Raw genomic sequence first — 115,343 nt, forward strand, 5'->3', positions numbered from 1 at the left:
GCCTCGTTCAAACGAAGTTAGGTGCTGACCTTTTTTTCTGACTGTGGTATTCTGTTCTTGCATCAAGACAATAACCTCTTTCATTGTTTGTGTAGGAACATCAATGATAACAGAGATTTATCTTGGTGTTTTTTATTTTATCAATTAGCTAAAAGTATTTGGCTAACTTGATTATAAAACGCGCGTAAAATAAAAAGTTATACCAACTCATCATTTGGTGAACTGCTCAATCGAAAAAGGTTGCTCATCGCTGAAGGCCTCTTGCTCGACACTACTCTCCCTATCAGCACAATTTCAGCAAAAATTGGTTACAAAAATCCTTCATCCCTCTTTCGCTTGTTTACAGCCAAGCTCAACATGACACCTACCCAATTTAGGCGACAACATGCTGGTGAACACAACTAATCTCCTTAATAATCGTTTTTTCTAATAGTAAAAGCCCCTACTGAAGTTAGCATCAACTTCAATGGGGGCTTCCTTTTTGTCTTATTCAATTGTTCAAATTATTTACTTCGCCCGTTTTAACACCGTCACGGATTCCACGTGTGGCGTTTGTGGGAACTGGTCCACGGGCTGGATAGCGCCATCAATGGCGTACCCCAACTCCTGGAAGTGGGCCACGTCACGAACCAACGTTGCCGGGTTACAGCTCACGTAGACTACCTTTTCTGGGGCCATCTTGGCAGCACTGTCAATCAGACTCGATGCCAGACCCTTCCGTGGCGGGTCGACCACGATGACGTCAGGCTTCACACCCGCTTCTTGCCACTGGGCCATCTGATCTTCGGCCTTGTTCACCGCAAATTCCACGTTGGTGATGTGGTTCTTTTGCGCGTTGACCTTGGCGTCTTCGATGGCTTCAGGGACGATTTCGACCCCGTAGACCTGCTTGGTGTGCTTGGCTAAGGCCAAAGAAATGGTCCCAATCCCACAGTACGCGTCGATCACGGTCTCGTTACCGGTCAAACCAGCCTTGTCGATGGCCATCTGGTAAAGTTTTTCGGTCTGCTGCGGATTGACCTGGTAGAACGACCGTGCCGAAATGGCAAACGTCAGGCCCAACAATTGGTCTTCAATCGTTGGCTTGCCGTAAAGTACCCGGGTGACGTTCCCCATGATGACGTTGGTCCGGCGAGCGTTGACGTTCAAAATGATACTCGTCGCTGCCGGAATCTCTTTGTGGATTTCTTCCACCAGCTGTGCCTGGCTAGGTAATTTCTGTTGGCGACTGATCAGGACGATCATCATCTCGTGGCTGTAGTAGCCACGCCGCACCATCACATTACGGATGACACCCTTATCGTTGATTTCATCGTAGGCCGGGATCTCAAACTGCCGTAAGAGGTCGCGGACCTTGACGATGGCCTTATCGATTTCGGGGTCTTGAATGTAAAAGTCGGTCAACGGAATCAATTCGTGGCTGTGTTGCCGGTAAATGCCGGTTTCCAATTGCCCCTTGACCATCCGGACCGGCACTTGGGCCTTGTTCCGGTACTGCGTCGGGTTGGCCATCCCCAGCGTGGGGTCGACCGTTACATCAATGTGAGCCTTAGCAAAAAGTTCTTCGATTTGGTGTTGCTTAAAAGTTAATTGCGCCGGGTATGCCAAATGTTGCAGTGGCGCAATTCCCGTTTGCCGGTAAGTCTTGTCGACGTCGGCAACTCGGTCGGGTGACGTTGTTTGCCACGACACGACCCGGGCGAACCCGTAGTGCTTTTGGACCTTGGTGACCTGAATCGTCACCTGCTCACCGGGTAAGGCGTTTTCGACGAACAACGAAAAGTCGTCGACCTTGGCCACGCCCATGCCTTGATACGTCAGGTCGGCGATAGTCACGTCGACCCGTTGATTCTTAGTCACTGGTGCTTTGATTTTCATTAATCTACCTCATTATTTTCTAGCGTCAGAAAAGGGACTTTGCCCCATTATCACGCAAAATCCCTTTCCCGTAAACCTATATCCCTTTAAATGATGCAACGTGGACAGCAAGCTCCATGAAAATCGCCTAGCAATTTCGCAAGTTGCCCTCGGCAAACGGTTAACCACCACCGTTTAGTCTTGGTCACCTTTGGCCGATGAGACATCAGCCGTATCGTCCTCGTCTTCCGGCAAGTTCTGGACCTGCTTGACGAATTTCTCTTCGGCTTCCAGCATCTCGGCCGTTTCGTTGGTCACGGCCGAATCCGGAATGGCATCCAGATTGGCGTACATTTCGATGTGTTGCCGCAGGTTGCGGAACTTCATGGGGGCATCGCCACCGTATTCACCATCCAAATTGATCATCATGCGGTCGTGCACGGGCCGCGCCGTGACCTTATTGGTCTTGACGTAGACGATATGGGGATCGTTGATGTGCCGACCACCATTCAAGACCAACCCCATCAGCCGCAACATTTCCGGCATACTGGCGGTCTTCACGATGATCATCGTGAACTTACCGTCGTCTAAGGCGGCATCCGGCACAATCTTTTCAAACCCACCAATCGAGTTGGTCAGCGCCAACAAAAACATCGACGCCTTACCGCGGAAGTGGCCCCCATCGTAGGTCAAATCCATCTCAATCGGTTTGATCTGTGGCAGGAGTTCAGCGCCTTTGATCAGATAAGCCAGGTACCCAAAAATGGATTTCAGGTTTGACGGCACGTCGTAGGTCAGTTCGGTCAACAGACCGCCACCCGCGATGTTGATAAAGTACTGTTCGCCGGCCTGGCCAATGTCCATCTTGATGGTTTGATCTTTTAAGACCACCTTAGCCGCTGCCAACGGGTCCTCGCGGGGAATGTGTAACGCCCGCGCGTAATCGTTAGTGGTTCCGGCCGGGATGATGGCCATTTTAGGCCGGTGCGGTAAACCCGCGATGCCGTTGACTACCTGATTGATAGTCCCATCACCGCCGGCTGCAACGATGAGTTCAAAACCGGCCTTAGCCGCCCGTGTCGCCTCGTCACGTGCCGAGTGCGGTGCTGGGGTGGTCGCGTAGGCGCTGGTTTCATAGCCCGCCTGTTCGAACACCGCTAAGATGTCGATCATATCTTTCTTTAACGCCTCGCGGCCTGAGGTTGGGTTATAAATGACCCGTGCCCGTTTACGCATGTTTGGTGCCTCCGTGTTTTCTCTAGTGAGTCAAAGCGGCCATCAAGAGTTTGTTGACCACTTGAGGGTTGGCTTGGCCGTGGGTCTGCTTCATGATTTGACCCACGAGGTAACCAACGGCCCGCTTCTTCCCGTTGTTGTAGTCTTCGATAGATTGCGGATTTTGGTCCAGCACATCATCGATGATCGGTTGTAACTTCGCTGGGTCGGATAATTGTACCAACCCATGTTCTTCAACGTACGCCTTGGGTTCTTCGCCCTTAGTGACCGCCTTGAAGACCTTCTTGGCCATCTTGGTCGAAATGGTTCCGTCGGAAATCAAGTTGATCATGCCGGCTAAGTTTTCTGGTGTCAAGTCGGTCTGGCTCAAGTCGACCTGGTTATCGTTCAGGTAGGCGTTCACGTCCCCTTGCAGGTAGTTGGCCGCCATCTTCGGATCGGCCTTCAAGTCGACCATCCGGTTGAAGAAGTCGGACATTTCCTTGGTCTGGGTGATGACCATGGCGTCGTAGTCGGTTAGGCCCAAGTCACTGACGTAGCGCTTCCGCCGGTCAGTCGGCATTTCAGGCATGGCCGCATCGAGTTCCTTGATCCAGTCGTCAGAAATCTGTAAGGCTGGTAGGTCTGGTTCAGGGAAGTAGCGGTAATCGTCGGACCCTTCCTTGACCCGCATCAAAATCGTTTCGCCGGTCTTTTCGTCGAACCGCCGCGTTTCTTGACGGACGGACCCGCCGGACATCAAGACCTGTTGTTGCCGCTTTTCTTCGTATTCCAACCCGCGCTTAACGTAGGTAAAGGAGTTCAAGTTCTTCAGCTCAGTCTTGGTCCCGAATTTATCTTGGCCCACGGGACGGACAGAAATGTTGACGTCGACCCGCATGGACCCTTCTTCCATCTTCACGTCGGAGATCCCGGTGAATTGAATCCGTTGCCGTAAAGCTTCCAGATAAGCGTAAGCCTCAGCCGGCGACGCAATATCTGGCTTCGAGACGATTTCAATCAGCGGCGTCCCCTGCCGGTTCAAGTCGACGTAGGAATGATCACGTTCGTGGGTGTTCTTCCCGGCATCTTCTTCGATGTGCATTTCGGCGATACCGACCTTTTTCTTCTTACCGTCAACGTCGATTTCAATCCAACCATCGTGACCGATAGGCTTGTCGGCCTGCGTGATTTGGTAAGCTTTCGGGTTATCCGGGTAGAAGTAGTTCTTCCGGTCAAAGTGGGTGTTTTGTTCCACCGTGGCGTGTAATGCCAAAGCGGCGATAATCCCATCGGCGACCACGCCCTTGTTGGTGCTGGGCAAGACCCCAGGATACCCCCAGTCGATCACGTTGGTGTTGGCGTTGGGCTCGTCACCATATTCTACCGGTGACGGACTAAAAATTTTCGAGTTGGTCTTTAATTCCACGTGGACTTCCAACCCAATGGTCGTTTCAAAATTCATTAGTTTTGGCCTCCTAACGTGGGAATTTGGTTATGAAATTCGGTGTTTTGTTCAAAGACGTAACCGGCCTTATACAGTGTGCTTTCGTCAAACGGCCGTCCAATCAGTTGCATTCCGATTGGTAAGCCCTGACTGAAGCCAGCTGGCAAGGACAAGCCAGGTAGACCCGCCAAGTTGACCGGAATCGTCAAGATATCGTTCATGTACATGGTCATCGGGTCCGTGACTTCGGAACCGATATTGTAAGCCGTGGTTGGCGCGACCGGACCCAAGATAAAGTCGTGGTCCTTCAAGATGGCCTTGAAGTCGTTCAAAATGACGGTCCGCACCTTAGCCGCCTTCAAGAAGTAGGCATCGTAGAACCCAGCGGATAAGGAGAAAGTCCCCAACATGATGCGCCGCTTAACTTCGGGACCGAAGCCTTCGGAACGGGACTTCACGTAAACGTCGTCTAAGCTCTTAACGTCGTTCGCCCGGTAACCGTAGCGAATCCCGTCGAACCGTTGTAAGTTTGAGGACGCTTCGGATGAGGAAATGATGTAGTAAGCCGCAACCCCGTACTTATTGTGCGGTAAGGAGACTTCGTCGACCGTCGCACCCAACTTCCGGTAGGTGTCGGCGGCGGCTAAGATGGCTTGCTTGACGTCATCGTTGACCCCTTCAGCCAGGAATTCCTTGGGTAACCCAATCCGCAGGCCCTTAACGTTAGTGGCCGCGGTCAAGTCAGCCGCAAAATTCGGCACTGGTTGTGTCGAAGTGGTCAAATCGTGCGCATCGTGGCCCGCGATGGCACTTAACATGGTGGCATTGTCCTTCACGCCCCGCGTCATGGTCCCGATTTCATCAAGGCTGGAACCAAAGGCAATCAGGCCCCACCGAGAGACCCGACCGTACGTGGGCTTCATGCCGACCACACCGTTGAAGGCTGCGGGTTGGCGAATTGAGCCCCCGGTATCAGAACCTAAGGCTGCGGGTACCATGCCAGACGCAACGGCAGCTGCCGAACCACCTGACGAGCCACCGGGAACCTTGGTTTGGTCCCAGGCGTTCTTGGTGGTTTTGAAAGCAGAGTTTTCTGTTGAACCACCCATGGCGAACTCATCCAGGTTGGTCTTCCCAACAGCGACCATCTTGGCTGCGTTCAGCTTTTGAACTACCGTGGCGTCGTAGACTGGCTTGAAGTTTTCCAGAATTTTCGAGCCGGCCGTCGTCGGTTCGTCCTTGGTGACCAAGTTGTCCTTAAAGGCCAATGGAATCCCAGCTAAGGGCTGGTCATCGCTGATGCCCGCTTGGTCGATCTTTTCGGCTTGGGCTAAGGCTTGGTCTTCGTTTAAGTGTAAAAAGGCACTAATCTTGGGGTCGGTCGCTTTGATATTGTCAAAAGTAGCCTGCGTTAATTCCTTAGAACTAATCTTCTTGGCCACCAAATCAGCGTGGAGACTCGCGAGATCTGACTTAAAATAATTCATAGATTGATTAATCCTCGCTTTCGTCGATGATGGTTGGCACCTTGATGTAGCCGCGAGCGGCATCCGGTGCGTTCTTTAACAGTGCGTGGCTTTGTCCCCAGTCTTCGGCAACATCGTCGCGCATGACGTTAAGCTGATCCGTGACGCTACTGGTTGGTTCCACGTTAGTGGTATCCACTTCACCCAACGACTCGAATAAGCCGATGATGTCGTCGAGTTGTGGGGTTAAGGCGTCCAATTGGTCGTCCGTAAACTCCAGCTTGGCCAGTTCGGCCACGTGCTTGACCTGTTCACGATTGATTCGATTAGCCATCAATTTATCCCTCTTTCTAATTTATCCGGTATCCCCGTTTGCACCGTAAATCCCACAATGCAAACATACATTGCTATTCTACCATAGAACGGAGAACCACCAAAGAATCTCACCAAAAATCGGTCGTTTTACCATTTGGTGGCCATACCCCCCCATTCAAACAGGCAAAGTGGCCGGTCCCGAAATTGACTAAATTTCACTGGACCGACCACTCATAAGTGACGTTAAACTTTAATAACTGTTGAAGACGTGACTACTAAATTTCTTGGCATTCTTCGACCGGGACAAGAAACTTTGAATCCCATCCGTCGAGGATACCGTGATGTCGATTGGGACACCCGATGGCAAGTACTTCTGCGCCGTCGTCTGCAAGTACTGCGTGAAACTAATGATTTCCGTTTGACTGTAGAACTGCGTGGTGATGTTGACGTGCATCCCCGACAAGGACTTCCCATCGTATTGGGCTTGCGCAGTGACCCCACTCAGATTCGGGAAGAAGTCCTCGACCTCACTCTTAAAGTTCGAGAACGCACTAGAATCGTTACTGTTCGGACTACTCTGGCCGCTTTGCAACGGGAAGGTGTAGTTCTTGACGTCGAGGGGTGTCCACGATGAGACGCTGGTCTTACCCGCCTTATTGGTCGAGTAAGCCAGGAAGTTCCCGCCGACCAGGCTATCGTTAGATGCCTGCCGGTAGACTGCAATGACGATTGGGACGTTCTTCAACGCCGACTTTTTCCGTAAACGTTGTAAGACCGTGTTAGCCGCCTTCTTGGCGTAGGCTTCTCCTTCGGCTTTACTGATCTTGGTCTGATAAGTCGACCCGTACTGGGTCTTCTTGTAGTAGTCGATCGAGTTAACGGCAATCCCGATGGTCACGCCGCCTAAGGACAATTTATTGTTCTTTTGGGTCATGTAGTCCTGTTCTTCCAAGGCCTGAATGTAGATTGGGTTCCGCTTGTTCGGCGACTTCGACCCATTAGACGCCGGGTTCAACCCCGTCGAATTAGACTTCGACTTGCGGTCTAACCAGTTCTGGACGGTATCGCTGCTGAGGTACTGCCCTTCCTGGAAGACGTACTTCTTGGTCGAGAAGACCTTCTTCGACACGTTCAACATCCCATTTTCAAAACTCTTCAGGTTATAAGTGTTGTCGGAGTCTTGGGAGTTGGTCACGCCCCGTGACTTGCTGACCCGGTAGTGGCCACTCTCAATGACCCCTTCATAATCACTATCGGTAGACTGCCCCGTTAATTGGGTGCCTCCCGACTTACTGTTGTTCGAGCTTGTCGACACGCTCGAACCGCCTAAATCACCACATCCCGCCAAAATCAAGGGGACGGCGGCTAAGGCCATAAAGGTTCGTAACCGTTTCACGACTGTTTCCTCCTAAGATTATCCGTTATTTTCGTCCGCCATGGCCGCACTCAGCTGGGCTTCATCCCATACGGGAATCCCCAACTCCTGGGCCTTGGTCAGCTTACTCCCGGCCGCTTCACCCGCAATCACCAGGTTGGTGCTCTTGGACACGGAACTAGTCACTTTGGCGCCGCGGGTCTCCAACCATTTCGTGGCTTCGGGGCGGGTCAGATTCTGTAGCTTCCCGGTCAAGACCACCCGTTGGTCCGCAAACTGGCTGTCCGGTGCCGTGACGATTTCACCACTGGTATAGGTCAAATTGACCCCCGCGGCATCGAGCCGAGCCACCAAGTGTTGCGCCTGGTCGGTCGCAAAGTAAGTCACCACACTATCGGCGATGATCTGCCCCACGGTGTCGATGGCAGCGATAGTCGCGGTGTCCGCCGCCATTAAGCTTCGCAAATCACCGAAACGTTCCGCTATCGAGCGAGCGGCCTTAGCGCCCACGTGGCGGATGCCTAGGCCAAAGAGCAAGCGTTCTAATGAATTATGGCGACTATTGTCAATGGCTGTCAAGAGGTTTTGGGTCGACTTCTCCCCAAATTTATCTAAAGTTAACAATTGCTCAGCGGTCAAATGGTACAGACTGGCCACGTCTTGGACCAGTTGCTTATCGAAGAGTTGCGCCACAATCTTTGGCCCCAAGCCATCGATGTTCATCGCGTTACGGGAGGCGAAGTGGGCCATTCCAGACGCTAATTGGGCCGGGCAACTAGGATTGATGCACCGCAAGGCCACTTCTTCATCTAAATGGACCAGCGGCGCCCCGCAGGACGGACACGTCGTCGGAATCGGCGCTGGTTGGGCATCTTTAGGCCGTTTGTCCGCCACGAAGTTCGAAATTTCCGGGATGATGTCACCCGCTTTGTGCAGTAAGACCGCATCCCCGAGACGAATATCTTTGGCCTGCAAGTAGTCCGGGTTATGCAACGACGCGCGCGCCACGGTACTTCCCGCCAACTTCACGGCGTCCATCACCGCAGTCGGCGTGACGATGCCGGTCCGTCCCACGGTCCACTCGATATCGCGGACCACGGTCTCGACCTCTTCGGGCGGAAACTTGTAGGCAATCGCCCACCGGGGCACCTTGACAGTCGCCCCGATGGCCCGCTGTAACGGTAACGGGTTGGCCTTGATCACGATACCGTCGATGCCGTACGCCAAGTCGGCGCGTTTGGCTTGGTACTGGTCGATATAGGCCGCCACGTCGTCCATGTTATGGGCGACCTGGTAGGTCGGATTGGTGCTAAACCCCAATTCTGCGAGCTCGTCTAACAACCCACTTTGGGTGCGGGTGTCGAGTGGCTCGTAGTCAGCGATGTTGTACATGAAAGTTTCGAGCTTACGTTCCGCCGTGACCTGCACATGTAACTGCCGTAAACTACCAGCCGCCGCATTCCGTGGGTTAGCGAACGGGGCTTTTCCTTCGGCTTCACGCCGGGCGTTCAAGTCCAAGAAAGCTTGCTTAGGCATGTAGCATTCGCCCCGCACATCGATGGTCAATGGCCGGCTCAACTTTTTAGGAATCGATGGCAAGGTGGCCAAATTATCGGTGATGTCTTCCCCGATGCTTCCATTGCCCCGCGTCGAACCCTGGACAAACTTGCCATTTTCGTACCGTAACGAAATCGCTAGGCCGTCAATCTTTAATTCGCAGTTATAGTCGAAGCCCTCATCAGTCGTATCTTCAGTGGCCACGTCCTTGCGTAGTCGGTCGTTGAATTCCCGCAGTTCGTCTATAGAAAAGACATCGCCTAACGATAACATGGGAATATCGTGGTTGACCTTGGGCAAGTCACCGCGTACGCTCCCGCCGACGTGTTGGGTCGGGGAATCCGGCGTCACTAACGCCGGAAAGGCCGTTTCTAAGGCTACTAAACGGGCATAGTTACGGTCGTACACGTCATCTTCAACGGCTGGATTGTCAGCATCATAATATTGTTGGCCCCACTTGCGCAATTGGGGCCGTAACGTCGCCGCTTCCTCAGCGGCCGCTTGCTCAGTCATCTCTTGAACGGGTTTGTCAGTCATATCTGAAACGCTCCCTCTTTTAGGATTATCGTCGGTGCATCGCCAAGAACCACCAGCGCTCACCCTTTTTCAGCCATTCTTTTAACCAGGCTAATCAACACGTTGAATCGGTGCAAAGGCGGCCAATAATCGCTTGACCCCTTGTTCTGGAAAGGCAATGTCGAGTTCGGCATCTTCGCCGGTTCCACTGACCTTGACCACGGTCCCAACGCCCCACTTCTTGTGGCTGGCCTTGTCGCCGACGGTCCAGGCAACCTTCTCAGCTCCGGTCCCGGTGTTGGTGGTAATTCGACCAGTCTTACCGTGGTACGGTTTGACGACCGCACCAGCCGTCCGGCGGGCAAACGGAATATCTTTACGCCCCGGCGTCAGTCCGCGCTGGGTCTCACTGTTGTCCAGATGCAACAATTCGGGGTCGATTTCACCCACGAAGCGCGATTCTGGATTGTTCTGCCGCCGGCCATAAAGCATCCGCGAATAGGCGTTGGTCAGATACAACTTGTCCTGCGCCCGGGTGATACCGACGTAAGCCAAGCGCCGCTCTTCTTCCAGTTCGCTTTCCTCGAGCATCGCCCGGGATAGCGGAAAGATGCCTTCTTCCAACCCCATCAAAAAAATCACGGGGAATTCGAGGCCCTTTGCCGCGTGCAACGTCATCAACGTGACCTCGGCGGGATCTTCATCCACGTCGTCTTGGGCGGAGACTAAGGCTAAATCAGCCAGGAACTCCGTCAACCGATCGTCCGTCTCGTCGTGGTCGGCTTGATCCCAATCACTGTCGAACTTCTGCGTCACGGAAAGGAATTCTTCGATGTTTTCGACCCGAGTCTCTGCTTCCAAGGACTTGGAATCCTTTAAAATCTGGAGGTAACCCGTCTTATCCAGAATCGCCGTTGTCAAATCCGATACACTGCTGGTGGCCGCCGTAGCTTGGACGCCCGCAATCATTTGTCCAAACTTTTCCATAGCGTTCCGGGTGCGGGTACTGATGTTAGTAGCCAGCGTCACATTTTGGGTGGCTTCCAACTCACTCCAGTCGTTGTAATCGGCAAAGTCACGAAGCTTCTCTAAGCTAGTCGCCCCGATGCCACGTTTGGGTTCGTTGATGATGCGTTCTAGACTCAAGGAGTCGGCGGGATTGGCAATCAACGTCAAGTAAGCCAAAACATCGCGAATTTCCTTGCGGTCGTAGAACTTGTGGCCCCCGACGATGGTGTAAGGCACGTTAGCCTTGACCAGTGTTTCTTCAATCACCCGTGACTGCGCGTTGGTCCGGTATAAAATGGCAAAGTCCCCGTAGCCGCGGTGGTGCTGGTCGATCTCTTCTTGAATCTTAGCGACGACGTAATGGGCTTCATCGTTTTCATTTTGCCCGCGATAATATGAGATTTTGTCACCCTGGTCGTTTTGCGTCCAGAGATCTTTCTTCTTCCGATTGACGTTTTGCTGGATGACGTCGTTGGCCGCCTGCAAGATGGTCTTGGTCGAGCGGTAGTTTTGCTCCAACAACGTCACGTGGGCGCCTGGATAATCCCGTTCAAAGTTCAGGATATTCTCCATATTGGCGCCCCGCCAGCCATAGATACTCTGGTCGCCATCCCCGACGACACAAAGATTCTCATGTTTTTTAGCCAACATGTTGACCAGCATGTACTGCGCATCGTTGGTATCTTGGTATTCGTCGACGTGGATGTACTGGAACTTGTCCTGGTAGTAGCCTAAGACGTCTTTATCCTGCTGAAACAGCTGGATGGTCAACATAATCAAATCGTCGAAATCCATCGCTTGGTTGGCCTTCAAGGCATGTTGGTAGCGGTCATAGACCTCCGCGACCTTTTGTTTGAAGGGGTCTCCCGCATTGGCCGCCATCATAGCTGGCGTCTGTAGGGCGTTTTTAGCGTTGGAAATGGCCCCTAACACCGAGCGGGGATCGAATTTCTTCACATCTAAGTTCAAGTCGCGCAAGGTCCGCTTGATCAGCGTCCGTTGTTCGCCACTATCCGCGATGGTAAAAGCCCGCGTGTACCCCAATTTGTCGGCGTAGCGCCGTAAGACCCGCACGCACAGGGCGTGGAACGTCGAGACCCACACGTCGCTACCATCCGGGCCCAACAACTTGATGACCCGTTCGCGCATTTCTTTGGCGGCCTTATTGGTAAAGGTAATCGCCAAGATGTGCCACGGCAACACGTGGTTATGTTCGATCAAATAAGCTACCCGGTGGGTCAACACGCGGGTCTTTCCACTGCCGGCGCCGGCTAGGACCAAGAGTGGTCCTTCCGTCTGCAGCACGGCCTCCGTTTGTTTGTCATTCATGCCCGTCAATAATTCTTCTCCTGCCACCGTGAACACAATCCTCTCTGTTATTAGTCCTGACCATTATACCAAAGAAACATACGTTCCGCTGGCGTCCGGGTCGATTTTAAGGGAAAATTTCTCCAGCGAATTTGCCACACGAAAACGGGTAGGCTAGGCGTCTGCCGACCCTGACCTACCCGAATTAAGTTATCCATTTACTTGACCGTTCTAAGATGTATGTACGGCCTTGTCCTGGACTTGTCGTAAGAGCGCTTGAATCCAAACTTGGTGTTGCGGGTCACCTAAGATCCGTTGATTAGCTCGCAGATTCTGGTAGTCGGCCTCCGAAATCAAAACGACTTCTTCACCGGCGCCCGTGGTGACCATCACCGGCTTTTGACGGTCCGTTACCCCGTTCAAGTAGTGACAAAGCTTACGTTGTAGCTCTGAATCCGTAACATGTTCCATCATGAAGACCTCCTTGGCTGGGCAACGGGCAAATTCATTCGTTCTTATCATACGCGTTCGGCGGCCAAAAAGCTCACGCAAAGTTCTCATTTACTTTAAAACGTCAACTTTGTAAACCATACTATCCAAAAATGGCGACCGCCCCAAAATATGCTTCAGGTACAGTCGCCACTCATAACGTTTATTTTTAATTACTCATCAACTGGACCAGCATCATCGTCGTCATTAGCTGACCAAATACCAGTGTCGTCCAGTTGGTCCAGCATGGTCTTCACTGAATCCCCCTGTAAGGCCACATGACCCATGATATCATCAGGGCGCTGGTTCCGCAGGTGATAGAAGGTAAAGTGCCAGTTGGGCTTGATCTGCCATTGAGTGCGCATTGCCGGTTGCTGGCTGACCATGAAGGCCACGGTCACAGCAGGCGTCAAAATCTTCGGCTCAGCTAACGGCAAGCCACAGATGGCCCGCAAGTGCTCGTCGAACTCATCGACGGTCGCTGCAGCAGCAAAGACGTAGCCGTTTTCACTTGGCGCCGGTGTAATCTTCTTGACGTAGATGGCCCCGCTTTGCGTGAGGTAACAGCTGACCTCAAAGACACCGACGTAGTTCACATGTTTGCCTACTTCACCGGCGATCCGTTGCAGTTCACTAGCCACCGCGGCGTCCACGTTAGCGGGAACCCAGGTCTTAAACGGCCGGTCATCCACGGATTGCGCTTCAATGATGGGGAAGAGTTGCTGGTTGCCATCGGCATCGCGTGCGACCAATAAGGAATATTCCTTATCATAAGCAATCTGTGATTCAAGGATGTACGTCCCCCAGTCCAACAAACCTGCCGCTTTAGCGATGTCCGTTTGGGTCTTGATGACCAGTTCTCGGCCCCGGGACCATTCCTTTTGAATCGGCTTCAACACGCACGGATAACCAATCGAATTGATAGACTGGTACACGTCATCTAAACTGATGATGGTGGCGTACGGGGCAATATTGACGTTGAGTTGTTCGAAGAAGGCCCGTTCGAGTAACCGGTCCTGCATCATCTCCAACAGATCACTACCTTGCGGAATCCGGGTGTACTGGGACAAGAATTTCACCACGTCCGTGCTGACGTGATCGGAATCATAAACGACGACCGCGCAGCTTTCAGCAAAGTGCTGTAATTTATCCTTATCCTTCGCAGATCCGACCGCTTTAAAATCAGCTAACTGTAACGCTTCGCTGGTTTCGTCAGACCCGTACGCCCCCACGCGTAAACCCATTTTACGCGCCTTGGTAACGAGCATCGCGGCGTTTTCGCTACTCCCAATGACCCCAATGGTATCTCCTGGATATAAGACCGTATTCGCCAATTTACTCCCTACTTTCCACTTTTAATTTAATCCTGATGCAAAAACATTGAGTCTCTACTATTATTAGTTTACGGTTTCGACAAGTATTACACAAGTCTCACCCTTAAGTTGGTTAATCTTGAGCAAAGGTGACCGACCCGTTCTCAAACTTAGCAATGCTGGCCAGTGCCACTAGCGGCAAGCCGGCGTCCTTGACTAGTTGGTGTCCCTTCTGGAACCGTTTTTCAATGACCACACCGACCCCCGCAACCTTGATTTGAGCGGATTCGGCGATATCCAGCAAGCCCTGAACGGCCTGCCCGTTGGCCAAGAAATCATCAATAATTAACACGTTATCATCGGCGGACAAGAACCGGCGGTCGATAGAAATGTCGTTATTGCCCTGCTTAGTGTAAGAATAGACCTTGGCCGTATACAAATGGTCGGTCAACGTCAGGCTCTTGTGTTTCCGGGCAAAAATCATCGGCACGCCTAAGTGCAATGCAGCCATGACCGCGGGCGCGATGCCGGAAGATTCGACCGTGAGGACCTTCGTCACCCCGGCGTTTTTGAAGCGCCGGGCGAACTCGGCACCCAGCTGATCCATCAGTTGCGGGTCGACCTGGTGGTTCAAAAAGTTGTCGACCTTCAACACATCACCCGGTAAGATGGTGCCGTCCTGTAAAATGCGATCCTCTAATATTTTCATGATAGCCTCCGTTTGCCTTTTAAAGATTAACCTCCATTTTACCCGAATCCCCCGCCAAAAAACAACGACTAGCCCCAGAAATTTAGGCAACTTTAAGCCAATAGCAAGCCTAGCGCCTCGGCAACCACCGTGCTGAGGGCAAAGAGTCCCAGATTACGGACGGCCAAAATAAAAGTCTGCTTCTTGACGTGGACTTGAAAAAAGGCGCGGATATTTTTCGTGACCGGGATCAAACTGACCAGTGCTAGTAAGGTCCAAATCGGCAAATCACCTAACAGGACACTCGCAATCAATGACAGGTACCCCACAATGTAGAATCCGGCGAACAACCACAACGACTTGCGCGTGCCTAAATAGTAGACGATGGTCGTTCGGTTCAGTTCCAAATCTTCCTTGGCGTCACAGATGTTGTTCGCCAGTAATAACGCCGCAATGGCCATCACGGCAACCCCTGAAGCCAGTAAGACCCGCCACCATAGCGTCATCGTCAACGCATCGGTCTGATACAAGTTTAAGTAAACGGTAATCGCCATGATCATAAAGCCCATGGTGAAACCGGCGAAGAACTCCCCGGTCGGCGTGCCGGACAACGGTTTCGGGCCACCGGCGTAGATGTACCCGACCAGAAAGCAGAAAAGCCCCATCACGAGTAGCGGCCAGCCGGTCACCCAGACCAGATATAACCCGATGAGGGCCGCCACACCGGCGAAACTAGCCATCAACGTAAAAATACCACGCACGTTCAAGTGGTGTACCCCAATCACATTGGTGTGCTTTTTCCACTCGGCCGCTTGATTATCGTCGGCCTTGGTGTAATCTTGATAGTTGTCATTGATATCGACAGCTATATTGAACAAAAACATCGCGATGAAAAAGAGTACGCTTAATCCACCGTTGAGGTGCCCGAAGTTATAGAAGACGAAGATCAAGCCTAATAAAAATGGCCAAACGGACGCAATCTTAGCTTTGATTTCCACGAGTTCCAAAAAGACTTGTAAGTTCACAATCATTTCCCCCTATTTCGTCACCCGACTAGGGCAGCTTTGTTTGACAACGTTTCCAGTTGTCGGTAAGATTAATTTTGACTAACGAACGAGGTGCAGTATGGATCAACAACTTTGGCGGCAGTTCCCGCAGGTTGCGCCAGAACTCAACGCGTTACAGCCCTATCTGCTGGATGCGGTAAAATTGGCCAACCGACCTATCCACAGTAAAATATTAGCCTTATTAGAATCCGGCGGCAAGTTCTTACGTCCCGGGTACTTTTATTTATTTACCACCTTTGGCGAACCAGTGGCTGCAGAACGCTTGCGTGCCGGGGCGGCAGCGTTAGAAATCTTACACGTGGGCACGTTGATTCACGACGACGTCATCGATGAATCCCCGACCCGGCGCGGCGTACGGACCATTCAAATGAAGTACGGCCAACGCAACGCTATTTATGCCGGTGATTTCATGTTTACGGTCTACTTCGACCAGGTCTTAAAGTCCACCAGTGATACATATTTGATTCAAACGCATATCAATGCCATGCATAAGATACTGACTGGCGAACTTGGTCAAATGGCCTTGAACTATCAAGAGGATGCCACGCTAGACGCCTACTTGCGCGAAATCGCGGGGAAGACGGCTGAATTGTTTGCGCTCGCCTGTTACCAAGGGGCAATGTTGACCCACGCTCCTAAAATCGTCCAAGATAACGCCCGACCAATTGGGATTGCCTTGGGGAGCGCCTACCAGATGCTTGACGACATTTTAGATTACGCGGGTGACCCGCGCAAGACTAAGAAACCAATCTTAGAAGACCTGCGTTCCGGCGTCTACTCGTTGCCCCTCCTGTTGGCATTACCACACGCTAAACGTGATTTTCATCACTACTTAAAGAAGCGCCAGGAGATGACGGATGACGATATTTTGGCCGTGCGCGAATTAGTCCACCAGCATCACGGCGTCGATGCCGCCCGGCAACTAGCCACGGAATGGACCGACAAAGCGCTCAACTTGATTGAACAATTACCCGCTGGAGAGACTCAAACGGAGTTGTTACGGTTGACGAAAATGCTGTTGCGGCGGGATCATTAGAACTGGCAAATAGTTTAACCAAAAAAGAGGTGCTTCCATCACGTGTGGAAGCACCTCTTTTTTTGGAGCAGTTTATTAATCAATTTCGCCATTATTATTTTTACTGTACAGGGTACCGATTGTTGGTTGAATTCGAGGGTTGGCACGCTAAAATAAGCGTTATAATCGAGCCGACAAACGGCACAAAGTTGAGGAGCCACAGCCAGCCTGAATAACCACCGTCATGAAATCTTCGAACTTCCGCGGTTAGCGATGCAATAGTTAAAATAATATAACCAATCCCCATAGCCAAGCTTGCTGCGACAGCAACAATGTCGCCGACCGCTTCACTTCCATACCCCGCCATGTACCCAACCACAACCAAAAGTAGCCAAAGTACCCAAACTGCCATCATAGCAAGACAGACGGCAAGGGCACTCCACCAATAATCAGCTCTTCCCATGCGCTTATTCACTCGAAAAGCATCTTTAAAGAAAAGTTTGCCCGAATTAATGATACTTGGTCGACCACTTTCGTTATACGGTTGGCTAGCCCTGCCGTTTACGGTCTGGTTAGGTGCCATTTGTGGGCCGTTGTTCATCCCCGCGTTAAAACCTTGTCCGTTTTGTGCAGCACCACAAAATTCACAAAACTGCGCAGAGTACGGGATGCGTTGCCCGCAATGTGTACAGAATTTCATATTTTCTTCCATGTTGTTTCCCTCTAATCTAAATTATCTGCTTGCTTGTAAGTCACGTGTCCATGATTGACTCCAAGTCATATGTATCAGTCATCAGCTGGATTTAAGACAACATTCGCTCCATTCTTAATTAAGATTCAGGCCGCCGCACTCTGATTATCATCTCCTCTTCAAACGACTTGTCTGAAAAATTAAAAACCAGCTATGATTATAATGTGCTGGTTAATTTGTGATGACTATTAAATTTCATTTCAAACTATAGGCACATAACCCTATTATTATACATGTCTAACACCCACAGTATCAATGCCCACAATAATAACCACCATCAATTTAACACGTTGATAATCTATTAAAATTGTTTTATCAATAAATTTTAAACCCGACCGGTCAAGTCTTGGATTTTGATCAATCGGGTTAATTTTTTAGCTACAGGCAAGCTTACACATTTTTACCACATGACTTTTCTTCTATCTATAGGTCTTGATTATAATATTTATAAATCATTTAACAGCAAAACCATTTTCAAACGCGCTATTCTTAAGGCAAGAACCGGTTGAATTCTACCGATTCAAATCTAAGGAGGCTATATCATATGAATTTCTCAACACCGTCCAGACCAGATTCTGACATACAACAGTTGATTAAAGCAGTGGCAACTTTAAAGGTTCAACTCTTAACGGCTACTAATCAAATTCAGGATCTAATCAGTGACAAGCAGCAACTTAACGACCGAATCTTCATGCTTCGTGCTTGGAAATTTTTTGAAAATTATGATAGCAATCCCCACCACGATTACGTATACGTTCTTCGTCTAGAAGATCAATGTTACTACGTGGGCGAAACAAGCCATTTACGTAGTCGGCTTGCTTCTCACTTCAATGGAGAAGACGAGGCTGGTTACAAGTGTGCCTACTGGACCACGCATCATCACCCCATTGCCCTGGCAAAATTATTAGAGTTTTCATCTGAAACGCCAATTCCCGACCTCAAAAAGCAAGAGACCTTGGAGACTATTAACCAAATGCGAGCGCATGGATTTCGAAACGTCCGTGGTGGTGCTTTTGTGGCGGACGACGAAAATGAACTACAGAAGTTACTCCAAAGCGATAAGCGACAACATGACTTCAACTACACCTTTGACGAAATCGCTGGGGCTTAGTGCCGTCTAAGTTGCTTACCAAACGCTATCAGGAGGCAAATTCACCCATGTTGAAAAAAATTTTGGCCATCAGTTGTCTAGTTTTTGCTCTGAGCTGGGCGCTAGTCCTGCCGCAGAGTGCCGCCGCAAAGGGAACCTACCGTGCCATCCCCCGGACCTATCGTGGGACCTGGATTCGACGATCACCTAAGTTCGGCGGTCATCCCCGCTTAACCGTTCGCGCCCACGCCATTCACGCAACCGTCTTGCGACTAAAGGGCCATCGGTTGGGCGTCCACGTCGGTCATGGTTACGTGACGGTCTTTCAAGCCCATAAAGGTCATGCCGTCGGAGAAAATTACATTCTGAGACGGACCTGCTACCACCACCGAGTCGCCCTCAAAGTATCCTACGACACCCGCGTTGAATTCTACACCCGTGCTTAGCTCACTGCCCATGCTGGGCGTAACGGGCCTCCGTGGCTGCCTTATCATCACGCCACCACATCGGGTGCTGGCGGTACCACGCAATCGTGTTGCGTAGTCCTTGTTCGAAATCGGTCATCACCGGGTACCATCCCAATTCACGGGTCAATTTGGTGGCATCAATGGCGTAACGGCGGTCATGACCGGGACGGTCAGTCACCTGGTCGTATGCATCTTGTGGTTGGCCCATTAGTTTCAAAATCAACCGCAGGACATCGCGATTAGACCGCTCACCATTGGCCCCAATCAGGTAGGTGTTATCCGGCTTCCCCCGCATCAAGATTTCCCAAACCGTGCGGGAATGGTCGGTCGTGTGAATCCAATCCCGGATATTCCGACCACTCCCGTACAGTTTCGGTCGAATACCACACAAGACATTAGTAATCTGGCGGGGAATAAATTTTTCGACGTGCTGGTACGGTCCGTAATTGTTAGAACAGTTGGAGATTGTCGCGTTGAGGCCAAAGGACCGGCACCAGGCGTGCACCAACAAGTCCGAACTGGCCTTGCTCGCCGAATAAGGACTGCTGGGTTGGTAGCGCGACTCCGGCGTAAACTTAGTCGCCCAATCCGTTGGGGTCGTCGGCAACGGTAAATCCCCGTAGACTTCATCGGTTGAGATATGGTGGTAACGAACCCCGTATTTCGTACAAGCTTGTATCAGCGTGTAGGTTCCCACCACATTCGTTTGGATAAACGGCGCAGGTTCTTCTAATGAACGGTCGTTATGACTTTCCGCCGCATAATTCACCACGGCATCGGCTTGCTGAACCAACGGTTCGACCACCGTGGCGTCGCAGATATCACCAACTACTAAGTTGACCCGTTCTGTAGGTAATCCGGCCAAATTGGCGCGTTTGCCCGCATAGGTCAGTTTATCTAGCACCGTGATGTGGGCTACCTCCGGATGGGTCTGCACCACATACCGGACAAAGTTCGCTCCCACAAAGCCAGCACCCCCGGCAACCAACAAATTTTTCATCGTGTGCTCCTTTCGTTCACTAAAATCACAAAGTGACCTGTTCAGCAATCGCTGAGCAGACCACTTCTCGCTGTTACCGTCCGCGGTCCATATCATACAGATCCCGGAAGCGCTGATTCTCATGATACAAGTCTTGTGGCGTCCCCGACATGTCGAACTGCCCGTCTTCGATAAAGCGAACTTGATTGACGTGCTGAATCCCCGTCAAATGGTGGGTGACCCAGATAATCGTTTTGTCCTTTAAAACGTCGAAGACCGTATCCAACAAGTGTTGTTCGGTAATCGGGTCCAGACTGACCGTGGGTTCATCCAAGATGATGATGGGCGTATCCTGCAATAGAATGCGGGCCAACGATAACCGTTGCCGTTCCCCACCGGAGAACCGACTTCCGGCCTCTTGGACCTGCGTGTTGTACCCGTTAGGCAAGCCACCAATCAGGTCATCCAATTCAACGGCTTTGACCGCTTGGCGGACCTCGGCATCAGTAGCCTGCAAGTTGCCTAACCGCACGTTATTCATGACCGTTGTATTGAACAGATAAGGTTGTTGGTCCAACACCCCCATCAGTTGAGCTCGCTGTGTCTGCAACTGATCAACCGGGACACCATTAATGGTGACTTGCCCGGAATCAGGCGTTTCATCACCTAAAATCAGCTTCAATAACGTACTCTTCCCGGTCCCGCTAGGTCCGAGTAATGCCAATTTTTCACCTGGATGCAGGGTCAACGACAAGTCTTTAATGACCTGCCGCTGCGCCCCAGGATAGGTGAAACTCACATGGTCGAGCGTCAAATCCGCAAAGTCGCCAACCGTTTGTTGCGGCGCCAATTGGGGCACGTTTTCATCCAATCCGTTAACTCGGTTAATGGAGTCCTGGTAGACCGGCCATTCGCTGACCCCTTGGCTCATATCCGCAAAAGGTTCAACTGCCGGAAACAGAGCGAGTCCGAACGCCGCCACCCAATTTGCTTGCGCCTGGTTACCGGTGAACATGACGCCGGCCCACCAAACCAGCAGGATGACCGCTGCGCCAAACAGGAATTGAATGGCAAAATTCCGCCACCACTGGAAATAATGGTCACTACGCCGTAAACGGGCAATCTCATCGATGGGCTTATCCTGTTGCCCCAAGAAGGCCTTTCGACGACCGGAAATCAACCAGTCACCTAAGCCTAAGACGGCATCGGTCAACCGCGTGTAGAAGTGCCGTTGGACCTGCCGGGCTTGAAATTCTCGTTTACCATTGACCGCAACCGACATCAGCGGCATGACCACCACGATGATGCCTAACAAAAGCAACATCAACAGGCCAAAAGCCCAGTTGAAGTAGCCAATGCCAATCACAATAAACAGGTACAATAACCACCCAATAACCAGTGGAAAAATCGTCCGCAGGTAGAGGTTTTCAATATGATCGATATCCTCAGCTAAAATACCCAGGACATCGCCCGTCTGGTGCTTTTGGCGAATCGCTACGGCTTGTTTTTCCACGGACTGATAGAGTCGCTTCCGAAAGGCCGATACGATGCGCAGGACCCAGTTATGACTGGTCAACCGTTCGGCGTAACGAAAAGCCGGTCGGCCAATCCCGAAAGCGCGGGCGAGCACGATGGGCACGTAAATCATCAAAATATTAAAAGGATGCGTCGCCGCCTTACTGATCAGGTAGCCGGAGTTAAACATCAGTGCTCCACCACAGAAGAAGGTCATGAAGCCCAGGAACAAGACCAACGTCAAAAGGCCCTTGTAGCGCTTCAAGTAAGGCATGACCCAGTGGTCGTGTTCAAACGTTTTAAAGAATCCTTTCATGCTGGCGCCTCCCCTTCCATTTCAGACCGTAAGCGAACGTAGGCCCCGTTTTGAGCCTGTAACTGGTCGGGGGTCCCTTGTTCAACCACACGACCGTGATCCAAGACTAGGATATAATCCATTTCATTCATCCAGTGTAGCCGGTGGGTCGCAAAGAAGACCAGGTGGTCCTTAAAAACGGGGAGCATGGTCTGCTTCAAGTCAACTTCAGTTTCGATATCCAAATGAGCAGTCGGTTCGTCAAACAGTAAGATGCGCCGCGAGTCGTCCAAAAAGGCTCGGGCTAACGCAATCCGTTGGGCTTGGCCTCCGGAAACGCCCCGGGAACCTTCCCCGATTTGCGTGGCAAACCCATCCGGCAACGTGGCAATCCAATCAGTCAGACCGGCACGGTGCGCAGCTTGCGCGACCGCTTCATCTGAAGCAGCGGGCGTGTAAAACGCGATGTTGTCCCGCAAGCTTGCGTGAAATAAGTATGGCGATTGGGGAATGTAGACGAAGCTCTTCTGCCAAGCCGCCTGGTCCAAATGAGGGACCTGAGTGCCCCGGGCGGTGATTTGACCGGCCTGGGGGCTCAAGAATCCACTCAGCGTATTGATCAACGTGGATTTCCCGGAGCCTGACGCCCCGATGATGCCCACCTTTTGGAACCCGCGAACATTGAAACTAATGTCCTTTAAAGTCGCGTGGTCAGCATCGTACCCAACATTGACGTGGTCCAAATGCAATTCATCATCCGGCGTCCAAACAGGCGTGGCAGCTGGTAACGTGTCACGGTCGGTCGGCGTTTCCCGGTGTAAGATATCCAGCACCGCCGTCAAGGCGTTCTTCCCGTTTAAAGTTGCATGGTAGTCGTTAGCGAAATTACGCATCGGGGCAAAGTAGTCCGGTGCCAGCGTCAAGATGACCAGTGCGGGCAACAGTTGAATCGTATTGTCCATCAGCCCGAACCCTAAGAAGACCGCAATGATTGCAATTGACAACGTCGTGAAAAAGTCCAACGCAAAGGTTGACGTCATCGCAATGGTCAGTGTCGCCATCGTTTTCTTCCGATAATCTTCACTAACCGAATAAACGTTACCTGCATATTGCTTGTTCAAGCCCAACTGCTTTAAAGTCGGTAACCCCCGCAAGGTGTCGACAAAATGGTTCGATAACCGCTGGTACCCGGCGTATTGCCGGTCAGCCTTGGCCTGGGCCGCCAACCCTAAGATCACCATAAAGAAGATGATCAACGGGTAGATGACCAGCAAGAACAGTGCTTCTTTCCACTGAATCAATGCGATATAAATCAGAATCAACCACGGTGTAATCGCTAGGTCCAAGACCTTACCGATAATCATCATCAAATAAGTTTGAATCTTATCGATACCTTCGAGGCCCATGGTAACCACGTTCCCGGTCCCCTCTTGCGCGACAACGCTTGGACCGAGGTCAAAAAGCTTAGCCATGAACTGTTTCCGTAATTTTTTAGTGGTACTTTCCACAAACGGATAAGTCAGCCAATTTTTTAGGACCGTCATCAAATGCCGGCCTAAGAAAGCGACCGCAAAAATCACCAGCGGGGCCACGATAGTCCCGACGGCTTGAAGCTTCCAGAGATTCACAATTGCCACCGAAAGGTACTTGGCCTGTAAAATAATTAAAATAGCTTGAATCACAGTTAACAGGCTCTGCCAGACAATGACTTTACGAATACCCGGAAATTGGAACACACGTTGATCAATCAAATAAATCCCCCCAGTTCAATCAAGTTGCCTATACCGCTTATGATACTGCTTTCATTTCTATTTGACGAGGGCTCGCGGCAGTTAAAATTCGTTTATCATTTGATAGTTTTTCTTATCAGAACACACCAAAAGCCGCCCGACCAGTTGCCCAGTCAGGGCGGCCTTAAACGTGCTTGGTCACAAGGAGGTCACGCCACACGTTGTCAAACGCCTACTTCCAAAATTAAGCTTGTTGCTTAGGTGAAGCCAGTCGTTTGTAGAAGACCCAGTAACTCCAGATAAAGTAGACCAGGACAATCGGTAAGATGGTGAAGGTCAGAATCGTCATCAGGTGCAAAGTGTATGGCGAATTAGAGGAGTTTTTGATTAAGAGTGAATAAGCTGGATTGTTGGCCACCATGACCCGCGGGAACAACCCGTTGAAGATCAGCACGACCACGCTAATCAGCGACAACCCACTCCCGATAAATGAGAGCCATTCGTGGTTGCCCAAGACGCCCCAGTAAGCCAAGGCGGTCACGACGACCAAGAAAGCCACGATCAATGTCGTCGACAACGGCTTCTTGGTGAAGAAGTCGGTCGAGAAGAAGAGCAGTAAGGCAAAGACTACTTCGCCGGCAAAGAGAACGGGGTATAACACCTTGTTCCAGGCCCGGGCCCGGTCACGCAGACTGCCCGAGGTCTTCAGGCGAATGAAATTCAGCCCGTGGACTAAGCAGAGCACCGTAACGGCGACTCCACCAACGATGGAGAATAAGTTGACGTAATCGGTGAAGTGCGCGGTCATGTCCCCGTTCTTGTCGATTGGCATGCCCTTGATCATCGCGGTGAACAACATCCCAAATAGGAAGGCGGCACATCCGGAACCCAGGGTCCCAGCCCATTCCCAGAAAGTCTTCCAGCGCTTCGTTTCCATGTTAGCCCGAAATTCGAAGGAGACCCCCCGGAAAATCAAGGCTGCTAGAATCAGGAACAAAACCAGGTAGAAACCGGAGAACAGGGTTGCATACCACATTGGGAAGGAGGCGAACATCGCCCCACCAGCGGTAATCAACCACACCTCATTGCCGTCCCAGTGCGGGCCAATCGTCTTGATGACCACATCACGTTCGGCGCTGTTGCGGGCAAAGCTTTTAATCAGCATCCCTACCCCAAAGTCAAAGCCTTCGAGGAAGAAGAACCCACTGAACAAGACGTTAATCAGAATAAACCACAATAATTGTAGACTAGTCATGGTTAAACGCCCCTTTCGAGTACGGATCAATTGCTTGGTCATTGGCCGTCGTTGAAGTGTAGCCCTCAACATTATCCGCATCTGGTCCCGCTTTCAAAGTTCGGTGACACAGCACGACCATGACCAGTCCCATACCAGCAAACATCAAGAAGTAAATGATGTTCGAGGTCAGTAACGATGCCACGGAAACGTTTGGCGAGACCGCATCGGCAATCGTCAGCAACCCATAAACGACCCACGGGTACCGACCAAATTCAGTGATGAACCAGCCAGCCGTGTTCACGATAAATGGGAGCCACAGGCAAATCCCCATAATGTAGAGGAACCAACGCTGGTTCAGAATCGCCTGTGATTTCTTGCGGTTCATAATCAGCCCCACAATGGCAATCAAGGCAAACAATGCGGCGGCACCGGACATAATCCGGAAACTCCAGAACAAGGTCTTAGTCGGGACGTAGTAATTGATGTCCTTACCATATTTTTTATCATACTTCGCGTGTAATTCTTTATTCACTTGGTTCATCCCAGTGACGGTCCCACTCAACTTATGGTAGCTCAGTAGGTTCAAGACGTATGGGATATCGACGGACCAGGTCGTCTTGTGTTGCTTGGTATTGAACCCAGCAACGGCCGTCCATTCACCCTTTTGCGTGGAGTTCTTGTACAAACCCTCCATCGCGGCCACCTTCATCGGTTGGTTATTGATGAGGTAACGGGTCTGGGTGTCCCCACTAGCAATGGAGCCTAAGGAGAAGATCAGGCCAATGACCAAGACGACCTGTAAGGACTTGCGGTAGAACGGAACGTGATCCTTCTTGAGTAACCGCCATGCGGCACAACCCGCAACTACAAAGGCAGCGGTTACAAAAGACCCGAAAATAACGTGCGGAAATTCATTCCAGAGTTGCGGGTTCCCCACAATATCCCCAAAGCTCGTCATTTGGACGTGCCCGGTTTGCTTGTTGATGATGTAACCCACCGGATTCTGCATAAAACTGTTGGCCGCCAGGATCCACAGTGCGGATAGTGAAGAGCCAAACATGACCAGCCAAATAAAGAGGACGTGAACCCACTTGTTAAAGCGGTCCCAAGTGAACATCCACATCCCAATAAACGTGGATTCCATGAAGAACGCAGCTAGCGCTTCAATGGCTAACGGCGCACCGAAGATGTCGCCCATGAACCGGGAGTAATACGACCAGTTCATCCCAAATTGGAATTCCTGGATGATCCCGGTAACCACCCCGACGGCAAAACTGTAGAGAAACATTTTGCCCCAGAACTGGGCCATCTTCTTATAGTCCTGGTCCCCTTTGATGGCGTACATGGTTTCCATGACGGCAACGACAAAGGCTAGGCCGATTGAAAACGGAACGAAGAAGAAATGGAAGACCGTGGTCATCCCGAATTGGAATCTGGCCAAGCCTAGAATATCTAGACCAAAATTGATCATTTTTCTAACCTCCCCAAACGTTATGTGTGTAAATAAATAATTGCTAACTTGTCTTTATTATATCGAGTGATAAGCCAACATTCAATGATTCACGATGATTATTTGTGAAAAACATGGTTTTTGGTCTCGTTTTCGCTCACTTTCGTTCGTTCAATGTCGTAACGCTTTGAACGGAGTGTGCCATTTGAATTTTTAAGCTCGCGAAAACGGTTTCTAACAGCTTCTCAAAATCGAACGTGCTAAAATGGGGCTAACCTATTTTACAAGGAGGAACTTTGCGATGACTGAACGAATTCTCGCGTTACAGCCCCTAACGGCTGACCACCTGGCCACCTTACGCGCGGCCGGAATTGACGTCGTCTCGGCAACAGATTATCAACCCGGTGGCGCACCCATCACTATTTTATATGGGTGGCAAAAGGACCTCGGGCCCCAAGTGATCAAAGACCCAAACAACCAAGTCCACTGGCTCCAAACTCACAGTGCGGGGGTCGACTACTTGCCCCTTGATTTGATTGCTGACCAACACATCAAATTGACCAATTCCCGGGGCGTCTTTTCCGACGCCATCGCCGAAACGACCATCGGTTACCTCCTGTATTTCTTACGGGGCTTCGATATCGCCCTCGAGAATCAGGCCGGCCACTTCTGGTCGCAACCCAAACGCGCTTCGTTGCCCACCCTCAGTGACCAAACCGTGGTCATCTACGGGACCGGTAGTATCGGTCAAGCAATCGCCAAGTTATTGAACGTCTTCGGCACCACGGTTCTGGGGGTTAATCGCTCGGGACACCCGGTCACTGGGTTTAAACAAACGGCTAGTCTAACTGATGATGCTCAGGTCCTAGCCAACGCTGACATCGTCATCAACGACATGCCCGCCACGGACGAAACTAACGACTACTTCAACGCGGACTTCTTCAACCGACTCGACGGCTTACACGTCTTCGTCAACGTTGGCCGGGGCAAGGCGGTCGACCTTAATGCTTTACGCGCCGCACTGAATGCCCACCAGGTAATCAATGCCGCTCTTGATGTGGTAGAAGAGGAACCTCTCCCCAAAGACGACCCTTTGTGGGACTTCCCGAACGTCTTATTGACCCCCCACCAAAGTGGGTTTGCCGCTAATAATCTTGATTTGACCTTCAAGATTTTCCACGAGAACCTGACTAGCTACCTCAAGGACGGCTCCTTAACGGTTAACGTCACGGATCCACGGCAAGGCTATTAACTCCATCGCAGTGATGTTTCACTTTTAAGAATTTGGCTAAATAATGGACGCTTCAAGACCTTAGTTTTCTTGGAGCGCCCATTTTCTTTCTGCCAGAATTAGATTGCGGCCGCATCGCAGATTCTACGTCTTATGTGATCGTTTTAATTGTTTCTAGGCAGCATTTCTGGCATAATACATGGTGTTCACCAGGATAAGTTTATAGGAGGTATTACAATGGCTAAAGTTGACGACAAAGTTGATAGTACCAAGGATAAAGTAAGCGGCAAAGCTAAAGAAGCTGAGGGCAAAGCTACGAACGACAAGCCTCGTGAAGTTGAAGGTAAAGCCCAGAACATGTTAGGCAAAGCTAAGGATAAGATTTCTGAAGCTAAGGAAAACATCAAAGACGCTGCTGATGACTGGCAGAAGGAACACTCTGACAATAAAGACGAGAAAAAAGAGTAATTGGAACCGATTGACTAACGAGAAGCCCTGGGGCACCTGACCAGGACTTCTTTTTGATTGGCATTCCTAACACCGGCTATGGTATAGTAGCCCCATGTCACTACCGAGACCAAAGGAGTATTAACCATGTCGAAACCAAATCAGCCGAGCGGTGCAGAACGCGCTGCCCTCCGGCGTAAAAAATTACAAAAAAAGGTCGGCCAGGACGTCTGGGAACGCTACGCTGAAAGCGTCAAAAAAGGGCTTCTGACCCAAGCGGAAGCGGAAGCAGCCATGAAGGTCGTCCGCCACAAGGAAGTCACCCAAGCTAACCGGGCGCGCAAAGCCAACGGTCCGCGCCCCAAAAGCAACCGGCAACGCCGCAAGGAACACGCCGAAAAACTGGCGGCCCAAGACTGGGCTAGTCGCCGCCACACGAATGGTCACCGCGCTCGGCGTCGAATCGACTACGATGATCCGGCGACTTACCAGTTAAACGCTAACCGGCGGTCCCACCGTTAAAAACCAAATATCACAAAATTGGTCCCAGAAACCGTAAATGGTTTCCAGGACCAATTTTTTAACTCAACGTTTCTAACTTGTACAGACTCAGATTGAGTCAGCACTCATCGTCACAGCGTTATTCCCAATCGTAGTTCGTTGGGTCTTGCAGTCCACGCCCAGTCGCCTTGTCCAACATAATGCGTTGTTCAAAGTGAGCGACGTTGCGCTTCGTTTGCTTGACCATGTCAGGGTTGACAGAAACATAGTCAATCCCACATTGGATCAAGAAGTTCGTGAAGTCTGGGTACTCGGATGGGGCTTGGCCACAAATCGAAACGGTCCGGCCATCTTTGTGGGCTGCCTTGATCAAGTGCTTAATAGCCCGCTTAACGGCTAAGTTCCGTTCGTCGAAGAGCCGTGCAACCGTATCGTTGTTCCGGTCGCAACCCAGAATCAACATGGCTAAGTCGTTGGACCCGATGGAGTAGCCATCAACGAATTCATTGAACTGATCAGCTAAGATGATGTTCGATGGAATTTCAGCCATCATGTAGATCTTGAAGTCATCGCTCCGAACCAGCCCTTCGTTAGCCATGATTGTCGTAACTTTCCGAGCTTCGTCAACGGTTCTGACGAATGGGATCATGACGTTCAAGTTCGTCAGGCCAAATTCGTTCCGCACTTTCTTAACCGCACCTAATTCTAGTTTGAAGGCTTCAATGTACTTCGGATCGTAGTACCGTGAAGCACCCCGCCAGCCTAACAGGTCCGCCGGTTCGTGTGGTTCGTACTTGTCACCACCCTTTAAGTTCCGGTATTCACTGGACTTAAAGTCGGAGAGCCGCAGAACGACTGGCCGTGGCGCCATGGCCCGGGCAACTTTGGAAATCCCGTCAGCCAACATGTTAACGACTTTTTCAGGGTGTCCTTGTTCGATTAAGTACAGTGGGTGTTCGTGGATAAACGTGGTCCACAAGAACTCTTCACGCATCAGACCAATCCCATCGGCTGGTAAGGTCGAGTACTTGTCAGCTAAGTCCGGGTCACCTAAGTTCATCATGACTCGAGTTGCCGTTGGGGCAAAGGTTTCTGCAGCCACGACTTGACCGCCGCCAGCTGCTTGTGCGGTGTCGTTCTTCTTGAAGAGGCTGGCAACCTTACCTTTGTAAACAATCCCGTTGGTGGCATCAACGGTAATCACGTCACCGGTCTTAAAAACATCGGTCGCCGCAACCTTCTTACTCTTAGTCCCAACGATACATGGAATCTGCATTTCCCGCGAAACGATAGCCGCGTGGCAGGTCATCCCACCATTATTCGTCACGATGGCGGCCGCCTTCTTCATGGCTGGAACCCAGTCAGGCGAGGTCATTAAGGTAACTAAGATTTCGCCCTTCTTGAATTGGTCAATGTCATCTGGACTGTCGATTACGTGGACAACCCCACTGGCTAAACCAGGACTAGCGGATAACCCACGGACAGCAATTTCTGCATCTGATTCTTCAACCACGTTCTCATCTCCCGAAGCGTCTTGATCTTGCTTTTGCTTCTTTCTCTGAGACCAAACGGTTTCTGGCCGTGCTTGAACGATCCACAGCTTGTTCGTATTAACGTCCAAGGCATATTCCATGTCCATGTAGCAACCGTAGTGGCGTTCAATTTCCTTAGCGTAACCCGCTAATTCAATCACTTGGTCATCGGTTAAGGCTTGCTTCTCTTGCAAGTCTTCCGGAACATCTTGTTCTTCGGTCCCACCGTCGTCATTACGAACCAGTTCAACCGTTTGCTTAACCACGCTACGTTCCGCAATCTTCATCGATTGTTTGTCGATGACGAAGTGGTTTGGCGTGACCTTCCCTAAGACGATGTATTCACCAAGACCCCGAATAGCATCGATCACGATCTTCGAGCCATCGCCATTAGCGACGTTAACGGAGAACATAATCCCAGAAGCCTTGGAGAAGACCATCATTTGAACGGCTGCGGATAAAGCAACCTTTTCGTGTGGGAAGTGTTGCTTGTGCCGGTAGTAAGTTGCCCGGTCAGTAAATAGTGATGAGTAGCATTGTTGAACCCGGTTAACGACATCCGCTGCACCACGGATGTTTAAGTAGGATTCCTGTTGACCGGCAAATGAAGCGTTCGGTAAATCTTCCGCCGTAGCTGAAGACCGAATCGCAACGAATGGATTGTCTTGGCCCACCTTGGTAGCCAAGTCGGCATAGCCCTGCTTGATCTCTTCTGCCAAATCATCCGGCATCTTTGCCGAAACGATCAGGTTCCGAATCTTTTCACAGGTCGCGTGCAATTCATCTGAATCTTCGTAATCCTTGATGCCTTCTAGCAATGCGTTGACCTTATCGTTGACCCCGGTCACGTTCATAAAGTACCGGTAAGCCCGTGCGGTCGTCGCAAACCCATAAGGGACTGGAACATTCATGGATGAAGTCATTTCACCCAGTGAGGAAGATTTACCCCCCACTAAGTTCACGTCCTTACGATGTAACTCATCAAACCACAAAACATTGGCTGTATCTCGACTGGTCGTTGCAGTACCTTGACCCGTCGTCACATTTGTAGTATCTCGACTTGTCATCATAGTGCCTCCTTGCGCTTACTTTAGGTATATTTGGCTCCACCAGCGTTGAATGGAACCGCTTACATCTTACAGCTTTTATTATAATTCATTTGTGAGCAAAGTGTTAGTCCTTTCTGAAATTTTTTGCTTTCAGAACGATTTTCACCCACTAATTAAAAGGGACCCAGTCTAAGCAATCACGCCGCTTAGCGGCTCTTTTTGATGCCCAAAATAAATTAATTAAAAAGTATTTTCCAGCGCCCATTAGGTTCACAATCCGGACCAGTTAAGAAAGTGGTCCTCACCATTAATCCCCTGTTTGTCGGTATTTTTAAGAATTTCTAGGAATATTCCGAATTAGCGCAAAAAACGTTTTCTCCCCATAGATTATGCGCAATGATAATCTGAGAGAAAACGTTTTGAGCTGTTTTTGTAAGCAACCGTTTGTCTTCAAACTTGCCCGCAAAATTGGTAGCGACAGCTCGGCTTACAATTTGTTAAACTATACACAATGTCGGTAAAATCAAACTTTATTGGTCCCGTTTATGGGTGATTCCCAGAGCCCCCGCCAAGTAGCGCTAAAATTGTGAGCCCCCACCAAGCCGTGGTCGGTTTTTGATTGGTTTGGGGCAAGACCGTCGCTTTTACGGTTGCGGGCTGATCTGCTTGATTTCCCGTACCTTGCTTAGTGGTAGTCCCGGAAAGTGCGTGTTTTATTGTTGCTGGAATGGGTGCCGTCGATGCGGTTGCTTGGTACCGGACCGTAACATCCCTTACCGTTATGGGCGTAAGACTAATTTAGCATCCCTATTTACCCGGAATAGTGAGCAAGGATTATCCTGATGAGCTTTGGAAATGTATTCTCCTGATGTTTCTTTAGCCTGCTTACCATTCTTTTTGGTACTTCCAAATGGATTATGGTTTCTTATTCGATGGTAATTATCATTACCTTTGATTGCTTTGGCATTCGTGATCACCCAAAACGCAACTAACATGAAAAAAGCCCGGGCAAAATGCCCAGGCTTTCGCTAACGTTTCTTATTGATTGGGTATGCTGGGCATGACCCCCACTTCTTTGTAAATGCCTACATATCAGTGATTGCAATGGTTTTAACGCTTAGTAAATAATGATTGGCTTACCATTTGGTTTGCTTTACAAAAAAGCACCGTTTCCGGTGGCTTCATACTTGCGCGGAGTAGTGACTGTTAACCATATTGGTTAGCAGTTTTTAATTTATTCTACCTATGCTTCTAACAAATCATGTGTTATTCTGACGTAAATACAAGAATGGTCAGGAACCCATAACTATGCTAGTACAAGGGCAAAACGAATTGCAAAATTTACGGTTGAACAACTTGCCAGTTTAATACCAGGAAGCGGAATAAAGGCTGCCGTCGGTATATTATGATGTTTCTGAACTATTAAAAACACAACGAGCAGATATTTTTCCAACCTACAACATTCGTTTAATTTCGGCAACGGCGCCTCGTGGAAATCGTGCAATAATTGGACAAGAGTCCATAGTTAAGTATTACTCTAACAGCAAACGCACCAAACTAATTAAAATCATCCATCATACTTCTTGGGTAGGATCGAAGGGATCAATTCTATGAGGTTTGAAAATATATTTTCTTTGTGTTTTTTTGGCTTTCTCATTATTCTTTATGCATTTAATACACCAAAATGGATCATGATTACTTATTTGGTTGTTGGAATAATTATCTTTTGTTTTTTTACGATCCGTGATCACAAAAAAAGAGAGAATAACATAAAAAAGTGAATCCCAGGATTGGATTTATTCCAATTTTGGGGGTTCACTTCACTTTTCCCTGCTTACCAGTCTTTTTGGTCCTTCCAAGTGGATTATGATTCCTGATTGGGTGCTTGCCATCATTACCTCTAAGTTGCTTTGGCATTCGTAATCACCAAAACCGCAATTGACATAAAAAAAGCCCGGGCAAAATACCCAGGCTTTCACTAACGTTTCTTATTGATTGGGTATACTGGGATCGAACCAGTAAATTACGGATTCAGAGTCCGGTGCCTTACCATTTGGCGAATACCCAAAAATACGTGGTGTTGTCGCGAAACAACTATTTAATAGTACCGTGTTTGCGAATTAGTGTCAACCGATTTTTGAAAAAATATTCACGCTGTTCGATATTATTAACTCCTAAAAGTCTCGCCCAATTCCAGATTTTGGGTCAATAGAAACGCAAAGGGGCCGGCAAAATCGCACGATTTTACCGGCCCCTTTGTTAGATTTAAATGGTTAACTTCTCGCTATTGCAGGACTTTGAAAGTGGCCAGCAACGACTTGTCCGCCGTTGCCTTCACAAAGACCGGAATCTGATTTAACGGCGTCTTCACCGTTAAAGTCGTACCACCTGGCGTCGTTTCCCCAGAATAGACGTTAATCCAGTCACTCCCTTGCGGCAAGTAAACCTCTCGTTGGTGTTCATCTTGGTACAGGATAGGCGCAACTAAGAGCTGGTCGCCAAACATATACTGGTCCTCAACCGACCAGGCTTGGGCATCCCCGTCGAAATCATAGAATAGCGGCCGAATGACCGGGGTCCCCTTTTCGTGCGCAGCCTGCATCTGTCGCTTAATGTACGGCTTCAGATTTTGCCGTAATTGCATATAGGACTGCATAATTTGGTAAACCTCTTCGCCGTACGCCCAAGGTTCCGTGGGGGCTCCCGTTGGCATCTTTCCCCCGCCAGTGGTGCCTAACGGCTTTTCATGGGGTTCGCGGTCCCCGTGCATCCGCATGACTGGGCAGAAGGTCGCGAATTCAAACCAACGGGTCACGAGTTGCCGGAAAGTTGGGTCGTTATCGTCACCACCCGTGAAGCCGCCAATATCGGTCGTCCACCACGGGATTCCCGCAATCCCCATGTTCAGGCCAATGCATAATTGGTTCCGTAAGGCTTGGAAGCTAGAGTCAATATCACCAGACCAAACCAGCGCCCCGTAGCGTTGACTCCCAGCCCAGGCACTCCGAACCAAGTTGATCACGTTTTTCTCGCCAGTGGCCGTCATCCCGTCAAAGACCGCCTTCGAATACCCAACTGGATATCGGTTACCAACTTGTAAGACACTGCCGTCGTGATACCGATAATTATCGTAATCATAGACCGAGTATTCCGGTTCGGCTTCATCTAACCAGAACAAGTCCACGCCTTGGTCGTAATAATTCTTTTTCAGGAGCTTCCAGAGATACTTTTGAGCTTGCGGGTTAGTAAAATCTACGAACCCATTGTTCCCCAGGAAGTTCATCGTAATCGGAACTCCCCGTTCAGTTTGAACCAGGTAACCTTTATCACGCATCTCTTGGTAGTGTGAACTGGTCTCGTCCACCGTCGGCCATACTGAGACCATCAATTTGATGCCCATTTCGTGTAACTCATCAATCATTTGTTTTGGATTTGGCCAGTAAACGGGATCGAACTTGTACTCCCCGGACTTTGGCCAGTGGAAGAAATCGATGACGATAACACTAATTGGCAACTTCCGCCGCTTGAACTCACGGGCAGCGGCCAAGACCTCATCTTGCGATTGATAACGGAGTTTGCATTGCCAATAACCCATGGCGTAATCCGGCATCATCGGTACCGTCCCGACAACGCTCGCGTACTGTTCCTCAATGGCGTGCGGGGTCTCGCCCGCCGTGATCCAGAAGTCCAATTCCTTAGTTGCACGGGCGTGCCATTCTGTTAGGTTCTTCGCAAACGTGACATCTCCGATTGCCGGATTATTCCACAAAAAGCCGTAACCTTTACTAGAAATATAAAACGGAACGGTGGCCTGGGAGTTACGCAGCGCCAACTCCAATTTGGAATTTTTCAGGTTCAAAAAGTCTTGTTGGTACTGCCCCATCCCAAAGATTTTTTCTTGGCGGTCAGATTCAAAGCGAACCTTCAACCCAAAGTCGCCGCCCGGATTACCCTTAAATTCATGCCAATCCAGGTCCAACGCACTGTTGAAATGCGCCATCTTAAGGGCGTCTTTCCCCGGATTCATTTCGTTCACCCGGGTACGCTGATAGCCTTGCAACAACTGCTTATCTTGTTGATTATAAAAAGCCAAATTTCCATAAACGTCCAAGCGGGCCGTAATCTGACCATTCGTAATCTGCCCCGACTGGCCTTTTTCATCGACCTGAGGCGTCACTGACGCTGCTTTAACGGGCATCGTTAACGCATTTTTCCGGCCCGTAAATTCGGGATAACGCGTACTTCGAACCCGAAAACTATTCGTACCCCACGGCCGAATTTCCATGGTCTCGCCATCAGACTGTTGGTATAAGTAACCATCTTTTTGATAAATCATCAGCTAATTCCTCCTAAATTAAGATTTTGCAGCCGAATTTTGCTCATGAATCGTGTTGAGCTTAGCCGTAATATCGTCCTGCATCCGTTCATAACGCCCATAAAAGATCAGGGGAATGATGGCAATGGCGAACACCAGAATCGTGAGCCCGTTAAAGGATAACGAGATTCCTAGTAAACTGTGGGCACTCTGTTGCTGATTCGCGACGTACCCAAACAGTCCCATCAGCCAAGCTGGTAAGGCACCCCCGATTCCACTGCCAATCTTGATGCAGAATGAACTGCCAATCGCAGTCAATAGTCCCGCAGCGTTGATGCCGGACTTGTATTCCCCGTAATCAACGGCCGAGCCTAACAGCGCAAATGGGAGCGAAACCGCAATTCCACTACCCAAGTTGCCAACAACCCAACCGGCAATCAAGATTGCCAACGAGTGGCCACCAGACCAGATGATACCTTGACCAATGATGGCCAGGATTAAGCCGGAAATCCAAATGGCTTGTTGGGAAAACTTTTTGCTGAGAACTGGGACCAACAAAACTGCCACGACCTGAACGAACGAAATTCCGTTGACCAGGGGAACTAAGTTTTTATTCCCAAAGTTATAGGTCAAGTAGTAAACAATCGTCGAAGACCGCACCGTCAAGGCGACCCAGAAGACTAAATTACTGATTACAATGATAATCCACGGCCAGTTTCCTTTGATGGCCTTGACACTCTTCTTTAAGGAGACTTTGGTTTGGACGGGTTTGACCCGTTCCTTGATATTCAGAAAAGCCATAATGGTCAGGACCCAGAACAAGGTCGCAAAAATCGCCATGGTCCACCGAAACCCGATGACATCGTTGCCGCCACCTAACAAGGCCACTAGAGGTAAAGTCAACACGTTAGTGGCCAAAACCCCTAAGTTCGACCCAGCCATCCGAATCGAATTCAATGTAATTCGTTCCTGAGAATCCGGCGTCAATAATGGCAGAACCGTGGTTAATGGCGTATTGATTCCCGTATAAGAAATCCCCGTGATAATATAAGTAATCGCACAGTACATAATCCGTTGATGCATCGGGATTTGGGGCGCCCAGAACGTCAAAACGCCCATTACGGCGAAAGGTGTCGCCATCCACAAGAAGTACGGCCGCGCCTTTCCGAAGCGAGTGTGCGTCACATCAATGATGGCGCCCCAAATCGGCGCATCGATTCCATCAAAGACCCGCGCAATTAACAAGATGACCCCCGCAGTCGCCACCGGAATGCCAGCAACGTCCGTAAAGAAGTACAATAAATACGCGGTAATCACGTTAAAAATCAACTGGCCTGAAAAATCTAGTGATGCATAGCTAAATCGCTCTCGCCAACTTAGTTTCATCGTTATTGCCTTAACTTTGCTCAATGTTATCCACCTCACTGCTTCATCAAAAGCAAAACAAGTTGTCGTGATTAATCACAGGTATTGGTAAGCGCTTACGGTTATTATTGTAAAAGGTATTTTCTTTAAATATAATGGAGTAAATAACAGAAAAAGTGAACAAAGCAAACTTCTGTCGTAAGGAGAGATTCTTAATGCAACCAGATATCATCTCGTTTGATCTCCGTCAGTTACCTTTCTTTTACGTTTGTGGCACCTTCGAAGCCACCAGTCCTTGGCACCATAAACACATGTATCAACCCGGAAATTGGGAAATTATTTTTCTAATCAAGGGCACCATTTATTGCCGGCTTGAAGAGACGCCCTACACCATCCACGCGGGGGAATACTTCCTTGTCCCCCCATTTACGAACTTCTACGGGACTAAAGCGTCCCCCATCGGAACGCAGTATTTATGGTTTCACTTCTTCCCGCAAGGTAACGTCACCATCAACGACCCCCAGGCTGACAAAAGCTACACCACGGCGTCCATCCCCCGGCAGGCTTCCTTTTTGCACATCAACCACGTCCTCACGATGGCCTATCAAATTTTAGACTTGAACAAACTTTTCAAGGGCTACATTTTGGATATTTCAATTTCAGAATTACTGTTCCTGGTCGCTCAAGATTATTGTGACCACCTGCACCATAAAAACTTTCCTCAAAGCGAACGCAGTGTCAACAGTGTAAAATCGTGGATCAACGCGCACTTAAACGAGATTGAAACGTCAAAACAAATCGCCGACGAGTTCAACTTCAACGTGATTTATTTGAACCGTCTCTTTAAACGCTATTTTCATCAATCATTTTACCAATACGTCATCGGCCAAAAAATCGAACGGGCCAAGCAGCTCCTGATTTCGACTGACGCCCCTGTCTACGATATTGCGGGGGAAGCCTACTTCAACGATCCCAAAAACTTCACCCGCACGTTTAAAAAACGCACGGGTATCACCCCGAGTCGCTACCGCAAGACCTTCAGCCGGAAAAATATCCGGACTCCCAGTTACGACCCCGTCATGCCCGTTTCCGACCGAATCATGGACCAACTCCTAAAGACGGGCCACCATCCCTCTAAGACTCCCTAACCTTACTCCGTGATTAATGGCAGGTTATGATTAAGGAATATTCATAAAAGGTATATCACGTGAGACGTTGAAGTTGACGGTTTTCGCTGTAATTTTTAACTGATATCCTACGCTTCCCAGTTAAACCATCCGTAGCACAACTTCCTTGTCAAATAACTATCATGACCCAATGGTGGAATTTTTATACAATTAGTGTTGACAAGAAACCCCAATAAGTGTAAATTTAATATTGCTAGTTACCGTTATTGCCCATTGGTCAAACTGGTTTAAGACGTCGCCCTCTCAAGGCGGAGCTACGGGTTCGAGCCCCGTATGGGCTATCAGATAGGCGCTAAACGTTGTCAATTCAACGTTTAGCGCCTTTTTTGTCTCTTCATCTTCCGATATGCTGACCGTTGCTAAAACCACCAAAAATGGTAACCGGCTGGGTCGCCGATTACCATGATTAAACGTAGGTTATTCTCTTTTTAATCTTGCCGGCGCCACCAAAGTAACCCGACAAGCACTAAACTTAAGCCGCCACTAATTACGGCCCACGGCGCTGTCCGTTCGTTAGCTTGCGGCAGCTGGGCGTCCTGTTTCGCCGCTCGTTGGGTCGTAGCGGCTGCCCCACCTGTTGAGGTAAACGGCTGACGCCCCGTGATGGGGGTCCCCACCGCGTTTTTAGTGCTGGCGGCATCATGATCTGCCGTAAAGGCCGTTAAGCCCGCACCTTGACCACCGGCCGACTCTAAGATTTGTTGCGGCGTCACTGCCGGTCCCACGCCAGTTGGACCAGTCACCTGGTCGGGGTCCTTGCCCGTCTCCGGTGGGGTCGTCGGTGGCGTCACACTACTTCCTTCGTCGCTAGCGCGATACGTGACCGTCGTGGTGTAGTTTCCACTGGTTGGCGTCACCCCGGTGATGGCAGCGACCACCAATTGATCCGCGGTATATCCCGCCAGAACAGGCGAGGTTTTAGCTGGAAAACTGGTCTCGCCGGCTGCGGCGAACCAGTTGCCCCAAGTCGTCGTGCCCGTGACCAAATCGCGTTGTCCGTTCCGGGTAAACGTGAGTTGGGTCTGGTAGTCTGGTGCCGCCGTGGTCCCATCCGCATACCGGTAATGAATAGTCTGGGTGACCTGCTTACTGTCGCTCAACGTAGTCATCCCGTGTTTCAACCACACAGTAAACGCCTGGTCCGCCTTACTAAAGGTCGCTCCTGCACTGGGATAATCATCGCTCACCAGTTCATAGCCTTGCGCTAGATACGCTTGAATCGCCGTTTGAGTGCGGTAGTCGCTGGTTTCTCCCACGCTACCACTCAGCGTCTCCGTCTCTAAAATCTTGTCCGTCGTGTCGTCACGGTAGGTTACCGTGACTTGGCCCTCGGCGGCTTTGACCGGTTGATAGACCAAAGTCCCGGCCGCTAACCACAAGCTGTCTAATGGCTGGCCATTTACGCCCGTATCGTATTTAAATCGACCAGTATCTCCATAGCTAAATTGGCCATACTTAATCTGACCATCGATAACTTTGGGATTCACTAATTTATAAGTGACGAGTTGGGTCGGATCGTCCGGAATAATGGGTTCCGCCACGGTCAATACGCCGTTTTCACTCCCGTCATCCTGGTAGTAGCGAACCCGGTACTGGAACGATTCGCCTAGAATTCCCGTGATTGGCGACGGCACTTCAATCGTACTTCCCGGCTCAAAGGCTATTGGTGTTTTTACCTGTTGATACTGGTTAAAGCCACTAACCTGTCCCGAGTTGGTCATCGATTGTAACCCGCCTACCGGTGAGAAATCCGTAATGTTGTTCCCCGCAAACCCAATCATGTGGGTATTGGGGAAGTCGTTACTCAAGACCCCGAGGACGAACGGTGCTAACCGAGCGAACTGTTCATTGGTCATCCCGGTAAAATTCGGAGTATCCGATTTAGGACTGGAAAATTCGGCGTTCTGGATGCCGTCTAATTTCACCTGGGTAATTTTGTCTAACTGGGTCAAACTAACGGCGCCCCAGTAATAACTGTAAAGGTTCAACTCTTCCAAACTGAGATCCCGTAACGGTGCGAAGTCAATCTGTGCCATATCGGCTTGGGTCGACCCTAAATAAAGGGTCACCTTAACTGCCACATTGCTGGGTAAATCTTTTAAGATATCCAGCCCCGCTAGACTGTTCACGACCGTATCGTCCTTAGCCTTGAGCGTCAAGTAATTCTGAAAACTCGACTTTTTGTAATTTTGAATAAACGTTTTAGTTAAAGGTTCATCATCTTCCAGCCCCATCGCTTGGCGAACCAGTTGGCGCAACGTCGAATCCGTCAATTGGTCGCTCAGATCTGCTTCGGTATCGTCGGCCGTCGTGGTCGCGGCTTTGGTCCCGGCCTGTTTAGCCGCTGCGGCTGACGTTGACGTAGCGATTGCTGTGGATTGCTTCGCCGCCGCTGACGGGGACGTTACCGTTTTCGTCTTAGTAAGCGTTAACATTTCAGTGCTAACCGTGGCCTTTTTTGAGCAGCAACGGTTACTTTTTCGTCAGCGTCGCGATGGTTTGCAGTCGTTAGTGTCACTGGCTTGGCGTTACTAGCTGCGACCAGTTCCTCATCAGCCGTAGTCGAACTAGTCGGTTCTCCCCCCGTGGCCGCGGTATTAGTTGCTGTCTTAGCCTCAGTCGCTTCTGGAACTGTAGTGGCTTGGTCGGTAACTGAACCAGTCACCGTTTTTCCCGTTAACGTGACCTGAGTGTCATTTGTGGCAGCGGTCGTCGCCGTTGGGGCGGCCGATTCCGTAGAGGTGCTTGGCGTGGTATCCGCCTGCACAGTGGTCGTTCCCCAGGTCACCATCCCGACTAGAACTAAAGTGGTGACGCTGGACGTCCACCACCAATTGGGAGTTAAAGACAAGGTGCTTGGCGTAGGTTGTTTATGGCGTGTCATGGTATTCTCCTCCGTTGCATTTTCCATGTGAGTGGGTTAAATCTGCCGCGTAACGCGAGCCAACGGCTACTCCACCGTCAATTCAGCGGGCCAGTCGTGTCTCAGCTAAATTCTCCGCCCTCACATCCGATTATACATTATAATTAATATATTGGCCATTTTCAACAAGTTTTACAAACCGAGGCGTTAATTAGTTTATCAAAAATATTAACTAACTTTTCCTTAATATATGGGAAACATAGCCTTTTTTCACCAGTTAGCCTTGTCCCGTTTCCTAACAGAGGTTTTGGGCGTCTCACTATGGCCTTTGACCAGTTTATATTTTCTGGGCAACGTCATTTAATTATCCCCAAAGCTTCAATCCACCACGCTGCCAGCACAAAAAAGACCCAGGATCACTTTCCCAGGTCTTCATAACATCATTTAATTTATACTTACAGCCGGGCGTTTAACTTCTTGCCCAAATCTTCGTAACCTGGCTTGCCCAGAAGTGCAAACATGTTGGTCTTGTAAGCTTCTACACCCGGTTGGTTAAACGGATTGATGCCGTTCAAGTAACCAGAAATAGCGATAGCCACTTCGAAGAAGTAGATCAAGTAACCCAACGTGTATTCCGTTTGGTCCGGGATATGCACGCTCATGTTCGGGACGCCACCATCGGTGTGGGCTAACGTGACCCCTTCAAAGGCCTTGGTGTTGGCGAAGCCCATAGTCCGGCCTTCCAAGTAACCTAACCCGTCCAGGTCGTCGTCTTCCTTAGGAATATCGACGTCATGTTCTGGCTTGTCGACCATGACCACGGTCTCCATCAACTTCCGTTGGCCTTCTTGAATGTACTGACCAAACGAGTGGAGGTCGGTACTGAAGTTGGCGGAAGATGGGTAGATGCCCTTGCCGTCTTTTCCTTCGGATTCACCGGTCAATTGCTTCCACCATTCGGCGAAGGCAGCTAAACGGGGTTCGTAGTTTTCCAATAATTCAACCGTGTAGCCCTTGCGGTATAAGATGTTCCGCAAAGCAGCGTATTGGTAAGCTTCGTTCTTGGTCAAATCTGGGTTGGTGTAGGTATCTTCAGCGTCGGCTGCCCCCTTCATCAACTGGTCGATGTCTGCGCCAGAAGCGGCGATTGGCAGTAAGCCAACCGGGCAAAGCACGGAGTACCGGCCACCCACGCCATCGGGGATAATGAAGGATTCGTAACCCGCTGCGTCGGCTTCGGTCTTCAACGCCCCGTGCGCCTTGTCGGTCGTGGCGTAGATACGCTTATTGGCTTCAGCTTCCCCATACTTCTTGATCAACAAGTTCTTGAAGATCCGGAAGGCAATAGAAGGTTCCGTCGTGGTCCCTGATTTCGAGATGATGTTAACGGAGAAGTCCCGGTCGCCTAACAAATGAACCAAATCGTGCACGTAATCGGCACTGATAGAGTTTCCGACGAAGAAGACTTGCGGGCCCTTGCGTTGATCAGCTGGTAAGGTGTTGAAGAAGGTGTCGTGTAAGAAGTCCACGGCCATCTTAGCGCCCAAATACGACCCGCCAATTCCAATCACGATTAAAACTTCGGAGTCGGAACGAATCTTCTTGGCGGCCGCCTTGATTCGGGCGAACTCGTCCTTGTCGTAATCATGGGGTAAAGTTAACCAATCCCGAAAGTCGCTTCCGGCACCGGTTCCTTGCCGCAATTCAGTATCCGCAGCGGTGACCATAGCTTGAATTTCTCCAAGCTCATTATCATTGACAAATGGTGCAAGTTTAGAACTATCAAAGGCGATATGTGCCATATTCAGATGACCTCACTTTATATTTGTATTACCTAGTCCATTATAACGCTCATGCCGAAAAAGTAAATGGTATAGTCCACATATTTTAGATAAATTTAAACGCGAAAAAAGGCCGACAACGCCCGTCATCAGCCCGTTTTACATTATTTCATCAAGCCGAGGGTAACCCCACCAGCAATGACCAATAGCGAGCCAATTACCGTGTAGACCATTTCTCGATTTGTCTTCTGTTCTCCCAGGAACCAGATGCTTCCAAAAGTGGAAATCACAATCCCACATTGGGCTAACGAGTAACTAATCGCCAGTCCCAAAGCTGGAATCGCCATGAACATGAAGAAGTTTCCGATGCCCCAGACCAATCCGGTCAGAACGTTCTTGGCGGTAGCCACGTGCCAAACCTTGTGCCGATTTTGCGGCGACATGATGATGAATAAGCACGCCCCTAAAATCATCCCTAACGATTGCGGGAACAGGATTAATTTGGAATCCAAACCGGAGAACTTCACGATGACCGTGTACAGCACGTAACCTATCGTGGAGATGACCAGCGCCGTTGCCCCGCGGCCAGCCGCCAGTGGTTTGCTCGAGATGCTGTGGCGTTTGTCGCGTAAGGACGTCATCGCCGCCCCGATGATCAGAATGATAACGGCTAGCGTCCCCAGTAGGACCGTCCCGGTCGTTTTCCACTCATGAAACAAGACGACACCGGCCAACGCTGTACCGGCTAACTGCATTCCCGTCGAAATCGGTACCGTGCGCGAGATCCCGATAAATTTCATCGACTGAAATTGTTCGAATTGACCGACTGCCCAGCATAATCCGGACGCCACCCCGACGCCCATTGCCAGCCCAGAAAGTTGCACGTGAAAGTAAACCAGTGAAAAGAGTCCAAACAAGACGGCCCCCGCCGTCATCCCTAGCGTCTGCTGATACGACGAGCCACCCAGTTTGCCACTGATCAGCCCGATACTGCCCCAGCAAATCGCTGGAATCAGTGCTAATAAAATGCCCATGTAAATTCCTACTTTCGTTTCATTTATGTCGAAATTATTGAAAGCGATCCTTTCAGTTTAATGTTAAGTTTAAGCGTTTCCGCCAGAATTGTAAACCATAATTAGCCATAAAAAACGCGAAGGGACAGTGGTCTAACTGTCCTTTCGCGTTTAGTCGCTTAATTTTCAGCTGCTTTCATTAATTAACTGATAGTTGGATGCCCTTCAAAACTTCGCTCTGCCGGTCAGCATCGTTGGTCATGAAATCCGCTGGTGAGTGGAACGTGTTGGAAACACTTACATGACCGGTATAATTTTCCGTGGCAGTGGCCACGGCGGTCCGCAAGCGTTTCAACGAGTAGCTCGGTGTGGTCGTGGTGATCAAGACCTGAGAGTCTGCGTGGGTCACCTGCAACGCCTGTAAAATCAAGGCTTCTAAGTCTTGGTTCAAATCAAAGTGGTGCTTCTTGCCCCGGATGAACGCCGGTGGGTTGATGAAGACTGTGTCGAAAGTCAATCCGTGTTTGATGGCGTAGTCCAAGTAGTTGGTTACGTCCATGGTCCGCATCTCAACGGCGGCCTGGTCCAGATTATTGGCCGCCAGTTGGGCTTGCACTGCCGTGGTTGCCCGGTTAGTCGGGTCGACCGTGACGGCTTCCACCGCCCCGCCGACCATCGCCGCAGCCACGACCCCGGTCTCCGCACTGTAGAGGTTCAAGACCCGCTGTTGTTGACTGTTCTTGACGGCCCAGGCCCGCACGTCACGGAATTCTAAGGCCAGTTGGGACCGGGCCACACTCAAGTCGACCGGATAACTAACACCGTTCTCGGTGACTGCGATGGGGGCCTTCGGCAAATCGCCGGTCACCACCTGGACAGTCGTTTGGTCGGTTGAGACGGACAAAATGGTCACGTCCGTGCCGAAAATCTTCTGGAAACCGGCGTAAATCAAACGAGATTGGCGTTTCAACGCTTGGTTTTGCCAGCGAAAGACGTACCGGTCACCGTACGCGTCCACGATCAAGCCCCCCAGGCCATCGCCCACATCATTGAACAAGCGGTAAGCGCCCGTTTGGGGTAGGGCCATCCGCTTGGCTTGGGCGGCCCGGAACTTGCTGGCGAAGAAGCGTTCGTCGATAGCTTCACTTTCTCGTAAGCTCAAAATATACCCGGCCCCACGATGTTGCTTGGCAAAGTAAGCCGTAGCCACAAAATGGCCGTGGTTTTCCAGTTGAATCCAGGCCCCATCATCAAAGTCCTGGCGGTTTTCTAAATCGGTTAACGCGATCACGGGATAGCCATCCTCGAACTTACGGACGGACTTCCCGGTAATTTGTATACGTTTCAAAGTTTTCCTCCTCAAAATGGTTCTTCCTATTGTAACATGTCGGTCCTAATCCGTCTTGGCCCGGTCGACATTCGTCTGGTGCTGGTCCGGGAAGATGACGGTGAAAGTGGTCCCGACCCCCTCTTTACTAGTGACGCTGATCTTACCATGATGGAGCTGTACGAGCTGGTGCACGATTGATAGCCCCAAGCCAGACTCCCCGTACTTGGTGTTCTTCCGGGATGGATCGGCTTTATAGTAACGTTCCCAGATGTTTTTGACCTGCTCGTCACTCATCCCCATCCCCGTATCGGCGATGCGAATGATGGTCTCCTCATACCCGCGTTGGGCCGAAATCGTGATGTGTCCATCCTGAGTGAACTGGATGGCATTCTGGGTAATGTTGAACATGATCTGGACGAAACGGTCGTAATCGGCGTAGACCTGAACTTCTGTTGGCACTTCAAGCTCTAAAGTATCGCCAGAATCGTCTGCTTTTTGCTTCAACTGCTCGGCAATGTTGTGCAGGGCGTCAACTGCGTTAAACTCGTGCAGGTTCAGCGTAATCTGGTTCGAGCGAATCTTCTCGTAGTCCAGGTTTTCGTTGACTAGTCGAATCAAGCGACTGGTCTCACTACGCATCAAATCAATACTTTCTTCCTTACTTTCTTCTGGAATGGCGTCGTAGGCTAGGCCTTCCAATAGGCCGTTGATCGTGGTCAGTGGCGTCCGCATCTCGTGGGAGGCGTTGGCCATGAATTCTCGCCGCCGTTGTTCTTGGCGTTGAATCTCCTCGCGTGATGCCTTCAGTGAGTGCGTCATGCCGTTAAAGTCGTTGATCAAATCATCAATCTCATCGCGGTTACGACTGGTCATTTGCACATCGTAATCCCCTTGCGAAACCTGGTTAGTCGCTACCCGCAACCGGTTGATTCGATTGGTGTAGTACCGGGCCAGAATATAACTGGCCACAATGGCGACCAGGATGGACACCAGTAACGCCCGAATCAAGTTGTGATTAATCTGGTTGATATTGGTATTGATATCGGAAACAAAGGCCCCCATCACCACTACTGCAACCAGTTTATGATTATAAAAGTAAGGTTTCATGACCTCGGTCATGGCCGGGGAGATTCGCCCTTTCTTATTACGGACCCGCCGGTCAACCACCTTGTGGATAATTTTATTTTTCTGGAGTTTTTGCCAATCCTTTTTATTGATAGATTGTTGATACAGATTAGCGGGGAACACGATTTTATTAGTCGAACTATAAATCGTGACACTCATCGCCTGGTTCTGGAGCAAGCGCTCGCTATTTTCAAGGGCCGTGGTGTCAAAGTTGACCGACTTGTCGTCGTTCGAACTGATTCGTAACGACTGTTCAATCAAGCTGTTCGAATACTTCTCTAGCGAATTCCAAGTGTTGCTGTAAACCATGTGGCGGGTCATTTGGGTATACGACACCCCCAATAAGACCAAAATAATCGTGATTGCCGCAAAGAATCCCAGCATTTGTTGATACATTAACTTCATTATTCGGCTCCACTATCGTCAAATTTATAACCCACACCCCAGACCGTTTGGATAATTTGGGGACCTACCTTTTCAATTTTTTGCCGGAGTTTTTTGATGTGGGCGTCCACCGTCCGTTCATCACCGTAGTATTCGTAATCCCAGACCAGTTGTAAGAGCTGTTCACGGGAGAAGACCTGCCGTGGCTTTTGGGCCAACGTTTTTAACAGATCAAACTCTTTGGGCGTTAAATCCTCAATCTGCCGGTCGTTTAAATACGCCTCACGCGTCTTGGTATTCAGCTTAAAGTGTTCGGTGACCACGTCAAACAACTCGGTATCATCCAACGGAGCTGCTTCCTTTTGCGAAGCGGGTCCCAATTCAGCCCGCCGATGCAGGGCCTTGATGCGGGCAATCAACGTGATGGGACTGAACGGCTTGGTGACGTAATCGTCCGCCCCCATCTCTAATCCCAAGACTTGGTCGCTCTCCGAGTCTCTGGCCGTCAACATAATAATTGGCACCGTGGGTGATAACTTCCGGATCTCGGCGCTTACCTGCATTCCGTCCATCCCGGGTAGATTCAAGTCCAGCGTGACCATGTCCCAATCGTGGGGACTGGCTGAAAACATTTCCAGAGCTTCGTTCCCATCGTAGGCAAACTGAGCATCCCATTTTTCTTTTTTAAAAAACATCGACATCATCTGTGAGACAGAATGATTGTCTTCGATCATTAATAACTTCATATGCGACCTCCAAAAAGATGACCCTATTTGGCGCCGGCTAAAAGTTGGTGGGTCATACAGGTCCGAACTTAACAGATGAATCAGACCGCGCCATGATAGAATCATGAAGTTTTTGTTACTTTTAGCGGCTGCCAGAGCGTTGTGGTTCCGTAGTTCCTTATTATACCCTGATTTTATTATAAAAATAGTCTAAGCTTCCCGCAATCACGTTGCATGAGGGATTCTTAGACTGCCTTAATTTTAACGAAAAAAATTAGATTAGGGTACTAATTAGTTCACTCTTTTTGCCGCTGTGACAAAACAACCAGTGCTTAACTAGGTTACGTAGCTACCACTGTTTCCCTATCTTAGGCGAATGATTTTGCAGGGCCTACATAATATGGTACACTATATTAGTATCATTTTGGGGCCGTTCTGGATTCGACTGGTATAGGTCGAGCCTTGGTTGCACTCCGTAGCGGCATCTACGTTAAAAGGTCCAGTTCATTATAACTGCAAAAAATAATAACAATTCTTACGCTTTAGCTGCTTAATAGGCGCTTAACGTAGATCCTCCTAGTCTTACCCGCGGGCTAGATCTGGGTCTTAAATTTAACGGGTTACGCTAATTGGCTTCCACCTGGAGCTGGTTAGAAGAGACTAATCAGGTTAGCTCAACATGTTGGCCCTGACAGGCGGCAGGTTGTTGGGTGAAAACTTAAGTAGTCTGCCTATGAGTGTAGAGGCTAGGGTGGCGATATGCTAGGACGCGGGTTCGATCCCCGCCGGCTCCATTGATTATAGTTTGCGGGATGAAATAAGCCCTTGAAACGCCGGTATCAAGGCGTTTTTATTTTTGCCTAAATTTAGACTTACATATTAATTGATTACTACCTTAATATTGCTTGACACTTGTTAAGTCTATATCGCCAAGGACGCTGATCCCATCATAGAACCTAAATGAGGCGCAATCCACGATGGTGGATTGCGCCTCATTTACTAAATTTAACTGGCTTAGTCAGCCTTAAGCTGTTGCTTGGCCAACGCTAAAATCTCCGGCTTCAACCCGATACGTTCGGCCAGCCACATGGCCTCACTGGCCCCGACCTGATTCAACAGTAACCGGTATTCCGGCTGCAACGTTTGCCGGTTAAAGGCCATCGACCCAATCACAAAGTGGGGTTGCGCAACCGCGTAATTCTTAATGCCGGTGTAGTGGGTGGTCACCACTAATTTAGCCCCCTGATCGACCAGGTACTGGATGATGGCAATTCCCAGTGCCGTCCCCTCTTCTGGGTCGGTCCCGCTGCCGATTTCATCCAAAAGAATCAGGGCATTGGGCCGTAAGTCATTAGTAATGCCCACCAGTGTCGTCATTTCCCCCGAAAAGGTACTTAGCTGCGCCGCCATATTTTGTTGGTCCCCGATGTCGATGGCAATCTGGTTAAAGACGGCTAAATTGGTCCCTTCGTCGGCTGGAATCTCTAAACCTAACTTAATCATCATCGAAAAAAGCGCGATAGTTTTCAGGACCACGGTCTTCCCGCCGGAGTTGGCTCCGGTAATCATCAGACTTTGATCGGCGGAAAGCGTCACGTTCAAGGGCACCGCGTTTTCGCCCAACAATGGGTGCCGACCATTCACGATGCGGATGGTTTGTCCCCCGTTGAGTTTCGGTAAAATCGCGTGGTGTTCCAAGGCGTATTGACCCTTGGCAAAGATTTGGTCGAGCTGACTCAGCAGGTCGATCTGTTTGTTGAGGTCTTCCCAGTGATCCTCAACGTCCCCCGTCATGGTCGCCAATATCTGGTAAACTTCGGCGTCCTCGGAAGCGAGCGTGGCCGCTAATTCCAACCCCGTTTTGGCCACCGTACTGGGTTCGAAATAGACCGTGGACCCCGTCGCCGACTGGCCCATGACGGTTCCCTTAAAGCGATGCTTGTAGGTCGCCTTGAGTTGGACACAGTAGTGCTGGTCACGACGAATCAATTGTTTTCCCTGTAGTTCGTGAGAGTGTTTACCCACGAACTGGCTTAACTGTTGTTGAATCTGACGGGACTGCTTATCCTTGTCCTTGCGCAGTTGGGCCAGTTCCGGCGTTGCATCGTCACGAATCCCGTTGCGATCCAACACGTCATCCAGCCGGTCGCGCAGCCCGTTCAACGGCGGTTGCTTAGCCAAAAAGGCCATCAATTGCGGAATGTCTGTCGCATGTTGGCGCAAAACGGTCCCCAACCGTCGCCAATTGACCAGCGTGGCCTGGACAGCCTTCAACTGATCTACTGTTAGTAACCGTCCCTGGTCCAACTTGGCGCGAATCACCGTAATCTGGTCCAAGTTGAAGAACGTCAATAAGACATCCTGGCTCAGGAGCTCGTGGGCTTCATGGGTCAGGGCTAAGTTTTGCCGGACCTGGGCCAACGCCGTAGACACGGGCGTCTTTTTCAGCGAGTCAGCCGCGTAATCACTATGGGTCAGATCGGCTACTGCCGCTAAAATCGTATCTAATTGTAACGTTTCTTGAATTGTTTTAACCATATGTTCTCCTTCATGCCAGTTCAACCGTGGTCCCCCAATTCCCGGTTTGATCATTGTCCCCACGGGCTTAAGTTGGCCCGTGGGCAGTCAGTTGTGCCGGTCGTCACCCCGACGACTCGAATAATTTCAGAGTAGCACGTTCTAAGAACGGGTTCAAACGCCGTTGGGTAAATTAAGCCTTCCGCACCACCCCGTTAAAAAAAGCTATAAAATACTTTATACACTTTCCTACTTTATTATAGTCACTGATTCTGTCACGACAGGTCACCCCACAATCTAACTTAAGCCATTGACAACCATCGCTTTGCGGCCTAAGCTAGGCTTCACAATTGAAATGTCTCGTTTAACGTGATATCAGGAAGAGTACTTAGATTTACGCGGTCGAGAGAGCACCGGGAGCTGAAAAGGTGTCCGCCAACGTCTAACGAAAATGACCCTGATTGCTAGCGCCCAGTGCAAGCTGGTCGCCCGGAGCTGTGACCCGTTACCGTCACCGACTTTTGGCAACGAAAGTTATCGAGTGGCTGGGTGTGAACTCAACCTAAAGTAAGGTGGCACCGCGGGAAATCGGCCTTCTGTTTCACGACAGATGGCCGATTTTTTAGTTAGGGGGACGATTCCATGCAACATCAACGTTTACGCTTCACGCTCGCCACACTCGGGCTCCTCGTTTTAAGTGGGTGCGGATCACAGGCCAGCGGGCACAGTCAGTTTCACCATGCTCCAAAACACCCAGGAAGGCCTGTACCGCCTGGGCAAAAACGGTAAACCACTCAAAGCGATTGCGACGCACACCAAGCTGACCAACGGTGGTAAGACCTACACCATTGACTTGCGGCACGATGCCAAGTGGTCAAACGGCGATCCGGTCACAGCCCAGAATTTCGTTTATTCCTGGCGGCGGACCTTGACGCCCAAGACAGCCGCCCAGATGCAGGATTACCTACATCCGGTGGTCAACGCCAAAGAGATTTTTGCCGGTAAAAAGGCCCCTAGTACCTTGGGAATCACGGCGCACGGGCCGTACAAGCTGACCATTCAACTCACCAAGCCGGTCTCTTATTGGAAGACGCTGTTGGCGTGGCCGGTCTTTTACCCGGAAAACCCCAAGATTGTGCAAAAGTACGGGAACCGCTACGGGACTTCTTCTAGCCGTGTGGTTTCCGACGGGCCTTACCAACTGACCAAGTGGAACGGGACCAGTAAGACCTGGACGCTGGCCAAGAACCCGCACTATTGGAACAAGGCCAACGTTCACTTGACGGCCATCAACTATCAGGTCAACGAAAGTACCGCCACCAGCTATAATCTCTTCATGTCCAAGCGAGCCGACGAAACGTTACTAAGTGGCCAACAGGTCAAGAACAACCTGAACAATCCGAACTTCGTCAAGCGTTTGCCCACCGGGACCCAACGGCTCGATATGAACCAAAAGAAAGTCCCCGCACTCAAACACCTGGTTATTCGCCAAGCCCTTTCGGCCGCCATCAACCGCGACCAACTGGTCAAAAATGTTCTTCAAGACGGTTCGGTTGCTTCGACTGGCCTGGTTCCCGTCGGCATGGGCAAGAACCCGAAGACCGGTGAAGACTTCAGCCATGAAGCCATTGTTAAATCGGCCACGTCTTACGACTTAACTCGGGCTAAGCGGCTCCTGGCTCAGGGCTATCACGAGTTACATACTAAGCACCTTGATTTGACCTTGTCCGTGGGAAACACCGATGCAACCAAACAGACGGCCGAATTCATCCAAAGTTCGCTAGAGAAACTCCCCGGCGTTAAAATTGCCGTCAGAGCAATCCCTTATGTTCAACTGATGACTCAGCAAGAACAAGGCAACTTTGAGTTAACGCTCAGCGGTGCCCAATCGGTTCTGGCAGATCCTAATGAGTATCTGGGCAATTACGTCGGCGGCACCACCGACGATAACGAAAATATCACAGGATTCAACAACGCCCGCTATAACCGGTTGATGACTCAAGCCGACAATGTAGACGGTAATAACCCAACTCTGCGCTGGCAGAAGTTGATTGCCGCCGAAAAAACATTGATGACCCAACAAGCCGTCATCCCCCTGTTCCAGCAAGCAAAATCGCAACTCCTACGGACCACGGTCAAGGGAATCATCTACAACCCTGCCGGTATCCCGTTTGACTTCACCCACGCCTACATGGCTCAGGACTAACTACGAAAAAGGGCGAGAAATCCGCGGATTTCTCGCCTTTTTGTGTTTTCGTTCAATTTTTCGCAACGACGCGAAAGTTATGCCGTAATTTCGGCCAGACGTGCCGGTCGGCAAAACTGATCAACGGTCCATTAAAAAAGACGCAAAAGAGCATCCCCAAATTCACCGAGTAGAGTTGATGACTCATGACAAAAGTCACGACCATGATGGCAATTGGCACCAGGAAGGCCACAATCTGTGCCGGCACTACCCGCCCGTGAAAGTAGCGGAAGCGCACGATGTTCGTGGTATCGTCGTTGGGGTGCATAATCAGATTTGCCCGCTGGTACAACGAAATCGCGATACAAAAAATCACGATACCCGAAAAACAGATGGCCAATTTGACCAGCTACGGTAATTGGGGAATTCCCAACCGGGTAAACAGCGCCACGAAGCCGTTGACTAAATAGCTAAAGCAACCGATAAAGACTACTTCGCCAATAAAGCGCCAACGGTCCCAGTGTTGACTCAACACCTGATTGACGCCCGCCGTTATAGTTCCAATTACCAGCATCGGCCAACCGACCGACACACCTAACAGGTGGCCCAGATTCACTTCCGAAGCCGTCCAGGGACTGGTTCCCAAGTTCGTGGCCACGGTCAGCCCGTTGCCAAACGCATTAATCAGTAGCCCCCAAAATAAGGCCCAGACACGCTGGGCCAACGGATTATTCTTGGTCATTCACCAAACTTCTTTCCATCATTAGAATTCTAATTAAGCATAGACGTTGGTGATGACCCATGTCAATTGACCCAGTTACTCATGGGTGGCCCAAAATACCCGATAAGCTGGGCCTAAGACCGTCATAAATTCGGTTAGTAATTGCGGACTGTAGTAACGTAACGTGGTCCGCGGCCGATCGCCAGGGCTAGTTGGTCCCACCTGGCGCAATGTCCCCGTCGTCAGGGGCCAGAAATAACCCACGGTCCCCGCTAAATCAGAATCGGTCACGTGGTTGCGCACATAGGCGTCCAGGAAACGACCAATCTTAGTGGCCGTGGTCTCAAAGACGGGGGCTTGGGGCCGGTGCGCTAGTTGCGCAGCCAGCGCTTTAGTGGTATGCGTTATTTTATCAGTCCCCAGATAAGCCATCTTCCAGAGCAGCCAGGCCAGCGCCGACCAGAACCCAACTGTGGGCAAGGTCACACTCATTCCTAAGAGTTCTGAATAGGTCAACAGATAGACGCGCACATCGTCTTGGCCGGTTTGATCATCGTGAAAGACGGCTTTCCAGGGACCGGCCGGACTTGCCGGCTCAGCCGTAACAATCAAGTGACGCGTTCGCGTGGGTGTCACAGCGTCACAGGCCTTGGCCAATTCGGCGATAAGGTTTTTCAACATGGTCGTGGCTTGGTCCTGAGTGATCGTAGATTGTAAATCATTCACCAATCCGGTCACTAACCGTGCTAGTACAGGCGATTGTGTCGCGATGGTTAAGATATCATGCCACCGGTACGTGGCTTGGGGCCAGGTCCACAACGTCAGCGTCTCAAGCGTCGTGGCCACGTGTTGGTTAAGATTTTCCGGCCCGTCACTGGCCAAGGGGTTCCAGCGAATCACGTTTTGATAATCGCCCCGAATCGTGTGAAAGGTCATAGTCACCACATCTTGAGCGCCACAGAGCCGTGCCTGGCCTGTCACCGTTTTATCCGGATTACCCTCTAGTCGAAAGTTAGCTTCTGCGGCCCGTACCTGCAGATAAAAGCCCACCAAGTCCGTTGCATCCCCGATTCCTTCAGCTAACGGCAGTACCCGCAAAGCCACCACCGCCTCCGCTGGGATGATGACGGTCTCTCCGGTCTTCAAGGCGAGTTCTAAAGTCACCACTCCCGTCAAATTGACCAGTGTGGCCTCCATTTTAAATTGCCGCGCGTAGCTGTGCGCAGCTTGAGTCGTCAATTGTCGTTGATTATTTATTGGGTTCATGACGTTTCCCTCTAATCATCTAAGATGAACCTAGCATACCCTGAATCATCACGGTCCGCACAAATTACGCCTTCTCCGACGCATTATTGGAAGATTTACCAGCTTAAAAATGGTTTGTTCGCTATCAAATCGCATAATCTCGCCATTTTCAGTTATACCTGTCGACCGCTATTTTTACCCAAACAACTTTATTTTGCCAATTTTCGCGGACAAATTAGTAAATAGTAGCAACTAATAATCCACCAATGTTTAGTATACTCATCCCCACGTCATAGTCTGTCATTTTGAACCAGAAAGCCAACTTTTGTGTAGCTATTCAACGGATAACTATATCCCCACTCATTTGTCCTCAATTTTCGGATACTGCGCCAAGACTGCGGCGAGCGTGGTCCGCATCTGTTTAACCAATGACAGTGGCGATAAGACTTTAACCGCCGTTCCCTGACTCAACAACCATAGCATGGCGCCGCCAACCTTGACGTAGGCCTCAATCACGTGACTCCCATCAGGGTGTCGGTCAACCACGTACGACCCTGGAAAATAGTCGAGAGCCGTTTGCACGTAATTACGGTAAACGAAGCGAATCCGGGTCAACTCCCCCGTGTCTAACAGGTAGGTCTGGCGTCGATGATCCTGTAACGAGAAACGTTGGGCGTACGCCAGTCGCTCTCCCGTTGTTTTCGTTAAAATGTCAACGATACGGTCTAAGCGGTACAGCAAGTAACTGTGACGTTGCCGGTTCCACATGGCGACGTAGAAGTAGTACGTCTCAAAAAACAGTGCGACCGGTTGGGCGTGCTGGACACGGGGAGTGGGTTCGCCCGCGTGACTGCTTTGATAAGTAAAGACCAGTTTTTCGTTGTGGTCAATACTCGTCGAGATCTCCCGCAAGCGGGCCAACAACGGTTTGGCCCGTGACAGTGGCGTGTAGCTCCCCCGTGAAAGCGTCAATTGCTCATGAACCAGCGTTTGCATACTCGGTGATAACCCCGTACTCAAGAAATCCAGGGTTCGATTCAGTTCGGCCCCCGTCAATGCCCGGCTCCCCAGTAAGACGTGGCTCGCAGCCAAGACCATTTCTAAGTCGTGAACATCGCTTTGCTGGGTCAAGCAGTACGTCCCGTTTTGATCGTCGATGACTCCCACGTTATATTCCGCCAATGCCTGCCGAATATACGCCATATCACGTTGACAAGTCCGCAGACTGACCCCGTATTGTTTCTTGAGGTCAGCCTGATCAAGTACCTCACCACTCACCAACCGGACCAACATATCCGCGACGCGCCCGTTGCTCTTCATTTGCACACCCCCAGCACCAAAGTTTCGTTAGTCTTTATCATAGCACGCTTTTCCCCGCTTTAGTCCTGTCAAACATAACTTTTTGCCGCAATAAAAAACGCGGCTGGTTAGGAACCGCGTCAAAAGTTCATGAGGTGGCAATCATCGTTGCCGTAACCGGGGCATCCCCGGCATACAAATGTTGCTTGATGACCCGTCTTTTCTGAATAACTTGCCCCGTTTCGGCTAGGGTCAACCCAAAGATACCGCCGTCATAGGCACCCGACCGGCTTCCCGCATCAATCAGGTAGCGGGGCACATCCTGGTCATCGGCCTGCATTTTCAAGTATCCCTGGTGATGGTCCAGCAACTGAACTGGGGTGTGACCGGTCACGATCACCTTTCCCAAATCATTGGGATGCCACCCCAGTTCCCGGTGGGCGTCATCTTGAAAGTAATACGCGCCCCGAATCCAGAGCAAATCATCACGACGTTGGTCCGCAAGCGGCCGATGCCAATCGATTCCGGCGTGGACCGCCAGTATCTTCGGCGTCTGCCAGGTTAACGGAAGCTGTTGTAAAAAGGCGGTCATGTCCACTAACGGTGCTGTGCTCAACGCATGGGCCACCCCCACTAACGTCGTAGCGTGAATCCCCAAGCGCCGCCAAGTCTGCGCTCCGCCGTTGAGTCTCCAGGTCTGATACGCCCAGTCGCTACCCTGCGCCGTTTGGGCCCAAAAATCATCGTGGTTCCCTAGCAGGGCCACATCGCCATGGTGGGTCACCCGGTCGCGCAAAATGGCTAAAACGCCCAGTGGGTCCAGACTCATGGTTTCCACGTGATCGTCGAAGCGTCGGGTTGCCAGCCCATCGATATAATCGCCCATAAAAATGACTTGGCTGGCTTGAATCACGGGGTCGGCCAATAGAACGCGTAAATCGTCGGCCGCTGAGTGGATGTCTCCTACAAACGTGTACGTCTTCATCCTTATCACCCTCCTGCAGGTCTTAACCCCTGATTGCCGTTCAGTCTACCAAGGGGGACATCGGGGACGCAACTCGCTACGCTTAGTTCGGCCGCTAAGTTAGCCTTGCCCGTCCTTAAAGGCCGGATAAAGCGTCATCCCACCGTCGATAAAGAGTGTGATACCCGTGACGTAGCTGGATTCTGATGACGCCAGCCACGCAGCACCGGCCGCCACTTCAGCCGGTTTGCCGATTCGATTCATCGGGACCATGCTAACGGTCTGGTCATACTGCGTTTGGTCCGCAAATTTCTTGGCGTTGATCGGCGTATTGATGGCTCCGGGACCAATCGAATTGACCCGAATATTGTCCCGCGCGTATTCCATGGCAATCGTTTGGGTAAACAGCTTGACGCCCCCTTTAGCCGCCGCATAACTGGCAAAGGTCGGCCAAGGAATCTGCTCGTGGACGGACGACAGGTTGATGATGTTGCCCGGCTTGCCCTGCCGTTTGAAATAGGTGATCGCCGTCTTGGCCCCCAGGAAAACTCCAGTCTGGTCGATAGCCATGACCTTGTTCCAGTCGGCCAAGGAAAGCTCGTGGGTCGGTACTTGAATCTCCATCCCCGCGTTGTTGACCCACACGTCCAGGCCACCAAACTGATTTACCGCCGTTTCCAGCAAATCGGTCACTCCGGATTCGGTCGCCACATCAGCTTGCACGCTGACGGCTTGGCCCCCGGCAGCCTTAACTTGAGCCGCCACTTTTTGAGCCCCTTTCTCGTCATTGTGGTAGTTGATCACTACAGCCATGTGCTCGGCCCCAAAGCGTTGGGCAATGGCGCTACCGATGCCTTTCGACCCACCGGTGACAACCGCGACTTTGTGCGCTAAATCAGAATACATCATGTGATAATTCCCCCTAAATCGACCTTACTGATTGACCAGCGAGTGACTGTATCGCCACTCGCGATGCTGAACCAGTTTATTATGGTCCATTACCTTTTACACCATGGTTATATCATGATGTTGGGCGTTACGCGAGAAATTAGCTTACCCTACGATTCACTTTAGATTATGGCTCGAAAAAGTGGCAACGACTCATTCGTTGAGCTATGAGTCATTGCCACTTTAATCTACGTCCTACCAAATGCCAATAATTTTCAACCAAAATAGTTCTAAGCCAATCCAGATGAGCAAGTAATATCCCCCTAGAATGGCGTTGAGCCGCCACCAATCACTTTGTTTCACATAACCGGAACCAAACAGAACAGAGGCGGGGCCGTTCGCATATTGGGTCGTGGAACTGTAAATCGCCGTCGTAAAACCTAAAATCAAGGTTGCTAGCGTGCCCGGGACTCCCGCCGCGATGGCGACGCCCAATAAAGCCCCATATATGGCCGCAACGTGTGCCACTTGACTCGCAAACAGGTAATGGGAATAAAAGTAAACTAACGCCAAGACGACCAACACCACCAACCAATTCACACCCTTCAACTGATGTGAGATGGCCCGGGATAACCACGGAATAATGCCTAATTTATTGAGCCGGTTCGCCATAAAAATCAAAATCGAAAACCAAACCACGACGTTCCACGCGCCCGTTTCATGCAAAATATCCTGGACAGATAAAACACCAGTCAACAGTAACAATGAAATCGCAATAAAAGCCACCGTTGTCGCATCTAAATTTAAAGTGCTGGATAAAATCCAGAGCAGCAGGGCCATGCCAAAGATCCCCAGCATGACTTTTTCTTTAAGTTGCATGGCGCCCATCTTTGTGAGTTCCTGCGTTGCCCACTCACGGGCATTGGTCGTTTCGCGTACAACGGGAGGATAGAGACGGTAAATGAGATACGGGACCGTTACCAAGCAAATTATTCCGGGGACTGATGCCGCCACGAACCATCCCAGCCAAGAAATCTTAATCTTAAAGGATTCTGCCAAGCTAAGTGCGATTAAGTTTGGTGACATCGCCGTCATGAACAGCGCACTGGTGATAATGTTGGCGTGAAATTCTGAAAAAATCAAATAGGAACCAATCTTTCGTTCCGTGTGGTCCTGGGGGGTGGAGTGAAACGTCTCCGATAATGCCTTGACAATCGGGTAAATAATCCCACCAGCCCGTGCAGTGTTACTAGGGATGGCCGGAGCTGTCACCAAATCAATCCCCTCAATGGCATAGGCTAGCCCCAACGTTCGTTTCCCGAACAGTTTGACAAACCACAACGCCATTCGCTTACCTAGTCCCGTCTTCGAGAAGCCACGTGAGATCATATAAGCCATCGCAACTAACCAAACCGTTTTGTTGCCAAACGCCTGCATCGTGGTCTTAATCGGGGCTAATCGTAACACCAATAAGATAGTCACACTGACTAAAGCAACGCCAGCTATGGGTAAGGGTTGCGTGATGCACGCCACGATTGTAGCTAAAAACAAAGCTAGTAAATGCCAAGCAATAACTGAAATTCCTGCTGGCCGAACGGGGGTTGCCAGCCAAATTAAGCTGCCCACAATGATCGGGATAAAAAATGCTTTATATTTTATTTTCATCACATCACGCTTTCCTCTCTTTATTGTAACTACTAACAGCATAAATTTTATACCCCCGTGGGTTAAAGTAGTCATAATATAATTATCTTATAAGTTAACTCGATACGGCCCGTTGTTCAGCTGTTCAGGGCTTAAATATTACCACTGTGATGGCACAACCCTATCCACCTTTATATTTCTCCCGATTGATTTAACCTTAGCGCAGTGGCGCTCTATCCTCATCAGCAAGCAGGGGGGCTCAGCACCAGCCCGCCCAAATCTTCTAAACGTTTTGTTGGACGCCATCACCAACGACCCGCTAAACTAAAGGTAACCCTTAAGGAGGTCTGCCCCATGCTTATCAACTTGCTCTTTGCGGTGGACGACAAGTTCGTTGACCGAATGTTGGTCACGTTGTACTCAATTCGCCAAAACTCGCCCACCGATAATCAATATGCCGTATACGTGTTACAGGATCAGCCTTTCAATAATGCGGCGACACTCAAGCAAAAGCTACAACGGCTCGACATGACTTACCACCCGGTCATCGTTGACGATAAGTTATTTGCTAACGCCCCATTATCCGACCGCTACCCCCGCTCGATTTATTACCGGTTGTTAGCTAGCGACTTATTGCCCACTGATTTGGATAAAGTCCTCTACCTGGATGCTGACATCTTAGCCATCAACGATTTGACGCCACTGTACCAGACCGACCTCACCGACTCGCTGTATGCCGCCGCAATGCACACCGACTTTTTGAACTTGACCGGGACCTTCAATCAATTTCGGCTAGATACCGCAACCCCGCACTATTTTAATTCCGGAGTGCTGCTAATTAATCTAAAGCGAGCGCGCCAGGTCGTGGACGCCGACAAGATTTTCGCCGTGATCCGAGAACACCACGATGAACTACTCTTACCCGACCAAGACGTGCTCAATAAGCTATACGCCGACGATACGCAACCGGTCCCCGACGTGATCTACAACTATGACGTGCGCAAAAACCTGACCTATCAGGCTACTAGCCAAGGTAAATGGGACCTTGATTGGGTGATCCGCCACACCGTTTTCCTCCATTATTGTGGAACTAAGAAACCTTGGTTACCTAATGCCACCGACTGGTTCGCTTTCTTGTATAAACATTACCAACACCAATCTAAACGACTGTAAGTTTACAAGCATTACAAAAAAATCGCCGCTTACCCGACCCATCGTTCCCGACTTAGATGTGGTAGTATCCCGATTATTGATGGTCACGTGACTGGGGGGCATCATGACCCATCCCCCACGCACTGGCCATTTTTGCGTATTTTTCTAGCGGTTTAGTTGTTTGCCCATTTAACCATCGGTTTTATCCATAATTGGGATTGCTTAAAATTTGTCACATCTGACATTTTACGTTACTAAATCGTCGCAGTTTGTTAAGTGAGCGACACTACTCTGCAACTTAAAGTCCCTATACTAGAACTCGTACGTAACTGGTACATAAAAAAATTTGTTATGGAGTGACTTACTATCAAAGCGACAACTAAAAAAGTTCTGCTCAGTACCTTTGGGGCCGCGGCGTTATTAATGGCTGGTACCCAAGCCAACGCTAGCACGGTCAACGTGCAATCTGGTGATACGGTCTGGGGCTTCTCCCAAGCCTACCACGTCTCGATCAAATCCATCGTTAAGGCAAACAGCTTAAGCGATGCTAACTTGATTTACGTTAACCAAAAACTCAGCATTCCTGATAACCAAAAGACGACGACTAAGGCTAACACGACTAGCCAAGCCGCAACGACTTCAACGACGACTAGTGCTTCCAGCGCTGCTCAATCCAGCTCGACTCAAAGCACTGCAAACAGCAGTTCCGCAGCCAAGACGGCTACTAGCGCAACTCAAGCATCTAAGGCCGCTGCTGCTTCCTCTGCCGCAGCAAGCTCCGCCGCTGCTTCTAGTGCTGCAGCAAGTTCTGCAGCTGCTAGTTCCGCTGCAGCCAGCTCCGCAGCCGCTTCTAGCGCAGCCCAATCCGTTGCAGCTAGTTCCTCAACTGCAACCCAAGCTAGTTCTGTAGCTTCTTCATCATCTGCCGCAACGCAGTACAACCACACGGCAACTACGGCTAGCTCTGCAGCTTCCAGCGCCAAGTCGACGACTAGCTCCAGCTCTAACACGAGTTCCAGCTCAGCTTCGACTTCTTCCACTAAGGGTGGCGGTGTTGCCGAAGCCTTGAAGATTGCCAACAGTGACGTCCCATACGTTTACGGTGGTAACTCCATGTCCGGTTTTGACTGCTCCGGTTTAGTCCAATACGTCTTCGGCTTAAGTGCCCGGACCACTATTCAACAAGCTAAGTTAGGGACGCACCACACCGACGTTGCTAACGCCCCATACGGCGCTATCCTCTTCTGGGGTTCTGACAGTACACCTTACCATGATGGGATTTCCTTAGGTAACGGTAAGTACGTTGCCGCACAAAACGAATCCGATGGCATCGACACTTTCACTCAAAATTCCTACTTCAAGCCAAGCTACTACATCGTGTTATAATTTTCAGCACGTTAAAACGCGAAGCCCCGATTACGGGACTTCGTGTTTTTTTGTTGTCTGCATTTATTCATTTCTAGTTGGCTAATACTTGGCTTCGACCCAGCGGTGCATCATCACAATATTGGCAGTCGCCACCACGATGACCACGACGACTAGTCCTAAGAGGTCAAACCAGACGCCGCCCTCTAAGACCGAGGCTATCCCCGTGAAAGCCGCGTAAAGTTTACTTTCTAGCTCGGCAAACCACGTCAAGAACCGTAGAAGCACTCCGGTCAAAATAATCGCTAGCACTACCTTGATGATGCGTTGCTGCACGTTGGGGAGAAACGCACTGATGGTATTCGTTCCAAAGTGGATCAAGGTGATGACTGCCCAGGCCCACAGAGCGACCACAATCCCCCACAACACGGCACTGGTTCCGTAAAAAGCCAGGTCATGCCAGGCAGCCGCCGACATGTGGATGTTCAACTGTAGCCACATGCGGATGATATTGCCGCTCATCGCCGTACCAACCGCCAGCAAGATGACCTGGATGACGCCCACGTAAAGGAGCGCGACTAACGACGTCCCTAAGTTGGCCAGGTATAACTTAGTGTCGCTGGTGGGCAATAAGCGGTAAGTATCGCTAATCACGACCTGCTCATTTTGCCGCGCCAAAAGGACAAAGGCGACGAAGCCAAAGATACTGCCCCAAATGGTCACCGTACTGATCATTTCCAGTTGGGCAAAGCCACGCCGCCAGATCTGGTAGACCATGGTCACGACCACCGCCAATAAGTTAAAGAATAAAAGCTGGTTCATGCTGCGAAACTTCGGTCGCCACATAACTCGAAATAGATGGTTAAAACTGGTCATCGCTAATGTCCCCCTCGTAAACACTTTCGTAAAAGGCTTCAATCCCCAATCCAAATTCACGACGAATTTGGTCACTGCGCTTGTGCGTACAAATCGTATGGTCCTTGATAATCACCACTTCGTCCAATAAGGCGGCGATTTCCGACACGTAATGGTCGCTGATCACCATAGTGGCTGAATCCTGCTTCCAACGAATGATACTGCTGATGATGCGCTTACGGCTCATACTATCGATGCCGCTAAAGGGCTCGTCGAGTAAGTACACCGCGGCTTCGCGGGATAACGTCAACGCGATGATGAATTTTTCCCGGGTCCCCTTCGACAGCGTCGCGAGTTTCTGGTCATCGTCAATCTGTAAAAAGGTAATCAAATCCAGATATTTTTTAGCCGAGAAGTCCGGGTACGCCAACGCGTAAAAGTCACGAATCTGACTAAGTTTATCGCCGGGGCGAAACCCCTGAAGCGCCTCACTAAAACTGACAAAGGCTCGGCGGGTCGCCGCCGTCGTTTGACCGTGCACGGCAATGGTCCCCTTTTCTCCCTTGGCGAGTCCCGCAATCAAGCGCATCAAAGTCGTTTTGCCGGCCCCATTTTCGCCTAACAGCCCAACGATTTTTCCCGGATTCAGTTGCAAAGTAACGTTCGTCAAAATCTGCTTAGTGTTGCGCCGGTAATTTAAATTGGTAATGTCAATCGCTTCAGTCATCTGCGTCCCTCCGTTTCTCGATATACGTTTCAATTGCCTGTAGGATTTCAGTATCGCTTAACTTCAACGCGTGTAGTTGACGATAAAAGGCTTGGCTGTAAGTACGTAGTAACTCGTGCTTCAACGTCGTAATCTTGGCAGCATCCGCGGTCACAAAATTTCCTCGCCCCCGCTGCGGCACAATATAGCCTTCGGCAATCATTTCGCGTAACGCCCGCTGAACCGTATTAACGTTGACGGTCAGGTCGACCGCCAGTTGTCGAACTGCAGGCAGCTTGTCGCCAAGTTGTAGGTCACCAGCTACTATTCGGTGATACAGGTAGTTCTTGATCTGATAATAAATCGGCACCTTATCGTCAAACAGCATGTGTCTCACCTCACTAGTGTTATATCTTTCTATAACACTATAACACAATTCCCCCCAAAAAGAAATTCAGTCGCACGGGGGACGCTTCCTATTTGGGCGTGGGACTCGTCTTATCTGATTGGCTGAATAGTTGTGCCCCAACACAAAAAAGCCGACCCCCAACGGATCGGCTCATGATTGATCAGATTTAATTTAACTCTCAGCGGGAACTTCTAACTTCAAATCATTCTTCTGCGCTAATTGTTTCTCGGCAGCCTTCCGTGCCGCCACAGCATCGTAGAAGTCGCTAAAAGTTTGGTTCAAGACATAGTGACCATGGTAAAATAGGCGTGCCGCCCACTTACCTGACCGCTTATCAAAACTAACTCCAATTACTCCCGAAATATTCCGGGAACTAATCTTCGTTAAAGCAGCCACGTTAGACCCGTTAACCAGGGGTAAGTTCGTGGCGTTCCCAATTTGCTTCCGGGTGCGGGGGTCCTTGGTTAACCGGGCTTTGCTAATATCTCGCCGATAGCAGCCGCAGCTGACCGTAATCCCGTGGCGTAGCCGGTAACTGTCAACCGTGACCAATTGGCCACAGCTACATTTGCATAGCCAAGTCGCGTTACCATTCTTTGCAGTCCCGTCGCGACGGATAACCGTCAGTCTGCCGAATTGTTGTCCACTCAAGTCTAAGAGTCTCATAAACAATTCCTCCATTCTTATATTCTTAGAAAGCTTGATTTACCAGAATCTACCCCGATTTCACTCTTTGCTCCCCCGTGGAAAAATATCCTTATATATTATTCTACACATCAAACTAAAAGTTAGCTTAAACTAATCATAGGTTGAGACGTTTGCGTGACTCCAGATACAAAGGATTTTATCATGCCAACCACCCAGAAAGGAAATGATTTACCATGACAATTTTGATAACCATCTTAATTATTCTCGTTGCCCTCGAACATTTAGGCATTATGGCTCTCGAAATCTGGGGACACCCTGCCCAACAAGCCCGGGCTTTCGGGATGCCCTTAGCCTTCGTCCAGCAACCACAGGCCCGTACGGCGTTAGCCAACCAAGGAATTTACAACGGGATGTTGGGACTCGTGATCTTATCCAGTTGGTGGTTGTTAGCTGGCACCGCTCAGCACATCACGTTAGCGCTCTTACTACTGTTCATCGTCGTGGTGGCCCTCTTTGGCAGTTTAACTGCCAATCGTAAAATCTTCTGGCTTCAGGGATGCCCCGCCTTGATCACGCTACTCCTACTGCTAGGTTGGTGGCTTTAATAAATTCTTTAAAAAGATGGTTTACAGACGTCGGGTCACACGTTATAATGAAGTCACATATTCAGGTGAGAACATGCCGCGGTTTCGATTATTGGAGGATTTAATTGAGCTTAAGCCATTATTAACACCATTGGACCCGTACACATACTTCTATTCTGCTGGTTGCGTTCATTCGTAACTAGCTTTTTTTATGGCCTTTTCCCGATGACTTAATTCAGCCTACCGGGTGGAGCTTAACGGCAGCTTAATTTTTCAGAAATAAAACCTAAAACCGTGAGATGTTTACCGCACAATTTAAAATGGGATCCTACTAATGTTCGCGTAGGATCCCATTTTTAACGATAATTAAAAAGAGCGCGGCCCTGGCCCCACTCTAACGTGTTCCCTTACATCTGACTAATGGCAATCCACAGTAAACCTAAATGATAAATGACCACCAGCATCATGGCAATAAAGAGCCATCCACCAGCATAGTACACATAATACATTCCTGGATGCTTCATCCTGCGACCTCCTTCAGTGGGACGGACAAGTTTACCAACACTTCAACTGACCCAATCGGGCCGATTAGCAGTTCGTCGCTCCTTGGCGGCGAGCATGATGGCTTCTTGCTCAGCAATAGTCGCGGTGAACTGTTGCATCTGATCATGAGTAACGACTTGCGTACCATGTTTCTGGGCGCGCCATGTAAGCATCTGAAATTTACGCTTTTCTTCCGACAGCTGATTATCTAACATTTGGTTCCCCCCAAATACTTGCGCCAGTGTTCTAATTCCTGTCACCAATTATTATAAGCGTTTTTTCCCAATCGGTCTACTCATAAGGCCAAATGTTACAAAACATTTACACAGTCCGCCATTTCGGGGCTGTTTTACTTTTATTTAGTCATTAACTTACCAAATGTAACTGCTTTTACTTAAATTGGTATAGTTAAAGTGTGCAACCGGTTGCCATGTGACTAAATGGACGATTAGTAACAATAGTTGTTTGACTCAACTTTTAATGGTTTAGATTTATCTTGTTTTAGCTGTCCCCACCGTAAATCAATTGTGTTTTCCAGCCGAACGGGGTAGGCTAAAGGGGTTTCAACCATGTCCATTGATCGTCAAAAATTCCCGCCACTTTACCGGACCGTTGCTATCAACGACGATGGCCTCGATAGCCACTCCTACATTCCTGGCGGTCTCGATGCCGTCACCAGTTCACCGCTAGCTGCTAAGCCGGGGGCGAACCCCGAACAATTTGTCGGCTTAGCGCTGAGCACGTGCTTGAACGCCACACTCGAAGCCATCGAAAAGCGTCGGAACTTGCCACACCGCTCACAGGTACACACTATCGTTGAATTTGCCCGCGATGTCCAGGGGTTTCAATTCTACGTCAACGCCCAAGTCCGAATCCCCGGCATTGATCCCCAGACGGCCCAGGCCATGGTGGATTTAGCGGAACGCCGTTGTCCTGTGGCTAAATTGATGGGTGGTAGTAACAACGTCACCGTTACCTTAGTTAACGACTTCAGTCCGGTGACACCAGTGGCTGACAAAGCCTAAAAATGGACCGCCCAGCAATCTTGCCATGGCGGTCCATTTGAGATTAATGATGAGAAAAGTGCGCCTTTAGGCGGTGCCACCACGACTGCGGGTGGCGTTCCCCATACACATACGATTGCGACCGTCGACCGGGATGCCGGTCCTCACGCTCGTCGTCCATGAAGACAATCTTGCGCCAGCGCTTGGCTTCTTCATCACTCATGCGCTTTTTACTCATTGACTTCAATCTCCCTTATCCTTTTCTCATGTCCGATCGTGTGGATTATCACGCGTCTTAAATCGGGTGATCTGGCTGAAATCCCGAATAAAGTTAAGGAGTTCATGTGCCTGAGCTTCACCGTAGATATCAAGCCAACCTTGGAACCGGTGCTCAATCCGTTGACGGATTAACCGTTCGGCTTGTTCACCAGTTGGCGTCGCCAAAAGATACAAGCGCCGGCGGTCATTTTCATCGGGCTGTTGGCGCAAATAGCCCTGACGAATCAAAACGCGAATCTGCCGGGAGACGGCACTACGCGTCACTTGGCGTTGAATGGCAATATCCATCAACGTGACGTGTTCGTGCTGGGTGACTTCCCGCAAGATCAGATACTGTTCAAATGACAGATGAAACGTCTTGGTTGGTTCCGATACGAATTCATCCAGGTGCTTCAACGAACTCATATAAACATCAATAAAGGCGTCCAGCAAAGCTGTTTTTTCTTCGGCCATGAATCTCCACCTACAATTCTCAAAATACGATTTTTATCTTAGCATTTACATTCCGTAAATACCAGTTTTTTTCGTGAGCGAGGTCAGTCGCACTGCTAAAGTTATGTTAGAATAGAGAAACGCTTTTGGCCACGGTAAACATGATTATGATGCTTAATTAGCCACACAATTGTTAATCACTGTTACATTTTTCCCGTAACAGACCAGAAAGGAACTTGCTATGTCCGGTTTAATCGATCGCATTCACCGGGTTGAGTTGGGTAACTTAGCCCAATTTGTGAAAATATGTACTAAGCTGCAACTCCCCTACACGTTACTTGGTGGGTCTTTATTGGGAGCCATCCGTCATCAGGGCTTCATCCCCTGGGATGACGACGTGGACGTTGGCCTCTTACGCGCAGATTACGACCAATTATTAGCTGCCGCCCCGGCACTTTTGCAGTCGACCCACTACTTCTTACAGACACCTGATAGCGATCCCAACTACGCGTTGAGTTACGCCAAGCTTTTAGATCGTAACACCTATATCGAAGAGAAAAATAACGTTAATCACGCCCGTAAAGGAGTCTTTATCGATATTTTCCCACTCGACCGGGTGCCCCAGGAACCCACGCACCAACGTGAGCAACTGGCTAAGTTCCAATGGTACAACACCCGGATTTTACTACAACTCCGGTACCACCTGGTCAATAACCCCTTGGTCAAGTTGCAACCCCCTCTGGATACTGCCCAGCGTGCGGACGTGCAGGTATTAAAGGATGCCCGCACCGCGGTCATGACCCAATACCAGTCCCAAGCGGACCTGCCAAACGTCAAGAATTTAGCTTCCCAATACGCTTACGATAAGGAAGTCTTTACCATTACACAGGTTACTGACCTAACAATGGTTCCCTTTGAGCAATTACGCGTACAAGTCCCCCGCGATTATGCGACAATTTTAACAGGGATGTACGGCGATTACATGGCATTACCGCCGAAAAATCAACGGACCGAAAAACACCTGGAACGGTTAATCATGGATAATCAAGTCTTTACCGATTAAGTGGCCCTAAGCTTTAAGTTTACCCCCAAAACGCGTCATCCCGTTACCCCCATTTTGAACAGAAAGTAGATGAGTATATGGCTGATAATTATTTCGGCGCTATTTTGGTTAACGTCACGAGCATGGAACTCTCAATTGTCAATCTAAAAACCGGTCAACGAGCCGAGCACGTTAAGTCAACGGTCGCCATCGGGGAAAATATTTACAACCATGTCTATATCGACTTGCAGACCGTCGTGGACGCTGCCGAAGCACTCCGCGGTTTTCTTCAAATCATCAAAGATTATGGCATCACCCGTTACAAGATTTGGGGCTCCCAAGCCCTCTCCAGTGCCCCAACGCAGACTTTATCCGCGACCAGCTCTACGTGCGGACCGGCCTTAGGATCCACTGGTTATCGTTAAGCGAAGAATCCTTCGTCCGTAACGAAGCCGTTGCGATTCATTTTGCCGACTACCGCAAGCTGACCGCCGACCACGCGGCCATTATTGGCCTCAATTCTGGGAGCACGACCTTCTCGTTTTTCGCCAACCACGAGCTCAAAGCAGCCCCTAACATGAAACTGGGGCCAACTCGGGCCAAGGAAGTCCTGCAAAACTTACGGATGACCGCGCCTAACCCCCTCGCTGTGCTTGACGACTACATCAACAGTAAGGTTGACGATTTCTACCGCTTTATCCCGGAAGATCTCCAACAGGCGACGAACCAAGTCATCCTGATTGGTGCCACTCCCCTCAACAACTATTTCATTCCGGAAGGCGATACCAGCTACACCCTGTCGATTTCGCGGTTCCGCCAATTTACCCACGAAGTTACCGCGGCTTCCGACCAATACTTAATGGAACACCTCAAAGTCAGTAAAGAATCCATCGGGCTCGTCTTACCCGAGGTTTTACTGATTCAAAAACTCCTCGCTGTCGTCCATGCCGAACAAGTCCACCTGGTCAATCTAAACGTCCTTGACGGGTTGACCACCAACCGGGCCATCGCAAGCGGCTACCATAAAAAGTACGACTTTTCCCAGCAGATCTTAGGGTCGGCGTTAGCCATTGCCCAACGCTACCGGGTCGAACCTCACCACATGAAATTAGTGGAAAAGTTTGCCCTCCACCTATTCGACCAGTTGAAGAGTCTGCACCATTTGAAAGCACGCGACCGACTATTGCTTCAGATTGCGGCCATCCTGCACGATAGTGGTTGCTTCATCGACACTCACCAGCACTACCTACATTCGGATTACGTCTTGCGTCAGTCTGAGATCTTGGGGCTCTCTACCGAAGAGATTCAGATTATCGCAGCAGTCTCACGGTACCACAGCGCTCGCACTCCGGTCAGCGAACTGGCTCACTTCCGGCAACTTGGCGCCTCGAAACGGCTCGCCATCGCCAAGTTAGCGGCTATTTTACGGTTGGCCGATTCCCTAGACGATGCCCACCAACAAACGGTGGAACGGATTTCCGTTTCCGTGCGACCAACGCAAGTCATCATCACGGCCTTTAGCGACGATGATCTCGCGTTGGTCCACTGGGCATTCTCCCGTAAAGCTGAATTCTTTACGGACGTCTTTGGGCTCCAGCCCGTTTTCAAACAGAGGAGGTTACATAAATGACAGTCGATTTCACGAAGCCAACTTATTACACCAACCGGGAACTCAGTTGGCTCGACTTTAACGCTCGGGTCCTTGATGAAGCCCGGGACAAGGCCAACCCACTCTTAGAGCGGGTCCGGTTTTTGGGAATCACTCAAAGTAACGTTGACGAATTCTTTATGGTGCGGGTGGCGTCCCTCGCCAAATTAGCAGCCGTCAACTATCCGAAGCCGGACGCCTCAGGCATGACCGCAGAAGACCAACTGATTGCGGTCAACGCCAAGGCTCACGACCAAGTCATCAAACAATACACCACGTTGACGCGGATGTTGTTGCCCCTATTAGGAAATTTAAACATCCATTTAAAGACCGTCGACGATTTGACCGCCGAGCAACAACGCTTCATCGAACACTACTTTACTAACGAATTATCACCGGCACTGACGCCCATGGCGGTCGACAGCTCGCGGCCCTTCCCGTTCATCGGCAACAACACCTTGAATCTGGCCTTGCGCTTGCATAAATCCGGTGATAAACACGACAAACGCTTCGCTACGGTCCAAGTGCCCGACATTTTCTCCCGGACGGTGCGGTTACCCGGGGCAGAGAACGACTTTATCTTGCTCGAAGACATCATCAAGACATTCATTGGTAACCTGTTTGTCGGCTACAAAGTCCAAGAAACGGCGACCTACCGGGTCATCCGGGACATGGACCTCGACGTGGCCGAAGAAGACACCTCCGATTTACTGAAGGAAGTCCAACATCAGTTGAAGCAACGGGAACACGGGGGGGGGCCGTGCGACTCGAAGTCGAATCTGGAATCTCTAACGCCCTCCAGAAGCGGTTGGCGACATCTATCAAGGTGCCGGCCTACGCCATTTACAGCATTGCCGGCCCAATTGATTTGACCTTCTTAGGCAAGTGGACCAAGCAGATTACCAACCACGCCGACGAAAGTTACTCGAAGTTCACCCCCGCCCAAACACCCGGCATGGGGACCGAAGACGACTTGTTCGCAACGATTCGTGACCACGACGTTTTCGTCCAACACCCCTACGATTCCTTCGATGCCGTGACCAACTTGGTCCGGCAAGCCGCCAGTGACGACGAAGTTTTAGCCATCAAGATGACCCTCTACCGGGTCTCGGCCAACTCCCCCATCATCAAATCCTTGGGGACCGCGGCCCAGAACGGTAAACAGGTCACCGTATTAGTCGAAGTCAAAGCACGATTCGATGAGGAAAGCAACGTCCGCTGGGCACGCCAACTGGAAAAGATGGGCTGTCACGTGATTTACGGGTTGATTGGCCTGAAGACCCACTGTAAATTAACGCTGATCGTGCGCCGTGAAGAAGATGGTATCCGTCGCTACATGCACATGGGAACCGGGAACTACAACGACGTCACCGCTAACTTCTACACCGACATGGGGTTATTCACCACCAACACGGACATGGGCATCGATGCCTCCAACATTTTCAACATGTTGTCCGGTTACTCCGAACCACCGTATTTCCACCAGTTACACATCTCACCAGATGGCATTCGCGAATTCCTGTCTAATCGGATCGATGAGGAAATCAACAACGCGCGATTAGGACAACCGGCCTGGATTAAAATGAAGATGAATTCCTTGTCTGACTCGGCCATGATTGCCAAGCTCTACGAGGCTTCTCACGCCGGCGTCCACATTGAATTAGTCGTTCGGGGCATCTGCTGTCTCAACGTCGGCATTCCGGGGGTCAGTGACAACATCGCCGTCCATTCTATCGTCGGCCGTTTCTTAGAACACAGCCGCATCTACGCCTTTGCCAACGGAGGCGATGAGCAAGTCTACCTGTCCAGTGCCGATCTGATGACGCGTAACCTGAACCGCCGGGTCGAACTGCTCTTCCCGGTTCAACAACCGCAACTTCGCCAACGGATTTTTGATATTTTCCAGACCATGTGGGATGATAATGTTAAGACACGGGTGTTGCAGGCCGACCGCGAATACGGTCGCGTCGATCGCCGGGGACTGGAACCTCTGGATGCACAGACCGCGTTTATGCATGCCGCTGAAGCGAAGACCAAGCAACTGCCGCAAGACACGGACCAACCCGTGGGCGCCCCGCGGCGTTTTCGGCCGATGCTGAGTCCGAAGAATCAGCCCAAATCCCCTATTGATCGGAGTCCTCAATAATGAAAAACCTCGTCGTGATCGACCTGGGTTCTAACTCAGTTCGGATGACCGTGACTGAAGTCGATAGTCACGGCAATTACCAGACGGTCAACCAACTCAAACGCTACGTGCGGTTATCCGCCAACATGGGACCGAAACGGGTCCTCCAACCGGAAACCATCGACCGCACCATGGCTGCGTTAGTCGATTTCAAGGCCATCTATAGTAAGTTAGATCATCCTGAGATTCACGCCGTAGCCACCGCGGCCGTGCGCCAGGCAACCAACCAAAAGGCCTTCTTGAAACAAGTCAAGGAAAAGATTGGCTTGAGTTTAGAAGTCATTTCGGGAGCCACCGAAGCCCGCTACGATTATCTAGGCGTGGTCAACACTTTGCCCATCATCAACGGCCTGGTGGTCGACACCGGGGGTGGGTCGTCCGAACTGATCCTAGTTCAAAACCAACAACTCAAGCACGTGGTGTCGATACCTTTAGGTTCCGTCACGTTATCCCAAAATTATCTCGAAAGTGACAAAATTAAACCGGACTCGTTGTTCAAAGCCATGACCTTCGTCAACAACGTCTTTAACGACATCTGGTGGCTCCGAGAAGCAACGAATCTGCCCATCGTCGGTTTGGGGGGCGCTAACCGGACGCTGGCCAAAATCAACCGGCGCAAAAAGAATTTCTTGAACGCCGAAGATGTTCACGGCTACAAGCTCACCGATGAAGACGTCTACGAGACCCTGACACGCTTGTTAGGGGCGACCCTGGAGGAACGGAAGAAGGTCCCCGGACTCGCCAAGGAACGGGCTGATATCATCATTGGTGGCCTCATCCCGGTCACATTACTCATGCGGTTGCTAGATTCGCAGCAAATCATCTTCTCTAACGCTGGTCTGCGGGATGGCATCCTCTTTGAATATCTGAATAAGCTAAAAGCTTAGTCCCAACACTTATGTTGGACGGCTAAATTTAAAAAGCGGCTGACACAAGATCTAAAAGTCTTGTGTCAGCCGCTTTACGTTTAACCAATCCTAGCCAGCCCAACGGTTAGCCAATGTGGTTTTCCTGTAAGATGGCGTCCACTTCTTTTTGAATTTTTTCGGGCTTGGCCCATTCCTGGAATTCAGTAAAGTCTTCAGCGGGCATCTCGTAATTTTCGTTAACGTAATCTTCATAGGCCTGCACGTGTGGGGTGTGTGCGATGTTCAGTTGCAAAATACGCACTTGCTTGATCAGTCCCCGTTCGGCCGCGAGTTCCACCCGGCCGTTTTGGACCATGTCGCTGATTTCCATGTACTTCGACCCGTCTAAACGGGTAATTTCCTCGATTAAGGTAAACGTTTCATGACTTTTCATTACTAACTTTCCTCCAGTGCTAGCTCCATTATACCAAGGATTCGCCGAAACAACAGCCCCGCTTCCCCTGCTCGTATGGCCGGGTTAACTCAGCTGTGGCCCCACTTAAATTGCGGTATGCCAGCGTTTCTCTCGGAGCACACAAAAACCACTACCAGGGAATGGTAGTGGTCGGCATAAGAGAGAAAGAGAATTGATTAGAAGGTAATTATTAATACCTTACAGCTACTAATATACCCACATTTGAAAGCGCTGTCAATGCCTTTTCACTAAAAAGTTAAGGGTTTTCGTTATCCAGCCTCTAAAAAAAGGTCGGAAAGTTGCCTTTCCGACCATACCATTTAGTCTGCACCAAATGAGAGATAGATCCTTGACCGGATTCATTGGGCAACCCGATTAAGGGGTAAATAAATGGTAAGTTAAAGATACCACTAAAATTAAAATAAATCTATCTGTTTTTTAATTATTTTTTAATTATTTGAGTTCCGTCGTGGCGTTCGGGTCGTGCAGGACCGTTTCGGGGTGAATCAAGTTACTTGGTTGTTGTACCACGTCACTCAACGAATGCCCCGAAATGTTGACCAGGCAGACCAAGACGAAGAGGACACCCACGACCGTGGTTAGGATGCGATTGCTGAGACTCATCTTTTCACTGATTACTGACCCGTAGAACTCTTTCTTCACGTCCGCAGCGACCGCCTTGTTTTCCGGCTCGGCTTTTTGACGTTCATCGGTCACGCTTTGTTGGTAGGCATCGATGTCAAACGACTTCTGGTTGGCCTTCATTTGCCGCTGGAAGTGCTTCTTTTCTTTCTTAGTCTGGGTCTTGAACCACTTAGTGAACGCCCGGTAATTCTTGACGACCGTCTTGGTATCACCCAGTTCTTTTAGGGTCCCGTAATGAATCCAAGCGACCCGATCACACAAGATTTCGATTTGTTTCAAGGAATGACTGACGAAGATGATCGTCTTGCCCTCATCCTTAAATTCTGCAATCTTATCCACACACTTTTGATAGAAGGTATCGTCCCCAACGGACAAAGCTTCATCAATGATCAAGATATCGGGGTTCACGTGAACCGCGATGGAGAAACCTAACCGTGACTTCATCCCGGAAGAGTAGCTCTTGACTGGTTGATACAAGAAATCACCAATATCAGCAAACGACACGATGTCGTCCATCAAAGCATCAATCTCAGGATTGGTCAGCCCCTGCATCAATGCCTTCAACCGAATGTTTTCTAAACCGGTCAAGTTACCCCGCAACCCGGCCCCAATCGCGATAATCGAGGTGTCTCCGCGAACATCCACGACCCCCGTCGTTTGGGGAATGATCCCGGAGATGATGTTGGATAACGTGGACTTACCGGAACCGTTGACCCCGATCAAGCCCAGCGTCTCACCGGGTTTAACTTCTAAGGAGATGCCCATTAATGACCAAAAATGCGGCACCTTGCTGTTGCGTAACGAAAAAAACGACCGCAGCTTTTCGGACTGGCTCTTGTATAAGTCGTACTCCTTCGTGACGTTTTGGACCTTAATTTTATATGCATTATCCATGAATTAAACTTCCTAACTCAGTTATTAGCGTGCTCGATGAGTCCGGCGCACCACTTGGTGATTTGTCACCCGTTTACCCCGAACTCATTCAATCTGTAGTATTATACCAGAAAAAAACGATAAACGACAAAAATCCCTGTGAGCTTAGACATTTCTTTAGCCCACCGAAAAAATGGCACTGCGCTACCGCCGTGCCATTGAAAATCAGTTAGTCACTCAGTCCAACGCCCGGGCATCGACCCAGTAATTGGTCTTATCACCGCTGAACTTGAGCCGATACCACGTTGTCTGGTACCGCGGCTTGACCCCTTTCAAGTTCACCGTCACCTTAGTTCCTGACTTGGCCTTTTTAGGCCAGGCCACTTGTTTTTGATCAAAATGCGTCTTCTTCACGTGATTGTATAGATGATACGTCGTGAATTTTTGGCTCAACTTCTTAGTCGTCTTCTCAGGTGTGTAGACCACGTAATCGTACTGGGGCGCGGCCGCAATTTCATCAGCGGCGACCCAATACTTGGTCTTACCAACAATGATGCGGTACCAGGTTGACTTGTTCCCATCCTGGGTCTTCACCGCTTGATTGTCTGCCTTATAACTCTTAGCCTTCAGCTGACTGATTTTCCCCTGGGCTTTAGCCAGGTACGGGGAATTAAAGACGTGGTTGTAGTAACTGCCCTTAGTCGAATTGAGTTTGATGGTCGCCTGTCCCGCCGTGTAGGTCACCTTCGGTAAGGTCAAAACCGAGTCGTAAACCCAGTACTTCTTCGCGGATTTTTTATTGGTCAATGTAATCCGGTACCAAGTGGTTTTCTTGCCGGTCGTTGGTGATTGCTTCACGCCCCGCATGTTAACGTAGACCAGTTGGCCCGTACCGACCTTCAATTTCTTCCACGCGGTCTTCGTCACCTTAGCCCGCGTCCCTTTGATGTGGTTATAGACTCGATAACTGGTATGTTTAGCACTCAACCGGGCCGTTTGGGTTCCACTAGCCCCGTAGTACTTAGCCGTGGCGTAGGTCACGGTCGGGGCACTACTGCTGCTATCCGCCACACTGGACGAACTGCTACTGCTGGTCGTGCTGTTACTTCCGTCTAAGTTTGCCAGGTTGTATTGTTGAATCAACGTAATCAGCGTGGCCCCGTACGTCGGCGCCGTAGCGTAGGTGCCCGTCAACGCGTTGGCCGCGTCGGCATAAGTCACCGCATTCTCCCGCCACGTTCCACTATAATAGGTAGGATCCGAACTGATTCCGTTACGTAGAAGCTTCGCGTTATCAGTCATCGAGGCCTTCGCGCTGGGGTACTTCCGAAAGTTAGCGTCCGTCGTGTACAGTTGACCGTTGGCGTCATATTCCGACGTGGGCATACTGACGGATTGGCCGTTATAGCTGCCCTTGATGCCAAAATAATTATTCGCCTGTAGCGTCAGTTGGCTGGTCCCCCAACCACTTTCTAGCGCAGCCTGCGCCAACATCACCGACGGGTACAGATTGTACTGATTAGCCACCGTTTGGACGGGACTTTTCAGCGATGAAATAAACGTTTGCTGGGTAGTAGCCGCATGACTGGTCAACCCAATCACCCCACTAAGACCGACACTTACAACGACGGCCGCGGCTAAAAACCACTGTTTGCTTCCCTTCATGATGTTCCCCCCTAAAATCGCTTCCAGAATAAGAATACCATAATTCCAGAAAGCGGTGCCGAAAATTAGTCGGGGAAACCGGGAAAACTTGCGGTTTATTTGAGTTGACTCGCTGCTTGCTCATCCAAAATCACGGTAACGTTCGGATGAGTCTGCAAAAAGCTGGCTGGAACGTCTGCCGTCACGGGGCCTTGCAGCATCGCAGCCACGGCCGCGGCCTTTTCAGCGCCGTAGGCCACAATCAAGATCTGCTTAGCCTTCAAAATCGTCCCAATGCCCATTGAATAAGCGTAACGGGGTACTTCATCAGCATTGTCGAAGAAGCGCGCGTTGGCCGCAATCGTCGAAGGAGTCAGGGCCACCTTGTGCGTAGTCGATTGCGGGGCCGTCCCGGGTTCATTGAACCCCACGTGGCCGTTACGTCCTAAGCCTAAGAGCTGCAAATCAATTGGGTTCGCAGCAATAATACTTTCATACCGCTTGGTCTCGGTATCCGCATCGGTGTTTAACCCATCAGGAACGTAGGAATGTGCGAACGGCTTGGCGTTAAACAAATGGTGTTGCATAAAGTAACGGTAGCTTTGGGGATGATCCGAGCCCAAGCCCACGTATTCGTCTAAATTGATAGACGTTAATTGGCTGAAGTCCAGGTCACTAGCCGTCAATTGGTCATAAATGGAAATAGGCGTACTTCCCGTAGCTAAACCAAAGACCTTAGCGCCAGCGGCTAACGCTTGTTGGAAAACCTTGAAACCCGCTACGCCCCCGGCAGCGGGATCCTTTACGATTTGAACGTGCATATTCTGTAATTGTGTCATCATCATGCATCTGACCTTTCTCCCTTAATGGTATATCCCAATTATAATCGCTCTAGACCAGTTTTGCAAGGATTTACCTCAACTATCGTATTAGGCTGTGACTATTTCTTGCCGTTAACTTACCTAGCTTGGTGGATAACCAAACTAACGACGTAAAAAAGCCCAAGGGACGTTTCCCTCGGGCTGGCTGCCACTTAGCATGGCAACGTTATTTACGCCGGACACCCCGACGGTTCGCGTTTAATTCGTTTTGTTGTTTCCGGAACTTCTCAAATGTGGCGTCCCGTTGTTTTTGATTTTTATGAGAGTTTTCACGTTTCGTATACTTCATGGTCGTCACCTTCTTTTTCTCTTGTGTTATGCGAATACTATATAACGAAAAGTTAGGGAACGCAAGATTTTAGGATTGGTTAGCCCCTAATTAGGAGCACATTACTCATTTCTAAAAGCCCTTGCTGCCGGGGCTGTTTAGCCGAGCACTAGGTATTTTAAAATATCGACAGCACCAAGTCGCATTGGTTGGTCCACTGTTGTTCTCATGATAATTACCGCGAGGACTAAAAAGGACCCGCCGCTTTCGCGCAGGTCCCCAATTGCTAATTCTTATTCAACCGTAACACTCTTAGCCAGGTTCCGTGGCTTATCGACATCCAAGCCCTTGTTCAGGCTGGTGTAGTAGGCCAATAACTGGGCCGGAACCACCGTCAGCAACGGCATCAACATTTCATCAACGTCTGGTAAGACCAGTGTGTCGCCATCGATAGCTAAACCTTCGCGCACGATGGTCATGGTCTTGGCGCCCCGGGCCATGGTTTCTTGCAGGTTGCTCCGGGTCAGGCCAGCCGTCTTTTCCTGGGTGATAAACCCAATCACCGGCGTCCCCTTTTCAATCAAGGCAATCGTCCCGTGCTTCAGTTCTCCAGAAGCAAACCCTTCGGCTTGAACGTAGGAGATTTCCTTAAGCTTCAAGGCCGCTTCCAGAGAAACGGCGTGGTCGATGCTCCGGCCAATGTAGAAGGCTCGGTTAGACGCCATCAAGTAGTCGTTCGCCAACTGCTCAATCTTGCCCTTTTCATCGACGATAGCCTGCATTCCCGTGGCCACTAACCCTAATTGTTGGCGCACGTTAAAGTTTTGCGCTACGATTTGCCCATTGACTTCACCTAAGGCTTTAGCCAAGATAGCTTCCAACGCGATTTGGGCGGTGTAGGCCTTAGTCGAAGCCACGGCGATTTCTGGACCCGCATGAAGCAACAGCGTGAAGCTAGCTTCCCGCGACAGCGTGGAATTTTGCACGTTGGTGATCGTCAAACTTGGGTAACCGGCGTCATTGACGTTGACCAGAACTTCACGACTATCGGCCGTTTCACCGGACTGCGTCAAGAAGACGAAGAATGGCTTCTCGGACAGCATTGGTTGCTCGTACGCAAATTCGGAGGAAACATGAACTTCCGTTGGGATGTGGGCCAAGCGTTCAAAGAGCCGCTTGCCGACTAAACCAGCGTGGTAACTAGTCCCGGCACCGATGATGTAGAGCCGGTCGGCCGCCTGCATGGCCTGAATCAGGTTCTGGTCGATTTGTGGCTGGCCGTGTTCGGATAAGTAAGTTTGGGCTAACTTCCGCATCACGTTCGGTTGCTCGTCGACTTCCTTCAACATGTAGAAGGGATACGTCCCCTTATCCGTTTCGTCGGCATTCATGTCCACGTGGAATGGTTTCCGGTCAACAGCGTTGCCGTCAGCATCTTCAATGGCGACCTTGTCCGGCGTGATGGTGACGACTTCGCCATCCATCAATTCCAAGAAGTCGTGAGTTTCGCGTAACATGGCCATCGCATCGGAGCAGACCACGTTAAAGCCATCGGCTACCCCAATCAATAGCGGACTCTTGTTCTTGGCAACGAATAAAGTATCGGGTTGTTCCCGGTCCATCAACAAGAAAGCATACGAAGATCCTTTTAATAAGCCCAAAGCCTTTAAGAACGCGGATTTAGCGTCTAAGTTGTCTTCGACTGCGAACTTATCGATCAACTGAACCACGACTTCAGTATCGGTCTGGCTCTTGAATGGCACATCACTCAAGTACTGGGCCTTGAGTTCTTGGAAGTTGTCGATCACACCGTTGTGGACCAAGTAGAACCGGTCGTCGTTTGAGAAGTGCGGGTGCGCGTTATCCACGCTGACGACCCCGTGAGTCGCCCAGCGGGTATGGCCAATCCCGGTGGAGCCGTGCACGTCCGGGGTGATTTTTTCCCGTAACTGCGAAATCCGGCCCTTGGTCTTGACCAGGTAATCCTGGCCCTTCTGGTCGTTTACGTAAATCCCTGCCGAATCGTATCCCCGGTACTCCAGCTTCTGGAGCCCTTCAACCAGGATCTTAACGGCATTGTCGTTACCCGTAACACCAACAATTCCACACATAATCTATCTTCCTTTTCTGACTGGCGTTCTGAAAATGACGCCGGTTTTGATTTTATGATGAAAATGAATTAGCTTTCTTAAAATTGGTATAGACTGAAATAAATTGAAAGCTAACCCTGAATGACTATACTTTACAGCCTTCAGTCGAGGTTGTCAATTCAAAAATCCAATAATGGTATATCTTATATTTAAAATTTAATTAAGCTAGATTAAAGTGTAAAAAAACGTTGCCGCCCTGGCAACGTTTTTGAGGCTTTATCAGGTTTACTGGTCATCTTTAACGCCGACTTCGGCCCGCACAACTTCCGCGATCCGTTCCACGAATGTCGCCACGGCTTCTTCGGTTGGGGCTTCCGCCATCACCCGTAAGAGGGGTTCCGTCCCGGAAGGCCGCACAAGAACCCGGCCATCGCCATTCATTTCTTTTTCAACGGTCGCAATCATCGCCTTGACCTTCGGGTTATCCATGGCCGTGGCCTTATCGGCGACCTTGATGTTGACTAACTTTTGCGGGTAGGTCGTGACGTCAGCCGCTAATTCGGACAACTTCTTGCCGGTCGCCTTCAAAATGTGCAGCAATTGCAAACTGGTCAGTAGACCATCCCCAGTCGTATTGAAGTCCAAGAAGACGATGTGGCCAGACTGTTCACCACCAAGATTATACCCGGACTTGAGCATTTCTTCAACCACGTAGCGATCTCCAACTTTGGTCTTAACCGACTTCAAGCCGTTTGCTTCCATCGCTTTGTACATCCCCAGGTTACTCATGACCGTGGTCACGATGGTATCCTTCTTCAGCCGGCCGTGTTCGGACATATACTTACCGCAAATGTACATAATCTTGTCCCCATCTACGATATCACCGTTCTCATCGACCGCGATGCACCGGTCCCCGTCACCATCAAAGGCCAAGCCAATCTGAGCGCCCTTTTCGACAACGAACTTTTGCAGGTTCTCCGGGTGCGTCGATCCGACCTGATCGTTGATGTTGATGCCGTTGGGCTGCGTCGCAATCGTATCAAAATCCAGGTTAAAGTCAGCGTATAACCGTGAGACCAAGCCACTAGTCGAGCCGTTGGCCGCATCGACGGCGATATGTAGTCCCTCTAAATCATCCGAAATGGTTTGTTCCAAGAATTGAATGTACTTTTGGCTACCCTCGGAGTAATCTTCAACGGTGCCTAAGCCGTCCGTTGCGGGCCGGGGTTGGTCGTCGTTAGGCGCATCCAGTAGGGCCTCGATTTCTTCTTCCATCTCATCAGACAACTTGTAGCCATCGTTCCCAAAATACTTGATACCGTTGTATTCCGCAGGGTTATGCGACGCGGTGATCATGACCCCGGCTGCGGCGCCCTGAGTCCGGACCAAGTAAGCCACGGCGGGCGTGGTGATGACGCCTAACCGTAACACTTCGATACCGACCGACAGGAGGCCAGCAACTAAGGCGTTTTCTAATAATTCACCCGAAATCCGGGTGTCCCGGGCCACTAAGACTTGGGGATGCTTGTTTTCGCTATCGGCATGCTGCGTTAACACGTAGCCCCCGTAACGGCCCACTTTAAACGCCAGTTCCGGCGTCAATTCCTGATTGGCAACGCCCCGTACACCATCTGTTCCAAAGTATTTCATGACAGAATTCCTCATTTCTCAAAATTAATTTATTGGCTAATCGTCACTCGCACTGACCTTGACCTTAATGGTTGTGGGATCAAAGGCGGTCACCTTATTGTCATCGGTGTCGAGCGTCACAGTCTTAGTATCTGAGCTCTTCACGTTGCTGACATCCACATCAACCTGCGCCTTGGACAGAGCCTTCAACTGAGAAGAACTCCCAAAGGCTTTAACCTTGGTCGTCGAACTGCTTAGTTTATATGTCTTTCCGGACGAGCCATTCTTGGCATTTAGCTTCACGGGCACCGTCTTGCTATCACCCTTTGAAGTAATCGGCAAATTAGCGGTGGTGGTCGACGGCGTCAAAATCACGTTGACCGTCTTGCCCTTTTTATCCAAGGCTTCGATGACCGCTTGACTGTTCACGGTCTTCTTGGTGTTTTGCGGCACGGACAATTGCGCAATGACCTGGTCGATCCGGGCGATTTCGTTAGCGGCCCCGGTTGCCTTAACGCTGGAAACGTCAGTCGTTGGTGAGCCCGCCGTGTAGCCCGACGCAATGTTGTCCTTATTGTACTTGACCTTGACCGGGAAGGAAACGGTCCGCCGTGGTTCAATATCCACGGTGATTTTGGCTGGAGAAATCGACGATTCGATTTCCCGGTTCAAGCCTTCCTGGTGTAACGATACCTTGTGCTTCCCCACGCCCAAATCACTGAGCGACGCGTAGACCTTAAAGTTCTGGGTGTTAGCGGTGGTCGTGACCAACGCCAACGGTCCGTGGAGCGTGACCTTGACCTTTTCCGGGTAGCCAGTCACGAAGTACTTATTGTTGTTCACATTCAATTGTAACGGAACGGACACCTTCACGGTCTTAGTCGCCGTGAGGGACGTCTTGCTGGAACTGGACGATTGCTGGTTACTCCCCGTTTGCGTGCTATTCACGTAAAAGAACAGTAAAATCGCCAGAATCAAAGCTAAGACCCGGTAGATCCACGCCGTATAGTGTTGACTTTTCATTACCGGCGCCCCCTATGCAAGTGTCGATTGATCCAATCTAACGCTGTATCAAAAATATTGTGGTTCTGCGTGGCCTCATCGTTGACTAACTCGTGCTTCAAAAACTTCAAATAATCTTCTTGCGTTAACCCACGTAATAATTCGTTATTCTTGGTGATGGAAACCTCACCGGTCTCTTCGGAAATAACGATGGTCAACGCGTCGGTGACCTCTGAGATTCCTACAGCGGCCCGGTGACGAGTCCCCAATTCTTTGGGAATCAAGTTACTCTCCGACAACGGTAGGTAAGCCGCGGCCACAGCAATCCGGTTGTTGCGAATAATCACGGCCCCATCATGCAGGGGCGTATTGGGAATAAAGATGTTGATCAAAAGTTCTCCGGTTAATTCAGCATCCAAATCAATCCCCGTTTCGATGTAGTCTTCGAGTCCCGTATCCTGTTGAATCGTCATCAAGGCCCCGATACGGCGCTTCGACATATACTGAATCGCCTTATCCAGCCCCGCAATCATCCGGTTAGCGGCTTCATTTTCGTTGCGCATCCGGACAAATAACGAGCCTCGGCCAAGATGTTCCAGCCCCCGTCTGATTTCAGGCTGGAAGATAATAATCACCGCAATAACTCCCCAGTTGATCACCTGGTCCATTAACCACGAAACCGTGTTGAGACCAAAGTAACTACTAATTACCTTGACCACCAGAATCAAGATGACGCCCCGGAAAAGTTGAATGGCCTTCGTTCCCCGTAACATGACGATCAGTTCGTAGATAACGAACCAGACCACCAGGATATCCAAGACGTTGACCAAGTTCCCTAACGTTAGGAGATTTCCCCAGTTCAGGTTCATTTGACTTTCCCTCCAAATCGAATTCAAATTTCATTATATCACGCTCACCGTGGAAACGCCTTAATTCCCCCCAAGGTCCATTGAATCTGTTCATTATCGGCCCTCATCCCCCGCTAACACCGTCTAAATATACAAAATTTATTAAGGTCCCGGTTAAGTTTCAAGTCCCCACTTAATTTCTGGTAAGATAGAAAGCATATTGTGTTTCTCCAGATTCAATTCGCTGTAAAATAGAGTTGGGTCATGAAAGGATTGGGTGATTGATTATGAATCGGCGGGCTAAATGGGAAATTCGCGGCTTTTTCGTGGCGTGGATGCTCTATTTATTTTTTCGGGCGCGCGATCCCTTTTCATTTTTATTACTGAACACGTTTCTAGGGTACATCCCTATCGAAATTAGTTTTCACCTAGGTCGGCAACGATCGGCCTGGCTGTTCTGGCCGTTGGTCATTATCTGGCTGCTGTTTTATCCGAACGCTCCATATCTACTGACCGACCTGTTCCATCTCTCCCTCCTCCAACCTTATGCGGCCAGCGGGCTCTTGCGGGTCACCCCGCACATCTGGATCTACTTCACTTACTTGATGACCAGTGCCCTCTTCTGTGCCTTCCTGGGTTTTTGGAGCCTCAACTTCGTGAGCGAAAGCATCTCCAACCGTCTAGCGGACGGGCACCTGGTGGTCCGCTTATTGGTCGTGTTGATTTTGACCTTTCTGTCTTCCGTTGGCGTCTATATTGGCCGCTTTCTCCGAATCCACACGGTCTACTTGTTCCTAAACCCCGAGCAGTTTATTCGACCGCTCCTCGACATGTGGACGTCCAACCTCTGGATATTCGTCCTGCTAATGACTTTCATCCAGCTCTTCTGTTACTGGATATTACACCTCATCATGACCGCTAAAAAGACAGCGGCTTAACCTTAATTTCAAACCGGCGACGCGATTCGGCAACGAATCGGTCGCCTTTTTTGTTGCCGTTAACGTCAAAACGCGGCCGCCACCTTCAGGTAACGTCCGCGTTCAGTCAGTGTTAATCACTATCTTCGTTATTCAATGACATGACCAACACGTTTTCGGCATAGTTCACGTACTGCCGCAAGTGCGAAGCCATGGTCCAGGAAATATTGCCCGCTTCCAGCAAGTTTTGAATCCCGGTCCGTTCGGCACTCAACGCCCGCACCCGCAAGCGACTGAATTGATGCTGGTAATCAGCTTCGTGGGTCGGGGTCTCCACTGCCTTGGCTCGCTCGATTCGGTTACGATAGTGGACAATCAAGTGGTAAATCGCCTGGTTATCGAACTGCGTCTCATCGATATCCGTTCGGGCTAGGTACTCCGACAACGTTTTAATCGCTGCCTTGGCCGTCTGGCGTTCAATCAAATTACTTTCCGCGTGTAACCGGTCGGTATCTTCGGAATGCAACCAGTAAGTCGCGTTACGCCACAAGTGCCGGAAAAACAGTAACCAGTACCGCAGCACACTCGGAACGCCGTGACCGCCAACTTGGGTGACCCGACTCTCCATCCGTTCGATTCGCCGTAAAGCCCCCACGTAGCTGGTCTTGGTAATCTCACCAGACTCACGCATGCTCTTCAACTCGGCCCGTTCGCCCTTGAGCGCTACTTGACGGAGCTTCAATTCGTCACTTAGGACCCGTTGCATGGTATCATCCGCCCGGTAATTCATTTCCAAGCGGCGAATCACGAATTGATAATCCAAAATCAGGTCGTAAGCCGCCCGCTGATTATTCGGTCGCCGCAATTCTTCAATCTTGGAAATAGCCAACCGCATAATATAGGCGCGGGCTTCATCTTCACTAATTTGGCGTACGGGTTCCGCCGGATACTCTTCTTCCGGCTCATCGTCCTCAATATCTAACCCATCGCTCATATCACTCGCACTGCCCCGGGTCTGCAACGGCGTCCCGTCAGTTGAAATCAGGGGTAACATCAACGTCGCGGCCACTAAACTGATAATAATGACCCCGGACGCCACGAACAACATCAACGACCGCGTCGGGAATCCGGCGCCACTGGAAACCGTCAACGGCACGGACAGGACCCCGGCCATGGTGACGGCGCCCCGTACCCCGGATAACCCAGACAAGATGGCTGTCCGAAAGCTCGGATGTTCAGTGGTCGTATGGCGTAACCGTTGAAAAATAATGTACCCGTAAGTCCAGAAAGTTCGAATCACCACGAGGATTATCCAGGTCCCCAACGCAAAGAGGAGTGCTTGGCCCGTGTTGAATTGGCCACCTTTGATCAACTTGGTGGTGGCTACGGGTAATTCGATACCTAAAATCACAAACACAATGCCGTTCAACGAATAAATAATAATGTCCCAGACTTTTTCGGTCACCAGTTTCAATTCTGGTGAGTCTTCCACAATTTGACTCTCACGGGCATGGTAGAGCACACCCGCCGTGACGACCGCAATCACGCCGGACGCGTGAATAATTTCCTCGGTCACCAGATAGACCACAAACGGCGTGGCAATCTGCAAGACCGTGTTAAAAATCACGTCATCGATACCTTGGCGACGCAAGAAATCCATCAAAAGCTGCACGGCCGTCATAATAATCAAGCCGGCTAAGAAGCCAACGATACTGATATAGAAGAAATCACCCGCGGCCGTCTTCAATGAGAAGTAGCCGGTCACCGTGGCCGCAATCGCGTACTTAAAGGCAATCAACCCGCTGGCATCGTTGATCAGACTTTCGCCACTGACCAAGTGCAAGAGGCTTTCCGGTAATTTGACCTGTTTAGAAATCGACTGCACGGCCACCGGGTCGGTAGGTGACAGGATGCCCGCCAAGGCAAAGGCCACCGTCAGCGGCATCTTGGGAATCAACCAGTAAATCAGAAAACCACCTAAAATCGTGGTCAGAAAAACTAACAAAATAGCGTTGCCGAAGATGGGACCACGAAGCCGCCAGAGTTCCTTACGCGGGAAGCGGCGCCCATCGTTATACAGCAAAGGTGCAATAAATAGAAGTAAAAACCAATCGGTTTCGAGGGGTACCTCGAAATTCCAAATCAGGGCCACCACCAGGCCTAACGCAATTTGGATTAAACTGACTGGGACAAACGTGAGGTAGTGACTGATAATGTTTGAAAGCAGGACTAACACAATCAATAGGATCACTGCTTCAATAATTGGCAAAGAAGGTCCCCCTTTCTATGCTTGTGGTTCTTCGCCGATAATCCGGACCTCGGTCTCAAGACGAACCTGGTCCCGTTGCCAAATGACTTGTTGAATATGGTGAATCAACTCTAAGTAGTCGGTCGCCGTGGCGTGATCGATGTTGACGATAAAGCCCGCATGCTTGGTCGATACCTGAGCACCACCCCATTTTAACCCCTGGAGGCCGGCTTCCTGAATCAATTGACCCGTGTAATGCCCTGTCGGCCGTTTGAAGACACTTCCGCAAGACGGTAAGTCTAGCGGTTGTTTGGCCGCGCGGCGGGCATTGAAGTCGTCCATTTGGGCCTGAATCTGGTCGCCGTTACCCGGCGTCAGACTGAAGGTCGCCGTCAAAACGATATCGTGATAATCCTGAATCGAACTGTGACGGTAACCGAAATCGAGTTCCGCTTGGTTCAAAGTTCGAACCTCACCTTCCGGAGTCAAAATCTCCGCGGAAGTTGCTACAGCCGCGATTTCGCCCCCGTAAGCCCCAGCGTTCATAAAGATGGCGCCACCAACACTGCCGGGAATCCCCGCAGCAAATTCAAGGCCGCTCAACTGATGCGCCTGGGCCACCTGGGTCACTTCGATCATCGCCGCACCCGCCGCCGCAGTTACCGTATGTGCCACGTCGTCGACCGTCACGGTCTTAAACTTCGTCAGGATCATCACTAATCCCCGGATACCGCCATCCCGGACGATCAGGTTGCTGGCATTGCCAATCACCGTCACGTCAAGGTCCAATTGATGAGCATAAGCCAATAATGACTTGGCCTCTTGCACGTTGGTCGGAAAGGCCAGGTAGTCGGCTGGACCCCCAGTCTTAGTGTGCGTGTAATCAGCCAGTGACGCGTGTTCTAAAATCTTAACTGCTGGAAATGCCGTTGCGATATCTTCCATGAGTAGTAATTTCCCTTCATCTTGAAAAGTTTAACCCGGTCAGTTTGCGCCCGACCGGCGGGGCGTCACCAGAACCTGCCAACCGCGATTACGGTGCAGTCGGTGTCAGTGCTAGCTTAATGATTCTCATACGGGTCGCTTCCCGGTTTCACATGCCTTCAAAGCGTGCAAAGACCTGCAAATAACTCCCATGGGTGGACTGACCGTGAGTTTTAGTAGCACTAAGTAACATTTTAGCATGAATTTTCACAAAACAACACGCAGAACCCCTGGAAGCCGGGAAAAGTCCTTTTTCTGGTATACTAGACGTATTCATGGAGGTGTGTTTGACGTGAAATTTATTTCTTGGAACGTCAATGGCTTACGGGCCATCGTTAAAAAGGACTTTATGGGCATCTTTAAAAATTTAGACGCTGACTTCTTTGGGATTCAAGAGACCAAGCTCCAAGCCGGTCAAATCGATTTGGACATCCCCGGCTATTACCAATACTGGAACTACGCTGAACGTAAGGGCTATTCTGGCACAGCACTCTTTACCAAACATAAGCCGTTGAACGTCCACTACGGTATCGATGCGCCCGACTTCGACCATGAGGGCCGGGCCATCACCCTCGAATACCCCGACTTTTACTTACTGACCTGTTACGTCCCCAATTCCGGCGCTAAGCTGAAACGGTTGGACTTCCGCATGGGCTGGGAAGACGCCTTTTTAGGCTACATCAATCGACTCAACGCCGACAAACCGGTCATCTTCTGTGGCGACCTCAACGTCGCCCACGAAAAGATCGACCTGAAGAACCCGCAATCTAACCACCATAACGCCGGATTCTCTGACGAGGAACGGGGAAAGTTTTCGACTCTGCTGGATGCCGGCTACGTGGACACTTTCCGCCACTTCTACCCGGACGCCACTGGTCGCTACTCTTGGTGGAGCTATCGGTTCCACGCCCGCGATACCAATGCCGGCTGGCGTATCGACTACTTCGTGACCAGCCAGCGCTTGCAAGATCAGCTCCAAGACGCTAAAATACTAGACCAGGTCATGGGATCCGACCATTGTCCGGTCGAACTCGACGTGGCCGATTTAACCGTCTAATCGTAGAAAGGAAGATGTCGTCGTGAACTTCGTTGCCATGGACTTTGAAACGGCTAACGCCAAGCGGTACAGTGCTTGTTCTTTGGCCCTGACCGTGGTCCGCAATAGCCAAGTCGTCGATGAATTTTATTCATTAATTAAACCGGATACTGATTTTTTCTGGCGCAATATCCAGATTCACGGCATCCACACCGCCGACGTCGCCAACGCCCCCACCTTTCCCGAAGTCTGGGAACACGTGGCGCCGTTCTTCCAACGCGACCGGTTGGTGATTGCCCACAACGCGCCTTTCGACAATGGCGTCTTGCGCAGCAGCCTCGAACATTACCGGTTACCAGCGGCGCGCTATTTGACCCTAGACACCGTCAAGACCAGCCGGAAGTTCTTCCCCGAATTTCCCAACCACAAGCTCGACACGGTCTGCAATCAACTCAGCATCGACTTACACCATCACCACAACGCCCTAGATGATAGCCTCGCTTGCGCGAATATCTTGCTGTATGAGGCCAACCACTTTGGGACCGAACCTTTGAAGTCGTTCATTAAGGTGACGGCGTAATAGCTAGCTTAACATTCAGTCTCTGAAATCAAAAAAGTCACGCTCAACTTCGACGAGTTAAGCGTGACTTTTTACTTATTTTAGGATTATCAAGGTAATTGACGGAATGTGTGGACGAGAACACCTCAACGCTAGCTTCAGCAGTTAGTCCGTGACGGCCAGTTCGTCAGCCAACGCACTCGTCGCGGCGATGCGGCCGAAGGTGAAGATATCGGCTAGTGAATTGCCACCGAGCCGGTTGCCGGCATGAATCCCCCCAGCCACTTCACCGGCCGCGTACAAGCCGTCGATGGCCGTGCCACCGGCCGTCAAGACATGGGCGCCGGTGTCGATCTTCAACCCACCCATGGTGTGGTGGGTCGCTGGTTTCCGTGGCGTAGCGTAGAACGGCGCGACCTTGACTTTCAGGTCAAAGGCGTTCTTGTGGAACTCTGGATCATCGCCAGCGTCGACATAGCTGTTGTAGTCGTGAACCGTCTTGACCAGCGTGTCCGGGTCAACCTTGATCTGACGCGCCAAATCTTCTAACGTATCGGCTCTAAACAACGTCCCCGCTTCAACTTGTTGGTCAATCTTCGCTTGCGTCGTGTTGTACGCGGTCTTCTTGATTTCATCATCGGCGAGGAGATAGAACAGACTACCGTTGTCGATGGCGGCCTGGGTGAGTTGGTCCCGACTGCCGTACTCGTTGACGAACCGCTTTCCCTGCTGGTTGATCATCACGTAGTTCTGCGGCGGCACTTGCAGGCCACTAAAGAGTTCACCGGTATCCGGGTCAGAAACGGGCATCATCTGCGAGAAGCCCATGCCAACCAAGTCGGCGCCCACAGCAGTCGCTAAGCGAATGCCGTCCCCGGTCATAGCCGGGGAGTTGGTGGTCTTGATGTCATCATCGATGTTAGTCCAGTACGTGTTGTACTGTTTCAACATCTTGGTGTTAGCCGCAAATCCACCGGAAGCTAAGATGACGGCTTGGGCGTGAACGGCTAATTCTTGGTGGTCAACGCCCTGGGCCTGAACGCCGACGACCCGGCCATTTTCGGTGGTCAGTTGCGTGACGTCCGTTTCGGTCATGATAGTGCCCCCATGACTGGTGACATATTGCTTAAGCGTCTTGATGTACGCAAAGCCCAGGTCGCCCATTGGCTTGTGACCGCGCCGCCAGATGGCACCGACCGGCATCGTGACCTGCGTCTTATCGAACTCGACGCCGATCTTTTCCAACCATTGTACGGATTCCAAGGCGTGGTCGGTCAATTCTTTGACCAAGTCGTATTGGCCGTAAATCTTATGGCCCTGTAAGTCGCGCCGCTTCCCGCCCAAATAAGTTTGGATGCGGTGGAGCAACTTCGAATCGAACAAGTAACCACGTTGATCCGTGTTCTCTTGCAAGTAATCGTTGATTTGGTCCTTCAAGGCCCGGAAGTCTGGGCGATATTCGGGATCGATAGTCGCTTCATCAATCTCCGTAATTTCCTTCAAGGTGTGTTTTTCACCCAGAATGGCGTCAAACTGGCGTTGCCAATCGGGGTCGGCCGCGTTCATCGGTCCCCCAGCCCGGACGGTGTTCCCACCGACTGCCGGGAATTTTTCTAAGACCAGCACGCGTTTGCCACTTTGGAGTATTTTAGCGGCGGCAGTCAGACCAGCCCCACCGGCACCTACAACGACCACGTCGGTATCGAGGTCTTTGATTGCCGGTTTAGCAGCGGCAGTTTGCTTCGGCCGCTTCTTCAAGATGTCGGGGTCAGCACCGGCTTGCTTAACCGCTTCAGCCACCCCATCAATGACGCCGTGACTGGTAATCGATGCTCCGGAGACGGCATCGACATCCAGCGTTTGCCCGTCAACGATTTGCTTGGGAATCCGTTCAAAGGCCACGTCGGCGATGCCTTCCGTTTCCGTGGACGCGTCAATCTGGATGTTCTCGATTCGGTCCTTCGATAAGGTAACCTGCATCGGGAGTTCCCCGTTGTGGCCGGTCGCCGTCACGTCATAGGTCCCGGGTTGATAGTTAATCTCATCGGGCACGTTCATGGCTTCGACCACCTTAGTGAACTTCATGAACTTCTTAAAGCAACTGGTCAAGAAGTCGACCGTGCCGCTAGATTTCAAGTTACCCTGTTCGTCAAACGCAGTGTGAGCGCGACCCAGTAAGAATTCTGAGCCGGGCATGACGTTAGCGCCGACGCCGGGGGCATCTAAGACTTGGCGCAGATGCAGTTGCACACGGGAAGAGCCTTGGACACTGTAAGAGGCCCCAACGATCATCACTGGTTTGCCATCTAACGGGTGGGCCTTAAAGGACAACCATTCCAAGAGACTCTTCAACGCGGAAGGCAACGAGTGGTTATGTTCGGGCGTTGCCACGATGACCCCGTCAGCCGCCGTAATCTTTTGGATGAAGTTTTGGATGACCGGACTGTCCGTTTGGTCTTGCGATTCGTTAAACATCGGGACGTCGGTCAGTTCTAAGATTTCAATTTCCGCTTGGTCTTGAAAATGAGTCTGCATGTACGTCAGTAACTGACGGTTATATGACTTACGGGCGTTGGTGCCCACGATTCCGATAAATTTCATAGTTTACTCCTTTCCAGCTGTGAGTTGACTCCAGGAAAACTGACGGGTCTCCTCAAAGAACTTGTTTTGCGGTGTGATTTTTTGCATCAACGTGACAAATTCAGTGAAGGCTTGAAAATCCTTGTCCAATTCCTGCGCCTTCGCTTGATCGACCAGGTCCCCCTGTTCGTCAAAGGCTTGTAACGAGTGGCCCAACATGTATTCGACGTTGGGCATGACCAGCGCTTTTAATTCGGGCGCTTCTAAAATCTGGCGTAAATGCGCCTGGGCACGAGAAGTTCCTAAAGACCCATACGATGCACCGACGACCATCACGGGTTTGTTGATCAACGGCCGCGTGGTATAGGACAACCATTCGATGGCGCTCTTCAAAACGGCCGGAATAGAGTGGTCATATTCGGGGGTCGCAAAAATGACCCCGTCCGCGTGTTCGATCTGGTCCGCCAACTGCTGTACGGCAGCTGGCGCGTCCCGTTGTTCTGGTTCATTAAAGGCTGGTAAATCAGCGATTTCACAAATTTCTAATTCCGCAGTTGACGCAAAATGGCGTTGCATATACTGTAACAACTGCCGGTTGGTCGATTTCACGGCGTTAGTGCCGACAATTCCAACTAATTTCAAGATTCAACGTCCTTTCTAGGTGTTCACTCACATCTGCTACACATTTTGATAATAAAAAGGTTATTATTAAGGGACCGGGGCGGATGAGATTCGGTAAAAAACGCCCCAGTTCTACAAATGCTAGTTTACGAGTAACTGCTTAGTTTGTGAAATATTTATTTATCTATTGTCCCATAGCAATTTTGTTATCAAGGAGGAATTCGTATGCCCAAAGCAGACCCCTTTCGGATGCGGCGCTTCTTAGACGTCCTGCTCAAACACGGCAACTTTACCCGGGCAGCCAAAGATCTTTACATCTCGCAACCCTACCTTACGCAAACGATTCAAAACGCCGAAACCGAACTCGGCGTTGCCATCATCAACCGGGCCACGAGCCCCATTAGATTGACTGCCGCCGGGCGGATTTATTACCAATACCTAACCACGTTAGAGAACGAACAAGCTCAGTTTCATAAACGGCTGAGTCAATACACGGCCCCCGCCAAGCAAGTCATCCGGGTAGGCATCCTGTCCAGCTTAGGCTACTACCTATTGCCACTGATTTTGCCAGACTTTTTACAGGTGCATCCCACGGTCAAAATCGACCTGACTGAAGACATCTCCGAACGCAACGAGCAACGCTTATTACACCACGACTTAGATTTTCTGATTGGTCAAGATCCCCAAACCATCGCGGCTGGCTTGACGGTCCACGACCGCGGCCATGACGGGTACTACGCCATCATTCCGCACACGTCTGCCCTATACCAGCCACATCAGGCTTACATCAACCCCCACTCACTTTCAATGGACCAACTTATGCAGGCGCCACTGGTCTTATCGCCGCAGGGATCGTCGATTCGGCGGCAAGTCGATTACCTGTTGCAAAAATTCCACGTTGACCCGCACATCGTGGTCGAAAGCAGCAATACTTTGACCGTCCAAAAACTGGCGCAACGGGGGCTGGGCGTGACCTTTCTGCCGGACAGCGTCACCGTTACGCCGGATAGTGCGCACTACAACCTCTATCCGTTACCCCAAGACCTGGTCTCACTAACTTACTTCATCGCCTCTCCAGCCGGAAAAGAATTAACGACTCCAGAAAAGGATTTTGTGACCCTCTTTTTGACGAACCTCGAGGCCAGTCTGGCGGACCCCTCTTCGCGCTAAGACACGTCACACGAAGAACTGGACGGTGAGTCCGCTAAAATGCGCGAACTCACCGTCCAGAAAACAGTTGACTATCATATGTTTAATTTTAGACCGGCGTCATTACTTGGCGCCTTTTTTAGTGGGCTCCTTTTGCTCGCGGTGTTCGGCGATATTGCAGCCATCGGGACCACAAACGGCACTCGCGTCCGCGTCGCCTAGCGATTTAAAATTCGGTGTCGTCGATTGTTTTTCAGTCATTTTAATCGACCTCCTCAGCCAAGACCTGTCGCAAGGCACTTACCATGGTGTCGTAGGGTTGCGCACCGGAAATGCCATACTTGTCGTTCAACACGAAGAACGGAGCACCCTGAATCCCCAGCTGTTGAGCTTCGGCCTCATCACGGCGAACGTCTTGTGCATACTTGTCACTTGCTAACACGTCATCAACCGCCGCTGCGGGTAAACCAGCATCCACGACCGCACGCCGTAAAACGGTATGGTCTGCGATAGACGCGCCTTCGCTAAAGTAAACGTGGTACAACGCGGTGATCACTTGCTCCGTCACAACCGCATCACCTGACGCCTGAGCCAACTTGATCAATCGGTGAGCATCCATGGTGTTCGTTGGGATAGCGTGAGCTAAATCAATCGTCAACCCATCGCCAGCGCCCATTTGCTCAATCTGGGCCATTTGTGCCTGTGCCTGGTCGACCGTCATGCCGTGACCGCCAGCAAAGTTGTCGGTCATCGTCTTCGTGGTCGTCGTCGGTAAGGTCGGATCCAGTTGAAACGCCTTGAACTCCAAGGGCGTCTCGTCAGCAATGCCTAATTCCTTGATGGCGCGCTTCATGCGCGTCGACCCAATATAACAAAACGGACAAGCAATATCGGACCAGTACTTAATTTTCATGTTGCGCCTCCTATTCAATTACTTAGTTGAATAGATTCAGTTTAACAGTTTGCTCTAATTTGTCAATTCACCGGCCTATCCTGTCACAGCCACCTGCCAATCATAATAACTCGCATGCAGGCTGTAGGCCTGACGTCCCCGTTGGCGTAGCCACTGCGTCGCTTGATTCGTGAGACTACAAAGTGGCCCCCGACAATACACAATCAATTCCTGATCAGCTGGAATCTCAGTCAGGCGGTCGCTAAGTTCATCGACGGGGATATTATAGGCCCCGTCAATATGTCCCACCTGAAATTCCTCCGCTGGGCGAACATCCAAGAGTTGCACGTCATCGCGGTCCATCAGTTTCAGGGCCGTCGACAAATCTAACGTTTGGATGCGTTTAACCGTATCATCGTGGCGTTGAATGGTCTGCATGGTGGGCAACTGGGCCTCCCCCACGTCACGTAACAAGTAGAAAAGCTGTTCGACCTGGGCGGACGCCAAACAATAAATGGCGTAATTGCCCCGCTGAACACGGCCCACCAAATTGGCCTCCCGCAACGCCTGGAGGTGCCGCGACGTGTTGGCAATGCTCATTCCGGTTTGCTGCGCTAAGGTCGCCACTGTTTTGGGACTTTGGGCTAATAAATCCATGATCTCTAAACGCCGGTCGCTCGCCAAACTTTTGCCAATCTTCGCCAGTTCCCGATACAGCTGCGCATGCTGGCCTGCTGCCATATCATCAGACTCCTTTCCGTGTCGTTGACTGCTATTAATCAACGATTTAATTGAATAGCTTTATTTTACTGTCTTGTCCGCGTTTGTCAACTTTCGGGCCACGCTAAAAGAACCTGGGAGACTTCCCCCCAGGTTCTACGCTAATTTTTCACCATGCTAGGCTTATTGCAACGGGTAAACCATTTCAACGGCCGTAACTTGTTCACCGTCGTCATCGGTCACCGTTTGCTCAGCCGTTTGGGTCCGTTGAAAGCCCATCTTTTGGTAGAGCTTCATGGCCGCCACGTTGCGCGTTTGCACCAACAGTCCCACTGCTTCTAAGGTACTGGCCGTTTCTGCCCAATACAGGGCTTCATCGACCATCGCCGTGCCAATCCCTTGGCGCTAATAAGCCTTTTCGATGGCAATCCCCAACTCACCCACGTTGCCTTGTGGGGTGGGCGCAATCGACAACACCCCGATCAAGCGGTCACCAAGACTGGCGACCAACAACAAGTGGGTCGGACTCTGATTGATCTGTTCTAACTGATCGGCTTCTTGCACAACGCTGATCGGGTCGTCAGCGTCTGCCAACGTAAACGTGTCACTTTCTCGCTGCAATTGCGTGAGTAACCGCAAAAGTTGCGCAGCGTCAGTGGCTTCTGGTAGCCGAATGGCGACTTCTTCACTCATGACATGAAGCCTGTAATTGGGCGACCAACTGGTCAAAGTGGTCCCCGTGCGGCTCAAAGCTCAACGTCCGCTGATTTTCCCCGGCTGCGTCGTCACGCTTAAAGATAATCCGCAAATAATGTTCTGGCAATTCGTCGGCGATAAACTTGGACCATTCGACCACGTTAACGCCATCGCCATTGAAGTATTCCTCTAAGCCCAATTCATCCCCACTGCCATCTTCCAAGCGGTAGACGTCCATATGATATAACGGTAACCGCCCGTCTTGGTACTCGCGGATGATGGTAAACGTCGGACTCTTGACGTTCCGTTTAATGCCCAGGCCCGCCGCTAATCCCTTGGTAAAGGTCGTTTTACCGGCACCCAGGTCTCCATCTAGTAAAATGACATCCTTGGCACGTAGGCCGGGCGCGAGTTGCTGCCCGATTGCCATGGTCATCTCTGGACTTGTGACCGTCATTTTTAACATTTTGCCAACCCCTTCACCGTTAAATTTATTACTGCCCAAATAATACCCGGATTACGGCTAAAGCGCAATCCGGGTATCGGGTTAATTAACTAAGTCTCAAATCGAACCCCTAAAGGGCTTGAGCCGCCGTGATGATGGCAACCTTGTAAACATCCTCTTCGTTGCAACCCCGTGACAAATCGGAAACGGGTTTGTTCAGGCCTTGCAAAATCGGCCCGATAGCTTCGAAACCGCCGAAGCGTTGGGCAATCTTGTAGCCGATGTTCCCGGACTGAAGTTCTGGGAAGACGAAGACGTTGGCGTGCCCCGCCACGCTAGAATCGGGCGCCTTTAACGCCGCAACGTCGGGCACCATGGCGGCGTCGAATTGCAACTCGCCGTCGAGCGCTAAATCGGGAGCGGCTTCGTGGGCCAACTTAGTCGCTTCTTGGACCTTAGTGACCATGTCACCCTTAGCTGAACCCTTGGTGGAGAAGCTCAGCAAAGCGACTTTCGGGTCAATATCGAAGACCTTCGCCGTGTGGGCGCTTTCGACCGCCACTTCGGCCATCCCAGCCGCATCTAGTTCGATATTGATGGCACAATCCGCAAAGACGACCCGCTGGTCCCCTTTTTGCATGATGAAGGCGCCACTGATTCGGCGCACGCCTTCCTTAGTTTTAATGATTTGTAAGGCGGGCCGGACCGTGTCCCCGGTGGCGTGAATCGCCCCAGAAACCATTCCGTCGGCTTGGCCCATGTAGACCATCATGGTCCCCACGTAATTCGGGTCTTTGAGCATTTCTTGTGCCTGTTCTGGGGTGTTCTTCCCCTTCCGCCGCACCACTAGCGCGTCCAGCATCGCCTTGGCCTGGTCGGCTGGCAAATTGGCTGGGTCTAATAACGTGAGCTGGCTAGTATCGATGTTGTGGGCTTGGGCCGTTTTATCAATTTCAGTTGGACTCCCCAACACGATGGCTTGAATCAAGCCATCCTTGACTAAGCGACTAGCTGCGCCCAGGATCCGCTGATCGGCACCCTCGGGGAAAACGATGGTTTTATGTTGTCCGTTAATCTTTTGTTTCAGACTATCAAAAAGTTCCATAGGTGAAGACCTCCATAAAATATCCGACGAATCAATTCTCTTCTTGCTTACGCCTGATTAGCCTGTGAAGCGTCATCGACACTGACCGTCTCCGGCAGTTGCCAATCGATGGGCGTTTCCCCTAATGATGTGAGTGCGATGTTGGTTTTGGAAAATGGCTTGGAGCCGAAGAAGCCCCGGTTAGCCGACAAGGGACTAGGATGGGCCGATTGCAAGACGATGTTGGTCTGGGTATCGATCAACTCAATCTTGTTACGTGCGGCCCGCCCCCACAAAATGAAGACGACGGGTTCCGGTCGCTCGGACAACTTACGAATTGCCGCGTCGGTCAGCCGTTCCCAGCCGTGACCCTTATGGGAAAAGGCAGCGCCGTCGCGGACCGTTAGGACTGAGTTCAACAATAAGACGCCCTGGTCGGCCCATTTCTTGAGGTACCCGTGGTTCACGGGCGTACACCCCACGTCAGTCTGTAATTCCTTATAGATATTAAGTAACGACGGTGGAATCTTGGTTCCCGGCAGCACGGAGAAGCTACACCCATGTGCCTGCCCCGGGTTGTGGTACGGATCCTGGCCCAAGATGACCACCTTGACCTTGCTAAACGGGGTCCATTCGAACGCCGTGAAAATATGGTACATGTCCGGATCGATCCGGTAATGCTGATATTCCGTCACCAGAAACTGCCGCAGGTTTTGATAATAATCCTGCTTAAACTCTGGTTCTAAGACCGGCCACCAGTCATTGTGAATAAACGGTTTCATTGCCAACACCTCAGGTCTCATTTTATCATACTGGCTAACGAAATGATATTCTCGAACGCGAAGTCGAAAACATGGTAAAATAAGACAAATACCCGTTACTCGACGCCACTCCCAATTTAAACTGGTCGGCGCCTTAACGGCAGATTATTTTATCTTGTTGGAGGTGCCCCATGCGTCAATTGTATCTCAATCAGACGGCCCTTTCCGCCCGTGCGACCACGGTGATTCGGGACGCCCAGAACCAATCGTGTTACCTACTCGTCGGCAAATGGGGACTCCGTGCTGACGTCTTGACGGTCTATCTCATCAACGGCTCACTCGAAGCCGAAGTCAAACAGGACTCCTTGGGGTTGTTACCCCGGTTTCGCTTGTTATACCGCCGCCAACCGGTCGGTCGGGTCAGCAAGACCTTCGGCGTTATTCGCGAAGTCCTCTTTGTTCGTGGCCTTAACTGGGTAATTATGGGCAATCTAAACAACGGTCGTTTCCGGATTTTTCACGGTCGCGACCTGATTGCCAACATTACCCGGGTCTCCCCGGATGGTTTGACCATGTCCCTCGAAGTCGATCAGACCGACCACGAGGCACTGGTCGTCTGTCTAGCCGCCATCCTCGACCGCTGGGCTAAGCGCCAGCAAAAGGTCCCGGGGCTGGTAAAGAACCGGGGCTGGGCGCCCGGCTTTTCCTCAGAAATCGCCCCCTTTACGACTCAAATCAAAAAATCGCGTTAACCGTCGGCTGGCGGTTAACGCGATTTTTAGTAAATTAGTAATGTTTCATTACCCGAGCAATCTGCCAGTCTTGTTCCCGTCGTTTCAGAGACTCACGCTTATCATACTCGTGTTTCCCATGAGCGACACCAATCAAGACCTTCGCAAAACCGTGCTTAAGGTATACCTTCAGTGGAATCAAGGTGACCCCCTTATCCTGCGTGGCTAACCCTAAGCGCCGAATCTGCTTCTTATGCAGCAACAACTTTCGGTTGCGTAGCGGATCATGGTTGAACTGGTTGCCTTGAACGTACTCACTGATGTGGACGTTCATCAACCAAGCCTCACCATTGCGAATCTGGGCGAACCCATCTTGCAAGTTGATTCGCCGTTCCCGCATCGATTTAATCTCGGTCCCGGTCAGGACCAAGCCGGCTTCAACGGTCTCGGTAACGGTATAATCATGCCGGGCCTTCCGGTTTTGTGCCAGTTGGTTGTCCGGTGTTTTTTTCGGTTTACGTTTAGCCAAGTGTGTTCACCTCGCTTAATGTTGACTCCCGCGGTTGGCGGAACGGTGTTGGCCGCTCTGGTGGTTCCGGTTACGGTTGCCATTCTGGTTACGGTGTTCCGTCGACCGGTTCGTGGTGTTGGACCGGTGCGGGTTATTCCGGTTGCGGTTGCCATTACGATGGTTGCGGTTATTGCCGTTTCCATTACGGCCACCGTTACCGTGCTGGTTGTTGTTCCGGTTATTGCCGAAACGACCCCCACGGGAGCGATGTTCCCGGTGCGGCAACAAGTCACTGACCGGCGCCTTTTCCGGATTCAACAATTCGAAGTCGATTTCACTTTGTTCCTTATCAACGTGAATGACCTTGACCCGAATTGGTTGGCCAATCCGGTACGTCCGCCGCGTGTTACGGCCGACTAAGGCCAAGTACTTTTCCACGTATTCGTAGTAATCGTCCTTCATCCGACTGATGTGGATCAGGCCTTCGATAGTGTTTGGCAGTTCAACGAACATCCCAAACTTCATCACGGAGCTGACCACGGCGTCGAATTCTTCGCCCACGTGGTCGGCCATGTATTCGGCCATCTTCATATCGTTGGTGTCGCGTTCGGCATCGACGGCCCGGCGTTCCATCTCGGACGTATGCGTCCCGATTTCTTCCAGAACGGGGGCAAATTGTTCCTTCGAAGCCGCGTTGATCCCGTGATCTGCGTAGTAGTGAATCATCCGGTGCACCATGGTATCAGGGTACCGCCGAATTGGGGAGGTAAAGTGAGTGTAGAACTGTGCACCCAAGCCAAAGTGACCTAAGGACTGGTCACTGTACCGGGCCTGCTTCAAGCTCCGTAACATCATGACCGAGACCATGGCCTCTTCTGGCTTACCAGCGACTTGCTTCAAGACGCCTTGCATCATCTTTGGCCGCAAGTGGTTCGGGTCACCCTTGACGTTAATCCCAAAGGCCGTTAAGAATTCGAAGAAGCTACGTACCCGGTCGCCATCTGGCGTTTCGTGGACCCGATATAAGAACGGGACCTTGGCGCGGAAGTAGTGTTCCGCAACCGTTTCGTTAGCAGCCAGCATGAAGGATTCAATCATCCGTTCAGCTAAACCTCGAGTCCGTAACTTCACGTCAATCGCGTGGCCCTTGTCGTCCACGATGATTTCGGCTTCGCGATCATCAAAGTCAATGGCGCCCCGGTTCTTCCGGTGCTTGAGTAAGATACGGTGTAAATCACCCATCGTTTCAAACATCGGCACTAAGTCCTTGTACCGATCCATGGTGACCTCATCGTGGGCTTCCAAGATTTGGTTAACGGCCGTGTAGGTCATCCGTGCCTTAGAGCGCATCACGGACGGGTGAATGCGGTGCTTGACCACGTTCCCGTCATGGTCGATTTCCATTTCACAGCTCATGCATAACCGCAACTCGCCTTCGTTCAACGAGCAGATGCCGTTTGACAGGCGCCGCGGTAACATTGGAATGACCCGGTCAGTCAGGTAAACGGAAGTGCCCCGTTTATAGGCTTCCTTATCAATCAACGACCCTGGCGTGACGTAATGGGACACGTCGGCGATGTGGACCCCTAAATGGTAGTTTCCGTTGGGTAACTGCCAAGCAGTCACGGCATCGTCCAAGTCCTTGGAGGACTCGCCATCGATGGTGACCAGGTTCTGGTTCGTGACGTCTTCACGGCCGGTCATTTCCTCGGGCAAGACGTGGTCCGGAATATCATCGGCGGCCTGTAAAACGTCCTCCGGGAAGTCCGCGGGGATGTTGTGTTGGTACACAATCTGTAAAATATCGATACCGGGATCATCGACACTCCCGATGACCTGCTTGGCAATCCCAACCATGGCGTCCGGATGAGCGTCGTTCGGGTATTCCGTGATTTCGGCCGTGACCACTTCGCCCGGCGTCGGCTTCAAGCCAACATCGGTCACATAGAACTTGTACTTCAATAACTTCTTGTCCGTCAAACTCACTTGACCCACGTAGCCGGCATCGTCGTCGGTCTGGAGGAATTCTCCCACGACCTGTTCGTAATGCCGTTCCACGATCTCCACGACCTTACCTTCGGGGCCCTTGCCCGTCCGGGGATCGCCGGCGCGAATCAACTCGATGTTGACCGTGTCGCCGTTTAAAGCGCGCATGGTGTTATCGGGCGCAATATAGGCGTCGGGTTCGACCTTGTTTTCGTCGTACGCCACGAAGCCAAAGCCCTTGTCGTTACCGTGAAAAATCCCGGTTAAAATCTTTTGACTGGGGTCCAACTGAAAATGGCCCCGGTCCGTCACCTGAACTAAGCCATCGCGTTCGAGCTGCGCGAGCTCTTGGACGATAAGCTTAAAGGCTGCCGAACCGTGGTAATGCAGGGCATCCGAAATGCCCTCAACGGTGTATGTCTGATCCGCGTGTGCGCGGAAGAATGCTGTAATATCTGTTTTTAAATTATCTTGCACTATAAATTCCTCGTTATTTTTCAAAGATTGGGTGTAAAAACGCTAAGAGATCCGTTTCGAGCGCGTGGTGGGCCGAATTAACGGTCAGCACGTGACCCGCACCGGCATACTCGTGATAATCAACTTGAGACGCGGGATAAGCGTCCGCGAGCCACTGCCCCGAACGCGGATCAATCATCTGATCCGCCGTTCCCTGAGCAATGAACACGGGTTGCTGAATATCTCGCAAACGGGTGGCTGTGGTATCCGCAAAGGCCTGAATGGCCGTTAATTGGGCTGTCAAGTGGTCTTTGAGCCACGCCACCTTTTGTTCTTGGGCTGGTCCCAGAATGTTCTGCGCCCGGTAGGTGGCACGCGCCATCTCGATGAAGGTCGTCGGCACGTGTGTCTGTCCCCGGAAGATGACCGGTGACGCGAACGTGCCGCCCCCCACCAATTGCGGGTCTTCTAGTAAGGCGCGGGTGGCAAAGAGCCCCCCTAAAGACAACCCAAAGATGGCGATTTTCTGGTACCCCCGTTCTCGTAAGAACGCAATTGCCGCTTGTGTGTCTTGCCACCATTTCTGCGGGGAACCGTCCCGTAAAATATCAACGGGATCCCCCGTGGCATGACCGGTAAAGATTGGCGCGAGAACGGTATATTGTTTACTTTCTAGTTTCCGGGCTAGCAAGCGCATGTCGTTAGAGCTACCCGAATAAGCGTGTAATAAAATTACTGCGTGAGGACCCTGCTCAAAAAAGAGCGGGGTTGGTTTTCGAATCATGTCAAACCACCGCTTTCCACTATCGAAGATTGATTCAGACCGCTGCCGGTCTTTAAAAGCGACCAGACAGATTTAACTAAAAAGCCCCCTGTTAATAAACCGGACAGGAGGCTTAAATCTCTAGTGTGAAGATAGATATACTAAAGCCAGTGCCAATGCGAAAAAGACGAGACCTAAGACGACCGTCACCTTTTGCATAAAGGCTTCAAACCCTCGCGGCTTTTGCTTGGAGAAGAGGTCATCGGCACCCCCGGAGAGGGCGGATAACGCATCATTCGTCTTAGCAGGCTGCATCATAACCGCAATGATAATTAAAACACTGACAATTAAAATACAGGTCATTAAAAAATTATACACAAATTTGCCTCCTACCTACCGAATAGGTCTAACTATACTCCCCTTAATCTATCATAATCGGCCGCTTTTTACCAGCCCTAGCCCTTTCATTCGGGTAAATACCCGGCTGGGTGATCCATGCGACGCATCTGTTGGCGCACGTACGCCCGATTATGCTGATAAGTCAAAATAATCAGGGTATCCCCCGACCGGATCAACGTGTCGCCATGAGGAATCACCTGGCGTTCCCCGCGTTGGACACCCACCAGTAACGACCCCAAAGGCCATTTCAGATCCCGTACTTGGCATTCGACCAGTGCAGAATCTTCCCCAATGGGGTACTCCACTCTATCCGACAAACCGTGCGCGTCTGGGTCAGCTGGCGTCACCATTTGTTCCAATAATGCTTCGTAGATGGGGGCACCACCCAAGAGATCGACGGTGATGTAGGCCACGATAGCCACTACCGCCAGTGGCAAGAGATGTTGCAGGCTCTCGACCATTTCGGTAATCAGTAAAATCGCCGTGAATGGCGCCTTGGAGATTCCGGCGAAGTACCCCGCCATCGCGTAGATAATAAAGTTTGCGATAAAACCGGCAGGCAACCACCCCAAAGCCACGAAGCTTTGCGCCCCGATGGCACCAAGCAACGCCCCTAACGTTAAGATGGGTAAAAAAATACCGCCCGGGAGTCCCGAACTATAACTAATCATGGAAAAGACTAATCGTAAAACGAAGTACCCAATTAGGGGGACTAATAACGGTGTGGTCTGGGCGAAATCCACAATCATTTGGTTACCGCCACCCAGTGATTCCGGCCAGAACAATCCGATGGGAATCACTAACAGGAAGGGCACAATCCCGTTGAGGTGGGCTGGTAACCAGGTTAGCTTGGCATAGACCTTGCCCCCGCGCAACGTCCCCTGCTGGTACACGTAGCCCAGCAGGCCCAAGCCAACGCCCAAAATAAGTAATAAGCCATAATACTTCAACGGAAGCGCCCGTTGATAGGCAATGTGTAAGACCGGTGTCAGGCCGAAGACCTCGCTCGATACGAAATCGGCGACCACGGCACTGGTCAGCGACGTGATCCAAACCAACGTCGAAAAGCTATGATAAACCTCTTCCAGGACGAATAACGTGGAGGCGATTGGGGCGTTGAACGCCGCAGACAACCCCGCGGCCGCCCCACCGGCAATCATTAGCCGACGTCGGCGACCGTTAAAGTTCAATCGTTCGGCGAGCCCCTGGGCAACCGTACCACCTAATTGAATCGATGGTCCTTCCCGTCCTAGAAATAAGCCCGCACCAATCCCTAAAATACCGCCAACAAATTTCTTCCACAAAACTGGCCGCCAAGGATAATCTAAGTCTCCCGCCAGTTGACCTTCAATTTGAGGTATCCCAGACCCCTTGATCATGCCGGTTTGCTTGACCAAATGACCGACAAATACGGCCACTAAGACCAACAAAATAGCCCAGGGGAGCACCCAGATGGGGTGTCCCCCGAGCCAGCCATAGATGACCCGCATCAGTTTGAGGAGTTGTTCAATGCTTAAGCGAAACGCACTCACGACGATGCCGGCGCCGATTCCCACCAGAATCCCGAACCAGATAGCCTGGACCCGGGTAAAATCGTGGTGCGTTGTCTGTTGCGATTGTTGCATGCTACGAGTTCCTCCTCTAAATTTTGTCTACGCTCCAGTGTAGCACAAAATTAACGATGGCCCGTAAACTTCCGGCGAAAAATCATACCGCCACTCAAAATGAGGCCGAACAAGCCCCAACCTGAGAAGCTTCCAGTCGGCGTTGGCTCCCCCCGTTTGCGGTAGCTTGACGCGTGCGTGAGGGGCGTGGTTGATTGCAGAGCGAGACGTTTGCCGGTCAACTGCAATCCGTTGCGTCCGCTTTAGCGTTTGAACACGTCGGTGTCCGGGTCGTTCAGGTCGGTCCTTAAATTGGGCCACGGTCGTTGGTAAGTCAAGGCCTTGCAACTGGTCGTGGTGGTCCTCAGTTAAAGTCGTATGGGACGTTACTGGCCTAGTTTGAGCCCTTTTTAGTGATACTTTAGTCGGTTGTGTTGGGAGAAACCAATTTACCACGCCAGGTTGTTTATGCGTCACCTGTGGTACTTTTTTTACTGGTGTTGGGCGCACCTGCACCCGCAATGGTTTAGTTTCTTGAACTTCTGACTGAGGCAGCTTACTTGTCACTGGCTTCGATTGTACCGGTGGGATTGGGCCTACTGGCGGTGTTGGCGCCATCGGCTTTGGGTGAGACTGTAAAGACGGTTGCAACTGCGTTGGTAGCGTTACTGATGGGATTACCATTGGTTTAGATTGTGGTTGTGGAACTGATGTCACCACCTGTGAAGATTCTGGCTCACTAGTTGATGGCGTGGTAGCTGGTTGCTGCTCCGTTGGTCTGTGTATAGACTTAGGAACGACGTAAATCGTCATATCATTTTTCTTTTTAGTAATTCTTCGTTCACTATCGACCTTATTCGCAAAAGTATATCCTTTAGGCAGTTGATAATCTGGAACCCCTCCGACTGTAACCCACTGTAAGGATATCTTTTGATTGGGATCTACTTCTTTATTTTTATGACTAATATCAACGTAAAAAATAGTTCCAGATGCCTTGCTACCTCTATATGTAACTGTGTATTCCACCTGAGAAGACTGTGCTTTCTCGTTATTTTCACGACTATAACCATAGCCTTTTCCATCATAGATATCTCCAAGTCCTGGAACCAATTCATTTTCCATAACAGGAACATCATGTTTGGTCTTCAATTCTTTTCTTAAATATTCGGTATCCTTTCCGTTTTTGTATTCAAGCAAGTAATGTATCGTTACCTTAAGCTTATTATTTTCCGCGGCTTTAGCGCACCCCACGGACCCACTCCAACTACCACTCAAAACGGTGATCCCCACGATGACGGCCAACTGTTGCCATTTCTTCATTGGTTATCCCTCCCTTTCACAGGAAGGGTCCGGTAACCATGACTCCATTTTTTCCAACAAAGTCATTTTAAAATTGGGGCCACAAAAAATCGCGCCTTCCCCTCAAAGGGAAAAGCGCGATCAGAACGTAATTTAATTAAAATTACTTGTTGACGATGGCTTCCCGAGCAGCTTCGTCCAAGTTGTAGAAGGAGTGAATCCCCTTGTATTCGGACGTCTTGCCCAAGTTGTCTTCGATCCGCATCAATTGGTTGTACTTCGCGATCCGTTCGCCACGGCTCATGGAACCAGTCTTGATTTGGCCAGCGTTTAAGGCTACAACCAAGTCAGAGATGGTCGTGTCTTCAGTTTCACCAGAACGGTGAGAGATAACGGCCGTGTAACCAGCTTGCTTAGCCATTTCAACGGCTTCAACGGTTTCCGTCAAAGTCCCGATTTGGTTCAGCTTGATTAAGATGGAGTTGGCAACGCCCATCTTGATACCCTTAGCCAAGTAGTCCGTGTTGGTAACGAACAAGTCATCACCGACAACTTGGACCTTCTTGCCTAAGCGCTTCGTGGCCATCTGCCAGTCTTCCCATTCGTTTTCATCCAATGGGTCTTCGATGGAAACAACTGGGTACTTGTCAACGATACCTTCCAGCAAGGTGACAAATTCGTCAGCAGAGTAGCTCTTGCCGTCACCCTTAAGTTCGTACTTCTTGGTGTCAGCGTTGTAGAATTCGGAAGCGGCACAGTCAAAGGCAATGGCAACGTCCTTACCAGGAACGTAGCCGGCTTGCTTGATGGCCTTGACCAAGATTTCGAATGGTTCTTCGTTGTTCTTCAAGTCAGGGGCGAAACCACCTTCGTCACCAACGGCGGTGGAGTAGCCTTCGTCGTTTAAGATTGACTTCAAGTTGTGGAACGTTTCGGAACCCATCCGAATAGCTTCCTTAACACTCTTGGCACCGACAGGCATGATCATGAATTCTTGGAAGTCGACCTTGTTGTTGGCGTGCTTCCCACCGTTGATGACGTTCATCATTGGCGTTGGCAAAACATGACCATTGAAGCCGCCCAAGTAGTTGTATAACGGCATTTCTAATTCGTCAGCAGCAGCCCGTGCAGCAGCTAAGGAGACACCCAAAATGGCGTTGGCACCTAACTTGCCCTTGTTTGGCGTACCATCCAAGTCGATCATGGCTTGGTCGATACCGCGTTGGTCGGTAACGTCGTAGCCAACGATTTCCTTAGCAATCAGCTTGTTAACGTTGTCAACGGCCTTGGTAACACCCTTGCCCATGAAGCGGCTCTTGTCGCCATCACGAAGTTCAACGGCTTCGTGTTCACCAGTGGAGGCACCAGAAGGAACGATCCCCCGGCCCATAGCACCAGCTTCGGTGTAGAGTTCAACTTCAACAGTTGGGTTACCACGAGAGTCTAAGACTTCGCGTGCGTAAATATCAGTAATCAGTGACATTGTATTCTCTCCTTATGAAAGTTTGACTTCACGGGAACAAAACACCCATCCCACGTTTCATTCTATAAGTTTAACTTTGAACTTTCAATTATATTTTGTTAGTTTTACAAATTTTGGTAGTTTGCGAGCTGAATAAATGACTCTTCGGGCAAACTGGACCCGCCGGCGAGCACCCCGTCGATATTATCCCGGGCCATTAACCCGGAAATATTGTCGGGCTTGACACTACCGCCATATAGGATTCGTACCCCGTTGGCCAAATCATCCGAGTAAATATCAGCAATGGTTTGACGAATCAGATAGCAGCCTTCTTCGGCCTGGTCGGAAGACGCCCGTGAGCCACTGCCAATCGCCCAGCTGGGTTCGTAAGCGATGACCATGCGCGCAGCATCTTCGGCTGGGACTCCCTTGAGGGCCGCGCTGACTTGGTTGACCACCCAATGAATCTTCTCGCCGGAACTCTGACGGCCCATGGTTTCATCACAGCAAATGATGGGTGTCATGCCATTACGAAAGACCGCGTGGACCTTCCGGTTGATGACGTCATCGGTCTCGTTGAAGTACCGCCGGCGTTCCGAGTGGCCCACGATGACGTAGGGAATCGCTATTTGGCGTAACGCCTTGGGGCTAATTTCCCCCGTATAGGCTCCTTCATCTTCATAGTAGCAGGTCTCCGCCGCAATCCGTAAGACTTGATCGACGTTGGCTTCTAGCATCGTCTCCAAGAACAATGCCGGTGCCGCAATCGCCGTTTCCACCTTATCGGGCGCCGGGAGTTTTCCCTGGACCGCCGTGACAAACGCGCGGGCCTCCGCGACCGACTTATTCATTTTCCAGTTTCCTGCAATCAGTGGTATCCGCATCTCTGTCGCCCCTTTACCTAAAATCACTTATGCTCTACATCTTACCGGACTTCCCAGCATTCTGCCAGTAAAAGCCCTTTCAGGTCGAGCCACTAAAAAACCGTGATGCTGCCACCACGGTTTTGAAGTTACCTTACTTGTCAGAAATTGCCGCGATACCAGGCAACGTCTTTCCTTCCAGGTATTCCAGCGAAGCGCCACCACCGGTTGAGATGTGGGATAGCTTGTCAGCTACACCGAGTTGTTGTACGGCAGCAGTTGAGTCACCACCACCGACAATCGTCTTGGCGTCACTCAAAGTTCCTAAGAACTTACCGATTTCCAGCGTGCCTTCGGCGTAGTTGCTCATTTCAAAGACACCCATTGGGCCGTTCCAAACAACCGTCTTAGCGGTCTTTAAAACGTCTTCGAACGTCTTGATGGACTTTGGTCCGATATCTAAGGCCATGTAACCATCCGGCACATCGCCCTCGACCGTCTTGTGTGGCGCATCGTTATCGAACTTTTCAGCGACCACGGAGTCTTCTGGCAGAACCAACTTATCGCCGGCCTTATCCAAGATTTCCTTGGCTAAGTCGATCTTGTCCTTTTCAACTAAGGAGTTCCCAATCTTCATGCCCTTAGCGGCGTAGAAGGTGTAGGTCATTCCCCCACCGATCAAGACCTTGTCAGCCTTAGACAGCAGGTTGTCGATAACCCCGATCTTATCGGAAACCTTCGCACCACCTAAGATGGCAACGAATGGGTGTTCAGGGTTGTCCACGGCACCACCGATGAACTTGATTTCCTTTTCCATCAAGAAACCAGCAGCGGTTTGAGTCATGTTGGAAGCAATGCCGACGTTGGAAGCGTGGGAACGGTGAGCCGTACCGAACGCATCGTTGACGAAGACGTCACCCAACGAAGCCCAGTACTTCCCTAATTCAGGGTCGTTACCAGATTCACGCTTGACGTACTTGCCGTCCTTCACGTCTTCGTAACGGGTGTTTTCCATCACTAAGACGTCGCCGTCGTTTAAGCCATCGATGGCATCTTCGAGTTGCTTACCTTCCGTCGTTGGGACGAAAGTGACCGGCTTGTTCAATAAGTTGGACAAGCGTTCTGCAACTGGCCGCATGGACAAGCCGGGCTTGTCATCTTCGGTCTTAACCCGACCCAAGTGGGACAACAAGATAGCCTTGCCACCGTGTTCGACGACGTACTTGATGGTTGGTAATGCCGCAACGATTCGGTTATCGTTACCGATCACACCGTCTTTAATCGGGACGTTAAAGTCAACACGCATGAGGACTTTTTTGCCCTGTAACTCTAAATCAGAAACTGTTAATTTTGCCAATTTAGAAAATCCTCCTTCAATTTAGGACTTATAATGATTACTTTCACAATATACAGCACTTCCACCCGAATTTCAAAGGACTTCTTCTAATTCCGGGTGCCAAACAAAAATGCGGCGAGGAATACCCTCCCTCGTCGCATTCCTGCGGAACTTCTTCTGGCACGTGACCGTGTCAGTTAAGATTTAATTAAAGCGTTGCGAACTTCAATAAAGTACGAACCATGTTGCAAGTGAAGCCCCATTCGTTGTCGTACCAAGCAACCGTCTTAACTAATTGGGTGTCACCGGCAGTGGTGATTTCCGTTTGAGTTGGGTCAAAGACGGAACCATGAGGGTCGTCGATGATGTCAGTGGAAACAATTTCGTCAGCGTTGTAACCGAAAGCATCGTTGTTTTCAGTGTGCTTCTTCATTGCTTCGTTAACATCGTCAGCCGTAACCTTCTTGTCCAGAACGGCAACTAATTCAGTCAAGGAACCGTCAACAACACCAACCCGTTGGGCGTGGCCTTGTAACTTACCTTGTAAGTCAGGAACAACTAAGCCGATCGCCTTAGCAGCACCAGTAGAGTGAGGAATGGTGTTGATTGAGGCAGTCCGGTTGTTCCGCATCTTCTTGCCACGAGGGCCATCCAAAATCATTTGGGTAGAAGTGAAGGCGTGGATCGTAGTCATGGTACCAGCCTTGATACCGAAGTCCTTGTTCAAGAAGTAAGCCATTGGTGCCAAGCAGTTCGTGGTGCAAGAACCAGCGGAAACGATCTTGTCGTCTTCGCTCAAGACATCCAAGTTAACGCCTGGAACAACGGTCGTAACAGGACCAGCTGGTGCGGAGATCAGAACCCGCTTAGCGCCAGCATCAAGGTGCGCTTGGGACTTTTCTTTAGAAGTGTAGAAACCGGTACATTCGAGGACGTAGTCAACCCCATCGTTCTTAACCCAAGGAATGTCTTGAGCCTTTGGTTCAGCGTATACAGGGTATTCCTTGCCGTCAACGACGATGCCCTTTTCCGTTGATGAAACTTCACCAGGGAAACGGCCATGAGTTGAGTCATACTTCAATAAGTAAGCCAACATGGAAGGCGTCGTCAAATCGTTGATTGCGACAACTTCAATGTCAGATGATTGAAGTTCGTGAATCCGCTTGAAAGCCAACCGACCGATACGGCCGAAACCATTAATACCAATCTTTACAGTCATACTGTGATTTCCTCCTTCAGGAAGCAAACAAAGATAATTTTTTTAAAAAGCAGTACATACGAAGTGTATCACTTTTTTAAAACAAAGTCAGCAGCTCCTTGGTCGGTGATCAACCAAGTCTGAGCTGGCGCTAAATGCATGTACGCCTGGATAGCGGCCCCTTTCTCGGAGCCACCCGCTACGGCGATGACCAGCGGTTTGGCCGCCAAATCGGCAATGTCTAACCCGATAGGTGGAAATTTCCGAACGACGTGACCCGCCGCATCGAAGAAGTACCCGAAGGCCTCCCCCACGGCGTGTGCCGCGTTCAGATCTGCCACCACATCCGGTGCCATGTTTCGCCGTTTGGCCATGGCAGACGCTTCGCCAATCCCGTGGATCACCACGTTACTGTGCGCAATCAATTGCAACACGTCGTGGATAGCCGGTTCTGCAAATAACGACTTGTAAGTTGCGGTGTTCAATTGTTCCGGAACGTAGAGCGCCCGAAACTGCCCGTTCGTCCGTTGCGCCATCTGGGCGCTGACCGCGTTGGCCTGAATCTCAGGGGCTTCACCGATGCCCCCGCGCGCTGGCACGAACAACAATTGCCGTTGGGTGCTCAACGCCGGGGTCAGTCCTGCCGCCACCGCAGCCAAGGTATGACCACCCATGACGGCAATGGTGCTAGCACCTATCGGCAACTGGTCGGCTAAGACCCGCTTAGTGGCCTGGGCCAACCCTGTCAACGTCCCGCTAGGTAGCGAGCTGTCGCCCGGAACTAACGTACAGTGGGCAATCCCCAACTGCCGGGCTAGGGCCTGCTCCTGTTGATGGCGCCCCGCTAAGGTATCAATCACGGGGTGTAACCCCGCCACGACCCGTTGGCCTGCTGGCGTGATCTGCATCCCTTTGACCGTCATCTGGATAAAGCCCAGATTGGCCAAGGCATCGGTAGTCGTCCGCACGGTCCGTTCAGTACAGGCGAGATGGTAGGCTAAGGTGCGTCGGCCAACGGGTTGCAGTCGTTCGACAGCTTGAAGAACCCGGAAACGGGTCGTCAGTTTTGCGACCATCTGGGGAACAATTGCCTCGACCCATTGCCATTCGTCTTGCATCCAAACCTTACCTCCCAGTGGGACACTAATTGACCAGGGGGGCAAAAACGCGCCCACCCCACTCAAAAAAATAGCGGTCAACCTTTGCTAACCTAACTTACTGTGACATTATAAGCCCGCATCCCAGTAAATGGCAAGCCATTCCCCTTATAAATTTAGGCTTCCCGCGGACAAAATCACTCACAAAAAAAGGCACCGTCCCCCGACGGTGCCACCTGCTGATTTCCGATGCGCCCGGAGGGAATCGAACCCCCATTTCAAGAACCGGAATCTTACGTGCGATCCATTACACTACGGGCGCATAGTTGCTGTGCTCAACAACACTTAATTACTATAACTGATTCTGAATAAAAATACAAGGCTGTTTTTAAAATTCCACCTTTTAACCGTTTTCACCTCTATTTTACCACCTCGTTTTGCCACGCCAGCGCTCCTCATGCCAAGTTTTCCGTCACGAGCAGCACGTTTCCCCGGTCCAAGCCGCGTTTCCGCTTTCAGTAAAGCATGCTATAATGGCAACATTAGTAATGCTTGCAGAAGGAGCTTGCCACCATGTCACATCAAAAAACGTTCCGCCTAGTCATCGATGCCCTCTTAATGGCCATCGTCCTGTTACAGAATATTTTTCCATTCATTGGGTATATTCCCTTCGGTCCGTTCAGTATGACCCTGATTGGGTTGACCGTCATCGTGGCCGGGGTCGCACTTGGCCCCAAAGATGGCGCCTTAATCGGTGGCTTCTGGGGATTAATCACCTTCATTCGGGCTTTCACCTGGCCGTCTAGTCCAGTCGCCCCACTGGTCTTCGTCAACCCTTTCGTCTCGATTCTTCCCCGGCTTCTGATGGGGATTGGGGCCGGGTATCTCTACCGTTGGGGCCGTGACAAACAGACCTGGCGAATGCACCACTCCATGCGCTTAGCCGCCGCTGGAGCCGCCCTCATCAACAGTCTGTTAGTCCTCGGTCTGGTCTATTTCTTCTACCAAACACCAGCCGTGGCCCAAGCCTTTGGCGCTAAAGGTAACCAAACGCTAGGGTACGTCTTGATGGTCTCCTTACTCACCAACGCCGTGCCGGAACTGATTTTAGACGTTATCATAGCACCGGTGATTGCCGCTCCTCTGCGACTGCATTGGGACCGCATCAAGCCCACTAAATAAACCATTTACGATACTGACCCGGACGAGTACCGGGTCTTTTTGATTTTTACGCACAAAAAAATCGCAACCACCATGGATTGCGATCACGTGATGCGCCCGGAGGGAATCGAACCCCCATTTCAAGAACCGGAATCTTACGTGCGATCCATTACACTACGGGCGCATGGGTCATGTCCTTAACAGAACACTAACCACTATACTCGACCCTAGTTTGAATTACAAGGGCTAATTTTAATTTTTAAACGTAATAGATTACTAAGCCCGACAGTGAGAGATTTCCTTGAATCACCACGGTTGGGCCGTTGCCCGGAAGATGCTGCCCCTTCTCGTCGATATCGGCGAGATTATTCGCCAGGGCAAACTTCACTGGCCAATCTTTCGGGAGGTACAACTCGACCCCACTCAACGAGGCTGACACGTCAATCGTCGCTCCCGTTGGCGCTAAGCGCACATCAGTCAGATAGAGCTTGACGTTACCCAGCCGCGCGTCGATGCGGGCATGGGTGAAGTTTTGGGACTGCAGATAGCGGATACTACTGCTCATGTTGACCCGCACCGTGGTTTCGGCCTCGTCGGTGGTCATGCGCTCCGTCGTTGCCTGGCCATTCCAGTGATTGTTTTGATTCGACCGGTACGAGTAGAACTTAGTTTTAAAATAGTTGTGCGGGTTCAAAATCAAGGACAGCCCGATTGTCACCAACAACGCCACCCCCAGAATCGTCCAGGGCGCTAATGCCGTGATACCTAAGGGCTTAGCGAAAAGAATCGCCAAAAAGGCCAGCCCGAAAACTGTTCCACTGATTGTCCGGTGAGCCACGCTAAAAATCACAATCGCCAGCAGGAAGATCCCCGTTAAGAGTTGCCAAAATCCAAACTGAGCGGAAATCCACCCCAAGCGGCTGGCGACCAGTAAAACCGCTCCTAGTATGAAGAAACTCCCCCAAAACCATCGTCGTTTGGTTGTCATGTTACCGACCCCTTTCCTTCTAATGCCCGTTTCAACTCGCCGTAGTAGCGCCGGGACACGTATAACTGCTTTAGCGACCGTTGAAACGTCACTAAATTTCCAGTCAATGACTTACTCAGAGAGGCCACCTGGTGGAGGTTGAGCACCGCCGATTTCGACCCACGGTAAAAGTAACTGGGCAGTTGATCGGCGAGTTGATACAATGGGACCCGCGTGGCGTAAGTCTCTTGAGCGGTATGCACCATCACCCGGTGCCCCGTCGCCTCACAAAAGAGGATTGTGCCCACCGGAACCCGAACCAAGCTCCCCTGCCAGCGCACCGCTAATTGCTGCGTTGGGTCATCTAAGGCGGCCAATTGCCGTTTCAAGTCGGCGACAGCGGCCGTTTGCGCCTTAGGGACCCGTAACACGACTTCCGGTTCCGTTAACTGATCATCCTGTTCGAGTCGTACTTTCACGGTAGCACCCCCTCTCTGATTAATCTTAGTACACCACAGCCTCCGTCCAAAGTAAATCCTAAGCGCACCAGTGGTCGTATTAACGCCCTAACTGGTCCCCCACACGTGCTACCGTACCCAGACCATTTCTCAATAGAATACGTGACGTTTAGTCAAATTCTGGTATGATAGTCATAGTTAGATGGCACGGAGCAGTAGGGGAAGGCGTATCGTTTGACCTATACTGACCAATGCAGTAAACTAGCACCATGTTAGCAAACTGCTAGCCATACACGATTACTCAAAGGAGGCTTTCTTGTCATGAATTTAGTACCAACGGTTATTGAACAATCATCCCGTGGCGAACGGGCTTATGATATCTATTCACGACTTTTGAAAGACCGGATTATTATGCTTTCCGGTCCTGTCGAAGATGACATGGCAAACGCCATCATTGCGCAATTACTCTTCTTGGACGCCCAAGATTCCACGAAGGATATTTCCCTTTACATCAACTCACCTGGTGGCGTGGTTTCTTCCGGATTGGCAATTTACGATACGATGAACTTCATCCAATCCGACGTGCAAACCATCACGTTGGGGATGGCCGCTTCGATGGCCAGTGTTCTGGCCTCATCCGGGACTAAGGGTAAGCGGTTTGCTTTACCTCACGCCCAAGTTCTGATTCACCAACCTTCTGGTGGTGCTCAGGGTCAACAAACCGAAATTGAGATTGCGGCGAAGGAAATCCTGAAGACCCGGAAGTTGATCAACCAGATTTTGGCGGACAACTCGGGACAATCAATCGAACGAATCAACAAAGATACCGAACGGGACAACTACTTAAGTGCCCAGGAGGCCGTTGATTACGGGTTGATTGATCACATCATGACCAACAGCTCCGAACAAAAGAAGTAAGCTCAAATCCTTGCGACAAAAACGTTCTCGCCTTGCGACGGGAACGTTTTTTTGTGCTTGTTTTTCGTGATTAGTTTTTAAACGAGTGAATCGGGGCCGGAATATGCCCCCCACGAGCAATCAAGGCCGTGGGTTGACTCGGGTTGACCGGCATGACCGGCGCGCGGCCAAATAAGCCCCCGAATTCGACTTCGTCACCGACCGTCTTGCCGGGGGCCGGGATGACCCGGACCGCGGTGGTCTTGTTGTTGATCATTCCGATAGCGGCCTCGTCGGCAATCATGCCACTAATGCTGGCTGCACTGGTGTCACCAGGAATCGCAATCATGTCTAGCCCGACTGAGCAAACCGCCGTCATGGCTTCCAATTTTTCTAAACCGAGGCGACCCGCGCGAACGGCGCGAATCATTTCGGCGTCTTCCGAGACCGGGATAAAGGCCCCGGACAGGCCACCAACGTGTTCACAGGCCATCACGCCACCCTTTTTGACCGCGTCGTTCAATAACGCTAAGGCGGCCGTAGTGCCCGGGGCGCCTACGCTGTCCAGGCCAATCTCCTCGAGGATCTCAGCAACCGAATCCCCTTCATTGGGCGTCGGGGCTAGTGATAGGTCCACGATACCAAACGGCACGCCTAAGCGTTGCGCCGCAATCGTTCCCACGAATTGGCCCATCCGGGTGACCTTGAAGGCCGTCTTCTTAATCTGTTCAGAAACCACGTCAATGCTTTGGCCACGGACCTGTTCGAGCGCCCGTTTGACCACGCCCGGGCCACTAATACCCACGTTGATGACTCGGTCGGCTTCCCCAACGCCGTGGAAGGCCCCGGCCATGAAGGGATTATCCTCCACGGCATTGGCAAAGACCACCAGGCTCATACAGTTGACCGGGTCGATGGCCGCCGTTTGCTTCACGATGTGGCCCAGT

The 115,343-nt window shown here is 50.6% G+C and carries 101 protein-coding genes, 4 tRNA genes, 1 other RNA gene and 1 pseudogene (1 of these 107 running past the window's edge); 27 read left to right on the forward strand and 80 right to left on the reverse strand.

Features of this window, described 5'->3' with window-relative positions; all coding sequences use genetic code 11:
• The first annotated feature begins 189 nt into the window (after positions 1-189).
• The gene (locus DXH47_RS12060) at positions 190-405 is read left to right on the forward strand and encodes a helix-turn-helix domain-containing protein (protein ID WP_170954916.1); all 216 of its coding nucleotides are present in this window, start codon (positions 190-192) and stop codon (positions 403-405) included.
• 102 nt (positions 406-507) lie between these two features.
• On the opposite strand, the gene rlmD is transcribed toward DXH47_RS12060, so the two are convergent.
• From rlmD to DXH47_RS00065, 12 genes are all read right to left on the reverse strand, one after another.
• Complete coding sequence (gene rlmD / locus DXH47_RS00010) at positions 508-1,878, reverse strand: 23S rRNA (uracil(1939)-C(5))-methyltransferase RlmD (protein ID WP_129031051.1); 1,371 nt, start codon at positions 1,876-1,878, stop codon at positions 508-510.
• Positions 1,879-2,052: 174 nt separating this feature from the next.
• The gene (locus DXH47_RS00015; protein ID WP_129031052.1) at positions 2,053-3,093 is read right to left on the reverse strand and encodes a diacylglycerol kinase; all 1,041 of its coding nucleotides are present in this window, start codon (positions 3,091-3,093) and stop codon (positions 2,053-2,055) included.
• 22 nt (positions 3,094-3,115) lie between these two features.
• The gene (gene gatB / locus DXH47_RS00020) at positions 3,116-4,537 is read right to left on the reverse strand and encodes an Asp-tRNA(Asn)/Glu-tRNA(Gln) amidotransferase subunit GatB (RefSeq protein WP_129031053.1); all 1,422 of its coding nucleotides are present in this window, start codon (positions 4,535-4,537) and stop codon (positions 3,116-3,118) included.
• Positions 4,537-6,006 carry an Asp-tRNA(Asn)/Glu-tRNA(Gln) amidotransferase subunit GatA gene (gene gatA / locus DXH47_RS00025; RefSeq protein WP_129031054.1) on the reverse strand — a complete coding sequence of 490 codons (1,470 nt, stop codon included), beginning with the start codon at positions 6,004-6,006 and terminating at the stop codon, positions 4,537-4,539. Before gatA ends, gatB begins: the two co-directional genes overlap by 1 nt.
• 7 nt (positions 6,007-6,013) lie before the next feature.
• Positions 6,014-6,319 (reverse strand): Asp-tRNA(Asn)/Glu-tRNA(Gln) amidotransferase subunit GatC, encoded by a 306-nt coding sequence (gene gatC / locus DXH47_RS00030; RefSeq protein ID WP_129031055.1) that lies wholly within the window; start codon positions 6,317-6,319, stop codon positions 6,014-6,016.
• Between the two features lie 231 nt (positions 6,320-6,550).
• Positions 6,551-7,675 carry a CamS family sex pheromone protein gene (locus DXH47_RS00035; protein ID WP_170954917.1) on the reverse strand — a complete coding sequence of 375 codons (1,125 nt, stop codon included), beginning with the start codon at positions 7,673-7,675 and terminating at the stop codon, positions 6,551-6,553.
• 39 nt (positions 7,676-7,714) lie between these two features.
• Complete coding sequence (gene ligA, locus DXH47_RS00040) at positions 7,715-9,769, reverse strand: NAD-dependent DNA ligase LigA (RefSeq protein WP_129031057.1); 2,055 nt, start codon at positions 9,767-9,769, stop codon at positions 7,715-7,717.
• Positions 9,770-9,859: 90 nt separating this feature from the next.
• Complete coding sequence (gene pcrA, locus DXH47_RS00045) at positions 9,860-12,112, reverse strand: DNA helicase PcrA (RefSeq protein WP_129031058.1); 2,253 nt, start codon at positions 12,110-12,112, stop codon at positions 9,860-9,862.
• Positions 12,113-12,295: 183 nt separating this feature from the next.
• The gene (locus DXH47_RS00050) at positions 12,296-12,535 is read right to left on the reverse strand and encodes a type II toxin-antitoxin system prevent-host-death family antitoxin (protein ID WP_170954909.1); all 240 of its coding nucleotides are present in this window, start codon (positions 12,533-12,535) and stop codon (positions 12,296-12,298) included.
• Positions 12,536-12,726: 191 nt separating this feature from the next.
• Entirely contained in the window at positions 12,727-13,887 is a 1,161-nt protein-coding gene (locus DXH47_RS00055; RefSeq protein ID WP_129031060.1) for an ATP-grasp domain-containing protein, read from the reverse strand.
• Positions 13,888-13,999: 112 nt separating this feature from the next.
• Complete coding sequence (locus tag DXH47_RS00060) at positions 14,000-14,575, reverse strand: xanthine phosphoribosyltransferase (protein WP_129031061.1); 576 nt, start codon at positions 14,573-14,575, stop codon at positions 14,000-14,002.
• A 92-nt stretch (positions 14,576-14,667) separates the two neighbouring features.
• Positions 14,668-15,579, reverse strand: a complete 912-nt coding sequence (locus DXH47_RS00065; RefSeq protein WP_129031062.1) for a 1,4-dihydroxy-2-naphthoate polyprenyltransferase — start codon at positions 15,577-15,579, stop codon at positions 14,668-14,670.
• A 100-nt stretch (positions 15,580-15,679) separates the two neighbouring features.
• Between DXH47_RS00065 and DXH47_RS00070 the strand changes: the two genes are divergently transcribed.
• Complete coding sequence (locus DXH47_RS00070) at positions 15,680-16,657, forward strand: polyprenyl synthetase family protein (protein WP_129031063.1); 978 nt, start codon at positions 15,680-15,682, stop codon at positions 16,655-16,657.
• A gap of 100 nt (positions 16,658-16,757) precedes the next feature.
• Here the strand turns inward: DXH47_RS00070 and DXH47_RS00075 are convergent, their stop codons facing one another.
• Complete coding sequence (locus DXH47_RS00075) at positions 16,758-17,348, reverse strand: DUF805 domain-containing protein (protein WP_129031064.1); 591 nt, start codon at positions 17,346-17,348, stop codon at positions 16,758-16,760.
• Positions 17,349-17,931: 583 nt separating this feature from the next.
• Between DXH47_RS00075 and DXH47_RS00080 the strand changes: the two genes are divergently transcribed.
• Both DXH47_RS00080 and DXH47_RS00085 read left to right on the forward strand, forming a co-directional pair.
• Entirely contained in the window at positions 17,932-18,498 is a 567-nt protein-coding gene (locus DXH47_RS00080) for a GIY-YIG nuclease family protein (RefSeq protein WP_129031065.1), read from the forward strand.
• Between the two features lie 47 nt (positions 18,499-18,545).
• A complete protein-coding gene (locus tag DXH47_RS00085) occupies positions 18,546-18,923 on the forward strand; it encodes a hypothetical protein (RefSeq protein WP_129031066.1) in 378 nt (125 codons plus the stop codon).
• Between the two features lies 1 nt (position 18,924).
• Here the strand turns inward: DXH47_RS00085 and rfbB are convergent, their stop codons facing one another.
• The 5 genes from rfbB to DXH47_RS00110 form a co-directional block, all read right to left on the reverse strand.
• Positions 18,925-19,944 (reverse strand): dTDP-glucose 4,6-dehydratase, encoded by a 1,020-nt coding sequence (rfbB, locus tag DXH47_RS00090; RefSeq protein WP_129031067.1) that lies wholly within the window; start codon positions 19,942-19,944, stop codon positions 18,925-18,927.
• A 73-nt stretch (positions 19,945-20,017) separates the two neighbouring features.
• Positions 20,018-21,754 carry a thiol reductant ABC exporter subunit CydC gene (cydC, locus tag DXH47_RS00095; protein ID WP_129031068.1) on the reverse strand — a complete coding sequence of 579 codons (1,737 nt, stop codon included), beginning with the start codon at positions 21,752-21,754 and terminating at the stop codon, positions 20,018-20,020.
• Positions 21,751-23,484: a thiol reductant ABC exporter subunit CydD gene (cydD, locus tag DXH47_RS00100; RefSeq protein ID WP_129031069.1), complete on the reverse strand. Its 1,734-nt coding sequence runs from the start codon at positions 23,482-23,484 to the stop codon at positions 21,751-21,753. The genes cydC and cydD overlap by 4 nt, the downstream gene beginning before the upstream one ends.
• A gap of 223 nt (positions 23,485-23,707) precedes the next feature.
• On the reverse strand, positions 23,708-24,718 hold the full coding sequence (cydB, locus tag DXH47_RS00105) for a cytochrome d ubiquinol oxidase subunit II (protein ID WP_129031070.1): 1,011 nt from the start codon (positions 24,716-24,718) through the stop codon (positions 23,708-23,710).
• Positions 24,711-26,171, reverse strand: coding sequence for a cytochrome ubiquinol oxidase subunit I (locus tag DXH47_RS00110; protein WP_129031071.1), 1,461 nt, complete (start codon positions 26,169-26,171; stop codon positions 24,711-24,713). Before DXH47_RS00110 ends, cydB begins: the two co-directional genes overlap by 8 nt.
• A gap of 280 nt (positions 26,172-26,451) precedes the next feature.
• Here DXH47_RS00110 and DXH47_RS00115 point away from each other — a divergent pair, with 280 nt between their 5' ends.
• From DXH47_RS00115 to DXH47_RS00125, 3 genes are all read left to right on the forward strand, one after another.
• Positions 26,452-27,402 (forward strand): NAD(P)-dependent oxidoreductase, encoded by a 951-nt coding sequence (locus DXH47_RS00115; protein WP_129031072.1) that lies wholly within the window; start codon positions 26,452-26,454, stop codon positions 27,400-27,402.
• A 216-nt stretch (positions 27,403-27,618) separates the two neighbouring features.
• Entirely contained in the window at positions 27,619-27,849 is a 231-nt protein-coding gene (locus DXH47_RS00120; protein WP_129031073.1) for a CsbD family protein, read from the forward strand.
• 126 nt (positions 27,850-27,975) lie between these two features.
• On the forward strand, positions 27,976-28,350 hold the full coding sequence (locus DXH47_RS00125; protein WP_129031074.1) for a hypothetical protein: 375 nt from the start codon (positions 27,976-27,978) through the stop codon (positions 28,348-28,350).
• Positions 28,351-28,468: 118 nt separating this feature from the next.
• On the opposite strand, the gene ppsA is transcribed toward DXH47_RS00125, so the two are convergent.
• From ppsA to DXH47_RS00145, 4 genes are all read right to left on the reverse strand, one after another.
• Entirely contained in the window at positions 28,469-30,928 is a 2,460-nt protein-coding gene (gene ppsA / locus DXH47_RS00130) for a phosphoenolpyruvate synthase (RefSeq protein ID WP_129031075.1), read from the reverse strand.
• A 1,977-nt stretch (positions 30,929-32,905) separates the two neighbouring features.
• Positions 32,906-32,977 (reverse strand) — tRNA-Gln (locus DXH47_RS00135).
• A 217-nt stretch (positions 32,978-33,194) separates the two neighbouring features.
• Positions 33,195-35,246, reverse strand: coding sequence for a glycoside hydrolase family 31 protein (locus DXH47_RS00140; protein WP_129031076.1), 2,052 nt, complete (start codon positions 35,244-35,246; stop codon positions 33,195-33,197).
• An 18-nt stretch (positions 35,247-35,264) separates the two neighbouring features.
• Positions 35,265-36,611, reverse strand: a complete 1,347-nt coding sequence (locus tag DXH47_RS00145; RefSeq protein WP_129031077.1) for an MFS transporter — start codon at positions 36,609-36,611, stop codon at positions 35,265-35,267.
• Positions 36,612-36,805: 194 nt separating this feature from the next.
• Between DXH47_RS00145 and DXH47_RS00150 the strand changes: the two genes are divergently transcribed.
• On the forward strand, positions 36,806-37,738 hold the full coding sequence (locus DXH47_RS00150; protein WP_129031078.1) for a helix-turn-helix domain-containing protein: 933 nt from the start codon (positions 36,806-36,808) through the stop codon (positions 37,736-37,738).
• A gap of 247 nt (positions 37,739-37,985) precedes the next feature.
• Positions 37,986-38,058 (forward strand) — tRNA-Glu (locus DXH47_RS00155).
• A 147-nt stretch (positions 38,059-38,205) separates the two neighbouring features.
• Here DXH47_RS00155 and DXH47_RS00160 read toward each other — a convergent pair.
• From DXH47_RS00160 to DXH47_RS00190, 7 genes are all read right to left on the reverse strand, one after another.
• Complete coding sequence (locus tag DXH47_RS00160; protein WP_129031079.1) at positions 38,206-40,212, reverse strand: mucin-binding protein; 2,007 nt, start codon at positions 40,210-40,212, stop codon at positions 38,206-38,208.
• Positions 40,206-40,661 (reverse strand): hypothetical protein, encoded by a 456-nt coding sequence (locus DXH47_RS00165; protein ID WP_129031080.1) that lies wholly within the window; start codon positions 40,659-40,661, stop codon positions 40,206-40,208. The genes DXH47_RS00160 and DXH47_RS00165 overlap by 7 nt, the downstream gene beginning before the upstream one ends.
• A 434-nt stretch (positions 40,662-41,095) precedes the next feature.
• On the reverse strand, positions 41,096-42,442 hold the full coding sequence (locus DXH47_RS00170) for a glucose-6-phosphate isomerase (RefSeq protein ID WP_129031081.1): 1,347 nt from the start codon (positions 42,440-42,442) through the stop codon (positions 41,096-41,098).
• A gap of 143 nt (positions 42,443-42,585) precedes the next feature.
• Entirely contained in the window at positions 42,586-43,455 is an 870-nt protein-coding gene (locus tag DXH47_RS00175; RefSeq protein WP_129031082.1) for a GRP family sugar transporter, read from the reverse strand.
• A 178-nt stretch (positions 43,456-43,633) separates the two neighbouring features.
• Positions 43,634-44,782 carry a class I SAM-dependent methyltransferase gene (locus DXH47_RS00180; RefSeq protein ID WP_129031083.1) on the reverse strand — a complete coding sequence of 383 codons (1,149 nt, stop codon included), beginning with the start codon at positions 44,780-44,782 and terminating at the stop codon, positions 43,634-43,636.
• Positions 44,783-44,827: 45 nt separating this feature from the next.
• Positions 44,828-46,294 carry a sensor histidine kinase gene (locus tag DXH47_RS00185; RefSeq protein ID WP_129031084.1) on the reverse strand — a complete coding sequence of 489 codons (1,467 nt, stop codon included), beginning with the start codon at positions 46,292-46,294 and terminating at the stop codon, positions 44,828-44,830.
• Positions 46,294-47,019, reverse strand: coding sequence for a response regulator transcription factor (locus DXH47_RS00190; RefSeq protein WP_129031085.1), 726 nt, complete (start codon positions 47,017-47,019; stop codon positions 46,294-46,296). Before DXH47_RS00190 ends, DXH47_RS00185 begins: the two co-directional genes overlap by 1 nt.
• Before the next feature lie 405 nt (positions 47,020-47,424).
• Between DXH47_RS00190 and ssrA the strand changes: the two genes are divergently transcribed.
• Positions 47,425-47,795, forward strand: a transfer-messenger RNA (tmRNA) gene (ssrA, locus tag DXH47_RS00195).
• Between the two features lie 217 nt (positions 47,796-48,012).
• Here the strand turns inward: ssrA and DXH47_RS00200 are convergent.
• Positions 48,013-49,536: an endonuclease MutS2 gene (locus tag DXH47_RS00200; RefSeq protein WP_170954910.1), complete on the reverse strand. Its 1,524-nt coding sequence runs from the start codon at positions 49,534-49,536 to the stop codon at positions 48,013-48,015.
• 718 nt (positions 49,537-50,254) lie between these two features.
• On the opposite strand from DXH47_RS00200, the gene DXH47_RS00205 reads away from it, so the two are divergent.
• Complete coding sequence (locus tag DXH47_RS00205; protein ID WP_225423455.1) at positions 50,255-51,721, forward strand: peptide ABC transporter substrate-binding protein; 1,467 nt, start codon at positions 50,255-50,257, stop codon at positions 51,719-51,721.
• A 52-nt stretch (positions 51,722-51,773) separates the two neighbouring features.
• On the opposite strand, the gene DXH47_RS11770 is transcribed toward DXH47_RS00205, so the two are convergent.
• The 7 genes from DXH47_RS11770 to DXH47_RS00235 all read right to left on the reverse strand — a co-directional run bounded on the left by DXH47_RS11770 (position 51,774) and on the right by DXH47_RS00235 (position 58,482).
• Entirely contained in the window at positions 51,774-52,100 is a 327-nt protein-coding gene (locus DXH47_RS11770) for a hypothetical protein (protein ID WP_225423456.1), read from the reverse strand.
• A 9-nt stretch (positions 52,101-52,109) separates the two neighbouring features.
• Positions 52,110-52,442, reverse strand: coding sequence for a hypothetical protein (locus tag DXH47_RS11775; RefSeq protein ID WP_225423457.1), 333 nt, complete (start codon positions 52,440-52,442; stop codon positions 52,110-52,112).
• A gap of 75 nt (positions 52,443-52,517) precedes the next feature.
• Positions 52,518-53,687: a hypothetical protein gene (locus tag DXH47_RS00215; RefSeq protein ID WP_129031087.1), complete on the reverse strand. Its 1,170-nt coding sequence runs from the start codon at positions 53,685-53,687 to the stop codon at positions 52,518-52,520.
• Positions 53,688-54,026: 339 nt separating this feature from the next.
• Positions 54,027-54,986 carry a helix-turn-helix transcriptional regulator gene (locus DXH47_RS00220; RefSeq protein WP_225423458.1) on the reverse strand — a complete coding sequence of 320 codons (960 nt, stop codon included), beginning with the start codon at positions 54,984-54,986 and terminating at the stop codon, positions 54,027-54,029.
• A 127-nt stretch (positions 54,987-55,113) separates the two neighbouring features.
• The gene (locus DXH47_RS00225) at positions 55,114-55,950 is read right to left on the reverse strand and encodes a metallophosphoesterase family protein (protein ID WP_129031088.1); all 837 of its coding nucleotides are present in this window, start codon (positions 55,948-55,950) and stop codon (positions 55,114-55,116) included.
• Between the two features lie 99 nt (positions 55,951-56,049).
• Positions 56,050-56,835: a glucose-1-dehydrogenase gene (locus DXH47_RS00230; protein ID WP_129031220.1), complete on the reverse strand. Its 786-nt coding sequence runs from the start codon at positions 56,833-56,835 to the stop codon at positions 56,050-56,052.
• Between the two features lie 237 nt (positions 56,836-57,072).
• On the reverse strand, positions 57,073-58,482 hold the full coding sequence (locus DXH47_RS00235) for a DASS family sodium-coupled anion symporter (protein ID WP_225423459.1): 1,410 nt from the start codon (positions 58,480-58,482) through the stop codon (positions 57,073-57,075).
• 333 nt (positions 58,483-58,815) lie between these two features.
• Between DXH47_RS00235 and DXH47_RS00240 the strand changes: the two genes are divergently transcribed.
• Together DXH47_RS00240 and DXH47_RS00245 are read left to right on the forward strand one after the other, a co-directional pair.
• Positions 58,816-59,634, forward strand: coding sequence for a glycosyltransferase family 8 protein (locus tag DXH47_RS00240; RefSeq protein ID WP_129031090.1), 819 nt, complete (start codon positions 58,816-58,818; stop codon positions 59,632-59,634).
• A 402-nt stretch (positions 59,635-60,036) separates the two neighbouring features.
• Positions 60,037-60,999, forward strand: coding sequence for a C40 family peptidase (locus DXH47_RS00245; protein ID WP_129031091.1), 963 nt, complete (start codon positions 60,037-60,039; stop codon positions 60,997-60,999).
• Between the two features lie 81 nt (positions 61,000-61,080).
• Here the strand turns inward: DXH47_RS00245 and DXH47_RS00250 are convergent, their stop codons facing one another.
• The 4 genes from DXH47_RS00250 to DXH47_RS00265 form a co-directional block, all read right to left on the reverse strand.
• Positions 61,081-61,854, reverse strand: a complete 774-nt coding sequence (locus DXH47_RS00250; protein WP_129031092.1) for a hypothetical protein — start codon at positions 61,852-61,854, stop codon at positions 61,081-61,083.
• Positions 61,841-62,560, reverse strand: coding sequence for an ATP-binding cassette domain-containing protein (locus DXH47_RS00255; RefSeq protein ID WP_129031093.1), 720 nt, complete (start codon positions 62,558-62,560; stop codon positions 61,841-61,843). The genes DXH47_RS00250 and DXH47_RS00255 overlap by 14 nt, the downstream gene beginning before the upstream one ends.
• Positions 62,553-62,927 (reverse strand): GntR family transcriptional regulator, encoded by a 375-nt coding sequence (locus DXH47_RS00260; RefSeq protein WP_129031094.1) that lies wholly within the window; start codon positions 62,925-62,927, stop codon positions 62,553-62,555. Before DXH47_RS00260 ends, DXH47_RS00255 begins: the two co-directional genes overlap by 8 nt.
• Before the next feature lie 192 nt (positions 62,928-63,119).
• Positions 63,120-63,614, reverse strand: coding sequence for an alcohol dehydrogenase (locus DXH47_RS00265; protein WP_129031095.1), 495 nt, complete (start codon positions 63,612-63,614; stop codon positions 63,120-63,122).
• Between the two features lie 215 nt (positions 63,615-63,829).
• Here DXH47_RS00265 and DXH47_RS00270 point away from each other — a divergent pair, with 215 nt between their 5' ends.
• The gene (locus DXH47_RS00270; protein WP_129031096.1) at positions 63,830-64,201 is read left to right on the forward strand and encodes a DUF1304 domain-containing protein; all 372 of its coding nucleotides are present in this window, start codon (positions 63,830-63,832) and stop codon (positions 64,199-64,201) included.
• A gap of 545 nt (positions 64,202-64,746) precedes the next feature.
• Here DXH47_RS00270 and DXH47_RS00275 read toward each other — a convergent pair.
• Complete coding sequence (locus DXH47_RS00275; RefSeq protein ID WP_129031097.1) at positions 64,747-64,938, reverse strand: hypothetical protein; 192 nt, start codon at positions 64,936-64,938, stop codon at positions 64,747-64,749.
• 354 nt (positions 64,939-65,292) lie between these two features.
• Between DXH47_RS00275 and DXH47_RS00280 the strand changes: the two genes are divergently transcribed.
• Entirely contained in the window at positions 65,293-65,748 is a 456-nt protein-coding gene (locus tag DXH47_RS00280; RefSeq protein WP_129031098.1) for an OsmC family protein, read from the forward strand.
• Between the two features lie 43 nt (positions 65,749-65,791).
• Here the strand turns inward: DXH47_RS00280 and DXH47_RS11595 are convergent, their stop codons facing one another.
• Entirely contained in the window at positions 65,792-65,965 is a 174-nt protein-coding gene (locus DXH47_RS11595) for a hypothetical protein (RefSeq protein WP_170954911.1), read from the reverse strand.
• A gap of 26 nt (positions 65,966-65,991) precedes the next feature.
• Complete coding sequence (locus tag DXH47_RS00285; protein ID WP_129031099.1) at positions 65,992-66,459, reverse strand: MarR family winged helix-turn-helix transcriptional regulator; 468 nt, start codon at positions 66,457-66,459, stop codon at positions 65,992-65,994.
• 220 nt (positions 66,460-66,679) lie between these two features.
• Here DXH47_RS00285 and DXH47_RS00290 point away from each other — a divergent pair, with 220 nt between their 5' ends.
• From DXH47_RS00290 to ppx, 5 genes and pseudogenes are all read left to right on the forward strand, one after another.
• Positions 66,680-67,501 (forward strand): LicD family protein, encoded by an 822-nt coding sequence (locus DXH47_RS00290; protein ID WP_129031100.1) that lies wholly within the window; start codon positions 66,680-66,682, stop codon positions 67,499-67,501.
• 77 nt (positions 67,502-67,578) lie between these two features.
• The gene (locus DXH47_RS11780) at positions 67,579-67,905 is read left to right on the forward strand and encodes a hypothetical protein (RefSeq protein ID WP_225423460.1); all 327 of its coding nucleotides are present in this window, start codon (positions 67,579-67,581) and stop codon (positions 67,903-67,905) included.
• Positions 67,869-69,110 carry an acetate and sugar kinases/Hsc70/actin family protein gene (locus DXH47_RS00295; protein ID WP_225423461.1) on the forward strand — a complete coding sequence of 414 codons (1,242 nt, stop codon included), beginning with the start codon at positions 67,869-67,871 and terminating at the stop codon, positions 69,108-69,110. Before DXH47_RS11780 ends, DXH47_RS00295 begins: the two co-directional genes overlap by 37 nt.
• Positions 69,107-71,274: pseudogene (locus DXH47_RS00300) on the forward strand (RNA degradosome polyphosphate kinase). The gene DXH47_RS00295 and the pseudogene DXH47_RS00300 overlap by 4 nt, the downstream one beginning before the upstream one ends.
• Positions 71,274-72,200 (forward strand): exopolyphosphatase, encoded by a 927-nt coding sequence (ppx, locus tag DXH47_RS00305; protein ID WP_129031101.1) that lies wholly within the window; start codon positions 71,274-71,276, stop codon positions 72,198-72,200. The pseudogene DXH47_RS00300 and the gene ppx overlap by 1 nt, the downstream one beginning before the upstream one ends.
• 106 nt (positions 72,201-72,306) lie before the next feature.
• On the opposite strand, the gene DXH47_RS00310 is transcribed toward ppx, so the two are convergent.
• From DXH47_RS00310 to cdaA, 8 genes are all read right to left on the reverse strand, one after another.
• Positions 72,307-72,615, reverse strand: coding sequence for a hypothetical protein (locus tag DXH47_RS00310; protein ID WP_129031102.1), 309 nt, complete (start codon positions 72,613-72,615; stop codon positions 72,307-72,309).
• Positions 72,616-73,089: 474 nt separating this feature from the next.
• Complete coding sequence (locus DXH47_RS00315; RefSeq protein WP_129031103.1) at positions 73,090-74,175, reverse strand: ABC transporter ATP-binding protein; 1,086 nt, start codon at positions 74,173-74,175, stop codon at positions 73,090-73,092.
• A 216-nt stretch (positions 74,176-74,391) separates the two neighbouring features.
• A complete protein-coding gene (locus tag DXH47_RS00320) occupies positions 74,392-75,819 on the reverse strand; it encodes a glycoside hydrolase family 73 protein (RefSeq protein ID WP_129031104.1) in 1,428 nt (475 codons plus the stop codon).
• Positions 75,820-75,914: 95 nt separating this feature from the next.
• Complete coding sequence (locus DXH47_RS00325; RefSeq protein ID WP_170954918.1) at positions 75,915-76,619, reverse strand: glucosamine-6-phosphate deaminase; 705 nt, start codon at positions 76,617-76,619, stop codon at positions 75,915-75,917.
• Between the two features lie 621 nt (positions 76,620-77,240).
• Entirely contained in the window at positions 77,241-79,058 is a 1,818-nt protein-coding gene (gene glmS, locus DXH47_RS00335) for a glutamine--fructose-6-phosphate transaminase (isomerizing) (RefSeq protein WP_129031105.1), read from the reverse strand.
• A gap of 264 nt (positions 79,059-79,322) precedes the next feature.
• The gene (gene glmM, locus DXH47_RS00340) at positions 79,323-80,687 is read right to left on the reverse strand and encodes a phosphoglucosamine mutase (RefSeq protein WP_129031106.1); all 1,365 of its coding nucleotides are present in this window, start codon (positions 80,685-80,687) and stop codon (positions 79,323-79,325) included.
• Between the two features lie 36 nt (positions 80,688-80,723).
• Positions 80,724-81,689 carry a CdaR family protein gene (locus DXH47_RS00345; protein WP_129031107.1) on the reverse strand — a complete coding sequence of 322 codons (966 nt, stop codon included), beginning with the start codon at positions 81,687-81,689 and terminating at the stop codon, positions 80,724-80,726.
• On the reverse strand, positions 81,689-82,537 hold the full coding sequence (gene cdaA / locus DXH47_RS00350; protein ID WP_129031108.1) for a diadenylate cyclase CdaA: 849 nt from the start codon (positions 82,535-82,537) through the stop codon (positions 81,689-81,691). Before cdaA ends, DXH47_RS00345 begins: the two co-directional genes overlap by 1 nt.
• Positions 82,538-82,803: 266 nt before the next feature.
• On the opposite strand from cdaA, the gene DXH47_RS00355 reads away from it, so the two are divergent.
• Positions 82,804-83,454, forward strand: a complete 651-nt coding sequence (locus DXH47_RS00355) for a DUF1361 domain-containing protein (protein ID WP_129031109.1) — start codon at positions 82,804-82,806, stop codon at positions 83,452-83,454.
• Between the two features lie 112 nt (positions 83,455-83,566).
• Here DXH47_RS00355 and DXH47_RS00360 read toward each other — a convergent pair whose 3' ends face one another.
• Together DXH47_RS00360 and murB are read right to left on the reverse strand one after the other, a co-directional pair.
• Positions 83,567-85,702, reverse strand: coding sequence for a cation:proton antiporter (locus DXH47_RS00360; protein WP_129031110.1), 2,136 nt, complete (start codon positions 85,700-85,702; stop codon positions 83,567-83,569).
• Between the two features lie 15 nt (positions 85,703-85,717).
• Positions 85,718-86,626 carry a UDP-N-acetylmuramate dehydrogenase gene (gene murB / locus DXH47_RS00365; protein ID WP_129031111.1) on the reverse strand — a complete coding sequence of 303 codons (909 nt, stop codon included), beginning with the start codon at positions 86,624-86,626 and terminating at the stop codon, positions 85,718-85,720.
• A gap of 331 nt (positions 86,627-86,957) precedes the next feature.
• Between murB and DXH47_RS00370 the strand changes: the two genes are divergently transcribed.
• Complete coding sequence (locus tag DXH47_RS00370; RefSeq protein WP_129031112.1) at positions 86,958-87,722, forward strand: exodeoxyribonuclease III; 765 nt, start codon at positions 86,958-86,960, stop codon at positions 87,720-87,722.
• Positions 87,723-87,744: 22 nt separating this feature from the next.
• Positions 87,745-88,281, forward strand: a complete 537-nt coding sequence (locus tag DXH47_RS00375) for a 3'-5' exonuclease (RefSeq protein ID WP_129031113.1) — start codon at positions 87,745-87,747, stop codon at positions 88,279-88,281.
• A gap of 144 nt (positions 88,282-88,425) precedes the next feature.
• Here DXH47_RS00375 and DXH47_RS00380 read toward each other — a convergent pair whose 3' ends face one another.
• Positions 88,426-90,861, reverse strand: a complete 2,436-nt coding sequence (locus DXH47_RS00380) for a flavocytochrome c (RefSeq protein WP_129031114.1) — start codon at positions 90,859-90,861, stop codon at positions 88,426-88,428.
• A 3-nt stretch (positions 90,862-90,864) separates the two neighbouring features.
• A complete protein-coding gene (locus tag DXH47_RS00385; RefSeq protein WP_129031115.1) occupies positions 90,865-91,482 on the reverse strand; it encodes an NADPH-dependent FMN reductase in 618 nt (205 codons plus the stop codon).
• 204 nt (positions 91,483-91,686) lie between these two features.
• Between DXH47_RS00385 and DXH47_RS00390 the strand changes: the two genes are divergently transcribed.
• Positions 91,687-92,631: a LysR family transcriptional regulator gene (locus DXH47_RS00390; protein WP_129031116.1), complete on the forward strand. Its 945-nt coding sequence runs from the start codon at positions 91,687-91,689 to the stop codon at positions 92,629-92,631.
• Positions 92,632-92,733: 102 nt separating this feature from the next.
• Here DXH47_RS00390 and DXH47_RS11600 read toward each other — a convergent pair whose 3' ends face one another.
• From DXH47_RS11600 to DXH47_RS00420, 8 genes are all read right to left on the reverse strand, one after another.
• Positions 92,734-92,871: a hypothetical protein gene (locus DXH47_RS11600; protein ID WP_170954912.1), complete on the reverse strand. Its 138-nt coding sequence runs from the start codon at positions 92,869-92,871 to the stop codon at positions 92,734-92,736.
• A gap of 1 nt (position 92,872) precedes the next feature.
• Positions 92,873-93,523: a DsbA family oxidoreductase gene (locus DXH47_RS00395; RefSeq protein WP_129031117.1), complete on the reverse strand. Its 651-nt coding sequence runs from the start codon at positions 93,521-93,523 to the stop codon at positions 92,873-92,875.
• A gap of 75 nt (positions 93,524-93,598) precedes the next feature.
• A complete protein-coding gene (locus DXH47_RS00400; RefSeq protein ID WP_129031118.1) occupies positions 93,599-94,243 on the reverse strand; it encodes an ArsR/SmtB family transcription factor in 645 nt (214 codons plus the stop codon).
• A gap of 162 nt (positions 94,244-94,405) precedes the next feature.
• Entirely contained in the window at positions 94,406-94,618 is a 213-nt protein-coding gene (locus DXH47_RS11785) for a GNAT family N-acetyltransferase (protein ID WP_225423466.1), read from the reverse strand.
• Between the two features lie 9 nt (positions 94,619-94,627).
• Positions 94,628-94,915, reverse strand: coding sequence for a hypothetical protein (locus DXH47_RS11790; RefSeq protein ID WP_225423462.1), 288 nt, complete (start codon positions 94,913-94,915; stop codon positions 94,628-94,630).
• Entirely contained in the window at positions 94,908-95,384 is a 477-nt protein-coding gene (tsaE, locus tag DXH47_RS00410; RefSeq protein ID WP_129031119.1) for a tRNA (adenosine(37)-N6)-threonylcarbamoyltransferase complex ATPase subunit type 1 TsaE, read from the reverse strand. Before tsaE ends, DXH47_RS11790 begins: the two co-directional genes overlap by 8 nt.
• 109 nt (positions 95,385-95,493) lie before the next feature.
• Positions 95,494-96,468, reverse strand: a complete 975-nt coding sequence (gene pta / locus DXH47_RS00415) for a phosphate acetyltransferase (protein ID WP_129031120.1) — start codon at positions 96,466-96,468, stop codon at positions 95,494-95,496.
• A gap of 47 nt (positions 96,469-96,515) precedes the next feature.
• Entirely contained in the window at positions 96,516-97,229 is a 714-nt protein-coding gene (locus tag DXH47_RS00420; RefSeq protein ID WP_129031121.1) for a uracil-DNA glycosylase, read from the reverse strand.
• Positions 97,230-97,399: 170 nt separating this feature from the next.
• Here DXH47_RS00420 and DXH47_RS00425 point away from each other — a divergent pair, with 170 nt between their 5' ends.
• The gene (locus DXH47_RS00425; RefSeq protein ID WP_129031122.1) at positions 97,400-97,960 is read left to right on the forward strand and encodes an LURP-one-related/scramblase family protein; all 561 of its coding nucleotides are present in this window, start codon (positions 97,400-97,402) and stop codon (positions 97,958-97,960) included.
• A 34-nt stretch (positions 97,961-97,994) separates the two neighbouring features.
• Here the strand turns inward: DXH47_RS00425 and smpB are convergent, their stop codons facing one another.
• The 12 genes from smpB to DXH47_RS00485 all read right to left on the reverse strand — a co-directional run bounded on the left by smpB (position 97,995) and on the right by DXH47_RS00485 (position 111,235).
• Complete coding sequence (smpB, locus tag DXH47_RS00430; RefSeq protein WP_129031123.1) at positions 97,995-98,468, reverse strand: SsrA-binding protein SmpB; 474 nt, start codon at positions 98,466-98,468, stop codon at positions 97,995-97,997.
• A gap of 15 nt (positions 98,469-98,483) precedes the next feature.
• Positions 98,484-100,913: a ribonuclease R gene (rnr, locus tag DXH47_RS00435; protein WP_129031124.1), complete on the reverse strand. Its 2,430-nt coding sequence runs from the start codon at positions 100,911-100,913 to the stop codon at positions 98,484-98,486.
• 13 nt (positions 100,914-100,926) lie between these two features.
• Positions 100,927-101,676 carry an alpha/beta hydrolase gene (locus DXH47_RS00440; protein ID WP_129031125.1) on the reverse strand — a complete coding sequence of 250 codons (750 nt, stop codon included), beginning with the start codon at positions 101,674-101,676 and terminating at the stop codon, positions 100,927-100,929.
• 120 nt (positions 101,677-101,796) lie between these two features.
• Positions 101,797-102,033: a preprotein translocase subunit SecG gene (gene secG / locus DXH47_RS00445; protein ID WP_129031126.1), complete on the reverse strand. Its 237-nt coding sequence runs from the start codon at positions 102,031-102,033 to the stop codon at positions 101,797-101,799.
• Between the two features lie 86 nt (positions 102,034-102,119).
• Positions 102,120-103,679: a ClC family H(+)/Cl(-) exchange transporter gene (locus tag DXH47_RS00450; RefSeq protein ID WP_129031127.1), complete on the reverse strand. Its 1,560-nt coding sequence runs from the start codon at positions 103,677-103,679 to the stop codon at positions 102,120-102,122.
• Positions 103,680-103,706: 27 nt separating this feature from the next.
• Positions 103,707-104,978, reverse strand: a complete 1,272-nt coding sequence (locus tag DXH47_RS00455) for a hypothetical protein (RefSeq protein WP_129031128.1) — start codon at positions 104,976-104,978, stop codon at positions 103,707-103,709.
• A 142-nt stretch (positions 104,979-105,120) separates the two neighbouring features.
• Positions 105,121-106,440, reverse strand: a complete 1,320-nt coding sequence (eno, locus tag DXH47_RS00460; RefSeq protein ID WP_129031129.1) for a phosphopyruvate hydratase — start codon at positions 106,438-106,440, stop codon at positions 105,121-105,123.
• Between the two features lie 104 nt (positions 106,441-106,544).
• On the reverse strand, positions 106,545-107,303 hold the full coding sequence (tpiA, locus tag DXH47_RS00465; RefSeq protein WP_129031130.1) for a triose-phosphate isomerase: 759 nt from the start codon (positions 107,301-107,303) through the stop codon (positions 106,545-106,547).
• Between the two features lie 133 nt (positions 107,304-107,436).
• The gene (locus tag DXH47_RS00470; protein WP_129031131.1) at positions 107,437-108,639 is read right to left on the reverse strand and encodes a phosphoglycerate kinase; all 1,203 of its coding nucleotides are present in this window, start codon (positions 108,637-108,639) and stop codon (positions 107,437-107,439) included.
• A gap of 187 nt (positions 108,640-108,826) precedes the next feature.
• A complete protein-coding gene (gene gap / locus DXH47_RS00475) occupies positions 108,827-109,837 on the reverse strand; it encodes a type I glyceraldehyde-3-phosphate dehydrogenase (protein WP_129031132.1) in 1,011 nt (336 codons plus the stop codon).
• A gap of 68 nt (positions 109,838-109,905) precedes the next feature.
• Complete coding sequence (locus tag DXH47_RS00480) at positions 109,906-110,934, reverse strand: sugar-binding transcriptional regulator (RefSeq protein WP_129031133.1); 1,029 nt, start codon at positions 110,932-110,934, stop codon at positions 109,906-109,908.
• Positions 110,935-111,163: 229 nt separating this feature from the next.
• Positions 111,164-111,235 (reverse strand) — tRNA-Arg (locus tag DXH47_RS00485).
• Positions 111,236-111,486: 251 nt separating this feature from the next.
• On the opposite strand from DXH47_RS00485, the gene DXH47_RS00490 reads away from it, so the two are divergent.
• The gene (locus DXH47_RS00490) at positions 111,487-112,095 is read left to right on the forward strand and encodes an ECF transporter S component (RefSeq protein ID WP_129031134.1); all 609 of its coding nucleotides are present in this window, start codon (positions 111,487-111,489) and stop codon (positions 112,093-112,095) included.
• Between the two features lie 91 nt (positions 112,096-112,186).
• On the opposite strand, the gene DXH47_RS00495 is transcribed toward DXH47_RS00490, so the two are convergent.
• The 3 genes from DXH47_RS00495 to DXH47_RS00505 form a co-directional block, all read right to left on the reverse strand.
• A tRNA-Arg gene (locus tag DXH47_RS00495) sits at positions 112,187-112,258 on the reverse strand.
• A 75-nt stretch (positions 112,259-112,333) separates the two neighbouring features.
• The gene (locus tag DXH47_RS00500) at positions 112,334-113,062 is read right to left on the reverse strand and encodes a LiaF transmembrane domain-containing protein (RefSeq protein ID WP_129031135.1); all 729 of its coding nucleotides are present in this window, start codon (positions 113,060-113,062) and stop codon (positions 112,334-112,336) included.
• Positions 113,059-113,520 carry a LytTR family DNA-binding domain-containing protein gene (locus DXH47_RS00505; RefSeq protein ID WP_129031136.1) on the reverse strand — a complete coding sequence of 154 codons (462 nt, stop codon included), beginning with the start codon at positions 113,518-113,520 and terminating at the stop codon, positions 113,059-113,061. Before DXH47_RS00505 ends, DXH47_RS00500 begins: the two co-directional genes overlap by 4 nt.
• A 300-nt stretch (positions 113,521-113,820) precedes the next feature.
• On the opposite strand from DXH47_RS00505, the gene clpP reads away from it, so the two are divergent.
• Positions 113,821-114,417 (forward strand): ATP-dependent Clp endopeptidase proteolytic subunit ClpP, encoded by a 597-nt coding sequence (clpP, locus tag DXH47_RS00510; protein ID WP_129031137.1) that lies wholly within the window; start codon positions 113,821-113,823, stop codon positions 114,415-114,417.
• A gap of 70 nt (positions 114,418-114,487) precedes the next feature.
• Here the strand turns inward: clpP and DXH47_RS00515 are convergent, their stop codons facing one another.
• Positions 114,488-115,343, reverse strand: the 3' portion of a protein-coding gene (locus tag DXH47_RS00515) for a PFL family protein (RefSeq protein ID WP_129031138.1). It continues 488 nt past the right edge of the window; only the last 856 of its 1,344 coding nucleotides appear in the window; the start codon falls outside the window, past its right edge; its stop codon occupies positions 114,488-114,490.

The sequence above is a fragment of the Levilactobacillus suantsaii genome, from assembly GCF_004115745.1.
In the GTDB taxonomy this organism is placed as follows: domain Bacteria; phylum Bacillota; class Bacilli; order Lactobacillales; family Lactobacillaceae; genus Levilactobacillus; species Levilactobacillus suantsaii.

Bases quoted from the DNA above. Each gene is read 5' to 3' on its own strand.
- DXH47_RS00110 (WP_129031071.1), bottom strand. From the start codon at position 26,171: ATGATCAATTTTGGTCTAGATATTCTAGGCTTGGCCAGATTCCAATTC.
- DXH47_RS00315 (WP_129031103.1), bottom strand. From the start codon at position 74,175: ATGGATAATGCATATAAAATTAAGGTCCAAAACGTCACGAAGGAGTAC.
- DXH47_RS00080 (WP_129031065.1), top strand. From the start codon at position 17,932: ATGAATTTCTCAACACCGTCCAGACCAGATTCTGACATACAACAGTTG.
- DXH47_RS00260 (WP_129031094.1), bottom strand. From the start codon at position 62,927: ATGCTGTTTGACGATAAGGTGCCGATTTATTATCAGATCAAGAACTAC.
- DXH47_RS00400 (WP_129031118.1), bottom strand. From the start codon at position 94,243: ATGGCAGCAGGCCAGCATGCGCAGCTGTATCGGGAACTGGCGAAGATT.
- DXH47_RS00240 (WP_129031090.1), top strand. From the start codon at position 58,816: ATGCTTATCAACTTGCTCTTTGCGGTGGACGACAAGTTCGTTGACCGA.
- DXH47_RS00145 (WP_129031077.1), bottom strand. From the start codon at position 36,611: ATGAAACTAAGTTGGCGAGAGCGATTTAGCTATGCATCACTAGATTTT.
- DXH47_RS11775 (WP_225423457.1), bottom strand. From the start codon at position 52,442: ATGACCAAGAATAATCCGTTGGCCCAGCGTGTCTGGGCCTTATTTTGG.
- pta (WP_129031120.1), bottom strand. From the start codon at position 96,468: ATGGAACTTTTTGATAGTCTGAAACAAAAGATTAACGGACAACATAAA.
- DXH47_RS00015 (WP_129031052.1), bottom strand. From the start codon at position 3,093: ATGCGTAAACGGGCACGGGTCATTTATAACCCAACCTCAGGCCGCGAG.
- cydC (WP_129031068.1), bottom strand. From the start codon at position 21,754: ATGAAAGGATTCTTTAAAACGTTTGAACACGACCACTGGGTCATGCCT.
- DXH47_RS00345 (WP_129031107.1), bottom strand. From the start codon at position 81,689: ATGAAAAGTCAACACTATACGGCGTGGATCTACCGGGTCTTAGCTTTG.
- DXH47_RS00450 (WP_129031127.1), bottom strand. From the start codon at position 103,679: ATGCAACAATCGCAACAGACAACGCACCACGATTTTACCCGGGTCCAG.
- DXH47_RS00070 (WP_129031063.1), top strand. From the start codon at position 15,680: ATGGATCAACAACTTTGGCGGCAGTTCCCGCAGGTTGCGCCAGAACTC.
- DXH47_RS00035 (WP_170954917.1), bottom strand. From the start codon at position 7,675: ATGGCCTTAGCCGCCGTCCCCTTGATTTTGGCGGGATGTGGTGATTTA.
- DXH47_RS00380 (WP_129031114.1), bottom strand. From the start codon at position 90,861: ATGAAATTTATCGGAATCGTGGGCACCAACGCCCGTAAGTCATATAAC.
- DXH47_RS00390 (WP_129031116.1), top strand. From the start codon at position 91,687: ATGCCCAAAGCAGACCCCTTTCGGATGCGGCGCTTCTTAGACGTCCTG.
- DXH47_RS11600 (WP_170954912.1), bottom strand. From the start codon at position 92,871: ATGACTGAAAAACAATCGACGACACCGAATTTTAAATCGCTAGGCGAC.
- DXH47_RS00160 (WP_129031079.1), bottom strand. From the start codon at position 40,212: ATGTTAACGCTTACTAAGACGAAAACGGTAACGTCCCCGTCAGCGGCG.
- DXH47_RS00235 (WP_225423459.1), bottom strand. From the start codon at position 58,482: ATGAAAATAAAATATAAAGCATTTTTTATCCCGATCATTGTGGGCAGC.
- DXH47_RS00165 (WP_129031080.1), bottom strand. From the start codon at position 40,661: ATGACACGCCATAAACAACCTACGCCAAGCACCTTGTCTTTAACTCCC.
- DXH47_RS00395 (WP_129031117.1), bottom strand. From the start codon at position 93,523: ATGAAAATTAAGTACTGGTCCGATATTGCTTGTCCGTTTTGTTATATT.
- DXH47_RS00140 (WP_129031076.1), bottom strand. From the start codon at position 35,246: ATGATTTATCAAAAAGATGGTTACTTATACCAACAGTCTGATGGCGAG.
- DXH47_RS00085 (WP_129031066.1), top strand. From the start codon at position 18,546: ATGTTGAAAAAAATTTTGGCCATCAGTTGTCTAGTTTTTGCTCTGAGC.
- DXH47_RS00325 (WP_170954918.1), bottom strand. From the start codon at position 76,619: ATGCACGTTCAAATCGTAAAGGATCCCGCTGCCGGGGGCGTAGCGGGT.
- DXH47_RS00490 (WP_129031134.1), top strand. From the start codon at position 111,487: ATGTCACATCAAAAAACGTTCCGCCTAGTCATCGATGCCCTCTTAATG.
- tpiA (WP_129031130.1), bottom strand. From the start codon at position 107,303: ATGCGGATACCACTGATTGCAGGAAACTGGAAAATGAATAAGTCGGTC.
- DXH47_RS00120 (WP_129031073.1), top strand. From the start codon at position 27,619: ATGGCTAAAGTTGACGACAAAGTTGATAGTACCAAGGATAAAGTAAGC.
- DXH47_RS00125 (WP_129031074.1), top strand. From the start codon at position 27,976: ATGTCGAAACCAAATCAGCCGAGCGGTGCAGAACGCGCTGCCCTCCGG.
- DXH47_RS00440 (WP_129031125.1), bottom strand. From the start codon at position 101,676: ATGATTCGAAAACCAACCCCGCTCTTTTTTGAGCAGGGTCCTCACGCA.
- DXH47_RS00190 (WP_129031085.1), bottom strand. From the start codon at position 47,019: ATGAAGTTATTAATGATCGAAGACAATCATTCTGTCTCACAGATGATG.
- DXH47_RS00270 (WP_129031096.1), top strand. From the start codon at position 63,830: ATGACAATTTTGATAACCATCTTAATTATTCTCGTTGCCCTCGAACAT.
- glmS (WP_129031105.1), bottom strand. From the start codon at position 79,058: ATGTGTGGAATTGTTGGTGTTACGGGTAACGACAATGCCGTTAAGATC.
- DXH47_RS00075 (WP_129031064.1), bottom strand. From the start codon at position 17,348: ATGGAAGAAAATATGAAATTCTGTACACATTGCGGGCAACGCATCCCG.
- DXH47_RS00285 (WP_129031099.1), bottom strand. From the start codon at position 66,459: ATGGCCGAAGAAAAAACAGCTTTGCTGGACGCCTTTATTGATGTTTAT.
- rfbB (WP_129031067.1), bottom strand. From the start codon at position 19,944: ATGAAAAATTTGTTGGTTGCCGGGGGTGCTGGCTTTGTGGGAGCGAAC.
- DXH47_RS00115 (WP_129031072.1), top strand. From the start codon at position 26,452: ATGACTGAACGAATTCTCGCGTTACAGCCCCTAACGGCTGACCACCTG.
- DXH47_RS00290 (WP_129031100.1), top strand. From the start codon at position 66,680: ATGTCCGGTTTAATCGATCGCATTCACCGGGTTGAGTTGGGTAACTTA.
- rlmD (WP_129031051.1), bottom strand. From the start codon at position 1,878: ATGAAAATCAAAGCACCAGTGACTAAGAATCAACGGGTCGACGTGACT.
- glmM (WP_129031106.1), bottom strand. From the start codon at position 80,687: ATGAAATACTTTGGAACAGATGGTGTACGGGGCGTTGCCAATCAGGAA.
- clpP (WP_129031137.1), top strand. From the start codon at position 113,821: ATGAATTTAGTACCAACGGTTATTGAACAATCATCCCGTGGCGAACGG.
- DXH47_RS00455 (WP_129031128.1), bottom strand. From the start codon at position 104,978: ATGAAGAAATGGCAACAGTTGGCCGTCATCGTGGGGATCACCGTTTTG.
- ppsA (WP_129031075.1), bottom strand. From the start codon at position 30,928: ATGACAAGTCGAGATACTACAAATGTGACGACGGGTCAAGGTACTGCA.
- eno (WP_129031129.1), bottom strand. From the start codon at position 106,440: ATGTCACTGATTACTGATATTTACGCACGCGAAGTCTTAGACTCTCGT.
- DXH47_RS00420 (WP_129031121.1), bottom strand. From the start codon at position 97,229: ATGAAACCGTTTATTCACAATGACTGGTGGCCGGTCTTAGAACCAGAG.
- gatB (WP_129031053.1), bottom strand. From the start codon at position 4,537: ATGAATTTTGAAACGACCATTGGGTTGGAAGTCCACGTGGAATTAAAG.
- DXH47_RS00225 (WP_129031088.1), bottom strand. From the start codon at position 55,950: ATGAAGACGTACACGTTTGTAGGAGACATCCACTCAGCGGCCGACGAT.
- DXH47_RS00215 (WP_129031087.1), bottom strand. From the start codon at position 53,687: ATGAACCCAATAAATAATCAACGACAATTGACGACTCAAGCTGCGCAC.
- DXH47_RS00275 (WP_129031097.1), bottom strand. From the start codon at position 64,938: ATGTTAGATAATCAGCTGTCGGAAGAAAAGCGTAAATTTCAGATGCTT.
- DXH47_RS11790 (WP_225423462.1), bottom strand. From the start codon at position 94,915: ATGAGTGAAGAAGTCGCCATTCGGCTACCAGAAGCCACTGACGCTGCG.
- cdaA (WP_129031108.1), bottom strand. From the start codon at position 82,537: ATGAACCTGAACTGGGGAAATCTCCTAACGTTAGGGAACTTGGTCAAC.
- DXH47_RS00480 (WP_129031133.1), bottom strand. From the start codon at position 110,934: ATGCAAGACGAATGGCAATGGGTCGAGGCAATTGTTCCCCAGATGGTC.
- gatC (WP_129031055.1), bottom strand. From the start codon at position 6,319: ATGGCTAATCGAATCAATCGTGAACAGGTCAAGCACGTGGCCGAACTG.
- DXH47_RS00425 (WP_129031122.1), top strand. From the start codon at position 97,400: ATGCGTCAATTGTATCTCAATCAGACGGCCCTTTCCGCCCGTGCGACC.
- DXH47_RS00265 (WP_129031095.1), bottom strand. From the start codon at position 63,614: ATGAGACTCTTAGACTTGAGTGGACAACAATTCGGCAGACTGACGGTT.
- DXH47_RS11595 (WP_170954911.1), bottom strand. From the start codon at position 65,965: ATGAGTAAAAAGCGCATGAGTGATGAAGAAGCCAAGCGCTGGCGCAAG.
- ligA (WP_129031057.1), bottom strand. From the start codon at position 9,769: ATGACTGACAAACCCGTTCAAGAGATGACTGAGCAAGCGGCCGCTGAG.
- DXH47_RS00220 (WP_225423458.1), bottom strand. From the start codon at position 54,986: ATGAAGAGCAACGGGCGCGTCGCGGATATGTTGGTCCGGTTGGTGAGT.
- DXH47_RS11780 (WP_225423460.1), top strand. From the start codon at position 67,579: ATGGCTGATAATTATTTCGGCGCTATTTTGGTTAACGTCACGAGCATG.
- DXH47_RS00245 (WP_129031091.1), top strand. From the start codon at position 60,037: ATGGCTGGTACCCAAGCCAACGCTAGCACGGTCAACGTGCAATCTGGT.
- DXH47_RS00310 (WP_129031102.1), bottom strand. From the start codon at position 72,615: ATGAAAAGTCATGAAACGTTTACCTTAATCGAGGAAATTACCCGTTTA.
- DXH47_RS00185 (WP_129031084.1), bottom strand. From the start codon at position 46,294: ATGAAGTTAATGTATCAACAAATGCTGGGATTCTTTGCGGCAATCACG.
- murB (WP_129031111.1), bottom strand. From the start codon at position 86,626: ATGGAAGATATCGCAACGGCATTTCCAGCAGTTAAGATTTTAGAACAC.
- gatA (WP_129031054.1), bottom strand. From the start codon at position 6,006: ATGAATTATTTTAAGTCAGATCTCGCGAGTCTCCACGCTGATTTGGTG.
- DXH47_RS00050 (WP_170954909.1), bottom strand. From the start codon at position 12,535: ATGGAACATGTTACGGATTCAGAGCTACAACGTAAGCTTTGTCACTAC.
- DXH47_RS00230 (WP_129031220.1), bottom strand. From the start codon at position 56,835: ATGTATTCTGATTTAGCGCACAAAGTCGCGGTTGTCACCGGTGGGTCG.
- DXH47_RS00170 (WP_129031081.1), bottom strand. From the start codon at position 42,442: ATGGCACATATCGCCTTTGATAGTTCTAAACTTGCACCATTTGTCAAT.
- gap (WP_129031132.1), bottom strand. From the start codon at position 109,837: ATGACTGTAAAGATTGGTATTAATGGTTTCGGCCGTATCGGTCGGTTG.
- DXH47_RS00175 (WP_129031082.1), bottom strand. From the start codon at position 43,455: ATGGGCATTTTATTAGCACTGATTCCAGCGATTTGCTGGGGCAGTATC.
- DXH47_RS00500 (WP_129031135.1), bottom strand. From the start codon at position 113,062: ATGACAACCAAACGACGATGGTTTTGGGGGAGTTTCTTCATACTAGGA.
- DXH47_RS00200 (WP_170954910.1), bottom strand. From the start codon at position 49,536: ATGGTTAAAACAATTCAAGAAACGTTACAATTAGATACGATTTTAGCG.
- DXH47_RS00060 (WP_129031061.1), bottom strand. From the start codon at position 14,575: ATGAAAATATTAGAGGATCGCATTTTACAGGACGGCACCATCTTACCG.
- DXH47_RS00280 (WP_129031098.1), top strand. From the start codon at position 65,293: ATGTCCATTGATCGTCAAAAATTCCCGCCACTTTACCGGACCGTTGCT.
- DXH47_RS00320 (WP_129031104.1), bottom strand. From the start codon at position 75,819: ATGAAGGGAAGCAAACAGTGGTTTTTAGCCGCGGCCGTCGTTGTAAGT.
- DXH47_RS00250 (WP_129031092.1), bottom strand. From the start codon at position 61,854: ATGACCAGTTTTAACCATCTATTTCGAGTTATGTGGCGACCGAAGTTT.
- DXH47_RS00355 (WP_129031109.1), top strand. From the start codon at position 82,804: ATGAATCGGCGGGCTAAATGGGAAATTCGCGGCTTTTTCGTGGCGTGG.
- DXH47_RS00205 (WP_225423455.1), top strand. From the start codon at position 50,255: ATGCTCCAAAACACCCAGGAAGGCCTGTACCGCCTGGGCAAAAACGGT.
- DXH47_RS00255 (WP_129031093.1), bottom strand. From the start codon at position 62,560: ATGACTGAAGCGATTGACATTACCAATTTAAATTACCGGCGCAACACT.
- DXH47_RS00150 (WP_129031078.1), top strand. From the start codon at position 36,806: ATGCAACCAGATATCATCTCGTTTGATCTCCGTCAGTTACCTTTCTTT.
- cydB (WP_129031070.1), bottom strand. From the start codon at position 24,718: ATGACTAGTCTACAATTATTGTGGTTTATTCTGATTAACGTCTTGTTC.
- ppx (WP_129031101.1), top strand. From the start codon at position 71,274: ATGAAAAACCTCGTCGTGATCGACCTGGGTTCTAACTCAGTTCGGATG.
- tsaE (WP_129031119.1), bottom strand. From the start codon at position 95,384: ATGTTAAAAATGACGGTCACAAGTCCAGAGATGACCATGGCAATCGGG.